At 52.1% G+C, this 103,251-nt stretch carries 91 protein-coding genes, 1 pseudogene and 2 riboswitches; of the genes and pseudogenes, 54 read left to right on the top strand and 38 right to left on the bottom strand.

Going from position 1 to position 103,251, the window contains the following annotated elements:
* The first annotated feature begins 173 nt into the window (after positions 1-173).
* Positions 174-512, top strand: a complete 339-nt coding sequence (locus tag CAG64_RS08620; protein ID WP_161488905.1) for a hypothetical protein — start codon at positions 174-176, stop codon at positions 510-512.
* Positions 513-528: 16 nt separating this feature from the next.
* On the opposite strand, the gene CAG64_RS08615 is transcribed toward CAG64_RS08620, so the two are convergent.
* Positions 529-1,287, bottom strand: coding sequence for a DeoR/GlpR family DNA-binding transcription regulator (locus tag CAG64_RS08615; RefSeq protein ID WP_161454458.1), 759 nt, complete (start codon positions 1,285-1,287; stop codon positions 529-531).
* Positions 1,288-1,560: 273 nt separating this feature from the next.
* On the opposite strand from CAG64_RS08615, the gene ltnD reads away from it, so the two are divergent.
* From ltnD to CAG64_RS08585, 6 genes are read left to right on the top strand one after another with little or no spacing between them, the layout of a single operon-like run.
* Positions 1,561-2,457: an L-threonate dehydrogenase gene (gene ltnD / locus CAG64_RS08610; protein WP_161488904.1), complete on the top strand. Its 897-nt coding sequence runs from the start codon at positions 1,561-1,563 to the stop codon at positions 2,455-2,457.
* A 4-nt stretch (positions 2,458-2,461) separates the two neighbouring features.
* Complete coding sequence (otnK, locus tag CAG64_RS08605; RefSeq protein ID WP_161488903.1) at positions 2,462-3,721, top strand: 3-oxo-tetronate kinase; 1,260 nt, start codon at positions 2,462-2,464, stop codon at positions 3,719-3,721.
* Positions 3,714-4,346 carry a 3-oxo-tetronate 4-phosphate decarboxylase gene (gene otnC / locus CAG64_RS08600; RefSeq protein WP_161488902.1) on the top strand — a complete coding sequence of 211 codons (633 nt, stop codon included), beginning with the start codon at positions 3,714-3,716 and terminating at the stop codon, positions 4,344-4,346. Before otnK ends, otnC begins: the two co-directional genes overlap by 8 nt.
* Positions 4,346-5,122 (top strand): 2-oxo-tetronate isomerase, encoded by a 777-nt coding sequence (gene otnI, locus CAG64_RS08595; protein ID WP_021706715.1) that lies wholly within the window; start codon positions 4,346-4,348, stop codon positions 5,120-5,122. Before otnC ends, otnI begins: the two co-directional genes overlap by 1 nt.
* Positions 5,123-5,161: 39 nt before the next feature.
* Positions 5,162-6,130 (top strand): D-erythronate dehydrogenase, encoded by a 969-nt coding sequence (gene denD, locus CAG64_RS08590; RefSeq protein ID WP_161488901.1) that lies wholly within the window; start codon positions 5,162-5,164, stop codon positions 6,128-6,130.
* Positions 6,130-7,620: a GntP family permease gene (locus CAG64_RS08585; RefSeq protein WP_161488907.1), complete on the top strand. Its 1,491-nt coding sequence runs from the start codon at positions 6,130-6,132 to the stop codon at positions 7,618-7,620. Before denD ends, CAG64_RS08585 begins: the two co-directional genes overlap by 1 nt.
* A 79-nt stretch (positions 7,621-7,699) precedes the next feature.
* Here the strand turns inward: CAG64_RS08585 and glgB are convergent, their stop codons facing one another.
* From glgB to CAG64_RS08570, 3 genes are all read right to left on the bottom strand, one after another.
* Positions 7,700-9,886, bottom strand: a complete 2,187-nt coding sequence (gene glgB, locus CAG64_RS08580) for a 1,4-alpha-glucan branching protein GlgB (protein WP_161488900.1) — start codon at positions 9,884-9,886, stop codon at positions 7,700-7,702.
* A 232-nt stretch (positions 9,887-10,118) separates the two neighbouring features.
* Complete coding sequence (gene malQ, locus CAG64_RS08575; RefSeq protein WP_161488899.1) at positions 10,119-12,299, bottom strand: 4-alpha-glucanotransferase; 2,181 nt, start codon at positions 12,297-12,299, stop codon at positions 10,119-10,121.
* Positions 12,300-12,412: 113 nt separating this feature from the next.
* Complete coding sequence (locus tag CAG64_RS08570; protein ID WP_161488898.1) at positions 12,413-14,866, bottom strand: glycogen/starch/alpha-glucan phosphorylase; 2,454 nt, start codon at positions 14,864-14,866, stop codon at positions 12,413-12,415.
* A 538-nt stretch (positions 14,867-15,404) separates the two neighbouring features.
* Here CAG64_RS08570 and malT point away from each other — a divergent pair.
* The gene (gene malT, locus CAG64_RS08565) at positions 15,405-18,113 is read left to right on the top strand and encodes an HTH-type transcriptional regulator MalT (RefSeq protein WP_161488897.1); all 2,709 of its coding nucleotides are present in this window, start codon (positions 15,405-15,407) and stop codon (positions 18,111-18,113) included.
* 68 nt (positions 18,114-18,181) lie between these two features.
* On the opposite strand, the gene CAG64_RS08560 is transcribed toward malT, so the two are convergent.
* The 3 genes from CAG64_RS08560 to CAG64_RS08550 form a co-directional block, all read right to left on the bottom strand.
* Positions 18,182-20,740 (bottom strand): hypothetical protein, encoded by a 2,559-nt coding sequence (locus tag CAG64_RS08560; RefSeq protein ID WP_161488896.1) that lies wholly within the window; start codon positions 20,738-20,740, stop codon positions 18,182-18,184.
* 456 nt (positions 20,741-21,196) lie between these two features.
* Positions 21,197-21,553 carry a YibL family ribosome-associated protein gene (locus tag CAG64_RS08555; RefSeq protein WP_021706723.1) on the bottom strand — a complete coding sequence of 119 codons (357 nt, stop codon included), beginning with the start codon at positions 21,551-21,553 and terminating at the stop codon, positions 21,197-21,199.
* Positions 21,554-21,623: 70 nt separating this feature from the next.
* The gene (locus CAG64_RS08550; RefSeq protein ID WP_161488895.1) at positions 21,624-22,250 is read right to left on the bottom strand and encodes a CatB-related O-acetyltransferase; all 627 of its coding nucleotides are present in this window, start codon (positions 22,248-22,250) and stop codon (positions 21,624-21,626) included.
* Between the two features lie 210 nt (positions 22,251-22,460).
* Between CAG64_RS08550 and CAG64_RS08545 the strand changes: the two genes are divergently transcribed.
* From CAG64_RS08545 to CAG64_RS08535, 3 genes are all read left to right on the top strand, one after another.
* Entirely contained in the window at positions 22,461-23,240 is a 780-nt protein-coding gene (locus CAG64_RS08545) for a DUF4344 domain-containing metallopeptidase (RefSeq protein WP_161453574.1), read from the top strand.
* A gap of 28 nt (positions 23,241-23,268) precedes the next feature.
* Positions 23,269-23,661 (top strand): thiol-disulfide oxidoreductase DCC family protein, encoded by a 393-nt coding sequence (locus CAG64_RS08540; RefSeq protein WP_161488894.1) that lies wholly within the window; start codon positions 23,269-23,271, stop codon positions 23,659-23,661.
* A 220-nt stretch (positions 23,662-23,881) separates the two neighbouring features.
* Positions 23,882-25,543 carry a methyl-accepting chemotaxis protein gene (locus CAG64_RS08535; RefSeq protein ID WP_161453576.1) on the top strand — a complete coding sequence of 554 codons (1,662 nt, stop codon included), beginning with the start codon at positions 23,882-23,884 and terminating at the stop codon, positions 25,541-25,543.
* A gap of 132 nt (positions 25,544-25,675) precedes the next feature.
* Here CAG64_RS08535 and CAG64_RS08530 read toward each other — a convergent pair whose 3' ends face one another.
* The 4 genes from CAG64_RS08530 to CAG64_RS08515 form a co-directional block, all read right to left on the bottom strand.
* Positions 25,676-26,392 (bottom strand): YebC/PmpR family DNA-binding transcriptional regulator, encoded by a 717-nt coding sequence (locus tag CAG64_RS08530; RefSeq protein WP_161453577.1) that lies wholly within the window; start codon positions 26,390-26,392, stop codon positions 25,676-25,678.
* A gap of 144 nt (positions 26,393-26,536) precedes the next feature.
* Positions 26,537-26,746: a DUF3283 family protein gene (locus CAG64_RS08525; protein WP_021706729.1), complete on the bottom strand. Its 210-nt coding sequence runs from the start codon at positions 26,744-26,746 to the stop codon at positions 26,537-26,539.
* 135 nt (positions 26,747-26,881) lie between these two features.
* Positions 26,882-27,079, bottom strand: a complete 198-nt coding sequence (locus CAG64_RS08520; protein ID WP_161488893.1) for a PA3496 family putative envelope integrity protein — start codon at positions 27,077-27,079, stop codon at positions 26,882-26,884.
* 849 nt (positions 27,080-27,928) lie between these two features.
* The gene (locus CAG64_RS08515; protein ID WP_161488892.1) at positions 27,929-29,899 is read right to left on the bottom strand and encodes a replication initiator protein RctB domain-containing protein; all 1,971 of its coding nucleotides are present in this window, start codon (positions 29,897-29,899) and stop codon (positions 27,929-27,931) included.
* A 1,234-nt stretch (positions 29,900-31,133) separates the two neighbouring features.
* Here CAG64_RS08515 and CAG64_RS08510 point away from each other — a divergent pair.
* The 4 genes from CAG64_RS08510 to CAG64_RS08495 all read left to right on the top strand — a co-directional run bounded on the left by CAG64_RS08510 (position 31,134) and on the right by CAG64_RS08495 (position 37,442).
* On the top strand, positions 31,134-32,351 hold the full coding sequence (locus CAG64_RS08510; RefSeq protein WP_021706734.1) for an AAA family ATPase: 1,218 nt from the start codon (positions 31,134-31,136) through the stop codon (positions 32,349-32,351).
* Positions 32,352-32,358: 7 nt separating this feature from the next.
* Positions 32,359-33,330 (top strand): ParB/RepB/Spo0J family partition protein, encoded by a 972-nt coding sequence (locus tag CAG64_RS08505; RefSeq protein WP_161457347.1) that lies wholly within the window; start codon positions 32,359-32,361, stop codon positions 33,328-33,330.
* 92 nt (positions 33,331-33,422) lie between these two features.
* A complete protein-coding gene (locus tag CAG64_RS08500) occupies positions 33,423-35,426 on the top strand; it encodes a tRNA(Met) cytidine acetyltransferase TmcA (protein WP_161457346.1) in 2,004 nt (667 codons plus the stop codon).
* 336 nt (positions 35,427-35,762) lie between these two features.
* Complete coding sequence (locus tag CAG64_RS08495; RefSeq protein WP_161457345.1) at positions 35,763-37,442, top strand: DUF342 domain-containing protein; 1,680 nt, start codon at positions 35,763-35,765, stop codon at positions 37,440-37,442.
* A gap of 37 nt (positions 37,443-37,479) precedes the next feature.
* Here the strand turns inward: CAG64_RS08495 and CAG64_RS08490 are convergent, their stop codons facing one another.
* Positions 37,480-38,331: an SIS domain-containing protein gene (locus CAG64_RS08490; RefSeq protein ID WP_021706738.1), complete on the bottom strand. Its 852-nt coding sequence runs from the start codon at positions 38,329-38,331 to the stop codon at positions 37,480-37,482.
* A gap of 239 nt (positions 38,332-38,570) precedes the next feature.
* Between CAG64_RS08490 and murQ the strand changes: the two genes are divergently transcribed.
* From murQ to CAG64_RS08475, 3 genes are all read left to right on the top strand, one after another.
* Positions 38,571-39,476 carry an N-acetylmuramic acid 6-phosphate etherase gene (murQ, locus tag CAG64_RS08485; protein WP_161453754.1) on the top strand — a complete coding sequence of 302 codons (906 nt, stop codon included), beginning with the start codon at positions 38,571-38,573 and terminating at the stop codon, positions 39,474-39,476.
* Positions 39,477-39,507: 31 nt separating this feature from the next.
* Positions 39,508-40,959, top strand: coding sequence for a PTS N-acetylmuramic acid transporter subunit IIBC (gene murP, locus CAG64_RS08480; protein WP_161457344.1), 1,452 nt, complete (start codon positions 39,508-39,510; stop codon positions 40,957-40,959).
* 170 nt (positions 40,960-41,129) lie between these two features.
* On the top strand, positions 41,130-42,188 hold the full coding sequence (locus CAG64_RS08475) for a porin (RefSeq protein ID WP_161453752.1): 1,059 nt from the start codon (positions 41,130-41,132) through the stop codon (positions 42,186-42,188).
* Positions 42,189-42,241: 53 nt separating this feature from the next.
* On the opposite strand, the gene CAG64_RS08470 is transcribed toward CAG64_RS08475, so the two are convergent.
* Together CAG64_RS08470 and CAG64_RS08465 are read right to left on the bottom strand one after the other, a co-directional pair.
* Positions 42,242-42,913, bottom strand: a complete 672-nt coding sequence (locus CAG64_RS08470) for a TetR/AcrR family transcriptional regulator (RefSeq protein ID WP_021706742.1) — start codon at positions 42,911-42,913, stop codon at positions 42,242-42,244.
* Between the two features lie 29 nt (positions 42,914-42,942).
* Positions 42,943-44,031, bottom strand: a complete 1,089-nt coding sequence (locus tag CAG64_RS08465) for an efflux RND transporter periplasmic adaptor subunit (RefSeq protein ID WP_161457343.1) — start codon at positions 44,029-44,031, stop codon at positions 42,943-42,945.
* Positions 44,032-44,322: 291 nt separating this feature from the next.
* Between CAG64_RS08465 and CAG64_RS08460 the strand changes: the two genes are divergently transcribed.
* The 7 genes from CAG64_RS08460 to CAG64_RS08430 all read left to right on the top strand — a co-directional run bounded on the left by CAG64_RS08460 (position 44,323) and on the right by CAG64_RS08430 (position 53,742).
* A complete protein-coding gene (locus CAG64_RS08460) occupies positions 44,323-45,057 on the top strand; it encodes an IclR family transcriptional regulator (RefSeq protein WP_021706744.1) in 735 nt (244 codons plus the stop codon).
* A 19-nt stretch (positions 45,058-45,076) separates the two neighbouring features.
* Positions 45,077-45,910 carry an arginase gene (locus CAG64_RS08455; protein WP_161451446.1) on the top strand — a complete coding sequence of 278 codons (834 nt, stop codon included), beginning with the start codon at positions 45,077-45,079 and terminating at the stop codon, positions 45,908-45,910.
* A gap of 555 nt (positions 45,911-46,465) precedes the next feature.
* A complete protein-coding gene (locus CAG64_RS08450) occupies positions 46,466-48,349 on the top strand; it encodes a PhoX family protein (RefSeq protein WP_161447470.1) in 1,884 nt (627 codons plus the stop codon).
* Between the two features lie 161 nt (positions 48,350-48,510).
* Complete coding sequence (locus tag CAG64_RS08445; RefSeq protein WP_161447472.1) at positions 48,511-49,920, top strand: ATP-binding protein; 1,410 nt, start codon at positions 48,511-48,513, stop codon at positions 49,918-49,920.
* Positions 49,917-50,567, top strand: coding sequence for a response regulator transcription factor (locus tag CAG64_RS08440; protein ID WP_161447474.1), 651 nt, complete (start codon positions 49,917-49,919; stop codon positions 50,565-50,567). Before CAG64_RS08445 ends, CAG64_RS08440 begins: the two co-directional genes overlap by 4 nt.
* The gene (locus CAG64_RS08435; protein WP_161447476.1) at positions 50,564-51,388 is read left to right on the top strand and encodes a DUF2861 family protein; all 825 of its coding nucleotides are present in this window, start codon (positions 50,564-50,566) and stop codon (positions 51,386-51,388) included. The genes CAG64_RS08440 and CAG64_RS08435 overlap by 4 nt, the downstream gene beginning before the upstream one ends.
* Positions 51,389-51,468: 80 nt before the next feature.
* Positions 51,469-53,742, top strand: a complete 2,274-nt coding sequence (locus CAG64_RS08430) for a glycoside hydrolase (protein ID WP_161447477.1) — start codon at positions 51,469-51,471, stop codon at positions 53,740-53,742.
* Positions 53,743-53,780: 38 nt separating this feature from the next.
* Here the strand turns inward: CAG64_RS08430 and CAG64_RS08425 are convergent, their stop codons facing one another.
* Positions 53,781-54,554 (bottom strand): MBL fold metallo-hydrolase, encoded by a 774-nt coding sequence (locus CAG64_RS08425; protein WP_237668129.1) that lies wholly within the window; start codon positions 54,552-54,554, stop codon positions 53,781-53,783.
* A gap of 134 nt (positions 54,555-54,688) precedes the next feature.
* Here CAG64_RS08425 and CAG64_RS08420 point away from each other — a divergent pair, with 134 nt between their 5' ends.
* A complete protein-coding gene (locus CAG64_RS08420; RefSeq protein WP_161447479.1) occupies positions 54,689-55,687 on the top strand; it encodes a GlxA family transcriptional regulator in 999 nt (332 codons plus the stop codon).
* Here CAG64_RS08420 and arfB read toward each other — a convergent pair.
* Together arfB and CAG64_RS08410 are read right to left on the bottom strand one after the other, a co-directional pair.
* Positions 55,684-56,106 (bottom strand): alternative ribosome rescue aminoacyl-tRNA hydrolase ArfB, encoded by a 423-nt coding sequence (gene arfB, locus CAG64_RS08415; protein ID WP_161447481.1) that lies wholly within the window; start codon positions 56,104-56,106, stop codon positions 55,684-55,686. The genes CAG64_RS08420 and arfB overlap by 4 nt on opposite strands.
* Before the next feature lie 84 nt (positions 56,107-56,190).
* Positions 56,191-57,087 carry a LysR family transcriptional regulator gene (locus tag CAG64_RS08410; RefSeq protein ID WP_161447483.1) on the bottom strand — a complete coding sequence of 299 codons (897 nt, stop codon included), beginning with the start codon at positions 57,085-57,087 and terminating at the stop codon, positions 56,191-56,193.
* A gap of 115 nt (positions 57,088-57,202) precedes the next feature.
* On the opposite strand from CAG64_RS08410, the gene CAG64_RS08405 reads away from it, so the two are divergent.
* The 12 genes from CAG64_RS08405 to CAG64_RS08350 all read left to right on the top strand — a co-directional run bounded on the left by CAG64_RS08405 (position 57,203) and on the right by CAG64_RS08350 (position 67,004).
* On the top strand, positions 57,203-57,709 hold the full coding sequence (locus CAG64_RS08405; RefSeq protein ID WP_161447485.1) for a lactoylglutathione lyase family protein: 507 nt from the start codon (positions 57,203-57,205) through the stop codon (positions 57,707-57,709).
* 159 nt (positions 57,710-57,868) lie between these two features.
* Complete coding sequence (locus CAG64_RS08400; protein ID WP_161447487.1) at positions 57,869-58,858, top strand: zinc-binding dehydrogenase; 990 nt, start codon at positions 57,869-57,871, stop codon at positions 58,856-58,858.
* Positions 58,859-58,966: 108 nt separating this feature from the next.
* A complete protein-coding gene (gene dkgB / locus CAG64_RS08395; protein WP_161447488.1) occupies positions 58,967-59,770 on the top strand; it encodes a 2,5-didehydrogluconate reductase DkgB in 804 nt (267 codons plus the stop codon).
* An 88-nt stretch (positions 59,771-59,858) separates the two neighbouring features.
* Positions 59,859-59,972, top strand: a riboswitch (TPP riboswitch).
* 101 nt (positions 59,973-60,073) lie between these two features.
* Positions 60,074-60,910, top strand: a complete 837-nt coding sequence (thiD, locus tag CAG64_RS08390) for a bifunctional hydroxymethylpyrimidine kinase/phosphomethylpyrimidine kinase (protein ID WP_161447489.1) — start codon at positions 60,074-60,076, stop codon at positions 60,908-60,910.
* Positions 60,900-61,655, top strand: a complete 756-nt coding sequence (locus tag CAG64_RS08385; protein WP_040903056.1) for an ABC transporter ATP-binding protein — start codon at positions 60,900-60,902, stop codon at positions 61,653-61,655. The genes thiD and CAG64_RS08385 overlap by 11 nt, the downstream gene beginning before the upstream one ends.
* Before the next feature lie 10 nt (positions 61,656-61,665).
* Positions 61,666-62,448, top strand: a complete 783-nt coding sequence (locus CAG64_RS08380) for an ABC transporter permease (protein ID WP_443084051.1) — start codon at positions 61,666-61,668, stop codon at positions 62,446-62,448.
* 16 nt (positions 62,449-62,464) lie between these two features.
* Complete coding sequence (locus CAG64_RS08375) at positions 62,465-63,415, top strand: ABC transporter substrate-binding protein (RefSeq protein ID WP_161447493.1); 951 nt, start codon at positions 62,465-62,467, stop codon at positions 63,413-63,415.
* 12 nt (positions 63,416-63,427) lie between these two features.
* Positions 63,428-64,090, top strand: coding sequence for a thiaminase II (gene tenA, locus CAG64_RS08370; protein WP_161447496.1), 663 nt, complete (start codon positions 63,428-63,430; stop codon positions 64,088-64,090).
* Between the two features lie 11 nt (positions 64,091-64,101).
* The gene (gene thiM, locus CAG64_RS08365; RefSeq protein WP_161447497.1) at positions 64,102-64,887 is read left to right on the top strand and encodes a hydroxyethylthiazole kinase; all 786 of its coding nucleotides are present in this window, start codon (positions 64,102-64,104) and stop codon (positions 64,885-64,887) included.
* A 26-nt stretch (positions 64,888-64,913) separates the two neighbouring features.
* Positions 64,914-65,540, top strand: a complete 627-nt coding sequence (gene thiE, locus CAG64_RS08360) for a thiamine phosphate synthase (protein ID WP_161447499.1) — start codon at positions 64,914-64,916, stop codon at positions 65,538-65,540.
* Positions 65,541-65,702: 162 nt separating this feature from the next.
* The gene (locus tag CAG64_RS08355) at positions 65,703-66,461 is read left to right on the top strand and encodes a phosphatase PAP2 family protein (RefSeq protein WP_021706765.1); all 759 of its coding nucleotides are present in this window, start codon (positions 65,703-65,705) and stop codon (positions 66,459-66,461) included.
* A 96-nt stretch (positions 66,462-66,557) separates the two neighbouring features.
* Positions 66,558-67,004, top strand: coding sequence for a hypothetical protein (locus CAG64_RS08350; protein ID WP_161447501.1), 447 nt, complete (start codon positions 66,558-66,560; stop codon positions 67,002-67,004).
* Between the two features lie 9 nt (positions 67,005-67,013).
* On the opposite strand, the gene CAG64_RS08345 is transcribed toward CAG64_RS08350, so the two are convergent.
* Positions 67,014-67,316: a hypothetical protein gene (locus CAG64_RS08345; protein ID WP_021706767.1), complete on the bottom strand. Its 303-nt coding sequence runs from the start codon at positions 67,314-67,316 to the stop codon at positions 67,014-67,016.
* A 254-nt stretch (positions 67,317-67,570) separates the two neighbouring features.
* Here CAG64_RS08345 and CAG64_RS08340 point away from each other — a divergent pair, with 254 nt between their 5' ends.
* On the top strand, positions 67,571-68,761 hold the full coding sequence (locus CAG64_RS08340) for a sugar transporter (protein ID WP_161447503.1): 1,191 nt from the start codon (positions 67,571-67,573) through the stop codon (positions 68,759-68,761).
* A gap of 434 nt (positions 68,762-69,195) precedes the next feature.
* Positions 69,196-70,794: a BCCT family transporter gene (locus tag CAG64_RS08335; RefSeq protein WP_161447505.1), complete on the top strand. Its 1,599-nt coding sequence runs from the start codon at positions 69,196-69,198 to the stop codon at positions 70,792-70,794.
* A gap of 45 nt (positions 70,795-70,839) precedes the next feature.
* Here CAG64_RS08335 and CAG64_RS08330 read toward each other — a convergent pair whose 3' ends face one another.
* Both CAG64_RS08330 and CAG64_RS08325 read right to left on the bottom strand, forming a co-directional pair.
* On the bottom strand, positions 70,840-71,625 hold the full coding sequence (locus tag CAG64_RS08330; protein ID WP_161447507.1) for an SDR family NAD(P)-dependent oxidoreductase: 786 nt from the start codon (positions 71,623-71,625) through the stop codon (positions 70,840-70,842).
* A 124-nt stretch (positions 71,626-71,749) separates the two neighbouring features.
* Positions 71,750-72,205, bottom strand: coding sequence for an HPP family protein (locus CAG64_RS08325; protein WP_161447509.1), 456 nt, complete (start codon positions 72,203-72,205; stop codon positions 71,750-71,752).
* 90 nt (positions 72,206-72,295) lie between these two features.
* Here CAG64_RS08325 and CAG64_RS08320 point away from each other — a divergent pair, with 90 nt between their 5' ends.
* Positions 72,296-72,856 carry a TetR/AcrR family transcriptional regulator gene (locus CAG64_RS08320; protein ID WP_161447511.1) on the top strand — a complete coding sequence of 187 codons (561 nt, stop codon included), beginning with the start codon at positions 72,296-72,298 and terminating at the stop codon, positions 72,854-72,856.
* A 6-nt stretch (positions 72,857-72,862) separates the two neighbouring features.
* Here CAG64_RS08320 and CAG64_RS08315 read toward each other — a convergent pair whose 3' ends face one another.
* The gene (locus CAG64_RS08315) at positions 72,863-74,620 is read right to left on the bottom strand and encodes an SgrR family transcriptional regulator (protein WP_161447513.1); all 1,758 of its coding nucleotides are present in this window, start codon (positions 74,618-74,620) and stop codon (positions 72,863-72,865) included.
* A 435-nt stretch (positions 74,621-75,055) separates the two neighbouring features.
* Between CAG64_RS08315 and CAG64_RS08310 the strand changes: the two genes are divergently transcribed.
* The 4 genes from CAG64_RS08310 to ribB all read left to right on the top strand — a co-directional run bounded on the left by CAG64_RS08310 (position 75,056) and on the right by ribB (position 79,060).
* The gene (locus CAG64_RS08310; RefSeq protein ID WP_161447515.1) at positions 75,056-75,709 is read left to right on the top strand and encodes a hypothetical protein; all 654 of its coding nucleotides are present in this window, start codon (positions 75,056-75,058) and stop codon (positions 75,707-75,709) included.
* A gap of 190 nt (positions 75,710-75,899) precedes the next feature.
* Positions 75,900-76,433 carry a hypothetical protein gene (locus tag CAG64_RS08305; protein WP_021706775.1) on the top strand — a complete coding sequence of 178 codons (534 nt, stop codon included), beginning with the start codon at positions 75,900-75,902 and terminating at the stop codon, positions 76,431-76,433.
* 194 nt (positions 76,434-76,627) lie between these two features.
* Entirely contained in the window at positions 76,628-78,067 is a 1,440-nt protein-coding gene (locus tag CAG64_RS08300; protein WP_161447517.1) for a coniferyl aldehyde dehydrogenase, read from the top strand.
* Between the two features lie 99 nt (positions 78,068-78,166).
* Positions 78,167-78,308, top strand: a riboswitch (FMN riboswitch).
* Between the two features lie 95 nt (positions 78,309-78,403).
* Positions 78,404-79,060, top strand: coding sequence for a 3,4-dihydroxy-2-butanone-4-phosphate synthase (gene ribB / locus CAG64_RS08295; protein WP_161447519.1), 657 nt, complete (start codon positions 78,404-78,406; stop codon positions 79,058-79,060).
* Positions 79,061-79,116: 56 nt separating this feature from the next.
* On the opposite strand, the pseudogene CAG64_RS08290 reads toward ribB, so the two are convergent.
* Positions 79,117-79,539, bottom strand: a pseudogene (locus CAG64_RS08290) (LysR substrate-binding domain-containing protein); the annotation flags it as partial.
* A gap of 163 nt (positions 79,540-79,702) precedes the next feature.
* Between CAG64_RS08290 and CAG64_RS08285 the strand changes: the two are divergent.
* From CAG64_RS08285 to CAG64_RS08260, 6 genes are all read left to right on the top strand, one after another.
* Entirely contained in the window at positions 79,703-80,416 is a 714-nt protein-coding gene (locus CAG64_RS08285; protein ID WP_040903067.1) for a response regulator, read from the top strand.
* A 14-nt stretch (positions 80,417-80,430) separates the two neighbouring features.
* Complete coding sequence (locus CAG64_RS08280) at positions 80,431-81,708, top strand: ATP-binding protein (protein WP_161488725.1); 1,278 nt, start codon at positions 80,431-80,433, stop codon at positions 81,706-81,708.
* A 415-nt stretch (positions 81,709-82,123) separates the two neighbouring features.
* Positions 82,124-82,480, top strand: coding sequence for a diacylglycerol kinase (locus tag CAG64_RS08275; RefSeq protein WP_021706781.1), 357 nt, complete (start codon positions 82,124-82,126; stop codon positions 82,478-82,480).
* A gap of 8 nt (positions 82,481-82,488) precedes the next feature.
* On the top strand, positions 82,489-84,138 hold the full coding sequence (locus CAG64_RS08270) for a phosphoethanolamine transferase (protein ID WP_161488724.1): 1,650 nt from the start codon (positions 82,489-82,491) through the stop codon (positions 84,136-84,138).
* A gap of 9 nt (positions 84,139-84,147) precedes the next feature.
* Positions 84,148-86,133: an LTA synthase family protein gene (locus tag CAG64_RS08265; RefSeq protein WP_202600937.1), complete on the top strand. Its 1,986-nt coding sequence runs from the start codon at positions 84,148-84,150 to the stop codon at positions 86,131-86,133.
* Between the two features lie 223 nt (positions 86,134-86,356).
* Positions 86,357-87,328, top strand: coding sequence for a DUF3187 family protein (locus CAG64_RS08260; RefSeq protein WP_161488723.1), 972 nt, complete (start codon positions 86,357-86,359; stop codon positions 87,326-87,328).
* Here the strand turns inward: CAG64_RS08260 and CAG64_RS08255 are convergent.
* Complete coding sequence (locus tag CAG64_RS08255; protein WP_161488722.1) at positions 87,320-88,216, bottom strand: LysR family transcriptional regulator; 897 nt, start codon at positions 88,214-88,216, stop codon at positions 87,320-87,322. The genes CAG64_RS08260 and CAG64_RS08255 overlap by 9 nt on opposite strands.
* A 133-nt stretch (positions 88,217-88,349) precedes the next feature.
* Between CAG64_RS08255 and CAG64_RS08250 the strand changes: the two genes are divergently transcribed.
* The gene (locus tag CAG64_RS08250) at positions 88,350-88,988 is read left to right on the top strand and encodes an NAD(P)-dependent oxidoreductase (RefSeq protein ID WP_021706786.1); all 639 of its coding nucleotides are present in this window, start codon (positions 88,350-88,352) and stop codon (positions 88,986-88,988) included.
* Positions 88,989-89,428: 440 nt separating this feature from the next.
* Here CAG64_RS08250 and CAG64_RS08245 read toward each other — a convergent pair whose 3' ends face one another.
* The 15 genes from CAG64_RS08245 to CAG64_RS08175 all read right to left on the bottom strand — a co-directional run bounded on the left by CAG64_RS08245 (position 89,429) and on the right by CAG64_RS08175 (position 99,838).
* Positions 89,429-90,214 carry a DUF4225 domain-containing protein gene (locus CAG64_RS08245; RefSeq protein WP_161488721.1) on the bottom strand — a complete coding sequence of 262 codons (786 nt, stop codon included), beginning with the start codon at positions 90,212-90,214 and terminating at the stop codon, positions 89,429-89,431.
* The gene (locus tag CAG64_RS08240) at positions 90,211-90,711 is read right to left on the bottom strand and encodes an Hcp family type VI secretion system effector (RefSeq protein WP_161488720.1); all 501 of its coding nucleotides are present in this window, start codon (positions 90,709-90,711) and stop codon (positions 90,211-90,213) included. The genes CAG64_RS08245 and CAG64_RS08240 overlap by 4 nt, the downstream gene beginning before the upstream one ends.
* Positions 90,712-90,954: 243 nt before the next feature.
* Complete coding sequence (locus tag CAG64_RS08235; protein ID WP_161488719.1) at positions 90,955-91,515, bottom strand: SOS response-associated peptidase; 561 nt, start codon at positions 91,513-91,515, stop codon at positions 90,955-90,957.
* 139 nt (positions 91,516-91,654) lie between these two features.
* Positions 91,655-93,547: a hypothetical protein gene (locus tag CAG64_RS08230; protein WP_161488718.1), complete on the bottom strand. Its 1,893-nt coding sequence runs from the start codon at positions 93,545-93,547 to the stop codon at positions 91,655-91,657.
* Between the two features lie 33 nt (positions 93,548-93,580).
* On the bottom strand, positions 93,581-93,688 hold the full coding sequence (locus CAG64_RS08225) for a GpE family phage tail protein (RefSeq protein ID WP_337247443.1): 108 nt from the start codon (positions 93,686-93,688) through the stop codon (positions 93,581-93,583).
* A gap of 35 nt (positions 93,689-93,723) precedes the next feature.
* On the bottom strand, positions 93,724-94,011 hold the full coding sequence (locus tag CAG64_RS08220; protein WP_161488716.1) for a phage tail assembly protein: 288 nt from the start codon (positions 94,009-94,011) through the stop codon (positions 93,724-93,726).
* Positions 93,995-94,693 (bottom strand): phage terminase small subunit, encoded by a 699-nt coding sequence (gpM, locus tag CAG64_RS08215; RefSeq protein WP_161488715.1) that lies wholly within the window; start codon positions 94,691-94,693, stop codon positions 93,995-93,997. Before gpM ends, CAG64_RS08220 begins: the two co-directional genes overlap by 17 nt.
* An 11-nt stretch (positions 94,694-94,704) precedes the next feature.
* The gene (locus CAG64_RS08210; RefSeq protein ID WP_161488714.1) at positions 94,705-95,070 is read right to left on the bottom strand and encodes a phage tail tube protein; all 366 of its coding nucleotides are present in this window, start codon (positions 95,068-95,070) and stop codon (positions 94,705-94,707) included.
* A 3-nt stretch (positions 95,071-95,073) separates the two neighbouring features.
* Positions 95,074-96,207 carry a phage tail sheath subtilisin-like domain-containing protein gene (locus CAG64_RS08205; RefSeq protein WP_161488713.1) on the bottom strand — a complete coding sequence of 378 codons (1,134 nt, stop codon included), beginning with the start codon at positions 96,205-96,207 and terminating at the stop codon, positions 95,074-95,076.
* Positions 96,207-96,386 carry a DUF2635 domain-containing protein gene (locus CAG64_RS08200; protein ID WP_161488712.1) on the bottom strand — a complete coding sequence of 60 codons (180 nt, stop codon included), beginning with the start codon at positions 96,384-96,386 and terminating at the stop codon, positions 96,207-96,209. The genes CAG64_RS08205 and CAG64_RS08200 overlap by 1 nt, the downstream gene beginning before the upstream one ends.
* Positions 96,386-96,916: a phage virion morphogenesis protein gene (locus CAG64_RS08195; RefSeq protein WP_161488711.1), complete on the bottom strand. Its 531-nt coding sequence runs from the start codon at positions 96,914-96,916 to the stop codon at positions 96,386-96,388. Before CAG64_RS08195 ends, CAG64_RS08200 begins: the two co-directional genes overlap by 1 nt.
* Positions 96,904-97,377, bottom strand: coding sequence for a phage tail protein (locus CAG64_RS08190; RefSeq protein ID WP_161488727.1), 474 nt, complete (start codon positions 97,375-97,377; stop codon positions 96,904-96,906). Before CAG64_RS08190 ends, CAG64_RS08195 begins: the two co-directional genes overlap by 13 nt.
* On the bottom strand, positions 97,377-97,826 hold the full coding sequence (locus tag CAG64_RS08185) for a head completion/stabilization protein (RefSeq protein WP_161488726.1): 450 nt from the start codon (positions 97,824-97,826) through the stop codon (positions 97,377-97,379). Before CAG64_RS08185 ends, CAG64_RS08190 begins: the two co-directional genes overlap by 1 nt.
* Before the next feature lie 111 nt (positions 97,827-97,937).
* The gene (locus CAG64_RS08180; RefSeq protein ID WP_161488710.1) at positions 97,938-98,972 is read right to left on the bottom strand and encodes a phage major capsid protein, P2 family; all 1,035 of its coding nucleotides are present in this window, start codon (positions 98,970-98,972) and stop codon (positions 97,938-97,940) included.
* A gap of 41 nt (positions 98,973-99,013) precedes the next feature.
* Entirely contained in the window at positions 99,014-99,838 is an 825-nt protein-coding gene (locus CAG64_RS08175; protein WP_161488709.1) for a GPO family capsid scaffolding protein, read from the bottom strand.
* Between the two features lie 134 nt (positions 99,839-99,972).
* On the opposite strand from CAG64_RS08175, the gene CAG64_RS08170 reads away from it, so the two are divergent.
* On the top strand, positions 99,973-101,733 hold the full coding sequence (locus tag CAG64_RS08170) for a terminase large subunit domain-containing protein (protein ID WP_161488708.1): 1,761 nt from the start codon (positions 99,973-99,975) through the stop codon (positions 101,731-101,733).
* Positions 101,734-101,757: 24 nt separating this feature from the next.
* Positions 101,758-102,729, top strand: a complete 972-nt coding sequence (locus CAG64_RS08165) for a phage portal protein (RefSeq protein ID WP_161488707.1) — start codon at positions 101,758-101,760, stop codon at positions 102,727-102,729.
* The last annotated feature ends 522 nt before the right edge of the window (positions 102,730-103,251 follow it).

Genomic DNA, 103,251 nt, shown 5'->3' with positions numbered 1-103,251 from the left:
TGGTCGTGGGGCTGGTATATTGCCCTACTGGTTTTACTCACTCCACTCAACCTGTTTTTTCGTGAATCTAAAGGGCAACGCAGCCAAATTCGCTTGGACCGCAACATGTTCGCCTGCTTTGCAGGCTCAGCATTCTGGTCCGGTATTATTAACCTGGCAATAGGGTTTCTGTAATGCGCTCCTTTCCGCTGCTTCTTTGCCTGATACTGGGGGTAACTGCACAAACGGCCGAGGCAAACAGTGTTGACGTACCGCCGGATATCGCATTTTCATCCTGTGTCCTGAAAAAGCAGGACGAATCCACTCACCTTGGGCTAAGTGGCGATGAACTTTATTACCTGTCGCTGTTAATGTGCAAACAAGAAGAGAAAAACTACACCACCTTTCTGTCTAAAAGTAGCCGTGATCTCGCCGACCATGATCGTCAACTCAGCAGCCTGAAGGCTTCGTTGATGGAATCCGCGCAATTGAAGACCATCATTTATAAACTCAATCAACAACCCGCCCAATAACCGGCAGCAGTGCCGTTCAGGCAATCACGACCTCAACGCCGCGTTCAGCAAAATCCTGAATGCAGCTTTGGGGAAACTGTGGATCGGTAATCACTTTGTCGAAACAGCTTATGTCCACAGCATGAAAGGGCGCTACCCGACCATATTTGGAAGAGTCACTCACCAGGTAGTTACTCTGCGCCGCCGCAATAATCGCCCTTTTGACTAAAACCTTGTCTTCACTCGGTGTGGAAATTCCACGCAAATTCCACGACGAGGTGGACACAAACGCCAGGTCGATATTCAACTCCCGGAGCAGGCTGGCGGCTTTGTCGCCGACACAAGACTGGTTAAAACGGTCAATTTTTCCCCCGGTGTGGTACAGCGCACAGTCGGAATTGGCCATCAGGTAAGCCGCAATTGCAAAATCATTGGTAATCACCGTGAGATCATGCCGCTGCGTCAGTTGATGGGCAATCTCAAGCGTAGTCGTACCTGCGTCCAAATAGATTGTGGTGTGTGGTCGAATGAACTCCGCAGCACACTGACCGATTCTGACTTTTTCCTCCCGCTGCTTGGCAATCTTGTCGTCGTGCGGCAGCTCAATATGGATCGACTCAGTCAGTTGCACACCTCCTGAAACCGACATAACTCGTCCATCGGCCTCCAGCTTCGCAATATCACGGCGAATGGTCATGTGTGACACATCCAGTTGCTGCGTCAGTTCATTAATGCTGATCACTTGCTGATTACTCAGCAACGCCAGAATGGCGCGTTGACGTTCGGCAGGAATCATTTCTTTTACTCTGTGGTAATCAAACTGGCAAAAGCATAACACGTTATCGAACATCGATGTGAATATTTGTTAAACCTGAGAAACACATTCTCTCTAACTCATTGTTATTAGCTGTTCAGGACCAACTTATAGTCTTTTATTCACACATCCTCACAAGTGACAATTTAGTCAATGTTATTTTTTGTGATGAACATGGCAGTAATGTTTCAATCAATAGCTAGAATCACAAACATGAACATTAATTCACAAATTATAACAAGAGAGGATGGTGCGATGCACAAAGTACAATCGGTCGCCGTGATAGGGCTGGGCTCCATGGGAATGGGTGTCGCGCAGTCCTGCCTCCGAGCCAGTTTTGACGTCTACGGTGTGGATGTAAACCCACAAGCGCTGGAAACGCTGGCAACCAGTGGCGCTACCGCCACAGCAACCAGTGCGACCGCATTTGCTCAGGATCTGGACGCTGTTATCGTTTTGGTAGTGAATGCCCAGCAGGTTCGCCGTGTGTTGTTCGAATCGGGCCTGGCTGCAGCGCTCAAACCGTCGACTCCGATCATGGTGTGCGCAACTATCTCGGCAGAGGATGCCCGATCGATCGCGGCAGATCTGGCCGATTATTCACTGCCGATGTTAGACGCGCCCATTTCAGGTGGGGCCGTCAAGGCCACCGCCGGAGAACTGACCGTCATGGCGGCTGGCGCTCCGAGCGTCTTTGAGCAACTGGAGTCCGTGTTGTCCGCCGTCGCCAGTCAGGTTTACACCGTGGGCACAGAGATTGGCATGGGATCAACCGTCAAAATTATCCACCAATTGCTGGCCGGTGTGCATATCGCGGCTGGGGCAGAAGCCATGGCAATGGCCGCACGAGCCAATATCCCACTTGATTTAATGTATGACGTCGTCACACACGCAGCGGGTAACTCATGGATGTTCGAAAACCGGATGAAACACGTGGTGGACGGTGATTACACCCCCAAATCCATGGTGGATATCTTCGTGAAAGATCTGGGACTGGTGACCGACACCGCCAAATCGCTCCATTTCCCACTGCCTTTGGCGAGTACCGCACTCAATATGTTCACCACCGCCAGTAACGCAGGTCATGGCAAAGAAGACGACAGTGCCGTGATTAAAATTTTTCCAGGCATCACATTACCAACGAAGGAGTAATCCCATGTTATTAGGTGTCATCGCAGATGATTTCACTGGTGCGACGGATATCGCTGGGTTTCTTGTCGCCAATGGCATGAAAACCATTCAGTTGAACGGCGTTCCTCAGCAAGAGATGTCACTAACCGCCGATGCGGTGGTGATCAGCCTGAAAAGCCGTTCCTGTCCGGTCAACGAGGCCGTGTCGCTCTCGATCCAAGCGCTGCACTGGCTGCAAGCGCAAGGCTGCCAGCAGTTTTACTTCAAATATTGTTCCACGTTTGACAGCACGCCACAGGGCAATATCGGCCCGGTAACCGATGCACTGCTCAATGAGCTGGGGGAACCGTTCACCATTATCTGCCCATCACTACCCGTCAACGGCCGCAGCGTGTACCAGGGACACCTGTTTGTTCAGGGCGAGCTGCTCAACGAGTCCGGTATGCGCCACCACCCGGTCACGCCGATGAAAGACGCCAATTTAATGCGTCTGATGGAAGCGCAGGCACAAGGCCGGGCCGGATTAGTCAACTATCAGCAGATTGAGCAGGGCGCTGAGACCATCGCGGCACGTTTCGATGCACTCAGACAGCAAGGCTACCGCTACGCTGTGGTCGACACACTCAACGATGCACATTTGGCGTCGATCGGACATGCATGCCGCGAGCTGAAGCTGATCACTGGCGGATCCGGATTGGCGGCTGGTATCGCGCAAAACTGGGCGAACGCGCTGTCGGATCAATCTGTGGCCATGCAAGCCGGACAACCTGGTTCAGGCAGCACTGTCATTCTGTCCGGCTCTTGTTCCGTCATGACGAATCGCCAGGTCGCCGCCTATCAATCTCAAGCCGCTCACTTTGCACTGGACGTGAAACAGTGTTTGTGTGAGTCGGCCTATATCGAACAGGTACTGGACTGGGTGATCTCCCATCTGAACGATCCACTGGCGCCAATGGTCTACGCCACTGCACAGCCACACACGCTGCACGCGATTCAGGCTGAATTTGGTGTCCAGGCGTCCAGCCAGGCGGTAGAGCAATTTTTCCACCATCTGGTACAACGCCTGCAACAGCATGGCGTGAGCAACTTTATCGTTGCCGGAGGGGAAACCTCGGGTGTGGTCACTCAAAGCCTGAACGTCAGAGGTTTTTACATCGGACCGCAAATCGCCCCCGGAGTGCCTTGGGTCAAAGCCATCGATCAGCCGCTGTCACTGGCCTTGAAGTCCGGCAACTTCGGTGATGAACACTTCTTTACTAGCGCACAAGGGTTTATCCATGACTGAGCAACAATTAAGAGAACAGATGGTCAGCCTGGCCCGCTCAATGTTTGAGCGCGGCTACGCCACTGGCGGTGCCGGCAATCTCTCTGTGAAGCTGCCGGACGGCACATTTCTCACCACACCAACCGGTTCGTCGTTCGGTCGTCTGAACGCCGACACGCTGTCCGTGGTGGATATTGATGGCCAGCATCTCTCGGGAGATCGTCCTTCGAAAGAGATCGCCTTCCATCTGGCGATCTATCGCAACCAGCCCGCTTGCAATGCGATCGTGCATCTTCACTCGACGTATCTGACCGCTTTATCGTGCCTGGAAGGGCTGGACCCGAACAACGCGATCCGTCCATTCACACCCTACTATGTGATGCGGATCGGACAGTTACCGGTGATCCCTTATCTGCGGCCAGGGGATCCTCAAATTGCCACTGAGCTCGCCAACCGGGCAGCTGACTACCGGGCGTTCTTGCTCGCCAACCATGGTCCGGTCATCACCGGGACCGATCTGTGTGATGCCGTCGACAACGCGGAAGAGCTCGAAGAAACCGCCAAACTGGCACTGATGCTTCGCGGTCAGACTATTCGTTATCTGACTGATGCGGAAGTCGATGATCTGAAAGGAAGGGGGAAATAATGGCCCGTTTTGCTGCCAATTTAACCATGCTGTTCACCGAGCAGCCATTTTTGCAACGTTTTGCTCTAGCTCGGCAAGCCGGGTTCAGAGCGGTAGAATTTTTGTTCCCTTACGCTTACGAGGCCGATGCGCTGGCACATCAGTTGAAAGCGCACCAGCTCGAACAAGCGCTGTTTAACCTGCCACCAGGCGACTGGGACAACGGCGAACGCGGTATCGCGGCACTGCCAGGACGTGAAGAAGAGTTTCGCCACAGTGTCGACACCGCACTGCACTACGCCACAACGCTGGGCTGCCCAAAAGTACACGCCATGGCCGGCATTGTTGATCCGCGCTACAGCCGGGCCCAGCACCTGGAAACGTTTGTCAGTAACATCCGCTACGCAGCGGATAAATTCGCCGAGCACGATATCACTCTGCTGATCGAGCCGCTCAACAGCCGGGATGTTCCCCATTATTTGATCGCGCATCAACGCGATGCTGCTCAGTTGATTGAGCGTATTGCACACCCCAACGTCAAGCTGCAGTTTGATGTCTATCACGCACAAATTATGGATGGCGACCTGACGCGCATGATCGCCGATCTGGCACCCGTAATCGGCCACGTGCAAATTGCTTCAGTTCCATTGCGTCACGAGCCCTCAGAAGGAGAAATCAACTATCCGCACATCTTTGCCGCGCTGGACAGCGCTGGCTATCACGGCTGGATAGGCTGCGAATACAACCCGAAATCAGGCACACAAGAAGGCCTGGGCTGGTTAACCCCATACCTATAACAGGAAGTACACACTAGCAATTACGACAAGGATACCCCTATGAACATCGTTATTACCGGTGGCGCCGGATTTCTGGGCGCCATGCTGACCCAAACCTTACTCCGTCGTTTTCCCGACATTACATCATTGAAGGTCGTCGACCGGGTGGTGCTGGCAGAATCCGCACAAACCGACCGCCGCATTGTGTCTGTGGTGGCAGACATCACCAATCCGGCTGACGTTGAAGGACTCATTGATACCGAGACAACCCATGTCTTTCACCTCGCGGCGATCGTCTCAAGCCACGCAGAAGAAGATTTCGATCTGGGCGTTAAAGTCAACCTCACCGCTACCCAACTGTTACTGGAAAAGTGCCGTCAGGCTAACCCGGCCATCCGCTTTGTCTTTTCCAGTTCACTGGCGGTGTTCGGCGGACAACTTCCTGCCGTGATTGAACCAATGACGGCCACTCAGCCGAGTTCATCCTACGGCACTCAAAAAGCCATGTGCGAGCTGCTGGTGAATGATTATGGGCGTCGCGGTCTGGTCGATGCCATCAGCGTACGCCTGCCCACGATTTGTATCCGTCCGGGCACACCCAACAAGGCCGCCTCATCGTTTGTAAGTGGCATCATTCGTGAGCCACTGAAAGGCGAAGGCGCCAACTGCCCGGTCAGACAGGATCTGCCATTATGGATTTCCAGTCCCGGCACGGTGATCGACAATATTGTTCACGCCAGTCAGCTATCAGCTGAACATATCACGGGTTTCCGCACCTTCAATTTACCCGGCATTCAGGTCACACCAGCGACAATGCTGGCGGCACTGGCAGATGTGGCCGGCCCGCAGCGGTTGGCCCTGGTCAGTAACGAAACCGACCCAGCAGTAGAACGAATTGTAGCCAGTTGGCCTCAAGCCTTCGACAACGACAAAGAACGGGCGCTGGGTTTTCAAGCTGACCGCGACTTCCCGACAATTCTGGCGAGCTACCTGAGCCAGTACCCAATCGCAGAACAGGAGGCCGTGTGATGTTACCTATTTCCGTTATTGGTTTGATTATCGCCGTGTTTGTGTTGATCTACCTGGTGCTTCGTACGCGTGTTCACGTTCTGATTGCCATGCTGGGTGCTGCCTGTATTGCTGGTTTGATCGGCGGTCTGAGTGTCGATGAAACCATGGCCGCCATCAGCAAAGGTTTTGGCGGCACGCTCGGCGGCATCGGTATTGTGATCGGGCTCGGGGTAATGATGGGCGCGATTCTGGAGACCTCCGGCGCTGGCGAGTCTATCGCTTACCACTTTATTAAATGGCTCGGCAAAAAGCGGGAAGAGATGGCATTGGCGATCACCGGTTATATTGTCAGTATTCCGGTGTTTGTCGACAGCGCACTCATCATTCTCTACCCCATTGCCAAGTCGCTGGCGAAAACATCTCAGCGTTCAATTCTGACGCTGACCGTGGCACTGGCCGGTGGTCTGGTGGTCGCGCACCACTGTATTCCGCCAACACCTGGGCCTCTTGGTGTTGCCAGTATCTTCGGTGTCGATATTGCCTCAATGCTTGGGTTAGGTCTGTTGATTGCCTTGCCGTGCATCTACGGCGTAGTGATGTACGCTCGCTGGCTGGAAAATCACTTTCCGGAGTACATGACACCGCCGCCGCTGGCACGGGAGTCAGACGATTTACAAAAAGTGCATGACGACTACATGGCATCAAAAGCCTCGAAAAATCTGCCGTCGCTGACCAAGTCGATCATGCCGATTGTGGTACCGATTATACTGATCCTGATTAACTCTCTGATGTCGCTGGCAGAAAAACAGCTGGGCATAGTGGGCCTGTCGGACAGCACCGCTGGCGCAACGATCAGCTTCCTCGGTCACCCGGTGATCGCGCTGTCTATCAGCACGTTGCTGGCCGTCTACACCTTGACTCCGTACCTGGATAAAGCCACCACCACCCACAAACTGGAAGAAGGGATTTCTACCTCTGGCATCATCCTGTTGGTTACCGGAGCCGGTGGCGCACTCGGCAGTGTGTTGCGTGAATCCGGCGCTGGCGCCGAAATCGCCAACCAGATTGCGGCCTTGTCGATTTCACCCATTATGATCCCGTTTATTATCGCCACACTGGTACGGGTGATTCAGGGCAGCGGCACGGTGTCGATGATCACCGCCGCCTCCATTTCCGCCCCGGTTCTGGCCGAAATGCAAGGCATCAACATGCTGTTTGCAGCCTCTGCCGCCACGATGGGCAGCCTGTTTGCCGGCTATTTCAACGACAGCCTGTTCCACATAGTCAACCGCTTGATGGGCGTAACGGAAGTGCGCAAGCAACTGGTCATCTGGACCGTGCCCACCACGATAGCCTGGGCCATCGGTGGCACGCTGGTGATGGTCCTTAACCTGTTGTTCGGTACGCACGGTAGTTGGTTCGACCCAGTGCTCCCTCTGTTGGTGCTGGCTGGCTGTGTCTATTTCGTAAAGTCACAAAGTAAATCGATGCAACACAGCGCCGCGTAAACCATCGCGGTGTAGTTTCACCAACGAATAAAAAGCCCGATTTACAGTATAAATCGGGCTTTTTCTTTGTTAGTTCAGCTTATTGCAGTTTGTAGAACAGCGTCGCCAATGGTGGAAGGCTCAGTGGTAATGAATGCGCCAGACCCTGACTTTCAACCGCCTCGGTACGTAATTGTTGCGACACCGCATAGCCGCTGCCATGGTATTTAGCATCATCGGTGTTGAGCAGCAGGTGATACTCCCCCGCCACCGGCATACCCAGATGGAATACGTCATGAGGTACCGGGGTGAAGTTGGTCACCACCAGAATCCGCTCGCCGTGCTCGCTGATACGCTCATGAGCCAGAATGCTCATTTTCGCTTCATCTTGCAAGCGCCACTCAAACCCACGAGGCTCACTGTCGAGTTCAAACAGCGCGGGTTGTTGACGATACATATGGTTCAAGTCACGAATCAGAGCCTGAACGCCCTGATGGCGCTCAAATTGCAGCAGAAACCACTGTAACTGATCATCGTGATTCCACTCACCTGTCTGACCTATTTCAGCGCCCATGAAGTTGAGTTTTTTGCCCGGCTGACCATACATATAACCATAGTAAGCACGCAAGTTGGCGGTCTGCTGCCATTCGTCACCCGGCATCTTGTTGTGAATCGAGCCTTTGCCGTACACCACTTCATCGTGTGACAACGACAAAACGTAATTTTCACTATGCGCGTACACCAGCGGGAACGTGATGGTATCGTGATGATATTTACGATGGATTGGGTCTTCTTTGATGTACGCCAGACTGTCATGCATCCAACCCATGTTCCACTTGAAGCCAAAACCTAAGCCGCCAGCAAAGGTTGGGGCAGACACGCCGGGAAACGCCGTCGACTCTTCTGCAATGGTCATGGCGTTCGGGAAGTATTTGTACACTTCCTCGTTCATCCATTTCAATGTCGCTATTGCATCGTAGTTTTCATTACCGCCATCGACGTTCGGCACCCATTGATCATGGCTACGGGAATAGTCGAGATACAGCATGGAAGCCACGGCATCAACTCGAATACCATCGATGTGGAATTGTTCAAACCAGTACAACGCATTGGCCACTAAGAAGCGACGGACGTGCTCGCGCCCCATGTCATAAATATAGGAATTCCAGTCCTGATGCCAGCCACGGCGCGGATCCGGGTCGTGGAATAACGGTGTGCCATCAAAGTCCGCCAGACCGTGATCGTCTGATGGAAAATGCGCCGGAACCCAGTCGAGTACCACCCCAAGGCCTGCCTGGTGGCACTGATCGACAAAATATTTGAAATCATCTGGTGAACCGTAACGGCTGGTGGGGGCAAACAGTCCGACCGGTTGATAGCCCCAGGAGCCGTAAAACGGGTGCTCAGAAACCGGCATCAGCTCAACATGGGTGTAACCCAGATCAACCAGATATGGGATCAGTTGGTCAGCTAATTGGCGATAGTTGAGAAAATCGCCGTTGTCATCCCGTTTCCACGAACCGGCATGCAGCTCATAAAACGACAACGCCTGTTTGCGTTTTTCGCTGATTGGGCGGGATTGCCAATTGGCATCATGCCATTGATAACGTTGGTGGTTGTAGGTCACCGAAGCAAACGACGGATACTGCTCAGCCTGAAAGCCCCATGGATCCGCTTTATGCGGCAGGCCTTTTCCGTCAGGCCCCTTGAGTTCGAACTTGTACTGAGCTCCCTCTTCCAGACCCGGAATGAATATCCCCCACACACCGTAGTCCAGGCGCTGCATCGGGGTACGACGACCATCCCAATTGTTGAAGCTGCCGATCAGACTGCACGCCGACGCGTGCGGCGCGTAGACCAGAAAGCGGATACCGTCGATCGGCTGACCACCGCGCTCTAACGTAACGAACTGTGCGCCCATGTGATGATACATGTGTTTCGGTGTGTGCAGATCATCATATTCAGCGTACAATTCATGGTACTGATACGGGTCATCCAGCAGTTGTTCCGTCCCGGCCCAGTCAACCGCCAGTTGATAGTGTGTGAATCTCAGATCACGTGCGGGTTTCAAAACGAATCCGGAGGCATCTTCGCGGGTTAGCTCAATTCTGTCTTCGCCCTCAATCACCAGAGACACGCGATCAGCCCCCGGCATCCACACGCGCAAAGCGCCCTGCTCAACCGTCAGATACGGCCCTAGAAAACCAAACGGGTCAGCAAAGGCCGCTTGAGAAAGCTGGTTATAGGCGTGTGTTTTTTTGTTATCAATGCTGTTGCTTTTCTTCAAATTCTTTCTCCCTAACCTGGCTGTCCTGCGGAGGCGTTTATCTCTTCCATTTGATAAAAAGCCCGCTATTTAGCGGGCTTATCTAGCGTTTGTCTATCTTATCGAAGTCAGTGCACGCATTGAGTGACACAGCCGATATTTTTCCATCTCACCGCCTGTCACCAGAGGAAATTGCCCATCTGGCGGAAACCAACAGGGATTTGCCAAGCAGCGCCTCCCTGCCAGTTGGGGGTTACTTAGACGCGCTGGTGCGCACGTCGGTCAAACGCTGAGCGATTCGATTGACTTCCGGCTTGGCGAACACTTCGTCGAGATTCATCGACAGTTTGCGACGCCAGTTCGGATACTCGTTCACCGTTCCTGGAATGTTGACTGGCTTGTCCATTTCAAGCCAGTCTTCCAACTGAACGCTGAGCAATGTTGATGCGCCAGATGCCACGTGCAATTGCAGCGCTTCCGCCAGGTAGTTATCCATCGGCACGAACTGCGCATCGCGGCCAATACCGGATGGCAAATTGTCGTGCCCCGCCACCGAGTCCAAGATCCCCTGCTTACTCTTGAGGCGGTCATCAAATAGACCTTTGAGCTGCTCTTCATCTGGGTACAATCCCAGCTCCTGACCCATTTTCAGATCGTCACAGTGCCAGAAACCACGCAGAGTCGGCATATCGTGGGTACACAGTGCCGACATCGACTGCACCGGATAATGCTTCGGAGAAATATAACCGCCGTCTTCTTTGGAAGTTTCAAAGAAAAACACTTTGTACGAATGCACTCCGGCGTCACGTAGAATGTCCACGATTTCATCCGGCACCGTACCTAAATCTTCACCGATCACGCTGCACTGGTGGCGGTGAGATTCCAGTGCCAGAATCGCCAACATGTCTTCGACCGGGTAGTAGATGTACGCACCTTTGGTGGCGTTTTCACCTTTTGGAATCCACCACAAACGCAGCAAACCCAGCACGTGGTCGATGCGCAACGCGCCACAATGTTTCATATTGGCACGCAGCAACTTGATGTACGCATCGTAACCGGTCTCCTGCAGCACCTGCGGGTTGAGTGGTGGCAACCCCCAGTTCTGACCCAGAGGACCCAGAACATCCGGCGGCGCGCCGATGCTGGCGTCAAGGATCAGATTACCGTCATCGGCCCAGGTTTCAGCACCGGAATCGGCCACACCCACCGCCAGATCGCGATACAAACCAACCGACATCCCCTTTTCTTCTGCCAGCAGCTGTGCTTCGTTGATTTGTGTGTCCGCTACCCACTGCAGGTACATATACAGATGCACCTGATCCTGATGTTCTTCAATGTACTTCTGCACCGCAACGCTATCAAAGCGGCGGTATTTTTCCGGAAAAACCGGCCAGCCCCAGACGCTCATGTCCTGGGCATGCAAATCAGCATGCAGCGCATCAAACGCCGCCTGATGCAGCAGGCTGTCACCGCCCTCTTCCACAAAGGCCAGAAACGCGCGGGCCCGATCGCTGTTTTTCTCCAGATGACGCTTTTTAAATTCGGCGAACAACATCGGCAGAACGCTCATTTTCAGCGCCGCCACTTCGGTGTAGTTGACCCAGTGTGAATCGCGGGCTTTTTGCAGACGCTGTTGGAAGTCGGCACTGCCGACTTTCTGCTGTGCTTCAGCACTGAGCGCAAACTCCGCCACCGAGCTGACATCAATGTACAGAATGTTCAGCCAGCGACGTGACGACGGGCTGTACGGGCTCGCGCCTTCCGGATTCGCCGGAAACAGGGAGTGAATCGGGTTGAGGCCGACAAAGTCACCGCCGCGTGATGCGATATCAGACACCAACTGTTTCAGGTCGCCAAAATCGCCAATCCCCCAGTTGTGCTGAGTACGCAGGGTGTACAGCTGCACACTCGGTCCCCACATTTTTTTGCCGGTGAGCATCGGCGACTGCTTGTAGCAGGCTTGAGGAGCAATGATCAACGTCATTTCATACGGTGATTTACGACGCTTACGGGAAATAAACAGCTTGTGGTAGCCCCACGCCAGATCCCCCGGCAATGCAAACACTAAAGGGCCACCCTCATTGCGTTCATCGCGAACGATTTGTGACTGAAGATAGCCTTCAAGTACCTCTCCCTGCTCGGTTTCCAGACGCCAGCTGAACTCGCTTTCACGAGCACTCACGCCCAAGTACAGCGGTACTTCCACCGCTTCACCATCACGCAGGACCAGCACCGGGTCCAGCACGTCTTTGCGGTGTTTTTTCTCCGCAGATTTCAGCAGGGCATCGTCGCTGGTGGTGTCGTAGCCCAAAGACGCAAGCAAGCGAAGGAGAGTTTCATCCTCAACCTTCGCTTCGTCTCCCCACGCACTCACGTAGCTGTCGGCCAGTCTCGCCATTTCAGCGACTTGTTTTAATGCATTATGTTCTTTCATCGCTCTCTCCGAAGGACTGCAATAACCTTCAAATGTAGGGTGTTATGATCTGTGATCAGTTGTATCGTTATAAGTGACAGAGCCAAGGCTCTTCGAGCCTTGGCTTATTTGGATTAACGGTGAACCGCTTCCAGTTTCCAGATGTTATTCACGTAATCGCGAATACTGCGGTCGGAACTGAACTTGCCGACCAATGCGGTGTTCAGTATCGCTTTCTTCGCCCAGCCCGCCGGTTCGCGGTACTGTTTGTCCATGTCCTCATGCGCTTTAACATAAGAGGCAAAGTCCGCCAGCACCAGATATGGATCGCCGCCGTCGAGCAGGCTGTCATAAGTGGCTCTCAGTTTGCCAGGTTCGCCCGGAGTAAATTCATCCCCCAGCAACAGATCCAGCGACGCTTTGAGCAACGGGTCCGCGTTGTAGTAGTCATAGGGGTTGTAGCCGGACGCTTTCAGCGCTTCGACCTGATCCACTTCCAGACCGAAAATGTAGATGTTGTCATCGCCGACTTCTTCGCGGATCTCAACGTTGGCACCATCCATCGTCCCTATCGTCAATGCTCCGTTGAGCGCCATCTTCATATTGCCGGTACCCGAAGCCTCTTTACCCGCCGTCGAAATTTGTTCGGACACATCCGCCGCCGGAATGATGATTTCCGCCATGCTGACGCGGTAATCCGGAACGAACACCACTTTCAGTTTGCCACCGATACGAGGATCGTTGTTCACTTTATCGGCAATCTTGTTGATGGCGTAGATGATCTCTTTGGCCAGATGATAACCCGGTGCCGCTTTCGCCGCGAAAAACACCACGCGCGGCGCCATGTCAAAGTCCGGATCGTTGATCAAGCGGTGGTAGAGCGACAGAATGTGCAGCATATTCAGGTGCTGACGTTTGTATTCATGCAGACGCTTGATTTGCACATCAAAGATCGCATTAGTATCAAGATCGATCCCCATGTTGTCTTTGACCCATTTCGCCAGACGCTCTTTGTTCTGCTTCTTCACCGCCATGAACTGTTGCTGGAATCTGGTGTCATCGGCGTACTGCGCGATCGCTTCCAGCTGATCCAAATCTGCTGGCCACTGGTCGCCAATCTTTTCTGAAATCAAAGCTGACAGGCCTGGGTTACAGAACTTGAGCCAGCGACGCGGCGTGATGCCGTTGGTCACGTTTTGCAGGCGGGTTGGGTACAGTTGATCAAATTCCGGGAACAGGTCACGTTTGACCAGTTCAGAGTGGAGCGCCGCAACACCGTTGACTGCGTAAGAGCCGACCACACACAAGTTGGCCATGCGAACCATTCGGTGAAAACCGTCTTGAATGATCGACAGTTTTTGCTGTTTGGCTACATCGCCCGGCCATTTCGCCCGAACTTCCTGCAAGAAGCGGTGGTTAATTTCGTAAATGATTTCCATGTGACGCGGCAACAGACGCTGGATCAGAGACTCGTCCCAGGTTTCCAGTGCTTCAGGCAGCAAAGTGTGGTTAGTGTAGGCAAACGTTTTAGAACAGATCGCCCACGCGTCTTCCCATGACAGCGATTTGTCATCCAGCAGAATGCGCATCAGCTCTGGGATCGCAATCGTCGGGTGTGTATCGTTCAGTTGGATGGTTTCAAACTTCGGCAGCGAAGCCAGGGTATGGCCTGCTTCTTCATGACGACGCAGGATATCACGCACCGACGCAGCACTGTGGAAGTACTGCTGCATCAGACGCAGTGTCTTGCCTTTTTCATGGTTGTCATTCGGGTACAGCACTTTGGTGATATTACCCGCGTCAATCAAGGCGTGCTGCGCTTCAAAATAGTTACCATTGTTAAAGCTCTCCAACGAGAAAGGAGCGATCGCCTGACATTCCCACAAACGCAGCGGGTACACCGTGTCACTTTCATAACCGACAATCGGCAGATCCCACGGCATGGCTTTTACAGACATCCCCGGTACCCAGCGACGTTTCTCTTTGCCATTCTCCTGGTAAACATCCACGTGACCGTAGAAACCGATTTCCTGCGCCAAATCCGGACGCGCCACTTCCCACGGGTAACCCTCAACCCCGCACCAGGCATCCGGTGCTTCTTGTTGATGACCCTGTTTAAACGACTGCTTAAACAGGCCGTATTCATAGTGAAGGCCGTAACCGACGGTCGGAAATTCCTGAGCTGCCAGCGAGTCCATGAAACACGCCGCCAGACGACCCAGACCACCGTTACCGAGTGACGGATCACGTTCCTCCTCCAGCAGATCGGTCAGGCTCTGCCCCAGCTCTGCCATAGCATCGGTGATCTGTTGGTACAATCCGAGGCTGATCAAGTTATTGCCAGTCAGACGGCCGATCAGAAACTCAAGCGACAGGTAGTTCACGCTCTTAGCATGACGGATCTTGTCGTCTTGTTCGGTTTGCAGCATGTCGAAGGTGGTCATTTCCGCTAAGGCACGGCCCATAGCCAGATACCAGGCCCGGCTGTTCGCATGCTCAACGGTGGTTGCGTAGGTCGCAGAAAGGTGCTTTTTCACGCTCGCTTGGAAAGAAGCTTTATCAAAGTGTTTCTGTTGCGCAGGTTTCATGACGAAATCTCACTTACTTTTAGTTTTAATCCATCTGAGACGTATCGTGCATCGACAGTGCAATCGAAACATCCTCCTAAACTTTGGCAGGAGGAGGATGAGGGCTCAGGGCGTAGAGGGCGGATACAACACAACTCAGTGATCCAACTCTCATAACTGCCGCCATCGAACAAACGCAGCAGTGAGTCAGATCACAACACCAACGCATTGAGCATACATTCAGAGTGTGACGCGCAGGTTGAAGGAAAAATACACAAATGAGCAGAATACTACACAGATCACATATTAAGGCGTCATTTCGCATCGCCAACCACCAAACCGGTGTAACCAATGGCGTAAAGGGACGATTCAAAGCCAGACAAACTTGACCAAACTCACATTTACAGGGCGTAGAAGCACCAATTTTGTGAAACGAGCAAAAATCTCGTCCTCGATCAATAACCGTCACCAGCGACTTCCAGTACCATCTTAATAATTCGGTCAGTAGATAGTTCTACTGACCTTGAGGACCGATTTAATTAGGGGCTGAAATTCAACCATGTGGATTCCTTCTAAACTGACCCGGCCGGGACGGCTGCATAACGCCATTGTTCGTCCGCGGGTTCTCGAGCTGCTACAGCAGGCACCTTGCTATAAACTGGTGCTATTCCGCTCCCCAGCGGGGTACGGTAAGACCACCATGGCAGCCCAGTGGCTGTCGGACAAACCGAATGTCGGCTGGTATAGCATCGACGAAAGCGACAACGACCCGTTCCGCTTTATGAATTACATGCTGCAGGCACTGAACAAAGCCACCCACTTTTCCTGCCCGAATGCGCAGAAACTGGCGGAGAAACGCCAGTTCTCTTCGCCGCACTCTCTGTTTGGCGAAGTGTTCAGTGAAATGTCGGACTTTCATCAGGAGTGCTATCTGGTACTGGATGATTATCATCTGATTGCCGACGACGATATCCATGAAGCCATGCGCTTTTTCCTCAAGCACATGCCGGATAATCTGACGCTGGTGGTCACCAGTCGAGCAGCGCCTCCCTTAGGCACCGCCAATTTGCGTGTCCGCGATCTGATGATCGAGATCGGTCATGAATTGCTGGCATTTGACACCGAAGAAACCACCCGCTTTTTCAATCAACGGGTCAGTGATGGGATTGACGATACCACCGCCGACAACCTGCGCTCTTATGTGGAGGGCTGGCCGTCTGCGTTGCAGTTGATCGCATTACAAGCGCAGCATCAAAAGCGTACCTTGATCCAGTCGATGGAATCCGTTTCCCAGTTCAATAATGCGCATCTGTGGGACTACTTGGTCGAAGAGGTGTTTGATCTGCTGGATCTGGAAACCCGTCAGTTTCTGATGCAGTGTTCGGTACTGGACAACTTTAACGATGCGCTGGTCTGTGCCCTGACCGGACGCGATGACGCCCTGAGTATGATTGAATCGCTCAACCGTTTCGGTCTCTTCATTCACCCGCTGGAAGGTGAACAGAACTGGTACCGCTTCCACAATCTGTTTGGCGAATTTCTCGCTCACGAACGCATGGCGCGCATGCCACAAAAAGAGCTGGAGCTGCATAAAGCCGCTGCCAGCGCCTGGTTGGCACAAAATGCGCCCCATCAAGCGTTGCGTCACGCTCAGAAAGCCGACAACTCACAGCTGGTGGCCGATATTGTCACCCAGTACGGTTGGCAGATGTTCAATGGTGGTGAACTGCGAACGCTGGAAGCGGCGATAGAGTCCCTGACCCCGGAGCAGCTCTACAGTGAACCGAAACTGTGTATGTTGCAGGCCTGGCTGGCACAAAGTCAGCACCGCTACAATGATGTCGGTGATCTGTTGCGCAAAGCCGATGAACAGATGCGCGCGTTTAACGTGGTACTCAGTACCAAAGAGCAAGGGGAGTTCAACGCGTTGCGGGCTCAGGTTGCCATCAACCAGAACGAACCGGAAAACGCACTTGAGCTGGCTGAACTGGCGCTCAGTCAGCTGGACAATACCATCTACCGCAGCCGCATTGTCGCCACCTCTGTAGTTGGCGAGGTGAATCACGTGCTCGGGCAGCTCAGCCGCGCCCTGCCAATGATGCAACAAACCGAAAAACTGGCGCGTCAGTATCAGGTCTACCACCAGGCGCTGTGGGCCATGCTGCAGCAAAGCGAAATTCTGATCGCGCAAGGTTACGTTCAGGCCGCGTATGAGGTGCAAGACAACGCCTTTAAACTGATTGAAGAGCAACACTTACAACAGGTTCCACTGCACGAATTCCTGCTGCGCATCCGCGCTCAAATTCTGTGGTGCTGGAACCGTCTGGATGAAGCTGAAGAGTGCGCTTACAAAGGTCTGGATGTGCTTGGCAATCACGACCCCAGCAAACACCTGCACAGTTATTCGATGCTGGCGCGTATCGCCATTGGCCGCGGTGAACTCGACAAAGCCGCAAAATTCATCGATCAGATTGTCCACCTGATGAAGCAATCCACCTACCACGTGGACTGGACCGCCAACGCCTCTCTGTCGCTTATCTTGTTCTGGCAGGCACGCGGGGATCTTGATGCCATCCAGCAGTGGCTGGCCACCACCAGCCGGCCACAAAAAGCCTGCAACCACTTCACCCAACTGCAATGGCGCAATATTGCCCGCGCCTACATCAATCTCGGTGAATTTGCTAAGGCGGAAGAAACACTGGCCTTTTTGCAGCAGGAAGCGCAGGAATATCAGTTGGTGACAGACATCAACCGCAACCTGATCGTTGAAGCCGTCATGGCAAGTACCCGTGGCGATGAAGACACAGCGCGCTGCAAGCTGAAAGAAGCACTGGAGATGACCAACCAGACCGGCATTCTCGGTAATTTCCTCGTCGACGGTGCCAAAATTGGTCATCTGCTTGAACGCCTTACCAGCCGCGCCGAACTCGGCGATCTCGAACGTCACCGCGCTCAGCAGTTGATGAAAGACATCTCCACCACTCAGCGCAGCCGCTCTGTGCATTTCGATGAGGAGTTTGTTGAAAAGCTGGTCAACCATCCGAATATTCCGGAACTGGTGCGCACCAGCCCGCTGACGCAGCGAGAGTGGCAGGTACTCGGTCTGATCTACTCCGGTTTCAGTAATGAGCAGATTGCGCAGGAGCTGGATGTGGCCGGAACGACAATCAAAACCCACATCCGTAACCTGTACCAGAAGCTCAATATCGCCAACCGGAAAGAGGCGATCCGCACCGCAGAAAATCTGTTGCAATTGATGGGCTTTTGACGTGCAACATCCCTACCCTTAAAGCAAAAAAGCCAGCCATTACGCTGGCTTTTTGCTCTCGTGGTAACTTAACGCACAGCCGGTAAACTGGTCGCCTGCATGTGAATTTCCGCCTCCCAGGAAGGTTCCTGGCGCCACTGCTTCACCACACCACGGTTCGTCATCCACACCGTCGCCTTGTCCGTTGCATCAGCGAACACGGTTTCACTGTACACCTTACACGCTTCAAACGTGCCGGCAGCCACGGTGACACGCTCGCTACCCAGATATTTCTCACCATAGGTAAAGCGGCGTGATGTCAGTTGCTCAACCGGCGTCTCTTCCACCGCGTCCAGGATCTGGCCAAGTGTCACCGTCGCAAACTGACCGTATGAGGTCGTCACGCCCAGTTTGACCTGCTCTTTTCCGGTTGGTGCTGGCAAGACCACTTTAACGCTGCCCCACCGCTCGATTTGCACCGGATCGTGTCCATTCAGACCATAGAAAAAGTCCGCGTCCTGATACTGCTCTTCAGTAAACACGTGGCTCCCTTTGGCATCATAGCCGGTGACCACGGTTTGGGTCAGACCAGCCTGACCCAATGCGGCAGGCAAGCCCGTCACGTTGCTGTCGGTCAACCAGGAAAACTGGCTGCCAGCATGCTCAAAACGATAAACAAAATCCGTCATCGCGCCGTCATTCTGCCACGGTACTGAGCGCTGTACGGCGTACACCTGCCGATCACCGATCTGAGCCGTATATCCGGCATCTGGCAATCCATCAAGACACGCCTGTAATGTCATCGGCTGTGCGTAATTGTCGAGAAGAAAACGCATCCCTTCACGGTCAAACACGTACTCCTCTCCGCCGCTGTTCGCCTGTACAAAATGTGTAACCCGCACGAAACCATCGACCACAGACAGGTAGGCTTTATTGTCGGCAGAGTTAAAGTTACTCCAAGTGGTCTGAGCAGCGAGTGAAACCGGCAGTGTCACTTCTCGCAGAGTAACCCCATTGACACGAATATCTTGCCAGGTGCCGGTGGCGTCGTAGCGCGCATACGGCGTGCTCCAGTCCCAAGGCATGGAGTAGTACACCACTTGGCCGTCACTCAACAGTTGGGCATACACTCCTCCGGTTGCCACACCGCCCATCGGGATCAGATCGGCATTCGCAAACGTGCCAGCGCGGTTACTCTCATCTTGTGAGGCCGTGGCGGCCAACGTGGTCAGCCAGGTATCCTGGCCATCTTTAAAGGCACTGAGCCCATTACACATACCGTTGAGTTCAGCCATTCGCGCTTCATCACACCAACGGCCTTTATTAAACGAGTAAAAGCCGTGACTCGCGTTGCTGCTGGTGAGTTGGTACGCTTTCATGTTATCCGGGAACGTCAGTGTTGTGGGCAACACATCCGCCCAGACACCGTTACCGCCCTCTCTTTGCAACAGGGTACGCACATTCACGCCACCGACATTCAACTGCTTGGCGGTGATAATTTCATTCAGAACCGAACTGCCCTTCACCAGTTCCAGTGCATTATCGTCCAGCACTCGAACCTGGACAGCCGTGTCGTCCTCGGCGCTCCAGCCTTGATCTGTCAGTACCATCTGTCCGCGATCGCCTTTCGGCTCCGCGGGTACAAATTGCCCACGGGCATAATCAAAAACCTGTTTAGCGTCTTCCACCTCGCCATCGCGGCTCAGCGACAGCTTACCATACTGTACAGAGCGGGCCTCATGATCGGCAGTTTCGCCGTCCAGCCAATACAGGCCACCAGACGAGAGCAGCTTCGCAAGATCCGCGCTAACGGCTTGCTTGTCAGCCTGATGCGCTTTGATCTTTTCCACCAAGTTCGAGCGATCCAACCCAATATGATCACGGTTGATGCCGGAGGCGATCGTGTGCGCCGCAAACTGATCACCCGCCGTCGCAATTTCACTCACCACCGTGGTCAGTACCCGGCTGACTTCTTCGTTGATCAATGACGCCAGCGCCTTCGCACTGATGCCTTCCCCTGCCGCGACTTGCGCCAGCCCCTCGTGGTTTTCCACCATTATCGAAGCCGTAACCTGCGCCACGCGATGTAGCGTCTCATAGTCCGCTTGCTGTTCAGCAGTCAGCTCCGCTGACGCCTTGGCCGCAATGTAATCACGGCCAAGATCCAGACTCAGTCCCAGCGTTTCCTGAACGCTTGCCGTGGCCTGCTCCAGAGAGCGCCCGTTTTCAATCTCATGCTGGACTAACGTGGTGAGCGGGCTGACAAACGTCGCTCCCGGCGGAGCACTCAGGGTGTAACTCTGACTCAGCACCACATCCGGGTTGTCGGTGTCTATGGTTTGTCCAGCCACCACTTCAATCAGTACAACCCCTTGCTCAAGCTGTGTCTGCGTCAGAGCATCGAGAGAAAACTCGCCGCCGTCTCCGGTGACGGCGGCAGGCTCACCGTCATCACAAACTTTGTTGTTATTGATATCCAGACACGCGTTGGCACCCACTAAATACCCGTCTGCGGCTTTGGCACTGAGCGAGTACGTTGCGCTCTGCCCACCGTCCGTATTTCCTGCTTCGGAGCCACTACTGTCACTACCACATGCCGCTAACCCAAGAGCAATCGCCACCGCCAAAAGTGAACGTTGAGAATTCATCCTGTTTCTCCATAATTAATCATCGATGAACATTCTTTCTGTGAGGCGTGCATTCAGACAAACCACTCAACGCCGTGAGTGAGTTGCATTTTTTTTGAGTGCACCTCACAAAAATATCAAATCTCGTCAACGTTCAAATAACGGTAAATGTGGCTTTCGCGAGCCAGTCGTCCTCGATTCAAATCAGTTTGCGTGTCATATCTAATAAATTGATATTAATGATAAAAACAACAAAAACGATGTGTTTTTAATATGCAATAACAACCGTGAATTCCACACGGTGGCAGAAGGGGAGCCAAACAAGAGGTTTATCACATCGCTTTAACGCTGAGGGCATTAACGCAAACCGTCAGACGGACCAGGAAGGGAGGCAGGAAAGTAGAGAGCGATGCCAATTTGCCCGAACGACACATGCACGTCCGGGCCGTATTTACACTGTAAACATGGGGAGAGTGATCAGAATTTTTTCGGAGCAAAGCCCGTCATCACATCCAAACGCAGCTGTTTGCCCATTTTGGTCATGGGATGAACAATCACCAAACCTTTGACCGATTTTTTCAACTTACCTAGGTCAGCCTGTTCTTCTTTGGTAATTTCACGAGAGAATGGCATATCCAGCAAAGACTTACGTTCTTTGTTCATGTTGTAGTCTTGCTTACCCTTGAGCGAATTGATTTTCTTGGCCAGTTGGTCCACTTCATCGGTAAACTTGGTAATCATCTCCTGATCGCCACGAGCCTTTGCGCTGTCCAGTTTACGTTTAGCCGTATCCAGACGATTGTGATGGTGTTGAATATCGTTTTTCAGACTCATGATCTCTTGTCTCTGTCAGAAAATGAAAGGGCGCCGAGTTTATCAGACCCGGCGCCCAAATTATAGCGGACTAACTCAAATCAGCCAGCGCACGTTCCAGCAGCGACCAGTCACTCTGGCACAAGTACGGACGCAGCGCGTCAAACTTTTCCGGCGACCAATCGTAGATCCCCAGCGCCAACAGTTTCTCAAGCACTTCCGGTTCAAACCGGTAGCGCAAAGGTTTCGCCGGATTTCCGCCGACAATCGCATAGGGCTCGACGTGTTTGGCCACCACACTGTTGGCCGCTATCACCGCGCCTTCGCCAATGGTCACGCCAGGCATGATCATCGCTCGCATACCAATCCACACGCCATCCCCGATGATCGTGTCGCCTTTGCCCTGATAAGAACGTTCTATATCGTCGAGAAACGGATACAGACAGAACCACTCGCTGCGATGGTTATGATTCCCGCCCATCAGGATCACACTTTCCGCGGCAATGCAGACGTAATCACCAATGTAGAGCTGATCGACCGGCCATTTCGGCTGCCAGTCTCGGCTGACTTCATCCCCAAACAGGTAGCGAACCACAGAGCGCTCGAAACCCTGGTCCCAGCAATCGCTGTAGTAGCTGTGGGTGCCTTTGATATGAATGTTCGGATTTTGCACCACCTGGTGCAACAATTGAATTTTTGACCAATGTTTTTGTGTCATGACAATTCCTTCAAGTTTCAGATCACTGTCACGGAACGATTTTCGTGACATTACTCAGACGTTCGGCAGAGTAATGTTTACTGCACGCGTGGTTGCTTCAATAACGGGTTCATTGCCAACTTTCCGGATCCACTTCGCGCTACAGAATAGCGCAAACCACCTCAATTGTGTCACACTATTTGTCCAATCCATTGTTGTGGTTTTCAGCGGATGCACACGGCGCCCTTTTTCCTTTTATCTTCATTGGCACTGACCTCTACAGCGCAGGCCGGACCAAAACTGATCATCGATTATCTGCCGCCGTTGAAAGAGCACGAGCAGGCGTTAAAAACGGATATTCAACGCAGCGGCATTAACCAAATTGTTGTGGAGCTGTCTGAACGCTACTTCCGTTTTCAGGATCCGCTGACCATAGTGTATGGCAGCAGCGAGGGGCCGTTGTACGATCCACAACAGCATGTTATTCATGTCCCGTATCGCTTCTATCAGGACTCACTCGACTATTTCAGCAACAATGACTACGAAAAACGCTATGGTCGTTCGGCGCGCCAGGGGGCTCAGGACACGCTGCTGCATACTCTGCTGCACGAAGTCGGCCACGCGTTCATTGCTGAAAACGACATTCCGGTTCTGGGTAAAGAAGAAGACGCGGTTGACAATTTTGCGACCCTGATGATGATCAATTACGTCAGTGAGGGGCAAGACATGGCGATCAGCGCCGCCGATATGTTCGCCTTTGAGTCCGAGTTTCGTCCCGACTATTACGATTTTGGCGAATACATTGACGAACACAGCTTTGATCTGCAACGCTACTTCTCGACCCTATGTCTGGTGTACGGCAGTGATCCGAGTGGTTACCAACACTTACTCGATGAAGTGGAAAATGATTATTTGCAGGATCGGAAAGATTTCTGCATTTATCAATTCGAGCGGGTGAATCGGAATTGGCATCACTATTTGTCTTCTGCGCGATCGCCCGAGCAGAAATAACGTATAAATGACCAACGGAGGCGCATCCATGACTGAACTGATCCTGTTTTACGATGGGCACTGCCCGTTGTGTGTGAGCGAAATGCAGCGATTGACGCGCAACGATCAGCACCAGCGCCTGCTGCTGGTCGACATTCACACGCCGGATTTCGCCAACTACCCACATATTGACGCTCAATCGGCGTCTGACATTCTGCATGGCGTCACCGCTGACGGCACATTGCTACTGGGACTGGACGCGATGCACCGCGCCTGGCAGTTGGTCGGAAAAGGCGGGTGGTATGCCCCGCTACGCTGGCGGTGGTTGCGACCTCTGGCGGACTGGGCGTACCTTAAGTTCGCTGCCAACCGCTATCCCCTCTCTCGTTGGCTGACCGGACGCGCACGTTGTCAGCAAGGTCAGTGCAAAAAACAGCTCTGACCATCAACAAATAGTTACAAAACTATCATTATTCACATTTTTGCCATCAAAGTGTCGCTAATATTGATCAGGCCTATATGTATCGACCAGCAGATGGCTCCAATCACTGACACGTAGAAACCTAATTACATAACACCTTTGTGGATGTGTAGTGAGACAGGCTATTGTCGCGACCGCGCTGCTGAGTCGATGCGGATTATTACTTTCAGAGGAAGTCGCTATGAGTCTGACCATTCGCAAACGCTTGTACGTGCTGTCGATCGTGCCCCTGCTTATCATCGCACTCGGCATGATGAGCTTTACCTACATCAAAACCACCGAGCTGAACCAACAGCAAACCGAACAAACCCGCTTGAACATGATGGAAATGAAAAAAGCGGAGCTGAACAATTATGTGCAAATGGCGAAATCCGCCGTCACGCCGTTACTTAACCGCGGTGCCTCTTTACAAGAAGCCCTGCCCATTTTACGCGAACTGGAATTTGGCAGCAGCGGCTATATCTTCGGTTACGACTCCAAAGGCACACGTATTCTGGTGGGTAAAAACGACAACGGCATTGGTGAAAATTTCTATGATCTGCAGGATAAGCAAGGCAACTACCTGATCCAGGATCTGCTGAAAAATGCCAAAATCGGCAAGTACACCACCTACTACTTTCCCAAACCTGGTCAGACAGAAGCCCTGCCGAAACTCAGTTATTCCATCTATATCCCTCAGTGGGACCTGATGCTGGGTACCGGCTTTTATACTGATGACATTGACGCCATCATCACCGACATGGAGCAAGCCGCAGAACAAGCGCTGACCGAAACGCTGGCCGCAATAGCCTTATTCAGTATTGTGATTGCGGCAGCCGTCGGGGTGTTTGCAGTGATGATCAACCGCAGCATCATGAAGCCGCTTGAACTGTTTGATCGCTCAATCAGTTCATTTGCCAGTGGCGAGGCTGACCTGACCGCGCGCATGGAAAACTTCAATGCCCCGGAATTCTCACGTCTGAGCGGCAATTTCAACCAGTTCGTACATAGCCTGCAGAACATCATCCGCAGCGTCAGCGATGTTGGTCAGCAAGTCGTCAGTGAAACCAACAGCATGACACACCGCGCCGCTCAAGTTGATGAACTGGCGTCTGGTCAACGCGAAGAAACCGAGCAAGTCGCGACCGCGATGACAGAGATGACCACCACGGCTCAGGAAATCTCCAACAATGCCAGCCAAGCCGCTCAGTCGGCCCGAGAGGCCGACGACAGTGCCAAAGATGCGCAAAGCATCGTCAATGCTGCGGCTAGCTCCGTCGAGGCACTGGCACAGGAAGTCTCAGAGGCAAGCAGCGTCATCTCACGCTTGGAGGGCGACGTCCAGAATATCGCTTCCTCTTTGGAAGTCATTCAGGATATTGCCGAGCAAACGAACCTGCTGGCGCTCAATGCCGCCATCGAAGCCGCGCGAGCTGGCGAACAGGGCCGTGGCTTTGCGGTGGTCGCCGACGAAGTCCGTAAACTGGCCAGCCGCACACAAGACAGCACCGGTGAAATTCACGATATGATCGAGCGACTCAAAGCAGCCTCAGACGACGCAGTGAAAGCGATGGATTCGAGCCAGGCGCGCGGTGCCAGTACGGTATCCGAAGCGCACGCCGCCGCAGAAGCGCTGGTCAAAATTCAGGAGTCAATCGGAACCATTATGGACATGAACTCGCTGATTGCGACGGCCACCGAAGAACAGAGTTTGGTGGGTCAGGAGATCTCTCAGCGCATTGTGGTGATTTCCGAGCAGAGCAGTCAGTCTGCGGAACTGGCCAACGACAATCGTCAGGGCAGCCAAACACTGAATCAACGTGCCAACGAGCTCTACGGTTTGGTGGCGCGATTTACTGTTTAACCTCTGAATTTACAGTGTAAAAAATGCGCCGGCCCCATGCAGCAAGTTTTGCCGGCTAGCATGCAGACGCTTGAAAAGACACAGACAAAAAAGGCTTCGCAGTGCGAAGCCTTTATTTATTAAGCACAGAGCTTACAGTTCAGCGTTGTGATACACCTGCTGAACGTCATCACAGTCATCCAGAAGATCGAGGAATTTCTGGAATTTCTCTGCGTCTTCACCGCTGACGGGTGTGTGGTTTTGCGGCACGAACGTGATCTCTTCTACATCCAGAGTCACATCCGGGAATTCAGCGTTCAGCGCTGTTTTCGCTTTGAAGAATTCGGTGTGTGGTGCAAACACCGTGATCACGCCATCTTCCAGCTCAATGTCGGCAACATCAACGTCGGCCATCATCAGAGCTTCCAGAATCGCTTCTTCATCGTCACCTTTAAACTGGAAAACCGCCTGGTGATCGAACATGTGAGCAGTAGTACCCGGTGAGCCAATTTTCGCCCCAGTCTTCACAAAGCATTGACGAACATCCTGGAAAGTACGGTTGCCGTTGTCGGTCAAGCAGTCAACAATCACGCTCGCGCCGCCCGGAGCAAATCCTTCGTAACGCGCTGGCTGGTAGTCTTCGCCGCCGCCGCCGGTCGCTTTGTCAATCGCTTTATCGATTACGTGTGCTGGTACCTGGTCTTTTTTCGCTTTTGTGATCAGGTGCTTAAGTGACAAGTTCATGTCTGGGTCTGCACCGCCATTCTTCGCGCACATGTAAATTTCTTTACCGTATTTGGAATAAACTTTAATTTTTGCGCCTTGGGTTTTCGCCATAGAGGCTTTGCGCACTTCAAAACTTCTTCCCATCGGGATGTTCTCTCTTCTCAATTTAACGCGGGGATTTTAGCAAAAAGCAGAACCTTTTCAATTCTGCCTCGTTGAATAACCAACGCCGCGGAATCTGGAAAAATAAATGACGTTCCATCGGGAACCAGCAATAACTTTTCCGGATCAGGCCACGCCCATTATCTGTTTGTATTTCGCGACGGACTCTTCAAACCAGATTTTTTCCTGTTCATCACGAATTTTTCTCAGCTGTTCAGTGATCTCTTCCGGACCACCTTTAGCTTCACGCAGTTTCCACACCAGAAAAGACGCCTGCTTATCCAGCTCAATGCGGTTCTTTTCCTCGGGTGGCAGTAGGGAAAGGTTCATCGACATGATTTTATCCGACTCTGTGTGACAACTGGGCACGCAATATAGCACAGCGTCATCATATTTTAAGTGGTTTTGTCGGCAAAATAACAAGGGTGGCCGTTAGCCACCCCTGGTTCAACCGGATTCAGCGTTTCTCCATCAGTGCAGTATGCCCAACTCTTTGGCTTCTTCAATCGTCAGGCCGCTTTCGCGGATCTCACGTAATGCCTCAATACGGCGGCGAGCTTCTGCTGATTTCACGCTTTTTACGGGTTTATGTGTTTCTACTTCTTCCGTGAAGTCCCACTTTGTTGCAATGTTGGTCATATCATCATGGTCAATTGAATTAATGGACATAAATACCTCCGAACAAACCATGTAAGGGACGCCTAATCTGTAGCAAAGCGGCAATTTGTTGTTAAGCACAATCGCGTCAATCTGTGACTACGGTAATGATTCCGACAGCGCATTTATATTTGCCTCATTTAACCTTTGCTCCCGGTCAGTAGTCGCAGTACATTTAAGGAATTACGCCGTCGAAATGGAGTCTGATCCAGCTCTCATTTCACTCCCCCCCCTTTCTGCTTCTTTTAGACTGGTGAACATCACGTTCGTAATATTACGGCGCTGAATGGTTGCCGTTTTTTCCCCACTTGATCAGACAGCCCCCTCAGATCATGGTTACCTCTGAAAGCATGATCAAGAGATTCTTATCCCCCCCCCCCCATACTTGCGTGTTCTGCCAAAGCGCTAGATTGCTCCATCACTCCCGTAATGACGGTCACACCACGGATCCATTGTGCCAGTTGAAAGGGACAGAGAGGTTGGATCATATGACTTCGGAACAATGATCAAGGAACGAGGCGTGATCGTTGTTACGAATAAACTCAGCACGGATGTTCACGTAAGCATGATCAAGGAGTAACCAGGACAGAAAGTTCAGTGAGGCTTGACAGATGATAAGTGCGGCGGGACAAATTACAGGCAAAAAAAAGCGAGTTCTAACGAACTCGCAAACATATTCAGAATGAATGTAACAATATGAGCCAATCTATTAATTCATCAGAAAGGACAAAAGGTTGTCTATTCGTGGTTAACTATAGTCAGCTCCGGCATTGATAATGTCATCGTTATGTCAGGGGAATGTAGTAGGTTTGTTCAATCGGTGATTCTGCTTCAAACCGTTGCCGATACCCTGTCCACACTTTACACCGCGACTTCATCCAATGCCCGAAACACCATTTCATCCAGGTGCCCGTCGTACACTTGTTTGCACACTTTGCGTCTTACCGCCAGACCCGCAATCAGGCGTTCAATCGACAGATGTTTGTTCTCACTCTGGCCATTGTACAGCTCGACCATCTTACTCAGCGTTTCGTAAGGAATAACATTGTCATCGACACGTAGCCAATCCAGCTTCTCTATAAGCTCACAACACTCGTCTTTAATCGAATTAGGGGTATGACCGGTCATTGCCGCTAAGGCCGTTATACTGCGTTCCAGAGCTTCTGGAGAGGTATACTTGGATAACGTGATGGTGATCTCATCGGCATTAATTTCCACCAGATGCTTGCGCAACTTAACCCGACGTCCCAATTTGCCTTTTGGTGAGGGCGCTTTACGTTGGATCGGTTCAAACTCGCCATCAATGATCTGAGACAGCTCATCAAGCTTCTGTTTTGACACCATCTCATTGCGCAGCGGGTTAGGCAGCGTCGGCGCCATATTACGCTTACCCGCATTGGTGGTGCGAGCGCGTGAGTAACGCAGCACTTCTTCCACATCGCACTTAATGTCCACCTGGTAGTCGACGATCTTCTCTTTTTCGATCATCGTGGTGATCGTCAGATGGTAGCCCCATAAGTTGACCACGAAAAGATCCTCACTCCCCTTCCCTTCCGACAACTTTTTCAGCTCGCGGATCAGATCCATCGAGAAGCGGCGCCATTCAATATTGCGAGCCAGTTTCTGATTGAGTTCGCTCAGCAGCATCACGTCCGTATGACGGCGCACCATACGACTACGGAAATACGAATAAAGTTGGAAGACCAGTGTGTGCTGCTTCAGAATTTCCGGTGGAAATAGGAAAAAGTAGTCACGCGTCAGCAGCTCTTCATAAAACGAAGGTTCCCAGACCAGAATGTAAAGGTTCGGTTTAATGCGAATTTCGCCGTCAGCGCCCTCTGTAGGGGCTTCTTCCGATGCGGTAATGGTCCGGGCCAAAAAACGAAAACGATCGCTCTTAAAGCCTTCTGGCATGTTTTCGCTTAGCCAGCGACCGGTCAGTTCATGCAACTGAAAATCGGTGTATTCAATGCGCTCGATACTGTCACGGATAGAATCGCGTGCTGGTCCGCTGTCTTTTTTACCACGCAACGACAAAATATCCGTGATGTACAACGGCGTTTTGTTGGGAACCTGTCTGGCATCAAGCTGATAGCCTTCCTGATGATGATCATGATACTGAACGGTTAGCGTAAACAAAGCGAACAGCGTCATCAGATCGTCCACCGTCATGATGTTTTTCGACGATCGTGTTTCGATCACCGCGCGAGTTCCAGAGATCGACACCATGGATTTCTGGTAGTGTTTTCGCGTTCTCGGTGGGGCCAGCGCCTGATCAATGATCCCGGCCCAATTGGTAGGAGAAACGACGAACTGATCCGCTTCATCTTTCATGGCCGGTGGCGTATATAAACCGTGTTCGTTCAGCAGCCGTTTGTTGACCTGAGTTTGAGCCAGCGCTTTGGAGCGTTTTTTCTTCTCTGTCTGTTTCACTGATTCTGTTACCAGGCTGGTGGCGCCAAGTGCGGAGATCAACTGGTTCGGGTTCACAAAGCGATGCAACATGGTTTTGCCCGCCAGACCTTCTTCAAACTTCACCGGGATTTGCGTAAACAAGCCCACACCAACAGCAGCACGCAAACGTTGTTGAATCGCAGCGCGAGTTAGTTGGCCATCGGTTGCATCAATCAGTTCGGTGGTAGAAACCAAACCATCCTGGCTACGAAATCCACGCAATGAGATCAAATTTAACAGTTCGACGATACTTTTTGTTACGCCTTTGAAATGTTGGTATTGCTCGATCCAGTCAACGGCGGTTTCTGACACTTCAAACAGGTGACCGTCTTTATGGCTGCGAGGCGCCTTGATCAATACTTTCTCTTGCGAACTCATTCTAATTAGATCCGTGTCACATTGGCCGTAATATCGCTATAGTTCTGGAAGAATAAAGAAAAAAAGATCATAAATAAAGAAAAAATTATGGCTCTTAAATAACTGATCTATTTGTTTATTCTGATCTATATTGATTATGTGATCTAATGATCTGACGCTCTGGTTGCTTATAACGTTATGTTTTTTATAAAGAAAAAAATAGCTTCGTCAGAAGCATGATCAACGTAGTCCAGAAAGCATGATCATTAACTGTTTGAAAGCATGATCAAAATCGTTCTGAAACATGATCATCAGCATCTCGTAATCATGATCAACGTATTTCCCGAAACATGATCATCGCATTGTCACATGTTATCCACAAGCTCTGATGGATTCTCTTTTCTTTGTGACATGATTCTGGTTTAACTCAAGCGTATCGCGCTGAAACGATGATCAAGGAAGATGCAATATTGATGAAAAAAACAACGAATTTATCCAGCCGGACAATTGAACCGACAAAGTTCGTTAGAAGCTGTGTGGACAAGCACTTGAGGGTTAGTCACGAAAGCATGATCAAGTGGCATTGCGATGAAAGTCAGTTGACCGAATGTATTTTGATTAACAGCATATTTCGCATTGAATTTCTCTTCAGCCCCGTGTCTATCTGCATTGTTCCGTAATCTAGCTTTAAAAAACCATGCTTCCGAACAGACCTCTCTCTTGATCATTGATCCTGAAAACGATCATTGGATCTTCATGGCGGTGAGGCATGATGATCGCGGTGTGGATGCTTGATCATGTTTCCTTCTGCCCCATATAACGCCGAAAGCATGATCATCAGAGATTACTTGATCATGCTTCCAGATTGGTTCACCTATGTTTATCAATTCACGCTTCAATGACAATTCGGGTTTGAATCGCAAGAAGTATAAGACATTCTCTAGATTGAGAAATCAAAATGACACTGCCCGTAAAATTGCAAGGCATAATAATCGTTCCGAAGAGAAAATTGATGTATTAGCTTTACATTGTAAATAGGTGACATTGTAACATTTTTAATGTGTGACCATTTGCGAAGGAAACCACAAGAAAAAATCGTCGCATTTTTGAGAGTATTTGCCACATGATCCATTAATTCGCTAACAAATTTTCGATTTAATGTGCTTTGTATGTATAAGTGTATGTTCACCTTTTTATTGTGTTAGTGTTATTTTGCTGTACAATCGAACTTAGTCACTAACAACGGAATTTGGTCATGAGAAGAGAACAAACGATCGAGAATCTGAATCAGCTTGCTGAACAGACGGCTCAGGTCCAGGCGGACCGTATCGAGATTGTATTAGAAGAACGTCGCGATGAGCATTTCCCACCAATGTCAAAAGCATTGATGGAAACTCGCTCAGGTTTGACTCGACGTAAACTGGACGATGCGATCAGTAAGATGGAAGAGGCCGGACATCAGTTTACTAAGAATAATGCCAACCACTATTCGATTTCACTGGCAGAAGCTCACATGTTAATGGATGCTGCTGGTGTACCCAAATTCCATGAACGTAAGAAAAATCAAAGTAATAAACCGTGGATTATTAATGTGCAGAACCAGAAAGGGGGCACTGGGAAGTCCATGTCGGCAGTGCATTTGGCGGCTTGTCTGGCACTGAATCTTGATAAACGTTACCGCATTTGCTTGATTGACCTTGATCCACAAGGGTCACTGCGTTTGTTCCTCAACCCGCAGATCAGTATTTCTGATCATGATAGCATTTACTCCGCGGTTGATGTCATGCTCGGTAACGTGCCGGATGGGGTCGAAATCGACAACGAGTTTCTGAATAAAAATGTGTTGATGCCGACACAGTACCCGAATCTGAAAACCGTGTCTGCGTTCCCGGAAGATGCCATGTTTAACGCCGAGGCATGGCAATACCTGTCGACAAATCAATCGTTAGACATCGTTAAGCTGCTGAAAGAAACTCTGATTGATAAAATTGCTGACGATTTTGATGTCATCATGATCGATACCGGCCCACACGTGGATCCGCTGGTGTGGAATGCGATGTATGCGTCGAACGCATTGTTGATTCCCTGCGCGGCAAAACGCCTTGACTGGGCGTCGACCGTCAACTTCTTCCAGCACCTGCCAACGGTGTACGAGATGTTCCCCGAAGATTGGAAAGGGCTGGAGTTTGTTCGTTTGATGCCGACGATGTTTGAAGACGACAACAAAAAACAGGTATCAGTTTTGACCGAAATGAACTATCTGCTGGGCGATCAGGTGATGATGGCGACCATCCCGCGGAGCCGGGCATTCGAAACCTGCGCCGATACCTACAGCACGGTGTTTGATCTGACCACAGGTGATTTCGAAGGTGGTAAAAAGACGCTGGCGACCGCGCAGGATGCGGTACAGAAAAGCTCTCTGGAGCTGGAACGTGTACTTCACAGTCATTGGCCATCATTAAATCAGGGGTAAGTAGACTATGGCGATTAAAACATCTGATCTGAACGCAAAGCTGTTTGGCAAAGCGAACAAGCGTCGTGCAACTACGCCTCAGGAGGCGCAGACTGCGGCCAAAGAACAGGCGCAGGTGATTGAACTGGCGGTGGCCGGTGAAGAGATGGTGGCGTTTGAGCTGGTGCGTATTCCGGCCTCTGAAGTTGAGCAACAGACCGCTGTATTCGCGGAGAATGCCCGCGAACAGGCATTCCTCAATGAGCATGCGCTATCGGATGTCCTGAGCACACTGCGTGAACGAGGCCAGCAATATCCGGCCGTCGGACGTCGTACTCAAGATGGCAAAATTGAAGTGTTGGATGGTAGCCGCCGCCGCAAATCGTGTATTTTGTCGGGACAGGAGTTCCTGATTTATGTAGCGGAAGGCATCAATACTGAGCACGCCAAGTTTTTGTCTGATGTCGCCAACGCGCACAAACCACTGTCTTTGTACGAGAAGGGCAAAGAGATGCAGCTCAAGCTCGATAGTGGTGAAGCAGAAGATCAGAAAGCATTAGCGAAGATGTTTCAGTGCAGTGAAGCGCTGGTGAGCGGCGCGCTTAAAGCGGCGTCTTTGCCGCTTGAACTCCTGCAGGCTTACCCGAGCGTGGCAGAGCTGGGGCGCCCCACCATTGTGAAGCTGCACAAACAGTTCAATGAACTCAGCAGTGACAACCAGCAAAAACTGTTGGATAAATGCCAGTCAAAAGAGGGATTCGTTTGGCAACGCAGCCAGGCGCAAGGCGTGGCACGTCTGACCAAAGAAGTGACCGAAACCATTGAAGAGTGGATCGCGTCTCTGGCACCGGCCAAGCGTACGGTCAGTCCGAAAGTGGAGCTGGTAAAAGGGCGTGCCAGTTACAGCCGTAAGGGGGCGAATCTGTCACTCAACCTGAAAAAAGTCGACGATAAAACCATGCAAGACATTCTCGATTTTGTTGCGGGTAAGCTCAGCTAATCCAATCCATTTTGCTAAAAGCCGCTCAGTGCGGCTTTTTTTGTGCCTTATGCTACTATGACGCCAACGAATCCGTAGCTGCGACTTACAGTATGTTCTCCACAACGCAATTCTTCACTCAACTTGCTCATCGTCTTCATCCGGGTCTGTTTCGCTGCGGCATTGTGGCGGCAGGCGATACCCTATGGCAGCAACAGTGTGTGACTGCCGCTCTGACCGCGCTGGCTCCTTCACAAGTTTTTCAGCTCGGTGGCCACCAAACGCACGGCGCTCCAAACCAACATGTCACGTTCAAACAAGGACAGCAACTACTGGGTCAGGAGTGTGAGCTACTGATCTGTGATATGTCGAGTGGCTTTGATGCCAACAGCTTTAGTGCGGCATTGGGAGCGCTGAAGGGCGGCGGCGTGTTGATTGTGCTGCCAGAATCGAACGGTGAGCAAGATGACGGTGCGCGCTGGCTCGAGCTTGGGTTACGACGTCTGACCTGGTTAATTCAGGGACAGGCACTGCCCGCGTTACCCGAATTTCCGTCCACTCATGAAGGGGAGGCGCGCTACGCGCAGCAACAAGATGCGATCGGAAGCATTATCAAGGTCGTCGAGGGGCACCGCAAGCGGCCTTTGGTGCTTACCGCCGATCGCGGGCGGGGTAAAAGCAGTGCTCTTGGTTTAGCAGCAGCACAGCTAATGCAAGCCCGGCCACGGCACATCGTGGTTACGGCCCCTCGTTTGGCCAACGTCTCTCCAGTGTTTGACCATGCTGCACGCCAGTTGCCTGATGTGCAGAAATCTAAAACGGCATTGACGTATCAGGGGGCAACACTCACGTTTGTGGCGCCGGACGAGTTGTTACGCCAGCCGATCGAGTGTGATTTGTTGTTGGTTGATGAAGCATCAGCAATTCCGCTCCCGATGCTAAAGCGAATGGTACAGCAATACCATCGGCTGGCATTTTCGACCACTATTCATGGGTACGAAGGGTGTGGGCGTGGCTTCACACTCAAATTTCAGCATTGGCTACGTACCGAGCGGCCGGGAGCGCGCTTTATTCAACTGGATCAGCCTATCCGCTGGGGACAGGACGATCCGTTGGAATTGTGGCTGTATCAAACTTTCTTGCTTGATTGTGAGCTGACACCGCTTCAAACTCCCATTACGTTGCTTCCACCACTCATCGAATTGAGTAAAGCGCATTTGCTGGCGACACCTGGATTGGTCCGTCAGTGTTTTGCTTTGCTGGTCAACGCCCATTACCAAACATCCCCGAATGACTTGTTTCATCTGCTGTCAGATTCCGCGACGCGTTTGTTTGCGTTGTTGGATGGCGATGTCTGCCTTGGTTGCCTTTTAGTGGTGGAAGAGGGCGGGTTGGATGAGGAGTTAATCGGGCACATTCAGCGTGGCACGCGCCGCCCGAAAGGGCATCTGACGCCGGTCACTTTGGCCAATCAACTGGGCTGTGCGGAGGCCGCAACCGAGCGCAGCGTGCGTATCATGCGCATTGCAGTCCACCCAGACGGTCAACGTCAGGGATGGGGAACGGCGATGCTCAGGCAGTTGGATGCCTTGCTCGACATTTCGTATTTGTCGACCAGTTTCGGTGCCACCAGCGATCTGATTCAGTTTTGGCAAAGCAATGACTTTGTACCGCTTAAGTTAGGCAGCCAACGCGATCAGGCGAGTGGTTGTCACTCTTTGCTGATGGTCAAGGGCCAATCCGAGTGGATCATCAAAGCGCGTCCGCGGTTTGAACACAATCTGGTTTACCAACTGAGCGACAGCCTCAAGGATATTGAACCTGACAATGTGCGTAGTTTATTGCCGCTTTCTCACCGTTCCGTGATGTCACAAGGGCTGAGCCCATTAATCGAGTTTTACCTTGAAGGTGGAAGCAGCTTCGACAGTGTTGCCCCGATGATCCGCGACTGCATACTCACAGCAACGCCTGCGCGGTTGGAGAACGTGTCAGATTTGATGGTGCGAAAAATAGTGCAGCAATGGAGCTGGCAGGCTTGTGCCATTGAGTTTTCGATGGCAGGGCGTAAACAGGTTGAAGCGCAGCTGCGACACGATTTACGTCAATTTACACTGTAAACCTGTCTTGAATGGCTCTGCCGTTTACACTGTAAATTGGCAGAGCGTCTGTCCTCCGATTCATCTTGGTGTCCGTTTGGGCCAATCTATTTGATAAAACTAGTGATCTGGCTCGTCAATCTCATACTAAAGTAGCCTTCTCAGTTTTGATACTGAGCGTTTCGTTCTACACTAAATTGTAATCGTACCTTCTTGCGTGTCTGTCACACTGAGAGTGAACGCACATCAGTGCCTGATACGTAAGGTCGATTTACACTGTAAACGAGCCAATAAAGGATTATTTGTCGAACCTCGATGTGGGTGGTAATGCTCACCAGGTTGTTCATAGGTTGTGGTATGTGGAATTCCTTTCTTCAATTGTCTGAAGACAAAACGCAAGTGATTGCAAAACTTCCGCCCGACATCCAAATCGATCGCAGTTTTGACCGTTCAGGTTTGGACGAAGAACTGAAGCGAGTTGGTGCCGAGGGTTACTTTCTGTTGGAAGAAGAAATTAACCGCTTCATCAATTATTCGCGCGAGATGAAAGGTGAGGCGTATTCCGGATTGGTCATCGGTGGGGTTCGTGATGCCAGCGTTCAGGTGGTGCTATCCGATAACGACATGATTGCGACCATGGTCGTCACGGGAGCGTACGGTGGTAAGCCATTGAATGGCGTCGGCTTGGTTCAGGCTTTGGCTCAGGCGCATGTGACGAAAGGTATCAATAAGCTGGCGCTGAAAAAAGTGTTGATGGTCAGTGCGACACTTAAGCCGGGTGAGGACTTTTCTCAGGCGGTGGCACAAGGAAAGCCGCCAATACAAGGCAAAGATGTGCAGTTTGTGCCATTGGTGGAAGACGTCAGTAAACAAGTCTTGGCGCCCAAGCAGGATGAGCAGAATGATAAAATCGACATGCTCAATCTGGGGGAAACCATCACCGTTGATGAGAATCAGCCGCTGATGCGACGTAAACCGGCGACCAAAGGTGAGCCGGGCGTCACGGTTCAGGGCAAGTTGATTCCACCCAAGCCGGGGAAAGATCAGGCGCTGTCGGCATCGAAAGGCTCACATATTTCGCCTACGGATCCCAATCTGCTGTTGGCCAGTGTTTCCGGGATGCCGATTATTCGTAATAAAACCGTCGAAGTGGAAAATGCTTTGTGTCTGGCCAATATTGGCGTCGCGACCGGTCACGTGAAGTTTAAGGGCAATGTGATTGTTAACGGTGACATTGAGTCCGATATGGTTGTCCGGGCAACTGGCAGCGTTACGGTGGGCGGATTTATTGAATCGGCCGATGTCCAGGCGAAAGGCGACATTATTGTCGCCAAGGGGATCATCGGCCATACCGACACCGATGGCGAACGCAAAAGTTGTGTCGTTAAATCCGGTGCCAATATTAAAGCCAACTATGCGCAGTATGCCGAATTGCAGGCGGCGGAGGATATTGAACTGGTGGTGCACAGTTTGAGCAATCATCTGCGCTGCGGTGGCAATCTAACGGTATCAGACAAAACTGGGAAACAAGGCACGCTCAGTGGCGGCACCAGCCAGGTCGGGGGGAAAATCAGTTGTATCAACCTTGGTGTAGAGGGGGATACCGCAACTTATGTCGAAGCGTTTGCCCGTTTTAATGCCTACAAAGACAAGATCGCTCGTTACCGCGAAATGTACCGTCAGGTTCAGGAAGAAACCATGACCTTGGTGCGAAAGGAACTGGAGCTGAAAAAGCGGCCAAAAGCCGAGCGCAGTGACGAAGAGATCCAGCAGATGGAGCAGATGAAAGAAGCGGCCAATGCAAAGTTGGAAAAAACCAAAACGGCGATCGATGTGCTGGAAGATGAGTTTAATCGTGCGTTGGAAGAAAATTTCATTGAAGTAAAAAGTAAGGTCTACACCCATGTCACGGTGCAGTACGGGGAAGAAAAGGTCATTACTAAGCGTACGCACGGCGCGAGTCGTTTCTCGTTTAATCAATATGAGATCAAATGCTCTTCGTTGTTTGATGAGGACGCAATAGAAGAGGGCATCTGAACATGCGGAGCTTCGGCTCCGCTTTATGTTGGCCGTGCTATTTGAGGATCAGGCGAATGTCCGATGAAATGTCGTCGATCAGTTTTCGCGCCGACTCGTCTCGTTGTTGCACCAGTGTGATAAACAGCAGGTCGGTGATCACGTTTTGCGCCGTTCGTGATGCTATTGACGAACTGCGGTGTTGTGATTCGTCGGCAACCGTATCAAAGACCAAATCAGCCATGGCTCTGAGTTTGTTTTTGCGTGTTGACGTCAGCGCGATCACTCGGGCCCCTTTTTGCTTGGCCGCGTCGGCCGCCACCAGCATTTCTTTACGGTCACCAGAAAAAGAAATCACGATCTGAACATCCTGTTCGGTCAACGTCCTGGCGGTGGCAATTTGTACGTGACTGTCTTGCTCACTCAGAGCGGTAATTCCGAGTTTAAGCAGTTTGTACGACAAATCCTTTGCCGTCAGGGCAGAGCCGCCAATTCCCAATACCTGAACCCGGCTGGCCTGGTCAATCCAGCTTACCGCTTCATAACACGCCTCAAGCGACAAGGCATTGGTGGTTTGAAACATGGCATCGGTTTTGGCCTGCACCAGTTTCTGAGCGATAACGGCCAGAGGGTCATCAAGCAGAATGTTGCTGTGCAAAGGGGTTGTCTGTAGTGCTTGTTTACGCGCCAGGTCTTCAGTTAATGCCAGCTTAAAATCACTGTAACCTCTAAACCCAAGCTTCTGGGTGAATTTGACGATGCTGGACTGACTGACCTCTGCCTGAGCGGCGAGTGCCTGACTGGTTAACAGCACCGCTTGGGCGGGGTGGGCGATGATCCAGTCGGCCACTTTCCTGCTGCTGTCAGACAGATGCGTGCGCCGTGCCACCAGAATATTAAGTACAGACACCGATTTCTCCTCAAAAAATCAAAATAATTTATTCCATGAATGTAATAACGACGACTCGAACTAACTGATTGATTCATTGCTTATGAACCTATGCCTATTGTCTCTCTTCGTCATCTGAAGCGCCAATTATTCCGTCATCGTACCGGTTAAAGAATAACTTTAACTGTGAGTACTATCACTAAATGTGAATATTTTATTCCATAGAATCGCGCTCATTCGTTAGGTAGTGAGAGTGCAAGATGAAGATAGATTTGACCGGTTTGGTCACCGAAAGCCGAAATAATGCCAGCGCGAAAATTGATACGCTGACGACATTTGAGATGCTCAGCGTGATCAATGCTGAAGACCAGAAAGTGGCGCTGGCAGTGAGAGCGGAACTGCAAAACATCACACTGGCGGTGGACGCAGTGACACACGCCTTTAGCTCTGGTGGGCGGCTTATCTATATGGGGGCGGGCACGTCCGGGCGTTTGGGTATTCTGGATGCCAGTGAGTGCCCTCCCACTTACGGTAGCGATCCGGGGCTTGTCGTAGGCCTGATCGCAGGGGGACAGCTGGCGATTCTGAAGGCGGTCGAGAATGCCGAAGATGATCGACGGTTGGGTCAACAGGATCTAGAGCAGTTAAACCTCAGTGAAAAGGATGTGGTGGTTGGTATCGCAGCCAGTGGGCGCACACCCTATGTTCTGGGCGGGCTGGAGTATGCACGCTCGGTGGGGGCGGTAACCGTCTCGGTGGCGTGCAACCCGGGTTGTACGATGGCATCGCTGGCTGATATCGCGATCACCCCGGTGGTTGGCGCAGAAGTGGTGACTGGCTCGTCTCGCATGAAAGCTGGAACGGCGCAAAAGCTGGTCCTGAATATGCTCACTACTGGTGCCATGATTCGCTGTGGCAAAGTGTTTGGCAATCTGATGGTGGATGTGGAAGCGACCAACGCTAAGCTGGTCCAGCGTCAGATCAATATCGTTGCCGAAGCCACTGGTGTGGATGCCGATACGGCGGAAGCGGCGCTCAATGAGTGTGGGCGTCACTGCAAGACCGCCATCGTGATGCTGCTGGCCGATGTGGATGCGGAGCAGGCTCGTTTGCGCCTGAGCGCCCATAACGGATTCATTCGTCCCGCACTCAACAACCCTCAATAACCCACAGTATTAACGCTCTGAAGGATTCACTATGGCAAAAATTACTTCCAATATGATCTCTCAACTGCTGGACGCGGTAGGGGGGAGCAGCAACGTCGCCAAATGTGGCAATTGCATGACGCGTTTGCGTCTGTCGCTGGCAAACAACAACCTGGCTGATCAAGCAACACTCAAGCAGATCCCAGGTGTGATGGGGGTGGTCGAAAGCGATCAGCAGTTTCAGATCATTCTCGGGCCGGGTAAAGCCCAGCAAGCGGCTGAAATGATGAGTGAACTGATTGAGCGTCTGAGTGAAAGTGGGGCAGTGAACCCGGCTTATCAGCCGGATCTCACTTCGCTGGCTGCTGAGCAGAAAAAGCAGATGAAGAGCAAGCAAACCAGTGCGGTGCAACGCTTTCTAAGCAAGTTCGCCACCATTTTTACGCCATTGATCCCCGGTTTTATCGCTGCAGGTCTATTGCTTGGCTTTGCGACGCTGCTTGAACAAATATACGTGATCAATCAGACCCCGAGTCAGTTTATGCTCGATCTGGTGGCGTATATGAAAGTGTTTGGCAAAGGCCTGTTTGCGTTTCTCTCGATTCTGATTGGCTACAACGCACAGCAAGCGTTTGGTGGTTCCGGTGTCAACGGTGCGATTCTGGCGTCGCTGTTTGTTTTGGGGTATGACCCGCAAGCGACCAGTGGTATCTATTCCGGAATGCATGAATTTTTCGGTTTTGCTATCGATCCCCGTGGCAACATCATTGGTGTCTTACTGGCGTGTATTCTCGGTGCTCAGGTCGAGCGTAAAGTGCGTCAGTTTATGCCGGACGATCTGGATATGATTCTGACATCAGTGATCACGTTACTGATCATGGGGGCGGTCACTTATCTGGTGATCATGCCAATCGGGGGCAAGTTATTTAAAGGGATGTCATGGTTGTTTCTCAATTTGAATGACAACCCGATCGGCGCAGCTTTGCTTGCCGGCTTATTTCTGATTTCGGTGGTGTTTGGGATCCATCAGGGGTTTGTGCCAGTCTATTTTGCTCTGATGGACGCGCAGGGCTTCAACTCGCTGTACCCGATATTGGCAATGGCAGGTGGTGGTCAGGTTGGGGCCTCCATGGCGCTGTATTTCAAAGCCAAACAAGACTCTATGCTGCGCTCTCAGGTGAAAGGCGCCATCATTCCCGGTTTACTCGGGATCGGTGAGCCACTGATTTACGGTGTGACGCTACCCCGGGTTAAACCGTTCGTGACCGCTTGTATCGGCGGCGCGGCAGGAGGTTTTTTTGTGGGGCTGATTGCCTATCTGGGCATGCCGGTTGGCCTCAACACGGTGTTTGGCCCATCTGGTATCGTGGCGATTCCGTTGATGACCTCAGACAGTGGTATTTTCCCGGCCATGCTGGTGTTCGTTGCAGGTCTGCTTATTTCTTACCTGGTGGGTTTTCTGGCCACCTACCTGTTCGGTTGTAAAGACATCGATTTAAGCTAGCCCGTTTTTCCCCTATAGAAACGGGGCGGCAAGCGCCTTTGTTAGTCACAAAGGCGCGCCTTATCCCTACATTCCAGCTGTGTTGATTACTCCTGTGACAACAGGAGGGGATCAGTGCGTCTCAAACACAGCCAAAACAACCATAAATTGTGCATTGAAAGGTGATTCCCATGAAAAAACATTTACTCGCTCTTCTCCTCCCTGCCGCGTTTGTAGCGCATAGTGCCTCAGCGGTGCAACTCTATCAGGCGGAAGATGGTTCGGCTCTGAATCTCTATTCCCGTCTTGGTTTCAATTTGACCGACAAAAACGATCAGTACGGTGATACCAATGGCGAATTTGACGGCCGTATCGGCCTGAACGGCTCACAAACCATTAACGCGCACGCCTCCGTTATTGGCCAGGCGCAATATCAGGTAGGAGCGGCGGAATACGCCAATCAGGTCAATGATAAGCCATCCTTGACGGCTCGTTATGTGTGGGCTGGGATTGATGGTCACGAGTACGGACGGGTCACTGGCGGGCGTGTGGCCTCCGGATTGATCATGTTTACCGACATCGGTGACGTATTCGCATCTTCTGATGTGTCCATGGCCCGTCAGGCGGCAAAAGTCGATAAAACCGCGACTCAGGTGTTTCGTCAAGATGGCACCGTGCAATACCAGAACAGTTTTGGCAACCTGGATGCGTCTGCCGCTTATATTTTAGGTAACAGCACCTCTGAGTTAGATTACGGCTACAACGCAGCCCTGCGCTATACGTTTGATATGGGGGAGTTCGGTCGGTTAGCTCCGGTGGTAGCCATACAAAAAAGCAAAGGTGATCATCGTGAAAGCAATGATACCGATTACACCTTCTGGGGTGTCGGTACGCGTTATTATCTGGGCGATTGGATGGTCGGAGCATTGTATTCGGAAGATAAGCTGGACGGCTATTACGCGCAGACCAGTACCGATGAAGTGACGGAACTTACCGCAGTTTACAATGTAAATGATAAGTGGGCACTGCGCGCGGGCTATCGTTATCTGGATAACAAAGGTGGTGACGAACTGCAACTGAAAGATACTACACTGGAAGTTCAGTTTAAGCTCACTGCGCGGTCGTCAATCTATACCAGTTACGTGGATCGTAATGGCCAACGCGGCGATTACAACGGTCAGGAAGTGTCGTTCGGTGGGGCGCACGCCGACGAAAGCTACTACCATCTTGGGTTGCGTTACGAGCTGTAAGCGCGCATCACTGTCCTAAATTGGCCGCAGGAGTTTGTCCCTCCTGCGGTTTTTTATTGCAGTGTGTGAGCAGCGTTGCCGTTGTTGAGCAAAAAGAAATCGATCGCCGACTCAAGGCTTTTTCGACGGTCTTCCTGTTCGTTTGACGCCATGCCAAGAAAGATCGGAAAAAAAGTCCGCCCTTTGACCAGCGCCCAGAGGTTGATTGCCAGTTCATGCGGATCCTGACGGGTCAGCGCACCGTAATCCATGGCCTCCGACAGCCAGTTTTCGAGTGGACACACTTTGATCTCGCCGACATCATTGAGATGGCAGGTGCCCTGACACATAGATTCAATGGTGATGGCCACCAGTAAGCGGCGTTTTTCACAGCTAAGTACCCGCTCCAACTGGAAATCAAACAGCTCAATCAACTGAGCGCGGATCTCTCGCTGAGGATTAAAGGCAGGGAGTGGCTCATCACTTTTCTCATGCAAAACGTGATGCACTACGGAACGATAGAGGTTTTCTTTTGAGCCGAAGTGCGCATACACCGTTGGTTTCGTGGTATTGGCTTGCTTGGCAATACTGCACAATGAGGCCCCCTGAACGCCCTGTTGTTTATAACATTCAATCGCAGCAGCTATGATGTTGGCCTTGGTTTTTTCGCCGCGTCGGGTTCGTTTGTCCATCTGATTTTCGTTCAATTTTTCTTGATTGATGTGGTTGTCATTCGTTGTGTCCATTGAGCAGTTACACCGATTCAGATTGCGGATTAGCGGTACAAGACTTCGTTTAACTGTTCAATCACGTTGATTGACGGTTCGATGCGGTTGCCAACCAGGTGAGGAGCTTCGTCGTCGTTGACGATAAAACTTTTTGCCGATAAACCGCCGCTGAGCGCCACGTAACCAGTGAAGGATTCTTTGGTGTAAATCGGTTCAATTGGTTGCTCGAGCACCACACGTTGCTCGTTCAGTACGTAGACGTAAGACTGGCCATCAATCTGCTGCACCGCACTCTGCGGGACCAGCATCACTTTCTGTTTCTGAGGTGCGTTGAGATAGAGACGAGTTTTGGTGCCCACAATGATCTTACTGTTGCTGTTGTCAAACAGCGCATAAGCATCAACATTTCCGGTATTTTGGTCTATGACCGAACCAACATAATGCAGTGTCCCATCGGTATAGGTGGTGGTGTTTCCGTGCGAAACCGACACCACCGGAGAGTTTTCGGGATCCTGATCATTAACCAGTTCACTGAATGCATCCATCTGGGCGGCAGGCGCGGAGAAGTGCAACTCTACTTTGTCGGTGGCGACCAGATCGGTCAGCACCGTGCCCGGCGTCACATACGTGCCTGCGCTTTGGGTGTTCTTACCGATTTTGCCGGAAAACGGTGAATAAATGGTTTGTTTAGCCATGGCACTCTTGGCTTTGAGTAGTCGGGTTCTGGCACGTTCGACACTCTGTTCGGCCAACAAGGCGCGTGCTTCTTTTGAGCCGTACTGACGGGTGATTTCAAGCAGGTTCTGCATCGCCAGACGATATTCATTTTCTGCTGTGGCCAACGTCAGACGGGCATAATCCTCATCGAGGCGGTATAGCGGGTCACCTTTTTTTACGTGCTGACCATCTTTGAAGTAGACTTCGACGATTTTACCGTCGGTTTCAGCCACAATCTGAGTGAATTCGGAAGCCCGGTATTCGCCGCTAAACGGAAACAGCACCGTGGCCTGACGCACCATCGGTAGCTGGACCGAAAATGCTGTCGGTACCGGTTTAGTTTTTGCTGCGAGCATGTCGCAATTGAATAAAGCCACTGAAGTCGACACTAGCCCTAGGGCAAGGCTAAGTTTTTTCATTATTTTGCCTTGTATTTTTTATAGTTAATTTTTATGAATGGGTGAATGAATTAATAGTTTTTATTATGGAATTTGCAGGGTATTTTAACTTTACTGGCAAGTAAAGTTTTATATTGCGTATGAAGTGCTTTTAATCCCACCATTTCGCTCACAATCTCCCCAATACCTCCCGCTGTGTTAATTTTGTTTTTATTCTCATTTAATGGGAAAGTATAATATAAGAAAACGTTCCTTTCTTGTCGTTTGAGAATATCATTTGAAACATGAGATCGACGGAGCTACAACACAGGTATGAAACAACCAAGACAGAATGCAGGCCAGGTTAATGAGAAATTACTGCAATTGCTGATGCAGGTGGCTGTGAACGATGAGCCAGTTCAGGCCAAAACCTTAAGCGAGCAGTTGAATGTACCTCTTAGCAGCCTGTACCGACATCTGAAGTTGCTGAAAGAATGGAGTTTGATTGAGGAAAGTCCGCACGACAAAACCTTGATCATCGGTCCGGCAGCACTGCTTTTAATGCGAAGCTATGAGACCAGCCCTCATAACCTCGATGCGGTCGAAGCGGTGCTTTGCCGTCTGCAAAAGCAGACGGGAGAAATGGCGGCGTACATGGTGCCAGTGGGTTACCGCGCATTGTGTGTCAGCCGCAAAGAAAGTATGCAGGCACTGCGTTGCAGCTACGTCCAGGGTCAAAGTCAACCTCTGCTACGTGGTGCATCATCCAAAGTGATGTTGGCTTTTATGCCTGCATCGAGATGCGAAAAAATCCTGCGCCATTTTGGCGAAGCGCACCGACTGCACGAATGGCAGGGTGAGCTGGAGCAGATTCGCAAACAGGGGTATGCGGTCAGTACGTCAGAAATTGACCCTGGAGTCTCGGGCATCAGTGCTCCGGTGATGAAGGGCTCCAAACTGGTTGGCGCGGTGTCGGTGATGGCGCCTGCTCACCGTGTACAAAGGGACAAACAGCGGATCATTTTGCACGTGTTGCAGGCATCAAGGGCCCTGCCACCAGAACGATAACGGCACAAAGGTAAGCGACATGCTAGGACTATTCAAACGACACAAACCGGTGGTAATGCCGCTGGCCTCTCAAAGTGGTATTTTTCTCACTGTGTGCGAAAAAATTAAGCCAATGACAGAGGTGGAATTTGAAACGGTTGAGCAGTCGCTGGAGCTGGCGTTTGAGTGGTTGTACCAGGATCCGTCCCGCTCACCTTACCTCTGTGGTGGGCACTTTTCTCTGCCACAAACCGGTGTGCAGCCGTTTCATGCACGTTTAAGCCAATATCTGAGCCAGAGCGTCCTTCCGGTGATATTGACCAACACGCATGAAACTGTGCTGCGCAGCTTGCCGGCAGTGTCGCTCAGCAATCGTGAACTGGGGATCGTCAGCATCAATCGTGGGTTTGAACTGAAACAGACACTTGAACCGTGTCGTGGGTCGGCATTTCATTTTGCGTTGTCTCGCTACCCTGATTGCCGATTATTTTGTCTTGGCATTGATCCAAGTCGGGTGAAGAGTAAAACTTTTGAATACGCCGAAGATCAAGGGTGCGACTGGATGACGTTGGAAGAGTGTCAGTTCCGTCACCGTTTCCAAGTCAAAAACCAACTGGCCACTTATTTGTCTCATTGTGACGATCTGATCCTCGATGTGGATTTGGAATCGGTGATGACGGATTCTGGCTTACATGGTGATGAACACCTGGAAGTACAGATGGTTTTGCGAATGATCCGGCAGTGCCTGATGTCGGGAAAAGTGCGATTGGTGCATTTGACGGGCAAAAAAGAGAAACAGATCTTTTCCAAGCAGACCAAGCTGATCCTCGATGAGATCAGCACGATGTTGCCGACTACCCATTGTGCGGCATAATACCGAGCAAGCATCCATCACGGGCGTTTTTTATGCTTCCGTCATTAGGCTGGATGTGTGTCGCCATCGGATAACCGACGGATTTTGTGACGGCCATAAAATATTAAAGCTGGCACTTAGGCCAGCTTCTCTGCGGATATCTCAATTACTTTTTGTCAGACGTGTCTTTATTTGTGTCTTTCCAGTATTGAATACGAATTCGATGTAATTGAGCTTTTCTCATTTTCTTCATAATTATCCCTCACTGATAAATAGTGGGCGCTCTTCACTGAGCTCACAAATACGATGAGTTGATCATGTACGCAAATCAATGTAGCTGTGAATCCTCAAGATCACTAGGATCTAAATCACACTAATACACCAAAATTTAGCGGATTTGTAGATAATATTTGCACTGGATCTCGTTTTTTCAAGATCGATGGCATCACTTTGCTGTTACCAAGCGCTGCGAAATCCACTGTTATTTAACAGAAACAAAAGCTTAACGTAAGCGTCACGTTGCTCATCTATTGTGTGCTCACTAAAAAAAGCCGACCTTATATCAAGGAGAAAGTGATGTGGAAGCGTGATGAGCAAGATTCTCAATTCAGTCAGATGATCGAAGCGAGACTCTCTCGCCGCCGTTTTTTGGCTGGAACCGCCGCGGTGAGTGCCGGAGCCTTTTTGTCATTAAACCCGATTGCCAAAGCCGTTGCGGCTGGTACATCGGCTAGCCAGTTATTGAACTTTGAAGCGGTTCCCGCCTCGACAGCGGACAGCTTTGTGGTGCCTAAAGGCTACAGAGCCACACCACTGCTCTCCTGGGGGGATCCGATCTTCCCTGATGCCCCGGCGTTTGCTCCCAATGGTAAACAGGATGCGCAGACTCAGGCTCAACAATTTGGCGACAATACGGACGGTATGAGTTTGTTCCCGATCTCCGAAGAGCGTGCGGTGATCGCTGTGAATAACGAATACACCAACTACGAATACCTGTTTGATCATCAGGGGCAGACAATGACGGCAGACGACGTGAAAAAAGCACAGGCTGCCGTGGGTGTGACGGTGTTTGAGATCGTCAAGCAAGGCGGTCAGTGGCAGGTGGATCTTTACGGGCAGCGTAACCGCCGGATTACCGCGTATACGGAAATGCGTCTGACCGGCCCGGCCGCCGGGCATAAATGGATGAAAACCAAAGCCGATCCATCGGGTCGCAAACCGCTGGGTACGTTCAACAACTGCGCCAATGGGCAGACGCCTTGGGGCACCTACCTGACCTGTGAAGAGAATTTTGATGACTTCTTCGGCACCAGCGCGGACGACGTTACACTGACTGACGATCAGACACGTTATGGCATCGCTGCGAAACCCAGTGGGTATCAGTGGGAAACAGCAGATGAACGCTTTGACGTCGCTAAGCATCCGAATGAAGCCAACCGTTTTGGCTGGGTGGTGGAAATTGATCCAAATGACCCTAAGTCGACACCAATGAAACGCACGGCACTGGGCCGTTTCAAACACGAAAATGCCGCGTTGGTGGTGAATGCCGATGGGCATGTGGTCGTGTATCTGGGAGATGATGAGCGAGGTGAGCACCTGTACAAGTTTGTGTCAAAAGAGCGTTATCGCCCGGGCAAAGATGCCCAAAACCGTAAGTTGCTTGAAGAGGGCACCTTATATGTCGCCAAATTCGACATCGATGGTACGGAGTTAAAAGGCAAAGGACAATGGATCGAGCTGACGCTGGGTAAAAATGGTCTGACCCCAGAGAACGGTTTCCACGATCAAGCGGAAGTGCTGATTTTTGCCCGTCGCGCGGCCACTTTGGTGGGCGCAACGACCATGGATCGCCCGGAATGGGTGGCGGTGCATCCGGATGAAAAGCACGTTTTCTGCACATTGACCAACAACAAACATCGTGGCGTGAAGGACGGCCAACCCGTGGGTGGCCCTAACCCACGCGCAGAAAACCATTATGGTCAGATCCTGCGTTGGATGCCGACCAGTGGCGATCACACCCATCAGGAGTTTGACTGGGACCTGTATCTGATTGCCGGTAACCCGACGGTGCACAGTGGCGATTTGTACGCAGGCAGTGACAATATCAATGCAGGCAATATGTTTAACAGCCCGGACGGCATCGGCTTTGACCAAGCCGGTCGCCTGTGGATTCAGACTGACGGCAATTACTCCAATCAGGGAGACTTTGCCGGCCAGGGTAACAACCAGATGTTGTGTGGTGACCCGCAGACCGGCGAAGTACGCCGTTTTCTGACCGGGCCGGTTGCCTGTGAAATCACCGGTTTGACGTTCAGCCCGGATTACAAAACCATGTTTGTTGGGGTGCAGCACCCGGGAGAAGACGGCGCGCCGTCGCACTTCCCTTATGGTGGAAACAGCAAGCCGCGTTCAACCATCATGATGATCACCCGTGACGATGGCGGTGTGATCGGCGCATAACAGCAATGTATCGGGAGAAAGCAAAGGGAGCGGTCGCTCCCTTTTTTAATTTCGGCCGTTTGACTAAGGAGCGCCGGGACTCGGTTTGTTGACATTGAGGTTACACTTCTGCGCTGATTGGCGCTACGATGAGCTCATCTCTCACCCAATTTTAATTACCGATGTCCGCTGCACGTGTACTGCTCCCCCTGATTGTTCTGATGGCGCCGCCGCAGATTCACGCCGCCGATGCACCGTTGCAACAATGGCAGCGCTTCTATCAGCAGGCGCTGGTGTTGCCGGCGATAAGTGAGGTGGCTGCGTATCAACTGGGGGACTATGCTGACGATGTGTTATCCAGTGACAGCCAGTACCCGGACTTTTCACGTTTCGACTGGCCGATGATTGAACGTCTCTATCAGCTGGCGCAAACCTGTCAGTCCACCGAACCGTGGCCCGCGACCTTGAGCCGTGCGGTTGAATTTGAGCGGGCACTGTGCCGCAAAACGCCGCTAACCGAAGAATGGTTGCGCTCCCCGGACTGGCGCCATCCCGCCGGTGGCAGCTACGCAGAGCGCTATTTAGCGCGTTTGAAGCCGGATGAGCAGGCCACTTTTGCAGCCCGGCACGTCGGACAACTGACGCTGGCCAGCGTCCGCCATCCTTTGCATCATTTATGGCAAGACCCCGGACGCGAAGGCGTTGATGCACTGCTGCGCGGATATCGCGCCTATCTGGCGCCGTCGCAACAATTGTGGCTGAGCAGTGACGACGGGTGGCGTGCAGTGCATGCCGAAGACTGGCGACCTCTGGCAGACCAACTCGGGTTGAAGCTCAGCCGCGCTCAGTCCGGGTGTGACTACCGCTATGGCAACTTGTGTCTGACTCAGGTGAGTACGGAGGTCATATGGTTGTCGGCAGCGCTGAGTGTCAGTCTGGCGCTGGTGGCTTTATTGCTGCTGCGTGCGTTGTGGGTGCGTTACCAACATATTCGCGAGCGGCGTTTTGTGTTGCAACTGCTCACTCATGAGCTGCGTACGCCGATCGCCAGCCTCGGTTTGACGGTAGACGCGCTGCGTGAACAATTTGACACTATGTCGGCCGAAGGGCAGGAGGCGCTTTGGCGTCTGATGGCGGATCATCAGCGCTTAGCGCAGTTGGCTGATACCAGCCGTGGTTATCTCAGCCCGGAGGACGATGACGCGTTCAGGTGTCATGAAGCCTGGCTGTCAGACTTTTTCGACCACTGCCTGCAAGGCTATCCGGTCGACCTGCACATTGAGCAAGACATGCAGGTGTCCTTGCCGTATTACTGGTTGGGGTTATGTGTGGTTAACTTGGTGAAAAATGCACTACAGCATGGCGCCGAGCCAGTGCGAGTGGACGTGTCGGTGTTGCGAACGCTGCGAATTGAAGTCTCTGACTGTGGGGACTTCGCACCCAAATGGCGACGTTTGTGGCGCCGCCGTCCCGTGACGTCTGACAACATGGGGGTGGGCTTGCAGTTAGTCAAGCGGCTGATGATCCGTATGGGCGGACAACTGACGGTCCGTCGCCGTCCGACCCGTTGTATTCTGGAACTGCCGTTATGAAAACGATTCTGTTGATTGAAGACGATAACCTGCTGGGAGCTGGTCTGCATGACTATCTGATCCGGCAGGGATATCAGTGCCAGTGGTTAACGGGCAGCGAAAACGTCGACCAGCACTGGTATGGTGCGGATCTGGTGATCCTGGATCGTCAATTGAGAGACGGCGATAGTTTGCGCCTGCTGCCGCACTGGCTGATGCGCAAAGCCGTGCCGGTGATCATCCTGACGGCCCGGGTGGAGATCGGTCAGCGCGTTGAAGGGCTACAGGCCGGTGCCAATGATTACGTGCTCAAACCGTTTGCCCATGAAGAGCTGCTGGCGCGCATACAAGTGCAACTGCGCTCGGTGGGCAGCAGCCAGATTCGTTACGCGGATCTGGAAGTGGATGTGGCGCGCCGCGCTGTGATGCAAGCCGGTCAGGCGGTGACTCTCAAACCTAAAGAGTTTCAGTTGCTGGTGCTGTTGCTCCAGAATCCCGATCGCGTCTATCACCGTGATGAACTGCTGAATAAAATTTGGGGTTATCAGAGTTTTCCAACCACGCGAACCGTCGATAATCACATTCTGCATCTGAGACAAAAATTGCCCGGTTTGGCCATTGAGACGTTGCGTGGTGTCGGCTACCGTCTGAGAGGAGCGGAACAATGAAACGTATTGCGCTTGTCGGATTGCTGATGTGGTCAACCCCGCACTCCCTTGCCGCGGCGTCAGAGGCTTGGTTCGCCCCCACGCTGCTGCGAAATACCTACCAGCAGTTGGCGCAGGGACATCCGCTGCTGGCCTGGCATGAACTCAGCTTGGCGCTGCAGTCACACTCAATCGATGAGCAGCATTGGCTGGCGGTGAAGAAGGTCATCCTGTCACGTACTCAGTGCGGTCAGGCGCTGCCATTGTCACTGTCTGTGCCAGCCGCTGTCACGGTATCGTTCATCGATAAAACCAACCAGAGTTTTCGCGGCCATCAGGTCAAAATTGCCGTGGAATTGTTGCGTCGGCCCGTCATGATCACACTGCGCGATCCACAAGGTAACGTGTTGCTTGAGCACGCATTCGAGCCTGTGGGCAGTGGGTCGTGGGAGCAGGACTATCTGGAAGCGGAAAGTGCAGAATTGCTGGCGCCGTTTACTTCGGGGCTCTATGCCCTGACGATCGATGGGCGTAGTGTGCCGCTGGTGATTGCTGCCTCCGAGTCTTCCCATTGGGCCGAGTCCGATGTTCGAGATCCACAACGTGTGTTACTGAATCTGCCATCGACCACCTCCGGTTGTGCCCCCGTTCAGGCCCAATGGCAGTATTTTGATCGCCAGTTCGAATTACTTGATGCCCAGCCTGTCGCCGCTGATACGGAAAATGTGTTTCCTCCCGCACCCCTGCAGGCGAGCTGGCAAAGTGTCAGTGTGATGCAGAGCGAGTACCAGGGCTCGATTCGCATTCATCGGGTTCAGCGCCTGACTCAGCCGGTGAACTGAGTTCGTAACAAAGACATATAGGTGACATTGGTGATCCGCAGTGCCGCTTTAATCAGGCGGTTCATAACGTGGAGAACCCGATGAAAATTCAAATTTTACTCGCTGGGGCACTGGCCTTAACCATTGCCTTACCAACGAAAGCGCTGACGCTCAGCCGTGCTCAGCAAACCTGGCAGATTAACCCGGCAACGCTGGCCATCAGCGTACAGACTTCAGATGCGCTTCTCTCGGTCAATCAGGATGCGCTCAGCATCAATGATACTCCTCAACAGGCTGACATGCTGAGCCAAAGCGCGACTCAGGCGGAGTGGCGGTTGCTGCCTAGTGGAGTGCGGGTGTCAGCGACACTGGAACACGCGCTGCAACTGAGTTTCAGTTGGCCACAGGATCGCGCAGTCGCGCGTGCGCAGCCCGTTTCGCTGAACTGGTTTGAGCTGGCTCAGCAACAGAGCCAAACACTGCTGCTGCCACTGGATGAAGGCATGCGTATTCCCATCCGCCATGCTGGCTGGGCGCGCTATCTTACCGAGCATCATTCTGGGTCAAACACCACCCAGGATCTGAAGATGCCGTTCTGGAGTGTTCAGCAGGGCGCACGGTTTATCAGTTATCACCTTACGCAACCGACCAATAACCAGCTGTTTTTCTCGCAGAGTGGCGGGACATTAGGGATGACTGCCAGGCATCAGTTTACGTCGCTTAATCAAACGCAGCCGTTCACGCTGGCGATCTCTCTGGGCCATCACGCACTCGACGGTGCCAAGGCGTATCGCCGCTGGCGCGACCAACAGGGACTGCGTCAGTCTCTGGCGGACAAACGGCGCGTTAATCCGCTGGTAGAAAAGCTCATTGGGGCTAGCCATGTCTACCTGTTTGGTCGTGATCTGTTGGCACAGGAAGACGTGAACGATTGGTGGGGGCTGAAAAACTGGTATTTTCGCCAGCCGATTCTGCATCCGTCTGAAACCGTCCGCCAAGAGTTGACCGATCGGAAACACAAACAACAGTGGATGAGTGCTTATCATCGCCGCTTGCTGGTGGCCGATATCAATCAGGCGCTTAACCGTATGATATCACCGGCGGAGAACGGTATAGTCCGGGAACAGTATCTGGCGGCGCAGCAGCGTAAACAGTGGCTCACTGAGCAAGCTGGCGCTTATCTTCATCCGCCATCAAGCTGGGGGCAGGGGCTGTCATCGAAGATGGTTACGACGCTGCAACAAGCTGGACTTAACCAACTCTGGATTGGGCTGGATAACTGGATTCCGGCGTTTTATCAGCCACAGGTCGTTGATCAGATGAAACAGGCGGGTTATCTGTTCGGTGTGTACGATTCGTATAATACCGCGATAGCCAAAGGCGTGAATGACAGCTGGCTGACCGCCCAACTGCCGGACGAAATGCGCCGAGAGTGCGCGATTGAAATGGCGGACGGCAGCAAAAAGACCGGGTTTCGCGGCCATGGTTTTTACCTTAATCCTGCCTGCAGGATGGATTACGTACAAAACCGGGTGCGTGAGGTGCTGCGCTATGGACGTTTCAACAGTTTGTTCCTCGATGTAGATGCCACGGCCATGGCCCGGGAAGATTACCACGCCAAAAGCAGTGAAAGCGCGATGTTGCAGGCGTTTAACCAGCGGATGACGACATTGGCGACGAACGAACCGGTGGTCCTGGGCTCTGAAGATGGCAACGCCCTGACGATGACGGGAATTGTGTTTGCGCACGGGATGGAAACGGTGGGCTTTGGCTGGCGGGATTCGGCGATGACCACGCAGCGCCAGTCGCCCTATTTTTTAGGAGCCTGGTATCCGGATGAGAAACCCGATTTCTTTTTTAAGTCAGCGCGGGTCAAGCCGATGTACCGTGAGTTGCTGTTTGCCCCTCAGTTCAAAGTGCCCCTGTATCAGGCGGTGTTCCATGACGAGGTGATCAACTCTCATCACTGGCATACTGACAGCCTCAAGTTTTCCGATGTCAAAACCGTGCGGGATCTGCAAGCGATGCTGTACAACACGCCAGCAATGGTGCATTTAAGTCGTGACGAGGCGAGTGCCCCAGATTCTCCGCGCATTCGTCAATTGCAGCACTATCAGCAAATATTCGCGCCGCTGCATCAGGTGTTATGGGATAAGGCGTTGGTCGATTTTGTGTGGCTGGACACGTCTGGTCAGGTACAACAAACCCGCTTTAGTGATGGCTCGCAACTGACGGCCAACTTCTCAGCTAAGGCGTACGAGTTGGACTCGGGTGAGGTGTTGCCTGGTGGCACACTGTTGGCGCAACTGAGTAATGGCAAAACGTTGCGCTGGCGCAGTTTGCCGCTGACCGTGCCACCCCATAAAACTGGGTAAGAGGAGCACACGTCTCCTCCTGCCTCTGCTTGCCCGGTTTACAGGGTGTAGCTGTCGCCGTCATCCGGCACCAGAATCTTCTGTTGCAACTGATGCGACGTAACAAACTCGCGCAATTCTTCGCGGCTGAGTACGGCGTGGTTTACCGCTTCCATATGTGTGGCAATAATGGTGGCCTCAGGTGCCGCGCGATGGGCGGTTAAGGTATCTTGCTTGCCCATAATAATCGCGCCAAGCCCCGGAATTTGCGCATCGCCCGCATTGAGAATGATCACCTGAGGTTGATACCGTGCAATGGCGTGCTCGACGTCTGAGTTCCAGACGGTATCGCCAGCGAGGTAGGTGGTTTTTTCGCTTGGGTGACGAAACACCACGCCACTCACCTGGCCGAGGCGATCACCAAGCAGCGCCATGGTGGCGTCGGAGCCGTGCTGACCAGTCGTGATCGACAAAGTGACCTCTCCGAAGCGGGTTTGCTCCCCTAAAATCGACACGTTGCGAAAACCGGCATTCCGCACCAACTCGGCATCCGCGTCATGCTGTACCAATAGCGGCATGTCTTTGGGAACAGACTGAATCGCAGCCTCATCCCAATGATCGGCATGCGTGTGCGTGAGAATAATCGCATCAACGTCCAGAATCTGTGCGCTGTCCATCGGCAGCGGCACCGTCGGCCAACGAATGTGACTGTTGAGTGTGCCTTCAAAGCCGGGATAGGCATCTTTATCCGCCAGCACGGGATCTACCAGAAAACGTTGTCCGGCGTATTCAATCTGAACGGTGGCATTGCGTACTTGGGTGAATTTCATCATGGCTTCCTCTTGTTAACTTAGCGCCATTATCCTGAGTCACGGCGCTGTTAAACATTGTCCCAAAGGACATTGTTGATATAAATCGGGACAAAGTTGCTATACTGATCGGCACCAGAACTCACCCGAGAAAGCCAATGCTTGTTACCGACACGACACCGGAACCTCCACGCTCACTGCCTAAGGTTGCCATTGTGGCCTTCAACCATTTCAGCCCGTTTCACTTTTCTGTCCCGGCCATCATTTTTGGTCGCAGCAGTGTACGAGAGCCGTTATTTAAACTGTCAATTGTGGCAGGAGAAGACGGACCGATTGGTTCGGATATTGGTATGGCGCTCACCCGTTTAGACGCACTGGAAACACTGCAACACGCAGACGTGATCATCATCCCATATTGGCGCAGCCACACTGAACGACCTAATCCGGCACTGCTGGACGCTCTGGTAGACGCCCATCGACGCGGCGCGATGTTGATAGGGTTGTGTCTGGGTGCCTATGTGCTCGCCTACGCGGGGCTGTTGAACGGCAAAAAAGCGTCGACGCACTGGGAAGTGGAGCAGGATTTTGCCCGTCGCTTTCCTCAGGTACACCTCGACACCAACTCATTGTATGTTGAAAGTGAGCGTTTGATTACGTCGGCAGGCACTGCTGCCGGATTGGATTGCTGTTTGTATGTGTTACGCAAATTCTATGGCAGCGCTGTGGCAAATAAAGTGGCTCGACGTATGGTGATCCCGCCGCACCGGGATGGGGGACAGGCGCAGTTTATTGAGCGTCCGATCCCGGAGAAAACCGCGGACGTCCGAATCAACCAACTGTTGAGCCGTTTACGCCAGGACATTCAGCAGGCGCACAGTCTGGATGCGTTGGCCGAATCGGTGATGATGACCCGGCGGACTTTTACCCGCCAGTTCCAGAAAGCGACCGGAATGTCAGTGGGACAATGGTTGACGGCTGAGCGTCTGCATCTGGCGCAGGAACTGTTGGAGTCGACGGATCTGACGATTGAACGTATTGCCGACAAAATCGGCTTCAGTTCAGTGATTGCGTTTCGCGATAAGTTTAAACAACGCTTTGCTGTCACCCCTAAAGAGTGGCGCCGCACGTTTCAGAGCGAGGGAGTGCACGTCAACTAGGAGGATGAGTAGGAGACTTTGCCGCGCAGCGATTTGGTCGCGCCAGTGCGTTTTTTCGCGTCCACCCGTTTGCGCTGTGAGCTCCGGGTCGGTTTGGTCGGTTTACGTTTCTTCTCCACTACCATGGCTGACAAGATCAGAGTTCTGAGGCGATTCAGCGCATCTTCGCGGTTTTGTTCCTGAGTACGGAACGTTTGTGCCTTGATCACGATGACGCCGTCTTTGGTGATCCGTGAATCAGACAAGGCGAGCAATTTCTCCTTGTAAATCGCGGGCAGCGTCGAGCGCTGGATGTCAAAGCGCAGATGGATGGCACTGGACACCTTGTTGACGTTCTGGCCACCACTGCCCATGGCGCGGATGGCGGACAGTTCAATCTCCCAGTCGGCCAGTTCAACGGTGTTGGATATCTTAAGCATAAGCCTGCTGTTGGTCGTGTGTTCTGTGGTTATTCTAATCAAGCCAACGCCAAGTTGCGAGTGGCGATCTGTGGGGCGTACAGGTTACTCGCTGTAAGCGATGGTTTGTTTCAGCACGTCGAGAACGGTGTGAAAACGTGCCGGCAGTGCGCGGTGGCGTTTTTTCACCAGATACAAAGTTTCCTGTACCGCCTGAGGCGCCTGATAAACGTCCAACTGCTTGCGGGCAGAGAAGCTGTTCAACGCACTTTTTGGCAGAACCGTAAAGCCAATGCCTTTCGCGACTGGCACGAGGATCTGGCTGAGTTGATTGATGTAGCCCGAGGCTGGGATAGTGTCAATATTCATTGCGGCCAGTTCCGGGTCACCGCAATGGCTAAAGTAGAGCGACAGATAGTGCGCCGCATCGGGGTGGCGGATAAGCCCCAAGTCCTGCAGAGATTGAGCGGCGTGGCTTGCGAACTTAGTGTTGGCCGGAACGATCAGGCACAAAGGCTCGTGGCCAAGCACATCGACATCGAACAGCGCCGGATTGGGTAAATGAGTCACAATGCCGAGGTCGATCTCTCCTTGTTGCACGGCGTTGAGAATCCGTTGATTGGGCGCGGCTTCGACGTGTGGAATCAGTTGAGGATATTTACATTGTAAATCCAGCAGTAGCGGGTAAATCTGTAATGCCAGTGAACCGGAACACGCGAGGGTAAAGTCTCCACGAAATGGATCGTCAAAACTGAGGTTGTCGAGTAAGGCCGCTTCCTGCTGCTGACACCGTTTTGCGTAGGCGTACACCAGGCGACCCTGCTCGGTCGGTTGGAAACTTTTCTTGTCACGGAGGAGCAGGGCGTGGCCACAGGCTTCTTCCAGTTTACGGATGTGCTGGCTGACTCCGGGTTGAGTCATGTAAAGCTTCTCGGCCGTTTTAGTGAAATGGCCCACGTCTAGCAGGGTGACGAACGTATTCAGCCACAGCGGATTCAACATAACGATTTTGATAAATTTATTTTATTAAAATAAGAGTAAATCATAATTTTTTATTTATCTACCTCAGCCCTAATCTTGAGGGCAGTCAACAAGCCACAATCAAGAAGAGGTGATTATGTCAAATCCATACCCAAGAACGTTTTCTCATATCGGCATTTCTGTGCCGGATCTGGACGCTGCCGTGAAGTTTTACACCGAAGTGCTCGGCTGGTACGTCATTATGCAACCGACCGAAATCATGGAGGACGATTCTGCTATCGGAGAAATGTGTACCGACGTGTTTGGTGCAGGCTGGCAAAGTTTTCGTATCGCACATTTGTCGACCGGTGACCGCATCGGGATAGAACTGTTCCAGTTTAGTAATCAGCAAAACCCGGACAACAACTTTGAGTACTGGAAAACCGGTGTGTTCCATTTCTGTGTACAGGATCCGGATGTAGAAGGACTGGCGGAGAAAATCGTTGCCGCAGGTGGCAAGCAACGAATGAAAGCGCCTCGTTACTACTACCCGGGTGAAAAACCTTATCGCATGATTTACATGGAAGACCCGTTTGGCAACATTCTGGAAATTTACAGCCACAGTTACGAGCTGCATTACGCCAGCGGCGCCTATACTTCATAGTGGTTAAAAATATTGAGCGGTGCCCCGGACGATTTCGCGTCAGGGTAAACTGCCGGCTAAACCACAAGCCGGAACCGGCTTGAGACAGGCAGCGTCAGCGGCCTGTCGACGATTTCGCAGTGCAATGGTTGCTGCAACTATGCCCAGAGGAGTGTCATCATGAAAGCCGTAACCTATCAGCGTGTCGAGGATTCGTTTGTTCTTAAGGAACTGGCGATCCCGGTGCCGGAGAGTGAATTTGATGTGGTTGTCAAAGTACACGCGGTAGGACTTAACCCGGTGGATGCTAAAATTCATTTGTGGCATCAGACGGTCAGTCACATGAATGACGACTTTGTCGGCGGCTTGGATGTCTCAGGCGAAATTGTTGCAGTTGGTGAGGCGGTGAGCGAGTGGCGAATTGGGCAACGTGTGCTTTATCACGGTGATATGCGCCGTGCATATGGAGGATTTGCCCAGTATGCCCTGCAGGACTCACGCGCCTTGCTGCCGCATCCGGCCATCAGCGCCGAAATGGCCGCGGCTACTCCCTGTGCCGCCTGGACGGCTTATCGGGCGTTGGTGGACAAGCTCAATATTGCTGAACGTAGCAGCATTTTCATTGCCGGTGGCGCCGGTGGTGTGGGCAGCTTTGCGATTCAGTTGGCGCGGCTTTTTGGCGTGCATACCATCATTACCACCAGTTCAGCCTCTAATCACGGTTACGTGCGCTTGCTCGGTGCCACGGACGTGATTGACTACCATCAGGAAGACGTCGTGCAGCGGGTCATGGCCATCACTGCCGGACAAGGGGTGGAAGTGGCGCTCGATTGTGTCGGTGGTGACAACGATAAAATAGCTGCCGCAGTCCTCGGATTTGAGGGGGAACTGGTGGAGTTAGTAAAAACGGTGAACCCGACGGAATATCCGGGCGCGTTTGAGAACGGACTCAGTTTCCATCAACTGAGTCTGGGATCAGGCCACATCAATGGTGAACTGGGCCGGGCAACCATCACTGATGCCGGGCGCTCGGTCTCTTATCTGTTGGAAATGGGTGAGCTACAGCTGCCGGAACTGAAAGTGATTGAGCTGGAGCAGATCGGTGCCGCACTGAAAGCGCTGCGTGACCAGCACACGGTCGGAAAAGTCGTGGCGCGTATTACCCACTGAGATTGTTGTTTGTGGCGCAAAAGTGATTTGTTATTTTTGCCGTTTACGCATTGAGTACACGGCACAATAATAAGCCTCATCGGACAACCCAATACAAAGGTAAAGTGAATGAATACCATCCCTATGCTTGGCGCAGGCACATTTCGACTCAACGAGCAGGCGGCCTTCGATTCCGTGTTGATGGCGTTGCAGGCTGGCTACCGGCACATTGATACGGCGCAGATATACGGCAATGAACAGCAGGTCGGAGAGGCAATCCGTGCTTCAGGGCTAGCACGTGATCAGGTGTTTATTACCACCAAAGTCTGGACCGACAATCTGGCTAAAGCCGACTTTATTGACAGCGTTCGCGACAGTTTGGCCAAGTTGCAGACCGATTACGTTGACCTGTTGTTGATCCACTGGCCACTCAAAGATTCAGGTGTGGCAATGGCAGAGTATCTGGGCGAACTTAAAGCGGCCAAAGCCACTGGACTGACGCGTCAGATTGGCGTGTCTAATTTCACCAACGCCCAGCTTGAACAGGCCATCGCGATAGTTGGTGAAGGCGAAATCGCGACCAACCAGGTCGAAGTGCATCCGTATCTGCAAAACCGTGATGTTGTGGCATGGTGTCGACAACACGGCGTCGTGGTGACCGGTTATATGCCGTTTGCTTACGGTGAAGTGCTGAAAGATGACACCATTTTGGCGATTGCCGATAAACACGGGGCGTCAGCGGCCCAAGTGGTGCTGGCGTGGATGCGGCAACAGGATCTGGTCACGATTCCATCGTCGACCAAAAAAGCCAATATCGAGAGTAATCTGGTGTCAGATACCGTTACGCTGAATGCCGATGATATGGCTCAAATCGCAGTACTGGATCGAGGTCAGCGTCTGGCCAATCCAGACTTTGCCCCTGAGTGGGACTGAAGCTGAAAGTCAGTAAAAATGTGAAAATCCGGGCACCTGGCCCGGATTTTTTGTGTCTTTCCCGGTAATAGTTGCTATTATCAGCAGCATCGAATAGTCGGGGGGCCGTTGTCGTTTAACGATGACAGGCTGAGATCGCATTGCGAGACCCGTTGAACCTGATTCAGTTAGCACTGACGTAGGGAACTATTGCACCGTCTGCCTTGGCGCAGCGGTCCACGTTACTCAAGGGTAAATACGCTCTGCGTTGATCCGCCTCCCTTGTTCACGTGCCAGTTCCCGAACGTCAGTTTAGGAGCGAGCATGCCTCACATCACACACTCTTCATCTACGCCCATTGTCCTGACCATAGCTGGTTCAGACAGTGGTGGTGGCGCCGGTATCCAGGCGGACATTAAAGCTATCTCGGCGACCGGCAGTTTCGCCTGTTCAGCCATTACCGCGATTACTTCACAAAATACCCTGGGCGTTTCGGCCATTTTTCCGGTTCCGTTACAACACGTTGAGCAGCAGCTGGACGCCGTTTTCAGCGATCTCAATGTTGTGGCGGTTAAAGTCGGTATGTTAGCGGACGCGGAGATCATCCGTGTGGTGACCGCTAAGATCCTTCAGTATCAACCTCGATTTCTGGTGGTGGATCCTGTGATGGTGGCAACCAGTGGTGATCTGCTTCTGGAGCAGGCGGCGATCAGTACGCTAAAACAATTGCTGCTTCCGTTGGCGGATCTGATCACCCCCAACTTGCCGGAAGGCGCCGCACTGACGGGGCGGCCAATCCCGAACAATGAAGATAATATGACCCACATGATCGCCGACTTGCGTCAGTTGGGCGCGGGTGCCATTTTGCTCAAAGGTGGCCATCTGGAGCAAGACGCCCAGAGTACTGATCTGCTGATCACACCTGACCGGGTTGAGCGCTTGTCCTCCAAACGCATTGCGACGCGCAACACTCACGGTACGGGCTGCACACTGTCATCGGCGATCGCGTCGTACCTGGCTCAGGGCAATGTTCTGCACAAAGCGGTCCATCTGGGTAAACAGTATATTTCTCAGGCGATTGCGCATGCTGATGAGCTCGACATTGGTCAGGGACATGGGCCGGTACACCATTTCTTCGACGGGCACCGCTATGTGCGCTGAGCCGGCGGCGTTGGGCGTGACGCTGGAGCAACTTGCGCTGCGCTACCAAGACAGCGATACCGCGACGCTGAGTGGCTTCGATATGCACATTCCAGCCAGTCAGTGGACCTGTATTCTTGGTCGAAGTGGTTGCGGAAAATCCACCTTGCTGCGCTATCTGGCTGGCCTTTTACACGCGCAAGCGGCGGTCAGCGGCAAACTTACGGTCTCTGATGGGCAACCGCTCGAAGGTCGAATTGCCTACATGGCGCAACAAGATTTGTTGATGCCATGGTTGTCGGTACTCGACAACGTTTGTCTGAGCCGCCGTTTTGGCCAGGCGGCCCCGGCGGACACGGCGCGGGCGGTATCGCTGCTCCGGTCTGTTGGACTGGCTGAATATCAACAGGCCATGCCACAACAGCTGTCCGGTGGGATGCGTCAGCGGGTTGCGCTCGCCCGGACATTAATGCAGGACCAGCCCGTCGTGTTGATGGATGAACCGTTTTCCGCCTTGGATGCGGTTACCCGCCACAAGTTGCAGACGCTGGCGGCGACGTTGCTGCGCGGGAAAACCGTAGTACTGATTACTCACGATCCACTCGAAGCCATTCGCCTCGCACATCAGCTCTATATTCTGCAAGGGATGCCGGCTCAGGCTGAGTCTCTGGCCTTGCCTGCGAGCCGGCCACCACGCAGCTTGGATGCCGATGGGGCGCAATTACAACAGCAGATCATTGAGGCTCTGGAGCAAGACTATGCGTGAGGTCACTCAAATGGCGTCTCTGCCGTCTGCCTTTCGACGCAAGGAGCGAGTATCCCATCCGGCTGTTCGTCTGGCGCTCAGCGCCTTGGTTATCCTGGCGCTTTGGCAACTGCTGGTGGTCGCGCTGCGCCTACCGGCGTTTATCCTTCCAGCTCCGCTGGATGTGTTCGAACGTTTGCTGCTGCGCCACGATGTTCTGCTGCGTCATACCTGGGTTACTGGCCAGGAAATTGTACTCGGTTTACTGCTGGGATTGTCGGTTGGGCTGATGTTTGCGCTGCAGATGTTGCTGTTTGCTCCGCTGAAACGTTGGTTGCTTCCTTTGCTGATCGCCAGTCAGGCGGTGCCAGTGTTTGCCATTGCCCCCATTCTGATGCTCTGGCTGGGCTATGGCATGGCGTCCAAAGTGGTGATGGCGGCAATCATTATCTTCTTTCCGGTCACCACCTGTTGTTATGACGGACTGCGAAATACGCCAAACGGTTATCTCGATCTGGCGCACACCATGCGTGCGACCCGCTGGCAACTGCTGCGTTACATTCGCTTTCCGGCGGCCTTGCCGGCACTGGCATCTGGCATTCGTGTTGCGGTGGTGATTGCTCCCATCGGTGCGGTGGCGGGGGAGTGGGTCGGCTCCAGCGAAGGGCTTGGCTACCTGATGCTGCAAGCCAATGCGCGCATGCAAATCGACGAAATGTTCGCGGCGCTCTTTATTCTTTCCGGGTTGTCGGTGGCGCTGTATTTCCTGACCGACACCTTACTTAAACGATTTATCCCTTGGGAAAGTCACTGATTAAAAAGGACTCTGTGTGAAAACAACCAAATTTATCTGTGCTGTTACTCTGGTGACGTCACTGTTTTCCGTCGCGGCACACGCGGAAACCAAACCTCTGACTCTGATGCTCGACTGGTTTGTGAATCCGAACCATGGCCCGATTGTGATTGCCAAACAACGGGGCTACTTTCGTCAGCAAGGGCTGACGGTGGATATTCAGGAGCCGGCAGACCCGAGTACGCCTGCCAAGCTGGTCGCAGCGGGTAAAGTCGATCTGGCCGTATCATATCAACCAAGCCTGACCATGGATGTGGCGCAAGGATTGCCATTGATCCGCGCCTCAACGCTGATCGCGACACCGCTGAACACCCTGATGGTGCTCGACAACGGTAAGATCAACACCATGGCCGATCTCAAAGGGAAGAACATCGGTATCGCCATTGCAGGCAATGAGGAGGCCACTATCGGGACGATGTTGGCGCAGGAAGACGTGAAATTCAGTGACGTGAACATCATCAACGTGGGTTGGGCGCTTTCGTCGTCACTGGCGTCTGGCAAAGTTGACGCTATCTGGGGGGGCTTGCGTAATTTTGAAACCAATCAACTGGCGCTGGAAGGGTATCAAGCCAAAGCATTTTTCCCCGAAGAGCTTGGCGTTCCTGCGTACGATGAGTTGGTGTTTGTGGCCAATGCCAAGCATTACGATGCTAAAGCCATTCAGGGGTTCAATAAAGCGATTGAGCAGGCGACGACCTATATTGTGAATCACCCTCAGCAAGCCTGGAACGAGTTTGTTGCCTATGCTCCGGATACACTGGGCAATGAACTGAACCAGCGCGCCTGGCAGGATACTCTGACACGTTTTGCGCTGCGCCCGTCCGCGGTGGATCTGAAACGATATGATGACTACGCGCGGTTTATGTATGACCAGCACATCATCCAAACTCTGCCTAAGGCAGGCGATTACGTTGTTGATTTTAACTAACCGGAGCACCCGATGAATTATCAGGATTTGATTGAGGCTTGCCGTGATGACTGGCACGCGTATACCCAGCATCGTTTTGTTCAGCAACTGGCAAGTGGGGCTTTGCCACAACCCTGTTTTTTGCACTATTTGCAACAGGACTTTCTGTTTCTCAAGCAGTACGCCCGTGCGTACGCGTTGGCGATTTACAAAGCGCGCACGCTGGAGGACATGCGGCGCGCGTTGCCAAGTGTACACGCGCTACTGGACTCGGAAATTGCTCATCACGTCCGCTACTGCGAACAGTGGGGATTGACAGAGCGAGACATGGAAAATGAAGCGGAAGATGTCGGGACCGTCGCCTACACTCGCTTTGTACTGGACGCGGGAATGAGCGGTGATCTGGTCGATCTTTATGCCGCTTTGGCGCCGTGCTCCATCGGTTACGCAGAGATAGGCCGCGCGCTGTTGGCGGCAAAGGAGACATTGCTTGAAGGCAACCCGTATGCGACCTGGTTGCAGCTCTATGGCGGCGAAGAGTTTCAGTCTGGTGTGGCCGACGGCGCCGCGCATTTCAACCAGTTGCTGGCAGACATCGACCTCTACAGCTCGCGCGGACAAAATCTGATTCAGGTATTCAAAACCGCCACCCGAATGGAAGTGGCGTTCTGGCAGCAAGGTCTGGATGCACAATAGGAGAACAGGACGTGGAAAAACAACTCATCGTAGACGCATTACGCGCAGTCCGGGCGCAGAAACCTCTGGTGGTGAATATCACCAATTACGTGGTGATGAATAACACGGCCAACGCCCTACTGGCACTGGGAGCGTCCCCCATCATGGCGCATTCCAAACAGGAAATGGCCGAAATGATGGCATTCGCTGGTGCGCTGGTGATCAATATTGGCACCCTCGACAGTCAATGGCTGCCGCGGATGCGCTATGCGGTGGAGCAGGCCAATAGTCACGGCAAAGTCGTGGTTCTGGATCCGGTCGGATGTGGAGCCAGCCGTTTGCGTACCCAAGCGTCACGTGAGTTGGCGCAACTGGCGCAGCAACTTATTATTCGGGGGAATGCGTCCGAAATCATCGCACTGGCTGGCGAGCAGGCGCAAAATAAAGGTGTGGATGCGCTGGACAGTAGCGATGCGGCTGTTGGCGCCGCGCATTATCTGGCAGAGCAGTATCAGGCCAGTGTGGTGATTTCCGGAGAAAGTGATTACGTGGTCTCGGCCGATCGCATTCAGTCACTGTCCAATGGTCACGCCATGATGCCATATGCCACGGGCATGGGGTGCACGCTGAGCGCGCTCACTGGTGCGTTCGCTGCTGTTGGAGAAACCTCAGGACTGGCGGCTGCGGCGGTCATGGGCGTGGCGGGGGAACTGGCTGCAGAGTTAGCTAACGGGCCGGGTAGCTTACAGATGCATCTGCTGGATAGCTTGTATCAACTGGATGAAACGGTGCTGTTATCGCGCCTCAAACTGCAATGACCGAGCGCAGAAGCGGAGACTCTTTTATGAATCCTTATCGTTTGTACCTGGTGACGGATGATCAACAAGACATCACCAGGCTCAAGAAGGTGGTGGCGGAAGCGGTCGCCGGTGGGGTTACCATGGTGCAGGTCCGTGAAAAACACGGCGATGTGCAGGCGTTTATTCAGCGTGCCGAAGCCGTCAAAGCGGTCTTGCAAGATTCCGGCGTGCCGTTGATTATTAATGACAGAGTAGATGTGGCACTTGCGGTCGGGGCAGACGGAGTGCACCTTGGGCAGTCTGATATGCCGGCAGACATCGCCCGCCGTCTGATTGGTGATGATAAACTGCTCGGGTTGTCGATTGAAAATGAGCAGCAACTGGCCGACGCGGAGGCACTGCCGATCGACTATATTGGGCTGAGTGCGATTTTCTTGACCCCGACTAAGACCAACATCCAGAAAGAGTGGGGGATACCCGGGCTGGAGTATGCGCTGGCCAACAGCCGTTATCCGGTGGTGGCGATTGGCGGCATTCATCCGGCTAACCTCCAACAAGTCTGGGAGACGGGCGTGCATGGCGTCGCTTTGGTGTCGGCTATCTGTCATGCCGCAGACCCGCGCACGGCTGCCGCGGCCATCTTACAGCAGCTATCCGACGAGCCAAACTGAGCGATCATGAGCCATCGCCTCAGTCTGTGGGGCGGTGGCTCTGAGACGTTTTTCTCACTTGTGTGATTTACTTTCCGCGATTTGACAGCAAATTGATTATTCCCGGCCTGCTTGTCGGCTACCATGCCGAATCTTCCAATGGTTGCTTGGGCGGAATGAGCGATGAAAGAGCACTTATACAGTAAATACAATGGGTTACTTATGCTACTGCTGATGTCGGTGCTGTTGGTACCAGTGTGTTTACTGAGCACCAATGTGGACTTGCTCTCTCACGTGTCTGACTTGACTGGAATCACTTACAACATGCTGACCAACTCCGCTGGTAGTAAAGGTTTCCTGTTTACCCTGATTTTTCTTACTGCCCTGACGTTCATACTGCGAATTCCAAAAGCGCAATGGGCGTCACGCATGTTACAACTCGCTCTGATCCTGATAATAGGGTTTGCCAGCAAAACCGGCCTTAAACACCTAACGGAAAGCCCTCGTCCTTACACTGAACTGCTGACTGCGCAGTTGCTGATCCCGGATCCGGGTCATTTCTACAAACTGGATACTGCACAAAAAGCGGCGGTGATTCAGGAAGCCCAAAAAGAAGTGAGCCACTGGCGCACCGTGAACTGGCAGGGGGAAAAAGATTTTTCTTTCCCATCCGGCCACACGCTTTTTGCGGCGATTTGTGTGGCGTTCTTTGGCGGTCTGTTCTTTGAACGTAAGCGCTACGCGCTGGCCGTGGGGGTACTCGCCTGGGCACTGGCCGTAGCCTATAGCCGGTTGTGGTTGGGTATGCACCGACCAGCCGATCTGTTTGGCTCAGTCCTATTCATTACGGCGGTGTATGCTTTGATGCCAAATTTCACCCAGGTTGGGGACAAACTGGTGGCCAAGCTGCCTGAACGTTGGCAGCACGTGTTATCACGTTGAGCTGGGTTTCTGGGAATCAACGCGCCACTCCGCGCCTTGAAGTCACAATGAGATAGGCTATAACTAGTTATAACTGACTCATTTACGAGGCGATTTATGATCTCATACGCCGGTCGGGTAGGCATTTTATTGGTTTCTGTATACGGCATCAGTGCCTGTGCACCTGATACCGATCCGCCGGTCCCCAGACACGCAATTTGTCAGGCGTTCAATCACAATCAGGTGGTGGCCGTATTGGGTGAGAGCCCGGTGTTGCAAGGGGAGTGGTATTCTGACTGGTCCCATCAACTTAACCAGTTTGTCGCAACACACCCGGACGTGTCGGTCACTCACAGCCGCGATATTGACGCGCTTCAGGTACCGGAGTACACCTTGCTGATTGCTCAGAAAGTGAACGGGGAATACTGGTTGCAGGAGGTCACGCAATCGCCATACTACGACTATGTGATGGCCGATATGACCGGGCAGCCGATCAAAGGCATACTGCGTTATTTTACCTTAGAGGAAGAAGAGTACTCGCAACTGGCTCACTACTGCGAGTAACGTTTTCAGTCACATCAAATCGCGATGCAGAATTTCCAGCTCTTCACTGGCCTGTTCGATGATCTGATGCAGATCGTCGGCGTCTTTTTCTGCCAGCGTCAATTGCCAGGGGCGCGCACCTCTGACTTCTTCGCGACCAATCACACGAACATGCTTACCCTGCTTTTCAAATTTCAAATCATCAAAATTTGAACGGTAATGCTGCTGGTTTTCGACGATGTCGACATCGAGCACCCCCACCGGATTTACTTGCATCCGCGCATGAAAATACTCGGTTCCCATTAAAAGGTAGTTTCTGTGTTTGGCGATCATCCTCCCCTCCTTGAGTACAGTGGCGACAGACTGCATTAAGAGTGTAGGACAGTCGAAAGGGGATAAATGTGAAATAACCATAAAGCTTGATCTGCCTTGCGCTTCGGATGATTGTCTGTGATTGATGTGTCGTCTTGGCACGTTTTATTCGTCAGATTAAGGAATATGCAATTATTTTTGTAAAAGTGCTTGTTCTGTAACCTGAAAACGAGATAATCGCGCTGTGTTCCCTGTCACTTTTTTGTTGTAACCCTATGTCTGAAACTACTCCCCCGGTGAGGTCTGATTCTCGCCATCTTCAGTATTTGAGAGTGTTTGCTCTGGGCTTCAGTGCATTCATCTTTAACACCACCGAATTTGTGCCGGTTGGTTTGTTGTCGGATATTGCCCGCGATTTCGACATCACGCCAGCCTCTGCTGGCTGGATGTTGACCATTTATGCCTGGATTGTTGCGTCGATGTCGCTGCCGATGATGATGCTGACCAGCAAAGTCGAGCGTAAAACCTTGCTGTTGTGTGTGTTTACGCTGTTCATTGTCAGTCATGTCTTTTCGATTTTGGCTTGGAGTTTTGAAACCCTGATCGCCAGTCGGGTGGGGATAGCGTTTGCCCATGCGGTGTTCTGGTCTATTACGGCCTCCATTGCCATTCGGGTTGCGCCTCCGGGTAAGAAAACCCTGGCTCTTGGCGTGCTGGCAACCGGAACCTCGCTGGCGATGGTACTTGGCGTGCCGATTGGGCGAATTATCGGTCAGTGGTTTGGCTGGCGGGCCACATTTGCCCTGATCGGTGTGGTGGCGATGGTGATCATGCTGGTGTTGTGGCGCCTGTTGCCAAAACTGCCAAGTCTGTTTACGGATACCACACAAAAACTGCCGGAACTGCTGAAAAAGCCGACGCTGATGGGTTTGTATCTGTTCATTTTCCTGATATTCACCGCCCACTATTCGGCTTACAGCTACATTGAGCCGTTTATGATTAACATCGGCGCCATGAGTGGCAACTTCACTACCTTCTTGCTGCTGCTGTTTGGTGGCGCTGGCATCATTGGCAGTGTCATTTTCAGTTACTGGGGAGAGAAGAACAACACGCCACTGCTGGTGACCAATACCGTCATTGTGATGTTGTGTATGGCGCTGATGATGATGCTGGTAAGCAGTCAGTGGGCTACCGCGACCATGTTGGTGTTGTGGGGGACCGCGCTGATGGTGGTGGTGCTGGCGATGCAGGTGAAAGTGCTCAACATCGACCTGAACGCGTCGGACATGATCATGTCGATGTTTTCCGGCATCATCAATCTCGGAATTGGGGCGGGCGCCCTGATTGGTGGTCAGGTGATACATTTCAGCTCACTGCAGGGCATTGGTTACGTTGGCGCTGGTTTCGCGCTGCTCTCTTTAGTGTTGATTCTGGTGATGTTGCGTCGCTATCCTGACATCCGCTAACGCCAATCATGCCAGATGATATTGAGCCCGGTGTTCACGGGCTTTTTTATCTCTGCTATTAATCAATAAAATGGCGGAAATGGCCATCGTTGAGAAATCCGCGAGTGTCCACCATCCGGCCATTGACGTCTTCGAGTGGAAAGCGCGTTTTAATATGGGGTTGTAAATCGTGTTATCAAATGGGACACAACGTCAGTTAGGATTGCACTGAAACAGACGATGACAAAGAAATCGACCTGAGCGTGAGATGTGCCTGGGTGCATATTGTATGAGGTCTGGTCGTTTTAATTTCAGCGGGCACGCCGGCGATCCGGGATGCAATTGCCCCGTCCGCTATGTTAGGATGGCACGCTTTTATGATCAGCCTCACACTTCTTGCTGATGTGAGGGCCATTCACGCGCCGATTCTTTCGGGCAAAAAAAGCGAAATTTCTATGTCTAGATCTACCCTGAGCGCAGAGCCATCCAGCATTTCCGAGGCGGATTACTCAGCGATCCACCCTCCGCAGTCATCCTCTCTTCGTACTCAACTGGCGCTGAATAACCCGGTGTTTTGGTTAAGCGGCAGCTTCCTGTCTCTGTTTGTGGTTCTGGCAATCGTCAATACTCCTCTTCTTTCTTCTCTGGTGAACACGGGTTTCAGCTACGCAACACAGTGGTTTGGTGCGTTCTGGCAAATTCTGTTGCTGGCCAATTTTGTGATTGGGCTGGTGCTGGCATTCGGTCAGACTGGCTACGTACGTCTGGGCGCGTTGAAGACCCCAGAGATCGACACCTTTAAGTGGATCTCCATTATTCTGTGTACGCTGCTGGCGGGCGGCGGCGTATTCTGGGCGGCGGCTGAGCCGATCGCACATTTCGTTTCTGCGCCACCGATTTTTGGTGACGCGTCTCCGCGCCGTATGGCGATCAATGCATTGTCACAATCGTTTATGCATTGGGGGTTTCTCGCGTGGGCCATCCTCGGCTGTCTGTCTTCTATCGTGCTGATGCATCTGCATTACGACAAAGGTCTGCCGCTCAAACCGCGTACTCTGTTGTACCCGGTGCTTGGCGAGCGCGCGCTGCACGGCTGGGTTGGCAGTATGATTGACGGGTTAAGTATTTTGGCGGTCGCGGCAGGAACCATTGGTCCGATTGGCTTCTTAGGTTTGCAGATCAGCTATGCGCTGAATCAGTTGTTCGGTCTGCCGGATACCCTTGTCAGCCAGAGCCTGGTGGTGGTGTTTGCGATGTTGATGTACACCGTATCGGCTCTCAGTGGTTTGAGCAAGGGCATTCAGATTGTCAGCCGCTACAACATCATTTTGTCGGTTGCTCTGGTGCTGTTCATTCTGGTGGCCGGGCCAACCAGCTTCATTATTGATGGTTACATGCAGGGCGTGGCCCGCATGGTCGATCAGTTTGTGCCGATGGCACTGTATCGCGGAGATACCGGCTGGCTGAGCTGGTGGACAGTGTTTTTCTGGGGATGGTTTATTGGTTACGGTCCGATGATGGCAATTTTCATTGCGCGTATTTCTCGTGGCCGGACGATACGTCAGTTGATTCTGGCAGTGAGTGTGGCAGCGCCACTGATCACCTGTTTCTGGTTCAGCATTGTGGGTGGCAGCGGGCTGGCGTTTGAACTGGATAATCCGGGCGTGATTGCCTCGGGTTTTGAAGGGTTTAATTTGCCAGGTGCGCTGTTGGCTATCACGCAGCAGCTACCGTTCCCTGTACTGACCGCGTTGCTGTTTTTGGTGCTGACCACCACGTTCATTGTCACCACTGGTGATTCAATGACTTACACCATCAGTGTGGTGTTGACCGGACAATCAGAACCGAATGCTTTGGTACGTGCGTTCTGGGGGGTGCTGATGGGAGCCGTTGCCATCGTCTTGATTTCTATGGGTGAGGGCGGTATTTCTGCTTTGCAGTCGTTCATCGTGATCACCGCGGTACCCGCGTCGTTTATTTTGTTACCGACCTTGTGGCATGCGCCTAAGATGGCTCATCAGATGTTACGCGAGCAAGGGTTGTTGAAGCCTTAAACAGACAACACAACGGCTCCCAGAGGAGCCGTTTTTAGTTGTGTTTCAATGGCTTTTTTCCATTGCTTGTCGCGACAATTTGAGCACCATTTTTCGCGGCAGTAACGGCATGATCCATTCCAGCATCATGCGCAAGGTACGTTCATTAAACGCCACCAGTTTGCCGCGTTCCATCGCCCGATACCCGACTTGGGCCACCGATTCCGGGCTCTTGGCATTTTTCCAGATGCCGACGCCTTCCAGATTCCCGGCCGTCACAAAGTTGGTCGCTACCGCGCCAGGACACAGTACGGTGGCGGTGACATTGTGCTCGCGCACCTCTTCGGCAATCGCCTGGGTAAACGAGGTGACATAAGCTTTGGTGGCGTAATACACCGCCTGGAGCGGACCCGGCATGAATGAGGCGGTGGAAGAAACATTGAGAATCTGGCCTTTGCGCCGGGTGATCATGCCCGGTAAATAGTAGTGAGTCAGGTTGGTGAGCGTGACCATGTTGACCTGCATCATCGCTTGTTCATCGTCCAGACAGCGCTCATGAAAATAGCCATGACCGCCAAAGCCAGCGTTGTTGATCAGCGTATCAATCTGCAGGCCGAGTGCTAGGGTTTGGTCAAAAATACGTTGGGCCGAGTCTGGTTGAGATAAGTCTTCCACAATTGTCAGGACGGAGACTTTGTAGTGGTTTTCCAGCTCCACCTTGAGCGCTTCCAGTCTGTCTTTGGAGCGGGCGACCAGCACCAGGTTGCCCCCTTTCTGAGCGTGAATACGAGCCAGTTCCAACCCGATTCCCCCTGATGCGCCGGTGATCAGGGCGGTATTTCTGTTGGCCATGTTGTGCTCCAGTTGCAATGAAGTGTTGAACACAGTTTAGGCAATCCAGTGGTGGCCCGCACGGTTGAATCACGCCGCCCGTTTGGCAAAGACGACAGGCGGATCTGCCGTCTTTGTTTGTGCCTCAGGCTTTTTGAGCACCCAAGCGCTGGGCACGTTGCATCAGACGACCCACCAACACCAGAGTCACGGCGCCAATCAGTACTGGCGAAACTAAAAACGACCAGCTTTGTCCGGCCAGCATGATCAGCATTGGGTTTGCGCCGGCCGGCGGATGCGTGGTTTTCGTCAGCAGCATGCTACTGACGGCCAGACCAGTGGCGGCGGCCATTGAGAGGGGCGTGACACCGACAAACTGAACAAAGCATACGCCAATGAACGCCGTAAGCAGATGACCAAAAATGACATTTTTCGCTTGTGCCAGAGGGCTGTCAGGGACGCCGAACACCAGCACGGCAGTGGCACCGAATGGAGCCATGAGCAGAATGAATTCATGTTGTGCGCTGTCTGCCAGAGAGAGCACTGCAATGCCCAAAAACGCACCAATACCGGAGATTAATGCAAAAAGTGGATTGTTCATGATGATTTCCTTTTGGTAGACCAAGTTGTATACCTTGCATGGTAGACAGCTTGGTCTACCTGTGTCAACATGCAATCAGTGAGGTGAATCATGAGCGATAAACGGAATCTGTTGGTCGATACGGCGTTGAGGCTGTTCTATGACCACGGTGTCAACAACGTTGGCATCAACGAAGTATTGAAAGTCGCCGGAGTGGCGAAAAAAACCCTTTATCACCATTTCAGTAGTAAAGAGGCCCTGGTGCTGGCGACTCTCGAAGCGCGGGATCAGCGTTTTTTGTCCTGGTTGGATGGGTGTTTAAGTGGCCAGACGGATGATGCTGCCGTGGTGCAGGCACTGTTTCACGCGTTGGATGACTGGTTTCACGATCGGGTGACCGAGCTGGATACGTTTCGTGGCTGCTTTTTTATCAACACCTCCGCAGAGTTAGGAGAAAAGGACAGCCGCATTGCAGAGTACTGTGCGGCGCATAAACGGCATGTGCGCGCTTTGATCCGAAATCGACTTGAATGCCGTGATGCGCAGTGGCTGGATTTGCTGTGCTTGCTAAAAGAGGGCGCGATTGTGTCAGCGCACATCAGCGCAGAGCGCGATGCCGCCCTGCGTTGTATTCCCCTGGCGCTCACTCACCTCAGCCATCTCAGACATTGACACCATTCAGTCTGCCGACCAGACGTTTTTGATGTCCGGCCAGCCCCAGTTGGTGAGGGCGACGTCTTTCAACACGCCGTGAAAACGCAAAGTCTGGCGATGGTGGAACAGTGGGGTCAGCCAATACTCTGTGATCAGAGCCGAAGCCAGCGGCTCCAGCGCATCCAGATACTGGTTCAACGGGGTTTCCGCGCGCAATTGTCTCAGCGCTTCGTGAAACCACTGGCTGGCTTGGGGGCCTATCGCGTTGTGCAGCACCGGATTGTGAAATAGATTGGCGAATGCAGAGGCGTGGCGGTTGTCGTCCAGATTCATATTGGTGATGATCAGCTCTTCTGTCAGCGTATGACGTTTAGATTGTTGTATCAGTTGCCGATAAGAGTAAGTGTTTACTTTTACTCGTATGCCTTGTTGCTCGAGCAAAAAACGTATGCCTTCAGCACAGTTTTTTAACGCAGTGTAATCATAAACGGCGATAGTGAGTTTTTTGGGCAGGCGGGTTTCGGGCGCCAGAGGGCGGGTGATTTTATGCCAGCTTGGGAGCAAGTTGCTCGCCACGACGGAGCCGAACTGTGCCCCTTGTTGTTGCAGTCTCACGGCCAGTTTGTCTGCCGACAAGTAGTTGGACAGCGAGCGCCGCTGCGCTTCACTGAGTGGGCTGGCGGCATTTTGGTTAAACAGAACGAACATGCAACCGTCTTCCACTCGCGAATGTTGTGTCTCGTGCGCGTCAGACTGGGGGGGCTCTGAACTCAGATAATAATTGCAGGCAGATGTGGCGACCGCGCCAGCACCAGGCTGATTGGTGCTGATCATGGGCTGGTTTGGCTCTTGTCCCTCCAGCAACCAGATCGTGACTTGATCGGTCAGGGCCCGGCAGGCATAAAAGCGTTCAAAGGCCTGTAATTTCAGCTGACTGGAAGAGTGTTCCTGAACTTCAAACGGGCCGCTGCCAATCACATCATACGTTTGCGCGTTATTCACCTGACTGGTGGGCTGAATGGCGTAACGGACGCCAGATATCAGGCCCGCAAAACCTAAGTCGGGCTGACTGAGCGTGAATACCACCTTGTGCGGCTGAGGGGCGCTGACGGTGACCAGATGAGCCAGCTCGGTCTGATAGTCATCCAGACTGCTCAGTTTCGCGAACAGGCTGACAATGGTGTCACTGTCGATAATGTCACCATTGTGAAAAACCAGCCCGGGACGTAAGTAAAACGTCCATTGGCAGGCATTATTGGCGCATTCCCAATGGTGCGCCAGCTCTGGCTGGACGTGGCCCTTCGAATCACTCGACACCAGACAACAGTAGATCTGACGCAGAAAAAAGCGTTCGCTGGAGCGTTGCAACTGATGCGGTACCAGCCGTTCGAATGGACGTTTGTAGGTCAGTTGAATGTGCAGTCGGCCCTCACGTATTGAGGCTCCGGATGTGCTCTGCAGTAAGCGGCCGAACGATCGCTGGTCGTTGTCCAGAATGACCAGCGCCTTTTCATAGCGGCCCTGACGGACACGCTCTGCCGCCAAGAGCTGTTTCAGTTCGCTCAGCTCAATGTTGAGGATCAGAGTTGAGCGCTGATTGCGTCCGACTTTGGGCTCCCAGTTCAACCAGCCGTGTTTTTGCATCTGATTTAGCAGGTTACGCGCATGACGAAGACTAGTGAACAGCCGTTCCGCAATGTCCGACAGGGCCAGTTTAATGGGCTCCGCAATGCCCAGTGGTGCCAGACGCGAATAATAGCGCAGTAAATTCAGATCAGACACGTTGGTGCTCCCCACTTTTCAGCATACTGTCTCAGTTTACCGAAATCCGGCGCGCGAAAATAAGAAATCTTTCCCTGCTTTCGTTCCGCATTTTCGTCTCTGGCTGGTCGAAGTGGCTGATTATGACCCCTGCTACGTTTTATCCGGAAAAAAAACATCTGTAACTTGTCTCTGTTTTTCTTCCGTGTTCAGCGGCAGACTGAATATTGTCCACCGCGTTGCCAGAGAGGGCGTTGTGATGGACATCTTGTCAGTGCCTGTCAGCATTATGCTCCTGTACCCCCACGAACACGCTGTCAGGCACTGCTTTCTGTTGCACTGTTTCACGATGAAAAATGTCAATTGGCTTCCGTTTCTGCATCTCAACCGGGCATTTTGTTCAAGATGTACTTAACTGTAGTGGCATTTCATGGATAGAAAAACAGAGGGACATACATGTCATTATCACTCCAACAGGCCTATGATCTGATGCTCAACGATCTGGCTACTTTTATGAATCGGGTTCCGGTGATTGTGTACGGGGCGGGCTCCAAAGTGAATGAAGTGGATTACTACTTATCCCTACAAGGGACACAAGCCAGGGGCTGGAATCAGGGGGTGGCGACGGTCGAAAACCGTGTTCGCTTTACCCCTACTTCCCAGAGCGGAGCGAAAGGGCCAATTAAGTGCATTCACATTCCTGTGACGGAAGTGGAGAAGTTAAAGCCGGAGCACATCGTGCGGGTCAGCCATTATGACGACGCGAAGTTTCTCTGCACCACGCGCCTGTCGGGCTGTACGTTTGCGATTCGCCAGGGACAGGGCAACAGTATTGAGTTTGTCCATCTTCGGCCGACCACGGATTTCCCGGCTAAAGATTTACAGCGTGCCGCGCAAAATGAATTCCAGACATCCTTTGGTCGCGGTGATCAAAATTCGAACACCACTTATGACGACACCACTTATGACGACACCACTGCTGCAAACATTATTGGTGTAAGGAAGAACGGCTTGTGGCACATCTATGTGCAGCATTCTGATGCCCAGTTCAATGTCATTCGCAGCGAGTGCATTTACCGTCAGCCAAGCGGTGTTCAGTATGTGACCTGAGCAGGTGTCTTGTGCTGTCAAGCCACGCGGTTGCGTGGCTTTTTTTTGTACTCGAGGAAAAGTCTGAAACCCGTGTCTGGAAATTGGGACATTGGGCAAATTGCCGGCCGGAAGGAGGAAAAAAATCCGTATTGACGCTTTACTCAATGTACCTGCCTGCGTTTTTTGTCGGCTACATTGAGGATTGCTTATGTCGTTAACTCTACAACAAGCGTACGGGCTGATGCTTGATGACCTGGACACCTTTGTTCGGCGTGTTCCGCTGACCATTGCCCGCGTTGGACGAGAACTCTGCGAATGCGATTTAAGTTTGTGTCACAGCGGCACTCTGGCCACTGGCTATGACCACGGTTTACCTTGTCGTGAAAGCCGGCTGTTGCTGGTGTCTCAACCTAAAGGGCGCAGCCGCGGGCCGATACATTGTGTGTATGTCCCGGTGAACCGCCTCTGTTCGGTGGCACTGACGGAAATCGAGCACTATGCAGAGCGTTGTGGCGCTTTGTTCTTTTGCTCCCAGTTGTCCAATTGTACCCTGGACCGTATTCACGTTGCTGATGGCCATTGTGCGTTTCGCCGTCATCTAGCTCCCGGTCGTCACGCCGCGTTGCTCGGAATGAAAATGATCGATAAATGGAGGGTCTGGGTTCAGTACCAGGACGATCATGGCAACATTGTGGGTGTGATGCCGTTGTTTGGCTGCAAAAAGTTGACCCGGATGGCATAGTCAGCCGGGAAAATGGTTTTTTCTGCGTGAACTCTCCTAAGCTTTCTAGCGGATGTCACTGAAGAACGTGATGCAATCTCCCGGTTAGGGAGACGATGTTCGGCGATTCGTAGGTCATTTTACGGTATCTCGTAGAGTGACAATCCGCTTATAAATGATAAAGTTAAGCCATAGCAGAGCATTGGAAGCAGAATATGGAACGTGTCGTCGATATCAACCGCTGGAACCGGGAGCACATCAAAACTGAAGACGATCTTCAGGCGATCTTTCGTACTGTTCAAGCGGCTTTTCAGGCTCAGCCCTGGTCAGATTACGCTCAGAGAATGGCGCGGCTAGACGCGCTGTACGGTGCGTTGTTAGAGCATCAGGACGCGTTGAGCGAGGCACTGCGCCATGACTACGGTTTTCGTACCCAGTTTGATTCGACCATCTGCGATTTATTGCCATCCATTCAGCATCTGCGTCATACCAGACGTCACCTGCGTCACTGGATGAAACCGGAGAAACGTTCAGCGGGCCTGCTGTTGTCTCCGTCTTCTTTGCAGGTGCACTACCAGCCTCTTGGTGTGATCGGCGTGATTGTGCCGTGGAATTTTCCGATTTTTCTCAGCCTTGGTCCTGTGGTGACGGCAATCGCCGCGGGCAATCATGTCATGGTGAAACTGAGTGAATTTACGCCCCACACTAATGAGGTATTAAGCCGGATTTTTTCAGTGCTGGAGGGGGAAATTTACACCATCGAAGGTGGGGCAGAGATCGCAGGCTTCTTTAGCCGCCTGCCGTTTGATCATCTGCTGTTTACCGGCTCGACCAAGGTTGGGCGTCTGGTGGCTCAGGCGGCGGCGCAAAATCTCACGCCAGTGACTCTGGAGTTGGGCGGAAAGTCACCGGTGATCGTGGCAGATGATGCCGATATCAGCAAAGCCGTTGACATTGTTATGTTTGGCAAATCCAGTAATGCCGGTCAGATCTGCGTGGCACCGGACTATGTTCTGCTGCCGCAGGGCAAAGAGCAGCAGTTTATTGACCTTTACCTGCAACGTTTCGAACACTATTTTCCGGCTGGCGATTTGGGTCGGGAAATGACGCAGATCATCAATCAGGCGCAATACGACCGCCTGCAAAGGTACCTGGACGATGCGATTGAACACGGTGGGAAACTGCACACCATTGATCCGGGCAGTTCGTTACAGGGGCGACAGATGCTGCCGCACCTGGTGACTCGGGTGAAAGAGAAAATGTTGTTGATGCAGGAAGAGATTTTCGGCCCGATCTTACCCGTGATCGGTTATGCCCATTTGAGTGAAGCGATCAGTTACGTCAACAGTAAACCGCGTCCTTTAGCGTTGTATCTGATCAGCAACGATACGGTGCTGCGGCGACAAATCGTGCAACAAACTCACAGTGGAGGGGTCTGCATTAACGACACACTGATGCATGTTGCGGCGGACGATGCGCCGTTCGGGGGGATTGGTGAATCGGGGATGGGGCACTATCATGGCGTGGAAGGGTTTCGTACCATGTCGAAAGCCAAAACAGTGCTCAGTACACCGTCCTGGTTGCCCCGTGGCCGTTGGTTGCTGTGTTACGCCAAATCGGCAGAAAAACTCCTCAATAGACTGTTTGTTCGCTGACTTTTCTCAAATATCTCGGTGAGATTGCTTTTCAATTCACAGTGAAAGCAATACCATATGTCCTCGTTCGCTCGCAGAGTGAACGAGGACATTTAATTTTTTAATTCTCAGGGCGGGGCGGAATTCCCCACCGGCGGTATATCCAGTTTGGATCAGCCCGCGAGCGCTCGATTCGTCGAGGTCAGCAGATCTGGTGAGAAGCCAGAGCCGACGGTTACAGTCCGGATGAGAGAGAATGACAATCCACCAGTACGCACCCCGCGCACTGGTGCACTTCGTTTTGGATTTTATCCCTCATAAACAGCCCTGATTCTGGTGATTTTTAGGAGTTAAACCATGAATCAGTCATCTTTGCTTGCCGAGTTCGGCGATCCGATTGTCCGCGTAGAAAACGCACTGACGGCCCTGCGTGAAGGCCGTGGCGTATTGCTGCTGGACGACGAGGACCGCGAGAACGAAGGCGACATCATTTATTCTGTAGAACATCTGACGAGCGCTCAAATGGCGCTGATGATCCGTGAGTGCAGCGGGATTGTGTGTTTGTGTCTGACCGACGAGCAGGCCAATAAGCTGGAATTGCCGCCTATGGTGGAGAACAACAACAGTGCCAATCAGACCGCTTTTACGGTGTCTATTGAAGCCAAAGTAGGCGTAACCACGGGCGTGTCGGCGCAAGATCGTGTCACCACGATTAAAACGGCAGCCAACCCGGAAGCCAAGCCGGATGACTTAGCTCGTCCAGGGCATGTTTTCCCGCTGCGTGCACGCGCTGGCGGAGTGATGACACGTCGCGGTCATACCGAAGGGACGGTTGATCTGATGCAAATGGCTGGGTTGCAACCCGCCGGGGTGTTGTGTGAAGTGACCAATCCAGATGGCACCATGGCCAAAGTGCCAGAGATTGTTGCGTTTGGCAAACGGCACAACATGCCAGTACTCACTATTGAAGATATGGTGCAATACCGCCTGCAACATGAGTTGAAGCTGGCATAAAGACAAACGAAATCTTTGTTCGCACTAACCAAAAGGCGTGGGTATTCCGCGCCTTTTTACTCGCGGGAGTCGGCAAACTCGGCGACCACAAAGTCGATGAAAGTCCGCAGCCCTTTAGATTGATATTTGTCGCGATGAGAGATGACGGAGAAGTCGACACCGGGCACGTGCCATTGCTCAAATACTTCCTCCAGCTCTCCGGCATCAATATGAGACTGACAGTAGATTCTCGGCACACGAACAATACCGTTGCCATTTACGGCGCCTTTCACCAACACCCGTCCGTTTTTACAGTGTAAATGTCCCTGTAACTGAATATCAAACGGTTCACCGCTGCAGTGATGCACGAAATTCCAGCGTGTGACCGAACCAAGCAGGCAATGATGTTGACCCAGCTGTTTCGGATGCTGCGGCCGTCCGTAACGTTGCAGGCAGTCTGGGCTCGCTAGCGTTCCCATCTCAACTGACATCAGTTTGTGAGCAGTGAAATCCTATTCATGTGGACCGACCTCACAGACAATGAGGGATTAATTGTCAAAAATAGGAAATAATTTATTGAACAATGTTTTTAATCTGGAATTATATAGATTCCTTATAGCGGTCTGACAATTAAGACTAAGCTCAGACCTAGAACAGCAAATAATGAGAATAACTGTGGATAGCAACAAATTAGTTATCGTTGAAGATGATGTAAAACTGCAGAAAATGCTGGGAGACTATTTTTTGTCTCAAGGGTTTAACGTCACACTTGTGGCAGAAGGGAGTCAGGCGGCGGAGGTGATCCTCGCCGAGCAGCCCGCGTTGGTGATGTTGGACTTAATGTTGCCGGGCAAAGACGGATTAAGTGTCTGCCGTGAAATTCGCGAGCATTATCAGGGCAAAATCATGATGCTGACTGCCAGCAATGACGACTTCGACCATGTGGCCGCGTTGGAAATTGGCGCGGATGATTTTGTCACCAAGCCAATCAAGCCACGGGTGTTGCTGGCGCGTGTCCGGATGCTGTTGCGTCGTCCGGAAATCAAGGAGCATAAATGCGATGAGAAAAGTCGCCAGTTCGGTAAGTTGTCTCTCAACTGTTTGCGTCGCGAGTGTTTACTCGACGGTGAGACGGTGGCGCTGACCGATGGTGAATTTGATCTGTTGTGGCTGCTTGCGTCTCACCCTGAAGAGATCCTTTCACGCGAGAGTCTGACCCGTACTCTGCGGGGCATTGAGTACGACGGGACGGATCGCACCATTGATAACCGCGTGGCGATTTTGCGTCGCAAACTGGCGGACGTCAGTGTGCCTCCCAAGCGGATCCTGACTGTGCGCGGTAAAGGGTATATGTTCCTGCCGGATGCGTGGAACTGAGTCACGGAGCCACTATGAAACGCATGTACATTGAGGCCTTTGTGGGCCTAATCGCGCTGTTTTTTGCTACTTTGCTGGGTTATGAGCTGATCGTGTACGAGTTCAATACGGATTACGACTACGTGTTGGAAGAGTATCAAGCCGAAGCGATGCACACGCTGATGATGCCGACCTACCTCAATCGGGGAGAGGAGGCTGCGGTCAACAAGGTGCAACACTACGCAGACAAAACCAGTATGATCCTCAGTCGTTATCATCGCGCGGAACTGCCGACCGAGATCGGTCAGGCCTTTGCTGCCGATCCGCAGCGGATGGTCAAGTTTGATGATGACCGCAATATCTGGTTCCGCTTTGATGAACACTCCTATTTCTACAGTCTGTTTCCAGACGAAGAGTCGCCGCTGCGCAAAGCGATCGCATTTGATGACAACTTACTGTGGGTGTTCTTCCTTGGTGGGTTTGCGCTCTACTGTGTGCTGCTGATTTGGTTTCTCAGCCGCCGGAGCCGCGCGCTTGAACGTACCACGCTGGCATTCGCCTCAGGGGATCTGACGGCACGAGCCGATACATCCAGCGCCCGTTCGGTGGGCTCACTCAACAAAAGCTTTAACCTGATGGCGGACAAAATCTCTACCCTGATCACCAGCAATAAGCTGCTGACCGATGCGGTGGCACACGAACTGCGCACGCCGCTGTTTCGTTTGCAGTGGCAGGCGGATTTGCTCGCCGATACGCCGCTGACACCCGAGCAGCGCGATACAGTGAACAGCATCGTTGAAGATATTGATGATATGAGTGAGCTGGTGGAAGAGCTGCTCTACTATGCCAAAATGGAGCGCACGGATATGCCGATCCAAGCGCAGGACGTCGATGTGCAGCAGTGGCTGGCGCCGTTGATGCAGCGTTGGCAAGGCGAAACCGATAAACAACTGACTCTGGAGGTGACGGCGTCGGTCGGCACGGCTCGTCTTGATCCTCACTTGTTGCGCCGCGCATTGGATAATCTGGCTCGTAATGCGATGCGCTATGCCGATCAACACATCATGCTCAAAGTTGAACGTGAACAAGAAACGTTGCGACTTGAGGTGCATGATGACGGGCAGGGTATCGAACCCAAGGAATGGCCGTATCTGTTCGATGCGTTTTACAGTGCCGACAAAGCGCGTAACAAGGCCACCAGTGGTCATGGTCTGGGTTTGGCCATCGTCCGGCAGATTGCCTTGTTGCACGATGGTGCCGTGGAAGTGGGTGACAGCCCGCTGGGCGGAGCCTGTTTTACCATTCTGATATGACGTTGATCATCGATTTCCCCCTTCTTACATAGCCGGACATTCTGTTACACGGACCAGACAGAATCCGAGTAATCAAACAGTGTACATTTCCCGTTCTGTCACTGAACGAGGAAATGTACATGATTAGCCTTCCCCTTTGTTTCAACTGCCATGAGCATTCAGATCCGTGTCTTCGATATTGTTTGAGCGCTGGTACGGTTCAGGCAGCACTCGCGCCACTTTGCGTGGATACCCGCTTGCGATATTGCGTTGGTGGTCATCAGTGTGTGCTATCGGTTGGGGCCCATTCATTGGCGGTTTTCACAAATTGTTCACGTCCGCTGGCGTAAAGTGCCCGAGACTCATAGCCATGCATACCAGGACGGACCCCCGTTCGTGCTGGATCCCGTGTAATCCAGAAAGTAGTAGGTAGAAAGTGAAGCCAGGTAAATCAGGTGTTCGTCGAGTGGTCGATGCGACCGGTTATTCTATCCAAGGGCTGAAGTCAGCTTGGCAACATGAAGCCGCATTCCGTCAGGAAGCGGTGTTGACGGTTATCTTGAGTGTCGCGGCTTTTGCTTTGCCGGTCACTCATCTCGAACGGATTGCCATGATTGGCAGTTTGCTGTTGGTGGTGATTGTTGAACTGATTAACTCGGCGATTGAAGCCGTGGTGGATCGTATCAGTGATGACTGGCATGAATTGAGTGGCCGGGCCAAGGACATCGGCTCTTCGGCGGTATTTGTTGCGCTGGGATTGGCGCTGTTTGTCTGGGGTTCGATCCTGCTTTGAGTTTGCCTATGAAACCACAACGCTTTTCCCAAACGGGCGTTTCGTACGTCTCATTTACTTTATGGTTAGCCCTGTTTTTTACCTTGGTGGTGAACCTTCCGGTTTACAAAGAACTGTATCAGGTATTGAGTCAACTGGAAGCGGTGGATCCCGGATTTGTTGTGTCTGTCCCGGTGTTTTTTGCCGCGGTGCTCAACCTGTTGTTCAACGTTTTCAGCTGGCCGCGGATCGCCAAGCCATTTTTTATTGCTCTGGTGTTGGTATCGGCCTTGGTCAGTTATGCCGAGTTTAATTATGGTTCAGTGTTCGATCAGGAGATGATCACCAACATCATCGAAACGGATACCACTGAAGCCGGATCATACCTCAGCGTTTACTCGGTAGTGTGGACCTTACTGATGGGCGTGCTACCGGCGTTGATAATTTATAACGTTAAGCTGAAACAAGAACGCACTGTGGCCAAACTGGTGCTAAAAAAAGGCGCCTCAATGCTGGTGTCACTGCTGGTTGTGGCGGCAGTTGCGGGTGTGTTTTATCAAGATTACGTGTCGGTTGGCCGGAACAACAAATACCTGGTGCGTCTGATCATCCCGACCCAATGGGTTCACGCCACCAACAGTTATATCAAAGAGACGTATTTCACCACGCCACAACCGTACCAACAGATTGGTCTGGATGCGAAGCAAACACCACAGGCTTTGCAGCAAGCTGAAGTCAAGCCGACTCTGTTGGTACTGGTGGTGGGGGAAACAGCGCGCGCTCAGAATTATCCGGAAAACGGCTATGCGCGTGACACCACACCGTTTACCCGCGAGCTGGACATTGTGAAGTTTGAGGACGTAGCTTCATGCGGTACCGCAACGGCGATCTCGGTGCCATGTATGTTTTCGGCGCTGAATCGTCAAACATTCAATCGACAGCAAGCGGATAATCAGGACAATCTGCTGGACCTTTTGCAACGGGCTCAAGTGTCGGTGCTGTGGAAAGAGAACGACGGTGGCGACAAGAAGGTCGCCAAAAACGTCAATAAAATCGTGGTGGATCGCAAACGTCAGGATGCTCAATGCCAGAACGGCTCGTGTTACGACACCGCGTTGCTGGAGCAGTTTGATGACAACGTGGCTGCGATGAAAGGCAACCGGGTGCTGGTGCTGCATCTAATGGGTAGCCATGGCCCGACGTACTTCCGCCGTTACCCTGAGAGCATGAGCGAGTACCAACCGGAGTGCGCGCAGGCCGACATAGAAAACTGTTCAGTGGATGAGATCGTCAACACCTACGACAACACGTTGCGTTACACCGATTACGTATTGAAGAAAACTATTAATAAATTGTCGTCTCTTCAGGAACGTTATAATACCGCGCTGGTCTATATCTCCGATCACGGTGAATCGTTGGGCGAAAATGGCCTCTTCCTGCATGGAATGCCCTACAGTCTGGCACCGGATTATCAGAAACGTGTGCCGATGTGGGTTTGGATGTCACCAGGCTTTCAGCAGAGCAAGCACGTAAATTATGACTGCCTCAAACAAGAGGCAACCCGTAAAAATACTTATTCTCAGGACAATCTGTTCCACTCGGTCCTGGGAGTCATGGATGTTCACACTCAGGAATATCAGTTCGCTCTGGATGTATTCCGCACCTGTCGACGTAGTTAGGATGTATTGATGTCGTTTTTCTCTCTGTTGGAGCCGGTCAAGCAAGTGACCGGCGTGATGTTCCCTATGCTGATGCTGTTTGTATCCGGCGTGATAATTTTGACCATTTCCCGCACCTTGTTGTGTGTCTGGCAGAGAGAGCGCGTGTCCAACGCCCGTGGCTGGAAGCCGATCTTTGTGTCTGGATTGCGCATGGACGTTGTCAGCTTATGTTATCTGGTGATCCTGCCGTGTCTGCTCACCCCTCTGTTGGTGGGCGTGCCTTATTTGGGTCAAGCCTGGTTGGTATTGCTGTCGCTATGGATCACGTTCGGTTTGTGGTTGCTGGTCTATATGGAAGCAGCGACGCCGTTTTTCATTGAAGAGTACGACGTGCGTCCGAATCGTTTTTTTGTCGAATACCTCATCTACCCAAAAGAAGTGATGAGCATGATGTGGCAGGGCTACAAGCTTGAACTGGCATTTGGCCTGGCGATCTCGCTGTCAACGCTCTACTTTGGCTGGCAGTTTTCCGATTATTTAGTGCAGGGATTATCGGCCCCGGAATGGTACTGGCGGCCTGTGGTCGCACTCGGCGCGGTTGCGCTTTGCGTACTGGGTGCCCGTTCCAGTTTAGGCCATCGTGGTATCAACCCATCAATGATTGCCTTCTCCCATGACAACTTGATGAACGATTTTGCGCTTAACTCGACCTACTCGGTGTTGTACGCGCTGAAATTGATGCGCAAAGTGGCGGACTCATCCAAGATGTATCCGTCGATGCCGATCGACGACATTGTACAAACGGTGCAACAGAACAGCCAGTTGCCCGCCAGTGCCTTTAGCGAACCACACTTGCCGACATTGGCGTACCGCGAAGCAAGTTACGCTGGACGACGTAAAAACATCGTGATTTTGCTTCAGGAGAGCCTGGGAGCACGCTTTGTTGGGGGCCTAGGCGGTTTACCACTGACGCCGAACCTGGACCGACTGATGCAAGAGAGCTGGAATCTGACTCGTTTGTACGCAACCGGGACCCGTTCGATCCGGGGGATTGAAGCGGTCACCACGGGCTTTTTTCCTACTCCGGCGAATGCCGTGGTGAAACTGCCGAAGAGTCAGCACAATTTTTACTCTCTGGCTCAAACCCTCAAAGCCGAAGATTACCATACGCAATTCATCTACGCCGGAGAGAGCCATTTCGACAATATGAAAGGCTTTCTGCTGGGGAATGGGTTTGTCGATGTACAGGATCTGCCTACTTTCAGCAATCCGGAGTTTGTTGGCTCCTGGGGGGCGTGCGATGAAGATCTTTACCGTAAGGCGCATGAGCAGTTCAGTATGCTTTCGCAGCAGGAGACACCTTTCTTCAGTTTGGTGTTCACCACCACCAACCACTCTCCATACGAGTATCCGCAAGGCAAAATTGAACCGTATAATCAGCCGGCCGCCACGCGGGAAAATACCGTCAAATATTCCGATTACGCGCTGGGTCAGTTCCTTGAGCAGGCGAAGCAATCGGATTACTGGGATGATACCATTTTTGTTTTGGTTGCCGATCATGACTCACGTGCGTATGGGGATCAGGTCGTGCCGATTGATTGTTTCCATATACCGGCGGTGATATTTGGTGGTGGTGTATCGGCGCGCGAGGACGATCGCTTAACCAGCCAGATTGATTTACCGCCAACGCTACTGTCTCTGGCGGGGATCAGTGCCTACCACCCCATGTGTGGACACGATCTGACGCAAGAGGTGGCGCCGCATAAACGCCGGGCGGTGATGCAGTTCCATCAGAATTTTGCCTGGCTGAATGAGGACAACCACGCGGTGGTTTTTCAGCCAGATAAAGCGGCCATGGGATGTCATTATGATCCGGTCGGACACACGTTGACGCAGTGCGAATTGCCGGAAAGCGAACTCAGAACTGCCAACGCCTTCGCACTCTGGGGCAGCGTCTGCTACAAGCAGGATTTCTATCAGTGGGACAAGATAGAGTCGGCGGCGCGCCGGTAAACGAACCTGATGTTAAACGCCTGCTCAGCTGAGCGGGCGTTTATCATTTCACCGCAAGCACTTGGTTTGGCAGGAAAGGGTTTTCCCTCCTACACTCAACACTAAGCTCAGTATTTTTATTTAAAACAGCAAGTAAGAGCACCTGTACAGCGGCGCCGATTCGAGTTTGGCGTACCACGATTTCACCATGTGTTGCTGGGATGCTCAATCAATGGCGGCGGTTATGTTTCGATCCTCACTTGTATACATGGCAGGGATCGCATCGTTGTTCAGTTTTTCAGTCAGCGCTGGTCTGCGCTCTACTCCGATGCGAATCTACTCCCAGGCACCTTATCAGTCCACGGTGCTCACTACTCAGCTGCGCTCTGCTTTTACGCCAGAGAGCAGCGAACTGTTCGCGATAGGAACGGTGGCCAGTATCTGGGCCAGAAATGAAGACTACCAGCTCGACTATTACCAAAATCAGGTGTTTGCTGGGATTCAGTGGGCGTTGAGCCCGCGTTGGACGGCGGAATTTCAGTATCAGTTCGGCTGGGCCGGAAATAATCATTTGGATAGCCTGACCATTGATTTTCATGACTTTTTTGGCTTGGATCAAAACGGCCGGGATGAAGTGGATAAGCACCAGTTTACTATCGCCAACGAACGCTACGGCATTCAGGTGAGTGACTTTGAAGATGAGGTGGTTGTCCGCGCACTGCACGGCTACCTCCAGTATCGATTGTGGCAGCAGCCAAACCATGCGCTCGCGTTGGGCGCCAGCCTGTATTACAACGACGTGGATGACTATCCGTTCACCACGCACAGCTTTGAGCAAGGTTTGCAGCTCAATTACAGCTATCAGTCCGGCGCCCATGCCTGGTTTTCCACCGTCGGGGTCACCCATCGCAAGCCAGATCGGATGATCCTCAACAGCCTGCCGAGTAAAGCCTACAGCTGGGCTGTCGCTATGGGGTACGGCTACCGATTCTGGACACGTCATGAAGTGCTGCTGGAGTATCACGGTTATGAAGGCATCCTAGACGACGACAGCGACCTGTCCGATGTCACCAACGAAGTGATTCTCGGCTACCGTTATTATTTCGATCGTCTGCTGGTGGAGTTCTCGGCTACTGAAAATGTGTTCAACATGGATAACTCCACAGACATAGCATTCAGTTTAGGCCTGCGTTATCACTTCTCGTCCTCAGGCTGACGGCCGCAAAATATCCTGCTGCCATGCCTCGGCGATAAAATCGATGAACTGCCTGACTAAGGGAGACTGGTAGCTGCGTGACAGATACACGGCCCACAACTTACTGACCGGAATGTAGTAGTCGTTGAGAACAGAGATCAGACGGCCGTCAGCCAGCAGTGGGTTGGCTAAATCACACGGCAGACGAATCACACCCACGCCATCTTTCGCTGCCTGCATCAGCGTCAGTACATCGTTGGCCTTGATGTTGCCACCAACCTGTACCTGAAATGGCTGATTGTGGCGCACAAACTCCCAGCGATGTGCGTCAAGATGAACCAGACAGTTGTGCTGTTTGAGATCGTCCGGATGAGCAGGAACGCCGTGTTCGGCCAGGTAATCCGGAGCGGCGCAGATCACCGCGTCGATGGCCATCAGCTGACGAGCGATCAGGTGATCGTCTGGCTGGTGAGTATAACGCAAAGCGATATCCACGCGCTCATCAACCAGTTGCGAAAATCGGTCTGAGGCGAGGATGTCGATGGTCACCTGTGGGTGCTGGCGAGTAAACGCCGTTACCACGTGAATCAACATGTGCTGCGCCAACCCGATTGGCGAGGCGACACGAATCGTACCTGATAAGGAGTCCCGATGTAGCATCGAGTCCAGCTCCAATGCCGTGGTTTCGCTGAGAATGCGCTCGCAACGAACCAATGCGTCTTCGCCGGCGCTGGTCAGGCTGACTTTGCGGGTGGTGCGATGCAACAGCCTTTGCTTCAGCCAGTTTTCGACGTCCTGTACGTGACGTGAAACCTGCAAGCGACTGAGTGAGAGGTTGTCGGCGGCTTTGGTGAAGCTAGCGGTGTTGGCGACCTCAACAAAACTGCGGATAGCGGTAATACGATCCATAGCAAGACTCTATTAGTAAACTATACTGATACAATCTACATCAATATTGCGTATTTATCGCCAATTAGTTCACTACTAAACTGCAATGGTTGTTCGGAAACTGATATGAATTGAAAAGAGTGAGGAGAACGCAATGAAAGTAGCAGTATTGGGTGCATCAGGTTGGATTGGCGGTCACATTGTGGCAGAAGCCGTTGCTCGTGGTCATCAGGTGGTGGCATTGGTTCGTGATACGAGCAAAGTGACCCGAGATGATGTGGAAGTCCGTGAGTTCGATTTGCTGGCTGAAGGTGCCGATTTGGCAAAAGCGGTTGAGGGCGTAGACGCGGTCATTTCAGCCATTGGTGGTCGCGCTGCCGGCAATCACGACATCGTGGTTCAAACCGCAGAGACACTGTTGCAAGCTTTGCCTCAACACGGGGTAAACCGCCTGCTTTGGGTCGGAGGTGCCGGCTCTCTGGAAGTTGCACCGGGCGTGGCTCTGATCAGCCTGCCAGACTTTCCTGAAGCATACAAACCAGAAGCAGAAGTGATGGGTCAGGCATTGGCCGTGTTCCGTGCCAGCGACAGTACCTTGAACTGGACCTTTGTCAGCCCGGCGGCTGAGATATTCCCCGGCGAGAAACAAGCACCTTACCGCGTGGGCGGTGATCAACTGCTGAGCGATGAAGAGGGCAACAGCCGAATTTCCGTCAGTGACTACGCCGTGGCTATGATAGATGAACTTGAACGATCGCAGTACCCGCAACAGCGCATCGGAGTCGCATACTAAGAGATGCACGAAAAACCCGCCATCGGCGGGTTTTTCGTGTTGTTAAGTGGTTGAAATTATTTGGAAATGTTTTTGTTTCGTCCACATTTATCCCTTTGCTTTCGTTTGTTAAGTGTTTTTACTCATGGTAAATGCACGAACTATTCTGTAGATCTTACCGAGTTTAGATGGAGGCAGAGTAAGTACACTTAAAAACATCATAATGAAGCTAATTACGCGATATTTGGTGTCAACGATGACGGTACCAAAACTTACAAGAAACCAACTATCATGAAACCTTTGATTGAAAAGAATGCCGTAATGCTGACTCACAGCATAACCCATGAATAGTATGTATATAACAAATACAAGGCTACTTTCTGTTTTGGTGTACTTGGATGATAGGAAATGACCGACAACCAAAGAGACGGTACTTAATGCTAAATATAGGAAAAGATCCATTATTCTTCCTCAGTTAGATATGGAGTTGTAGCACTCCTTGTGGTCTCAATGTTGGCGCCCACTTCAACAAACAATGCGGATCTAGACATTGTTTTCCATCCTTTACTGTAATCCATTGCAGAATAGCGGAAAAGTTTGAACTGACTTGCTCCTGATACATTGGCGTTTGCAGCTGGCTTTAATGTGTTCTTCAATCCGTAGGCGCTAGTAGCCAAATCAACTGTTGCATATGCTAAATCACCATCACGCTCGTTCATGCCTAATGATTTGGCTGCTTTACGGTAACCATCTCGCAAATATCCAGAGCCATCACCATAATTACCGGTATATTGACCTTTCCAGTTTTGCACCACGTTACCTGTGATGTTGTAGGAGTTTTCATATATGTTGTTTCCCCCATGTAGGAACATTGGCGCTCCTACAGTGGTACACCATGACATACCTGTAAAGGAAAATACTGATTCAGTGACACATAATCCATATCCAGTAGAAAGTTGCCCAATACCAGCAATTAAGCCGATACCATATCTACCGATTTCTAGAGCTTGATCTATTAAGCTTTGGCGTTCCTGTTTAACTAGGCCTACGATTCGATTTTTTGCCAATATTCCATTTTCATAGTCATCCCGTAAGCACTTTCCCAAAAATCTGTATTCTTCCCGAAATTGATGTTGAATCAATGGATCGTTCAGGTAACTCATACTGTACATATTGGCTTGATTAATCAGGCCTCGAATTGCCAGCTTTACTTCATCATCATCCATTTCTTTGAGAAGGGTACTCATTGGAATTTCTCAACTGCGTCAGAGAAAGGTTGAAGCCACGATGCAAATGCTCCTGTATTGGCACCTACGTGACGCCAATTAATATCTCGATAAGCTATGGTAACTGTTTCTTGCATTTCATTTTCATTGAAATCAATAACATGTGGCATGTGTGTGGAAAGTGATCGTATAAGAGCTCCAGTAAGGTTGATTTCGTAGAAGAGTTCATTCCCGCCTTTCGGAGTCGGACGATAAAACGTCAAACGACACTTTAGTTCTTCACCATCAGAGCAAGCTTGAGCGAGAATAGGTGATGCTTTATCAATTCTCTTAACTATTTGAATCGGCATGTGAATAGATCGATTGTCATGTGCAATAGAATGAGAGAATGACAACACAGTGATTTCATCTTCATGGCCAAGTTGGAAGTTGTTCCCCATAGAAAGCAGCGTGTTACAGCCAGTGGAAAGGCACCCAGTTGTAGTGCTTTCAATAGATAGGTAAGCGATAGTACTCATGATTGTGACGTTGTCCGATATTTATTGTTTGTGGCGTGGATATTATCAAAGGCTTTGAATAACAACCATATTGCATAATGAGCGCCATTCCGTGCAAAGTGAATGCCGATTGGTTGTTTTGGCGGTTGATTAGCTGGAATGGGTTGTTATTGGGTAGTATTTTCGTTTCACTTTGTATTGTTTGGGGGGCTTGGTGAGAAAATGCTTAAAATCATGAAAATGTTAGATAGATTATGTGTGGAGCTATGAACGGATCCTAAGTGTTTCCATTAACTCATAATTAAGCAGTTTAAAAACAAGCTCCGGCTTTCCCGCTAACCAAGTCAGCACGCTGGCCGGTTCTATCAGAAGTGGCATACGGTGATGATAAGCGCTGCATTGTTTGTTGGGTTTGGTAGTAAGCGTAACGAGTTTCGTTCCATCCTCTACCGCAATGCCCGCCATATAGATAACGTCTTTCTTTCCCAAACTGAACAGACGCTTTCTCTTCTCCCCGTGTTCATCAGACCATTCATACCAGCCCGAGCAGGGAACGATAACCCGATGGTTTTCAAAGGCTGCTGCAAAAGTCGGTTTAACGGAAACGGTCTCCGCCTGAGCATTAATGATGATGCGTTTCGCCCATTCCGGTTTGATGCCCCACGGTAAATCGAGCTGCATTAACTGGCCGTTTTTCATGCCAACGGTGGACACGGGCTGAGTGGGCCTTAAATCTGTGTTGGTCTCTGCGCGAAAGTGGATGCCAAGTTTCTCGCAAACTATACGACTTAGCGGATCATCAATTACATTCAGCCTGCCACACATTTCCCAACCTCATCTCATTGATTCAATAAAGAGTGTAGATAACTTTCCGGGACGGGTAGTCTGAATGCGGTATTGATACCTTCGCTGCAACAAGTGGGATGCCGGGCTCGGGGGGAGCCCGGTTTATCTCTGTCGTACCTCAATAGCTCCAGCTCATATTGCCCACATCCAGATTCAGATCCGTACCTTTCTCACTTTGCACTTTGTCCACCGTCACCGGTTTGTCGGATTTGATGCGCAGTTCCACTTCGGATTTGCTTTGGATGGTCTGGTTGGTCAGCGGTTGATAAGACGCGTACTTTGACGACGGCAGACGACCCGACGGATAAGTGTCGTCTCTGCGTTCTGCGTTCGTCCGTTCTGTCCTGTTGGTGGTGTCATCGGTAGTGATACCCAACCTGGCGTTTTTGTCTTTTATCCCGTCAATCTTGTCGGCCAGGTTGTCGATGTCTTTGCCGGCTTCCTCGGTACTGACTTTCCAGCCATCCGGGATGAGTGCATCCGGCAATGTGTTGATGAGCGCTTTAAATTTCTCCCACAGCCATCCAATCCCATCCCCAATCCACTGAATAACATTGTCCAGTCCGATGAACCGGTCAACCAGATAGGTGATGGCCACAATCGCTGCCGCAACGGCCGTGACGATCATCCCAAACGGGTTGGCCATGATCACTGCGTTCAAACCAATCAGCGCGATTTTGACGATGGCGATGGCCGCGACAATGCCTTTGAAGTTCTGAGACACCCAAATCAGTCCTTTGCCTAAAAACTCCAGCCCCCGGTATAAGCTGTCCACCGTTTGGATGAGCTTTTCAATGAAATCTGTTCGCCAATGTTCATTTTTAAACTTCTCGGTAAACCGGGTAAAGGCACCGGTGGCCTTTTCCATGATCGGAGCCAGTGCGGCGAACTTCATCGAACGGACACTTTCCTGAATGCGCTGCATGGCATCGTTGTACGCTTCCGCCTTCGCGGCGTCTTCTGCCGTTACGCCACCACCTAAGGCATTGAACTCTTCGCGGGCGGCAGTCAGTCCTTCGGTCCCTTCACGGAGCATGATGAGCATTTCACGCCCACTGTCCCCGAACGCGGCATCCGCAAACGCCATTTGCTCCTGGGTGGTTTTGAGTTTGGCAAACGAGACCAGGAGTATCTGATAGGCCTGCTGCGTATCCTGCGCGCCTTTCAGCTCTCGGAATATCGGGCTTTTGCTCTTTTTGAGGTAACCACCCAGCGCGCCGCCTCCGGTCTTTTGTAGTACGCCCAGCCGGCGGGTGAAACGCGTCATCGAGGCCGACAACGCATCGGAACTGACACCAGCGTGCTCGGCCTGAGACTGCATGGCCTGCAGCTCGCTGATGGGCAGCGTCAGGTTACCCGCTTTCTTGGCCAGTTTGTCCATCTCGGCCGCCGTGCTGTTGACCTCACTCACCAGGCCTGCCAGGCTGAGGCCACCCAGCAGCGCCGCGCCTTTTCCGGCCGCTGCCGACGTCAGCCGTGGTAGTGTTATTGCGCCATTGAGTTTTTGAACCGGCTTCATGGCCGATTTCAGGATGCCGTATTTTTTACTGAGCCGGACAATTTCCGCGCCGTGTTTTTTGTAGCTTTTCTCAAGGCGCCGGCTCTCACCGTCCAGATCATGCACTTTCACGCCCGTTTTCTTCAGCTCAGTGCCGAGTTTAACCAGATGTTGTTTATGATTTTCCTGCGCTCGGGTGAGGGTGTGAAACCGTGCTTGCTGTTTGGCAATCTTCTCGGTCAGCACAGCGCTGGGCTTGCCTGCCTCCGCCGCTTTTGCTTTCAGCGCCTGCAGCTTCTCACTGGCGGCATTCACCGCCACACTGTTTTGCTGCATCGCCTTTCGGGTGTGTTTGAACGAGGCGATCATCCCCAGCGCCGCCGAGTCATCTGCCTGCGCTTTTTGTACCTTTTTAATGGCCCTGGCGTAGTGGTCTGATTCACTGGCCATGCCCTTCAGCGGCGCTTTGGTTTTGTCTTTTACACTCATGACCACGGAAAGATTCATTTTCATGGCCGTGCTCCTTATCAAAATAAAAAAGAGAGCCTATTCGCTCTCTTCGTGTTCGTGTCGTTGCCGCGCGAGTTCCCGGAACAGCAATAGGTCGTCGTAGCTGAGCTGATCCAACTCGCCAGGTGACCAATGGAAGACCACCGCAATATCGGCGTAGTAATCTTCCACCCGCTCTATCAGTGTTCCGTATCCACGAAAAAAGACGCGATGGTGGTCAGCAGCGGTGCCCAGTTTTCCGGTGCCAGGTTCGCGAGATCACGCTCATTCAGGCACGATACCCGCGGCAGAATTTTCATGCCGGCATCAAAGTTCATTTCACACACATCAATCAGGCTCAATCCTCTGAGGTGACCGGAGTGCGGCTTGGTGATGTCGATGGTCGCCAAAGTCTGGCCGTCTTTCTCAATAGGCTTTGGCAAGGTGGCCGTTTGCACTTCACTTTGGTTTTTAATGGGAGAGGTCATAACCCAGGGTTTCCTTCAGTTCTTTGAGTTTGTTTTTGCGTCCGCCTTTGTCCGGATCCAGAGTCATCACCTGTTCGAACAGGCGGTGCGCCTTCTCCGGCTCGCCGTCGTCGTAATACCAGTCTCCAACCAGACGGAACATTTTGACTTTCAGCGGTGCGTTGGTGGCGAGCGCTCCGGACAGCAAGTCGTTCACCGCATTCAGCAGATAGCCACGTTGAAACGGTTGTTTCTGTGTGTGGGCATCGTGCGCGTACTTGAATACGTAACCACAAAATGCGGTCTGGCCGTTCATCTTCCAGTGAGTCGGTGACTCCAGGCCACCATCGATGGCAGCCCGGAACGCATCGTGAATGGCTTCAAATTGCCCCAGGTCGACATGCCATATGAAATACCACCACAGCACATCCAGGTTGCCGTACTCACCCTGATGGGTGTTGAGTAAACGCAAGGCCAGCGGGCGATATTTGTCGATGAGTGTGGCTTTGAACGGATCCTTTTCTTTGGAGCCCGCCAGAGTGCGCAGGTAAGCCAGGTCTTGTTTCAGGGTGGCCTGGACGTCTTCCCAGGGTTTGTCCGCCATTCCCCGGCGCACGGTGTCTTGCGCTGCCGGGCTCGCCTGAGCAATGGCGGGTTGAGTAACCCCGGCTTGTGCCCGGCGTTTCATGAGTATGGATAGCATGCCGTTACTCCTTACTGAGGGATCAATTCATCACCGTTAAACAGCACTTCCAGTTGGCCGTCTTTGACGGCCAGAGAAAGCGGCTCCACGGCCCAGGCACCAATCAGGGAGTACGTGCGCCCGGTGTTGGTTTCCAGGGTGATGTCCTCATCAACAAAGTTCTTGATGGCGTCTTCATCGGTGTCCTGAGCGTGCACGATGGTGCACTTAATCGAGGGCGCGGAATCAAACTGCTCGGTGTACCCCAGTACGCCGTCATCGCCCATGACCGGCTCACGCTTGAGGTTACCAAAACCGATTTCCGCCCCTTCTTTGATGACCAGTCGTCCCAGTGAGCCGGCGTGAATGACCGCACGGCTGGTGATTTTTGTCGCCATAATTTACTTCCTGAATTGAATTTTACCGGCCGTGATAATGAGGCCGTTTACAAACTGCGGTGAGTCCTGGTAGTTGATTCGTTGCTTGTTGTTGTCGTCCAGCTCAACAATCAGCGTCTTCTTGTAGCCATCAAAGTCCTGCACGATCCCCTGATATTCCAGTTGACGGTACAACTTGAGGAAGTCGGTTGTGATCATGCTCGGCGTGACGATGGGTTGCCCTTTAGCAAACTTGGTCCCGTCTTTCGCCAGCTTATGACGGCCGTACTTACTCAGGATCAGCGAACGCTGCTTCTGACGAAAATACATGGCCGTGGCCGGTGTCATAATGTCGAGGTAACTGTTGTCCGCGATCCCAGCCGCGTTTTCGGTGTACGCCGTGACGGGGCGCTCGACCAGCACTTCTTTTGCCGCGTTGATGGTGTACGTACTCATGCCTTCATAAAGCAGCAGGTTGCGTTCGGCCCAGGTCCATTCACTGTCAGCCAGGGTATACACACCATTCAGCCGGAGCGTTTGCAGTGGACGACACGGATCAATCGCCAGAGAGGGCGCAATTTGCCCGCCCCATGCGCCAATCGCCGCCGCATCAGGCAACGGTTTGTCGGCCGAGTCCCCGAACGCATTGATCGGGAGAAAGTTAATCAGCGCGCAGTTGCTCACCGGTGCAAAGGTGATCTGCTCGGCGTGCGTGCCTTGATGTGGAATGTAGGCCAGCCCCGGGATCTGATTCAGGGCGTTGTAACGCTCATCCAGAAACGTCCCCAATTCCCGGATGCTGGTCTGGTCGTTCAGGGCACACAGAATGTGGTGGTACTGCGTATCACCCAGCGCGGCCAGTGCGTTCGCGATGTCGTTGTTGGCCACACTGATGGCGTAGACGGGCATGGTGTCATCCTGCTTACGAAAGTAGGTCACCATATCCACGATGTCCGATTGTCCGAACTGCTCCGCCGCTTTGGTGGCATCCATACACAGTTTGACGGTGTTGGGTGCCACCGGCGCGTCCGCGACGGCATGGCCAATCACTAAGACCACTTGTTGATCTTCCGCGCTGTTGGCCAGACTGTTATCAATCTCAATGTACACGCCCGGCACGCGAATGTTAGCCGGGACTTCATTAAAACCGATGCCCATTACTGTGTGTCCTTTTGGGTTGTGGCTTTGGCGGCCATTTCAGTCACGCTGCCGTCTTGTAAACGTCGCAGCCAGTAGGCGTTGCGGGGTTTGTTCTCTCCGGCCGCTTTCAAAGGGGCCAGGGTCTGGGGATCTTTTACCGTCAGCCCTTTTTTCGGTTTGATATTGAATGTCTGCATTACGCGATGTCCTCCCGTGCAAAATGCGCTGCGGCCATGGCCATCAGCTCTTTCTCCAGTGCCGGCGTCCAGCCCAGAAACGTCCGCCTTGGCATGGTGTAGTTGCGTTTCGTGACGCGCCCCCCGGTCCATCGACCAATGCGGCTGTCATAAAAGCCGTTGACGTGCGTGGTGAACGACACGCTTTCACCGTCGTTGTGGGTGCGACCAATAAGGCCCGCCACGCCTTTTAAGCCCACTTCAAAACTCGTTTCGTCCGCGTACGTGCGCAGTGATTTGGACAACCCCATCAACATGTTCTTGTTGTTGACGGTGTGGCGCCCCTGAGCCAATGAGGTTTTGCTTCGCGCTCGCCTGGTCTGGTACGGGTTGTTGTCGATGTCACGCTGAGCGCGGATTTGTTGCCTGAAAAATTGCCGGGCCCGGTTGGCCATACGCCGGTTCAGATCCAGTTTTTCACTGGCCGTCATGACCAGATGTTCAATGACCCGGGTCAGCTGCTCTGGCGTGTTCAGTGTCAGCGTTGACATGGCAAATCCTCCAGATGGCCGACGGCGTACACCAGAACATCCAAATCGTCTTCATCGACGGTGGCCGAAAACTCACTGACGCAGTCGTAACGGGTGTCGCCTTGCATCCAGTCTCCGCGCTCGCACGCTTGCAACGTGAAGGCTTCCTGCAGGTCGAGTTTGATTTTGATGTCAAACTTGCCGTCCCCTAAATGCTCCAGCGCAAAGCTGGGCATCGCGAGCCCTTTTTCCTGGCGATGCGGATCGTATCGATTCAGCCAGTTCACCAGATGCAGCATCAGGACGTGCGGCGCAACGGTCGCGTTCTGGATGAAGACGATGGCGGTGTACTCCACTTCAAACCCGTCCACAAATTGGCTCTGGCCACAGAACAGGGCACCGTCTTCTGCCCAGACAGAAAGCTGACTGGCATCGATGATGTGGGCTTTAAATAATTCGGTCAGACTCTGCAGGGATTTCATCACACCATCTCAAAACAGTAGGTTTCTTCGCCGTGAAGGAGCAGGTCCACCGCCTGGCGGTACTGCACATCACACTGTTGTTTTTTCTCGCTCAGCGCCTCTTGCCTGGCGGCGGCGTCGGCCGTGGCATCACCACTGATTTGAATGCCAATCAGCGCACTGGCGGTCAGGGCAAACACCGCTTGTTTGTACAACGTGTCCCCCGATGCTGTATCGCCGAAGTGAGACTGTGACAGCGCGCTCAGGTGTTCAAAAGGCGCGATGACCTTCGCCAGCTCGCGATGCACCTTGATGCGTGACACGCTGGCTTGCTGCAAAATGCCCGGCTCTGTCTGATTACTCAGGAAATGAAACAGAGACTGGAACTCTGACAGCTTGAGCGACGGATACACAGCGGTGGCGGGCAGCTCAGCCGTGAACACTTCGTTTTTATTCCCGACAAATTCCATCATTCACCTTCCGGTTGAGAGAATGCGGGCAGACAGACAAGGCACTCTGTTTCTGCTATCGCTTCTCAGAGTGATTGTCAGAGCCCGCATTGAGGGGGTGTTAATTGTGGGTTATACCCAGGCGCCGTCGATCCACAGTTTCACGTTGGCAAATTCAATCGCCGCGGCTTTTTCGACCTGCTCAATGACGTAAGCCATGTTCATCGATTCAAAATTCTCGACCTGATCTTTAGCGTCGTTCTTCTTACCAACCGAGCGGCGAATCGAATCTTCCTGGATGTACATCGACAGGTTGTCGTAACTGGTGACCATAATGCCGGTCGCCGGGAAGCCCGGGACGGTGACGGCGGGCAGACCGCCGTAAGTACCGATCACCTGGCGCTCTTCCACTTTGCTTTTCTCACTGGGCGTATTGCCGTGCGTGTCATAGAACTTGGCTTTTTCGTAACCCAGCAGATCCGTACCAATGACCGCGACCAGGTTGGCGTCGTTCTCACAGGCCGGGTGCAGCAGGTTTTTCACATTCAACACGGCCGAATCGAGGTTGATGAAGTCGCCGCCTTCACCAATGCGAATTTCTCCCGGTGTTTTACCTTCTGTAATAAGACGCTCAGCATTGTGCTCACGCATCGCCTGAAACCAGCCTTTGTTGACGTCTTCCCCGTTAGGGTTGGCTTTTGAGTCGGTATTCGCTTCGGCTTTCTTGCCATACCAGCCAATGGTGATTTTGTTGGCATCAATCTGCTCACGGGTGTGCGATGAAATGATGGTGGCAAAGTTCTTCATGTGCGCCCAGGCATCGAGCTTGGCGTAACGGATGGCCGTATCAAAGTTCGTCTGAACGCAGTGATACGGCATGGCTTTCATGCCACTGTAATCTTTGGGTTTACGTTCCCCATCGCCCGAGGTATCCGTGCGGCTGGCAATCATCCCGGTGACTCCCAGACCAATGGCCTGACCGGTCTGGTTCTTCACCGGCACAATGTTGATGCGTTTTAAAAACCAGTTGCTCTCGCGGATCGCCGCGATGATGCGCTGGGTGCTATTCGGACTGACGTTGAACATTTCTGTCGCGTTGTCGACGCCGTTTTGTTTCGCGACTGCCTGAACGTACGCGCTGAGTTTCTTTTTCGTATTCTCTTGCATGGAAAACCTTTCAATATGCTCTGTCTGAAGTGGGAAAGCGTTTACAGGTACACGTCTGCTTCCGTGTCTTCGCCGGCCAGTTTGCGGCCGCTGTCATCGGTCAGTTGGCTCAGCGACTGCGTCAAATCCGTCAGCTGAGAAGAGAGTTGCTCAACCTGACCTTTCAGCTCAGTGAGCTGGGCATTGTCTTCAGAGGTGTCCGGGGCGTCGTCGTTGGCCGTTTTATCCTGGCTTGAGAGACGTTCAACCAGTTTGCTCAGGTTGCTGTTTAATGCTTGATTTTGCTCAATGCTCTGCTTGAGCAATGCTTCGGTTTCTTTACTCATTTCGTCTTCATCTTCTTGCTGTGAGAACGGCTCGACGCGCGTTTCGCCCTTGAGCCATAGTTTGAATTTTTTAAACATTGAGGCGTCGTCACCCTCGCTCTGATGACTGAACTGCTCACTGCTGACCGGAAAGTGAGACGCGACATGAACGACGCCGTCCTTCTGACGGGAAAGATGGATCTGAGTGGTCCCCAGCGAGGCGGGTTTATCGGTCAGTGCCAACCCGGTCAGATACGCCTTGTCGGTATCGGAAAACTTCTCAATGAACTCACAAGAGGTGTGCAGTAACTGTCCCTGTTCAATCATGCGCAGCAGGTAAGAGTTCGGTTTAATCACAGCGAACAGCTTGTCTTCGCGTTTTTCCACCGACACCACCGAGCCGAACTTATAGCTCCAGTCGTAATGCTCTTCGTTGATGCGGGCGGTGTAGACGTTGGGATCGTAACTCTCGGCGATTTCATCAATGATTTTCTGCTCAATGACGCGTCCGTCGACCGTGGTGCCTGCCTGCAAAATACAAATGGGCTCTGATTGGAACATGCACTTTCTCTCCTGAATTCGATGATTCCAATCTAACCAATGCCCCTGTCTTTTTGTATTCAAGCCGCTTCTAAAAACCGGATATAGAAACGGCGTGAGCTGAGTATTCACGGGTGCTGTAGCACTATGCCTGCATGGATAAGAATGTACTGAATACCGCCAATCTGCCGTTGTATACCGCCGAGCAAACACAAGCGCTTGGCTGGTACCTGCGCCAGTACAAACCGGCTGAAATCGCAGACAAAATATCGGTGGCCACGCGCACGGTGCAGCAGTGGATCGTAAAGTTTGGCTGGAAAGCCATGCGGGACGATGCGCCCGTCGAGCTGATGCTGCGCCAGCGCATCGCGTATCTGATGTGGGTCGATCACAAGCTGGAATCCCAGGAGCGCGAGCTTGACATGCTGCTGAGCCAACATTTCAAACGCCAGGAAGCCCGGAACAAACGCGAACGCCCGTCAGTGTCAGGTGAAGGCGGGCAAAAACGTGGACGCAAGCCTAATAAGGTGAAAAACGACGTCTCTCACATCACCAAAGAGATGCTGGATGCGTATCGCGAAAAGACCTTCTTTGGCTATCAGAAAGAGATCCACGCGCACAAACACAACCACGACATCAACGAAATACGTTTCTATCTCAAATCGCGTCAGATTGGCCTGACGTTTTATTTTGCGTATGAAGCGTTTGAGGACGCGGTATTGACCGGTGACAACCAGGTCTTTATCTCCGCGTCGAAAAAGCAGTCGTACATCTTTAAAAACTACATTCGTAAGTTTGCACTCGAGATTGGGGACGTTGACCTCAAAGGGAGAGACGACATTGAGCTCAGCAACGGGGCGAATCTGGGTTTTATGTCCACCAATGTGGCAACGTCGCAAGGTTTTAATGGCCACATGTACTGGGATGAGGTGTTCTGGATCCCGCGCTTTGCTGAGCTGGATGATTACGCCGGCGGCATGTCCATTCAGGCGCACTACCGCACCACTTACATTTCGACCCCGTCAACGATGGCCCACGAAGCGTACCCCAAATGGCAAGGCAAGAAAGAGCACAACATCGACATCAGCCATAAAGCGCTTAAAGGTGGCTCACTGGGGCCGGACTTTATCTTCCGTCAGATGATCACCGTCGATGATGCGATGGCCAAAGGCGCCACGTTCTTCAACATGGACAAACTCAAGCGTAAGTACCCGGTGAAGGAAATCTTCGACAACCTCTTACGTTGTCAGTTTTTGGACGACAGTGCGTCGTTCTTCTCCCTGAAAGCGTTGCTGGCTTGCAAAGCCGATACCTCTCTCTGGAAAGACGTCGATCACAACAAACCGCGTCCGGTGGGTGATGCAGAAGTGCTGGTTGGTTACGACCCGAGAGGCGGCGGTCAGGGCAACGGCTCAGACGATGCCGGGCTTGTCGTGGCGCTGAAACCCAAACAAAAAGGCGGTGTATTCCGGTTTATCGAACGCCTCAGGCTTAAAGGCTCCAGCTATGAAGAGCAGGCCGAAACCATCCGGGGCATCACCGAAAAATACAATGTGGTGTACCTGGCGATGGATACCGGCGGCGTGGGATCAGCGGTCGCCGAGTTAGTCCGCAAATTCTTCCCGGCGCTCACCGAGCTGGATTACTCGCCGGAGATGAAGCGCATGATGGCGTATAAATCGCGCGAAATTATTCATCATGGCCGGCTTCAGTTTGATGCCGAGTGGGATGACCTGGTGCACTCCTTCCTGATGATCCGCCAACACACCACGCAGGTGAGCAACCAGGTCACCTTTATTTCTAACCGCAGTAAGATTGGTTCACACGCCGACCTTGCCTGGGCTGCCATGCACGTCATGCGCTGGGAGCCGATTGATATTCATAGTGAAAACGACACCACCGTGACGATTTTCTGATGCCTGAACCCATGGAGAGGCCCAGTGATTGAGATAGAATTTTCCAACCCGGTCAGCGTAATGAACAGCGACATTCTCAGCTACCTGGAAGTGGCGCTGATGGACGGCCTGTATGAGCCGCCGATAGCGCTTGATACCCTGGCGAAAGCCCTGCGGGTGAATCCGATGCACTCCAGTGCGATTGAGTTTAAACGCAATACTCTGGCGTTTGCGGTGATGGTCAGCCCGTTACTGCCACGCCGCGATCTGAAGCGTTTCATTCAGGACTTCCTGACCTTCGGTAACGGGTATCTGCAGGTGATACGCGGATACGGTGGCCTGGGCAAGCCTGTTGCCCTCAAACATGTACCGGCCTTGTACATGCGTCGCCGTGAAGATTTGGGCTGGACCTACAAGCCAAGAGCCTATGATGACCAGGGACGCATCGACTTTAAACCAGGCCAAATCTTCCATTGGTCGGAATACGACGTTGCTCAGGAGATTTACGGATTGCCTGGCCATGTCAGTGGCCTGACGTCTATTTGGCTCAATGACGATGCGACGCTGTTTCGTCGTCAGTATTACCGCAACGGCCAGCACGCCGGATACCTGCTCTATATGAACGAGCCGACCATGACGAAAACTCAGGAAGAGGAAATCAAAGCCAGGTTGCAGGCTAAAGAAGGGATGGCGTTCAAAAACATGTTCGTGAATGCCAAAGGTAAGGACACCAAAGCGCCGGAGCTGAAACCGATTGGTCAGGTGGAAGCGAAAGACTCATTTAAAGAAGTGAAGAACCAGACTATGAACGACGTTCTGGCCATGCACCGGGTACCAATCGAGCTGATGAGTATCCGGCGCGAAAGTATCACCTCAAGCAACGATCTGAATAAAGTTGACTGGCTGTTCCATAAGAACGAACTCTTGCCGCTTATTGATGCAATGCAAGAGCTCAATGAGTTTGTAGGAATGACAGTTATTCAAATGAATCAGTATCGATGCATTTCTATGGAATAGGTTTACTCATACTTATTCGTGATTGTTTTTGATGTCTTATTGATATTGCGAATTGGTTGATATCTATACAGATTTTAAATTTCAATTAATTAAATTAACAGTATGTTCCCATATAATCGAGAGGTACTTAACATTTGCAGAACATAAATGAAACATGTGTTGATCTCTATTATATCAAACTGTTAAAAAAAAAGGGCCAAAAGTGATTTGGCTTACATGTATTAAACTTCAAAAGGAAATTATTGTGAAAAAGAATGAACAAAAGAAAGTAGAAAAAAATACTCGTAAAGTAGCTAAAGCAGCTCACTGCCTACCTTAGTATTTGGTGTAAAATTAAAGAACTAGATCCTAGATCTAGTTCTTTAATAAGATCTCGGGATAATTATGAAAAGTGATTCTGAAGTGATGGAAACTATTCATAGTATAGATTTTACTTGGATAGAAAAAAAATTAACAAAATCTGATCCTAATATATCTAAGGTATGGTCTTTAGAAGGGGTTAGGGATGCGATTAATCAATAT

Source organism: Vibrio sp. V38_P2S17PM301, assembly GCF_009904845.1.
GTDB lineage: Bacteria > Pseudomonadota > Gammaproteobacteria > Enterobacterales > Vibrionaceae > Vibrio > Vibrio proteolyticus.
The sequence above is the reverse complement of the archived record's forward strand: the minus strand, read 5'-3'. Positions and strand labels throughout refer to the sequence as shown.

Coding starts and splice junctions, on each gene's coding strand:
- CAG64_RS08620 (WP_161488905.1), top strand. CDS start 174: ATGCGCTCCTTTCCGCTGCTTCTTTGCCTGATACTGGGGGTAACTGCA.
- CAG64_RS08615 (WP_161454458.1), bottom strand. CDS start 1,287: ATGATTCCTGCCGAACGTCAACGCGCCATTCTGGCGTTGCTGAGTAAT.
- ltnD (WP_161488904.1), top strand. CDS start 1,561: ATGCACAAAGTACAATCGGTCGCCGTGATAGGGCTGGGCTCCATGGGA.
- otnK (WP_161488903.1), top strand. CDS start 2,462: ATGTTATTAGGTGTCATCGCAGATGATTTCACTGGTGCGACGGATATC.
- otnC (WP_161488902.1), top strand. CDS start 3,714: ATGACTGAGCAACAATTAAGAGAACAGATGGTCAGCCTGGCCCGCTCA.
- otnI (WP_021706715.1), top strand. CDS start 4,346: ATGGCCCGTTTTGCTGCCAATTTAACCATGCTGTTCACCGAGCAGCCA.
- denD (WP_161488901.1), top strand. CDS start 5,162: ATGAACATCGTTATTACCGGTGGCGCCGGATTTCTGGGCGCCATGCTG.
- CAG64_RS08585 (WP_161488907.1), top strand. CDS start 6,130: ATGTTACCTATTTCCGTTATTGGTTTGATTATCGCCGTGTTTGTGTTG.
- malQ (WP_161488899.1), bottom strand. CDS start 12,299: ATGAAAGAACATAATGCATTAAAACAAGTCGCTGAAATGGCGAGACTG.
- CAG64_RS08570 (WP_161488898.1), bottom strand. CDS start 14,866: ATGAAACCTGCGCAACAGAAACACTTTGATAAAGCTTCTTTCCAAGCG.
- malT (WP_161488897.1), top strand. CDS start 15,405: ATGTGGATTCCTTCTAAACTGACCCGGCCGGGACGGCTGCATAACGCC.
- CAG64_RS08560 (WP_161488896.1), bottom strand. CDS start 20,740: ATGAATTCTCAACGTTCACTTTTGGCGGTGGCGATTGCTCTTGGGTTA.
- CAG64_RS08555 (WP_021706723.1), bottom strand. CDS start 21,553: ATGAGTCTGAAAAACGATATTCAACACCATCACAATCGTCTGGATACG.
- CAG64_RS08550 (WP_161488895.1), bottom strand. CDS start 22,250: ATGACACAAAAACATTGGTCAAAAATTCAATTGTTGCACCAGGTGGTG.
- CAG64_RS08545 (WP_161453574.1), top strand. CDS start 22,461: ATGCACACGGCGCCCTTTTTCCTTTTATCTTCATTGGCACTGACCTCT.
- CAG64_RS08540 (WP_161488894.1), top strand. CDS start 23,269: ATGACTGAACTGATCCTGTTTTACGATGGGCACTGCCCGTTGTGTGTG.
- CAG64_RS08535 (WP_161453576.1), top strand. CDS start 23,882: ATGAGTCTGACCATTCGCAAACGCTTGTACGTGCTGTCGATCGTGCCC.
- CAG64_RS08530 (WP_161453577.1), bottom strand. CDS start 26,392: ATGGGAAGAAGTTTTGAAGTGCGCAAAGCCTCTATGGCGAAAACCCAA.
- CAG64_RS08525 (WP_021706729.1), bottom strand. CDS start 26,746: ATGTCGATGAACCTTTCCCTACTGCCACCCGAGGAAAAGAACCGCATT.
- CAG64_RS08520 (WP_161488893.1), bottom strand. CDS start 27,079: ATGTCCATTAATTCAATTGACCATGATGATATGACCAACATTGCAACA.
- CAG64_RS08515 (WP_161488892.1), bottom strand. CDS start 29,899: ATGAGTTCGCAAGAGAAAGTATTGATCAAGGCGCCTCGCAGCCATAAA.
- CAG64_RS08510 (WP_021706734.1), top strand. CDS start 31,134: ATGAGAAGAGAACAAACGATCGAGAATCTGAATCAGCTTGCTGAACAG.
- CAG64_RS08505 (WP_161457347.1), top strand. CDS start 32,359: ATGGCGATTAAAACATCTGATCTGAACGCAAAGCTGTTTGGCAAAGCG.
- CAG64_RS08500 (WP_161457346.1), top strand. CDS start 33,423: ATGTTCTCCACAACGCAATTCTTCACTCAACTTGCTCATCGTCTTCAT.
- CAG64_RS08495 (WP_161457345.1), top strand. CDS start 35,763: ATGTGGAATTCCTTTCTTCAATTGTCTGAAGACAAAACGCAAGTGATT.
- murQ (WP_161453754.1), top strand. CDS start 38,571: ATGAAGATAGATTTGACCGGTTTGGTCACCGAAAGCCGAAATAATGCC.
- murP (WP_161457344.1), top strand. CDS start 39,508: ATGGCAAAAATTACTTCCAATATGATCTCTCAACTGCTGGACGCGGTA.
- CAG64_RS08475 (WP_161453752.1), top strand. CDS start 41,130: ATGAAAAAACATTTACTCGCTCTTCTCCTCCCTGCCGCGTTTGTAGCG.
- CAG64_RS08470 (WP_021706742.1), bottom strand. CDS start 42,913: ATGGACACAACGAATGACAACCACATCAATCAAGAAAAATTGAACGAA.
- CAG64_RS08465 (WP_161457343.1), bottom strand. CDS start 44,031: ATGAAAAAACTTAGCCTTGCCCTAGGGCTAGTGTCGACTTCAGTGGCT.
- CAG64_RS08460 (WP_021706744.1), top strand. CDS start 44,323: ATGAAACAACCAAGACAGAATGCAGGCCAGGTTAATGAGAAATTACTG.
- CAG64_RS08455 (WP_161451446.1), top strand. CDS start 45,077: ATGCTAGGACTATTCAAACGACACAAACCGGTGGTAATGCCGCTGGCC.
- CAG64_RS08450 (WP_161447470.1), top strand. CDS start 46,466: ATGTGGAAGCGTGATGAGCAAGATTCTCAATTCAGTCAGATGATCGAA.
- CAG64_RS08445 (WP_161447472.1), top strand. CDS start 48,511: ATGTCCGCTGCACGTGTACTGCTCCCCCTGATTGTTCTGATGGCGCCG.
- CAG64_RS08440 (WP_161447474.1), top strand. CDS start 49,917: ATGAAAACGATTCTGTTGATTGAAGACGATAACCTGCTGGGAGCTGGT.
- CAG64_RS08435 (WP_161447476.1), top strand. CDS start 50,564: ATGAAACGTATTGCGCTTGTCGGATTGCTGATGTGGTCAACCCCGCAC.
- CAG64_RS08430 (WP_161447477.1), top strand. CDS start 51,469: ATGAAAATTCAAATTTTACTCGCTGGGGCACTGGCCTTAACCATTGCC.
- CAG64_RS08425 (WP_237668129.1), bottom strand. CDS start 54,554: ATGATGAAATTCACCCAAGTACGCAATGCCACCGTTCAGATTGAATAC.
- CAG64_RS08420 (WP_161447479.1), top strand. CDS start 54,689: ATGCTTGTTACCGACACGACACCGGAACCTCCACGCTCACTGCCTAAG.
- arfB (WP_161447481.1), bottom strand. CDS start 56,106: ATGCTTAAGATATCCAACACCGTTGAACTGGCCGACTGGGAGATTGAA.
- CAG64_RS08410 (WP_161447483.1), bottom strand. CDS start 57,087: ATGTTGAATCCGCTGTGGCTGAATACGTTCGTCACCCTGCTAGACGTG.
- CAG64_RS08405 (WP_161447485.1), top strand. CDS start 57,203: ATGTCAAATCCATACCCAAGAACGTTTTCTCATATCGGCATTTCTGTG.
- CAG64_RS08400 (WP_161447487.1), top strand. CDS start 57,869: ATGAAAGCCGTAACCTATCAGCGTGTCGAGGATTCGTTTGTTCTTAAG.
- dkgB (WP_161447488.1), top strand. CDS start 58,967: ATGAATACCATCCCTATGCTTGGCGCAGGCACATTTCGACTCAACGAG.
- thiD (WP_161447489.1), top strand. CDS start 60,074: ATGCCTCACATCACACACTCTTCATCTACGCCCATTGTCCTGACCATA.
- CAG64_RS08385 (WP_040903056.1), top strand. CDS start 60,900: ATGTGCGCTGAGCCGGCGGCGTTGGGCGTGACGCTGGAGCAACTTGCG.
- CAG64_RS08380 (WP_443084051.1), top strand. CDS start 61,666: ATGGCGTCTCTGCCGTCTGCCTTTCGACGCAAGGAGCGAGTATCCCAT.
- tenA (WP_161447496.1), top strand. CDS start 63,428: ATGAATTATCAGGATTTGATTGAGGCTTGCCGTGATGACTGGCACGCG.
- thiE (WP_161447499.1), top strand. CDS start 64,914: ATGAATCCTTATCGTTTGTACCTGGTGACGGATGATCAACAAGACATC.
- CAG64_RS08355 (WP_021706765.1), top strand. CDS start 65,703: ATGAAAGAGCACTTATACAGTAAATACAATGGGTTACTTATGCTACTG.
- CAG64_RS08350 (WP_161447501.1), top strand. CDS start 66,558: ATGATCTCATACGCCGGTCGGGTAGGCATTTTATTGGTTTCTGTATAC.
- CAG64_RS08345 (WP_021706767.1), bottom strand. CDS start 67,316: ATGATCGCCAAACACAGAAACTACCTTTTAATGGGAACCGAGTATTTT.
- CAG64_RS08340 (WP_161447503.1), top strand. CDS start 67,571: ATGTCTGAAACTACTCCCCCGGTGAGGTCTGATTCTCGCCATCTTCAG.
- CAG64_RS08335 (WP_161447505.1), top strand. CDS start 69,196: ATGTCTAGATCTACCCTGAGCGCAGAGCCATCCAGCATTTCCGAGGCG.
- CAG64_RS08330 (WP_161447507.1), bottom strand. CDS start 71,625: ATGGCCAACAGAAATACCGCCCTGATCACCGGCGCATCAGGGGGAATC.
- CAG64_RS08325 (WP_161447509.1), bottom strand. CDS start 72,205: ATGAACAATCCACTTTTTGCATTAATCTCCGGTATTGGTGCGTTTTTG.
- CAG64_RS08320 (WP_161447511.1), top strand. CDS start 72,296: ATGAGCGATAAACGGAATCTGTTGGTCGATACGGCGTTGAGGCTGTTC.
- CAG64_RS08310 (WP_161447515.1), top strand. CDS start 75,056: ATGTCATTATCACTCCAACAGGCCTATGATCTGATGCTCAACGATCTG.
- CAG64_RS08305 (WP_021706775.1), top strand. CDS start 75,900: ATGTCGTTAACTCTACAACAAGCGTACGGGCTGATGCTTGATGACCTG.
- CAG64_RS08300 (WP_161447517.1), top strand. CDS start 76,628: ATGGAACGTGTCGTCGATATCAACCGCTGGAACCGGGAGCACATCAAA.
- ribB (WP_161447519.1), top strand. CDS start 78,404: ATGAATCAGTCATCTTTGCTTGCCGAGTTCGGCGATCCGATTGTCCGC.
- CAG64_RS08285 (WP_040903067.1), top strand. CDS start 79,703: ATGAGAATAACTGTGGATAGCAACAAATTAGTTATCGTTGAAGATGAT.
- CAG64_RS08280 (WP_161488725.1), top strand. CDS start 80,431: ATGAAACGCATGTACATTGAGGCCTTTGTGGGCCTAATCGCGCTGTTT.
- CAG64_RS08270 (WP_161488724.1), top strand. CDS start 82,489: ATGAAACCACAACGCTTTTCCCAAACGGGCGTTTCGTACGTCTCATTT.
- CAG64_RS08265 (WP_202600937.1), top strand. CDS start 84,148: ATGTCGTTTTTCTCTCTGTTGGAGCCGGTCAAGCAAGTGACCGGCGTG.
- CAG64_RS08260 (WP_161488723.1), top strand. CDS start 86,357: ATGTTTCGATCCTCACTTGTATACATGGCAGGGATCGCATCGTTGTTC.
- CAG64_RS08255 (WP_161488722.1), bottom strand. CDS start 88,216: ATGGATCGTATTACCGCTATCCGCAGTTTTGTTGAGGTCGCCAACACC.
- CAG64_RS08250 (WP_021706786.1), top strand. CDS start 88,350: ATGAAAGTAGCAGTATTGGGTGCATCAGGTTGGATTGGCGGTCACATT.
- CAG64_RS08245 (WP_161488721.1), bottom strand. CDS start 90,214: ATGAGTACCCTTCTCAAAGAAATGGATGATGATGAAGTAAAGCTGGCA.
- CAG64_RS08240 (WP_161488720.1), bottom strand. CDS start 90,711: ATGAGTACTATCGCTTACCTATCTATTGAAAGCACTACAACTGGGTGC.
- CAG64_RS08235 (WP_161488719.1), bottom strand. CDS start 91,515: ATGTGTGGCAGGCTGAATGTAATTGATGATCCGCTAAGTCGTATAGTT.
- CAG64_RS08230 (WP_161488718.1), bottom strand. CDS start 93,547: ATGAAAATGAATCTTTCCGTGGTCATGAGTGTAAAAGACAAAACCAAA.
- CAG64_RS08220 (WP_161488716.1), bottom strand. CDS start 94,011: ATGACCTCTCCCATTAAAAACCAAAGTGAAGTGCAAACGGCCACCTTG.
- gpM (WP_161488715.1), bottom strand. CDS start 94,693: ATGCTATCCATACTCATGAAACGCCGGGCACAAGCCGGGGTTACTCAA.
- CAG64_RS08210 (WP_161488714.1), bottom strand. CDS start 95,070: ATGGCGACAAAAATCACCAGCCGTGCGGTCATTCACGCCGGCTCACTG.
- CAG64_RS08205 (WP_161488713.1), bottom strand. CDS start 96,207: ATGGGCATCGGTTTTAATGAAGTCCCGGCTAACATTCGCGTGCCGGGC.
- CAG64_RS08200 (WP_161488712.1), bottom strand. CDS start 96,386: ATGCAGACATTCAATATCAAACCGAAAAAAGGGCTGACGGTAAAAGAT.
- CAG64_RS08195 (WP_161488711.1), bottom strand. CDS start 96,916: ATGTCAACGCTGACACTGAACACGCCAGAGCAGCTGACCCGGGTCATT.
- CAG64_RS08190 (WP_161488727.1), bottom strand. CDS start 97,377: ATGAAATCCCTGCAGAGTCTGACCGAATTATTTAAAGCCCACATCATC.
- CAG64_RS08185 (WP_161488726.1), bottom strand. CDS start 97,826: ATGGAATTTGTCGGGAATAAAAACGAAGTGTTCACGGCTGAGCTGCCC.
- CAG64_RS08180 (WP_161488710.1), bottom strand. CDS start 98,972: ATGCAAGAGAATACGAAAAAGAAACTCAGCGCGTACGTTCAGGCAGTC.
- CAG64_RS08175 (WP_161488709.1), bottom strand. CDS start 99,838: ATGTTCCAATCAGAGCCCATTTGTATTTTGCAGGCAGGCACCACGGTC.
- CAG64_RS08170 (WP_161488708.1), top strand. CDS start 99,973: ATGGATAAGAATGTACTGAATACCGCCAATCTGCCGTTGTATACCGCC.